Source organism: Aminobacter sp. UC22_36, from assembly GCF_044056035.1.
GTDB lineage: Bacteria > Pseudomonadota > Alphaproteobacteria > Rhizobiales > Rhizobiaceae > Aminobacter.
On record NZ_CP171996.1, the window covers coordinates 7501 to 122843 of the forward strand.

The 115343-nt window shown below is 62.1% G+C and carries 91 protein-coding genes, 3 tRNA genes, 3 rRNA genes and 2 pseudogenes (2 of these 99 only partly in view); 39 read left to right on the top strand and 60 right to left on the bottom strand.

What is annotated here, in order from left to right:
* The 9 genes and pseudogenes from gpmI to ACHMW7_RS03065 all read right to left on the bottom strand — a co-directional run.
* Window positions 1-1542: pseudogene (gpmI, locus tag ACHMW7_RS03025) on the bottom strand (2,3-bisphosphoglycerate-independent phosphoglycerate mutase) (it extends 38 nt beyond the left edge of the window).
* Window positions 1543-2562, bottom strand: coding sequence for a LysR substrate-binding domain-containing protein (locus tag ACHMW7_RS03030; protein ID WP_395448903.1), 1020 nt, complete (start codon window positions 2560-2562; stop codon window positions 1543-1545).
* Window positions 2534-4039: an ethanolamine ammonia-lyase reactivating factor EutA gene (locus ACHMW7_RS03035; protein WP_395448904.1), complete on the bottom strand. Its 1506-nt coding sequence runs from the start codon at window positions 4037-4039 to the stop codon at window positions 2534-2536. The genes ACHMW7_RS03030 and ACHMW7_RS03035 overlap by 29 nt, the downstream gene beginning before the upstream one ends.
* Before the next feature lie 40 nt (window positions 4040-4079).
* On the bottom strand, window positions 4080-5306 hold the full coding sequence (locus tag ACHMW7_RS03040) for a hypothetical protein (protein WP_395448905.1): 1227 nt from the start codon (window positions 5304-5306) through the stop codon (window positions 4080-4082).
* A gap of 234 nt (window positions 5307-5540) precedes the next feature.
* Window positions 5541-6395, bottom strand: coding sequence for an NAD(P)-dependent oxidoreductase (locus ACHMW7_RS03045; RefSeq protein WP_395448906.1), 855 nt, complete (start codon window positions 6393-6395; stop codon window positions 5541-5543).
* Between the two features lie 115 nt (window positions 6396-6510).
* On the bottom strand, window positions 6511-7515 hold the full coding sequence (locus ACHMW7_RS03050) for a Bug family tripartite tricarboxylate transporter substrate binding protein (protein WP_395448907.1): 1005 nt from the start codon (window positions 7513-7515) through the stop codon (window positions 6511-6513).
* Between the two features lie 38 nt (window positions 7516-7553).
* Complete coding sequence (locus ACHMW7_RS03055; protein ID WP_395448908.1) at window positions 7554-8558, bottom strand: Bug family tripartite tricarboxylate transporter substrate binding protein; 1005 nt, start codon at window positions 8556-8558, stop codon at window positions 7554-7556.
* 161 nt (window positions 8559-8719) lie between these two features.
* Window positions 8720-9250: a tripartite tricarboxylate transporter TctB family protein gene (locus ACHMW7_RS03060; RefSeq protein ID WP_395448909.1), complete on the bottom strand. Its 531-nt coding sequence runs from the start codon at window positions 9248-9250 to the stop codon at window positions 8720-8722.
* On the bottom strand, window positions 9247-10758 hold the full coding sequence (locus ACHMW7_RS03065; RefSeq protein WP_395448910.1) for a tripartite tricarboxylate transporter permease: 1512 nt from the start codon (window positions 10756-10758) through the stop codon (window positions 9247-9249). Before ACHMW7_RS03065 ends, ACHMW7_RS03060 begins: the two co-directional genes overlap by 4 nt.
* A gap of 571 nt (window positions 10759-11329) precedes the next feature.
* Here ACHMW7_RS03065 and ACHMW7_RS03070 point away from each other — a divergent pair.
* From ACHMW7_RS03070 to ACHMW7_RS03085, 4 genes are all read left to right on the top strand, one after another.
* Window positions 11330-11917: a chromate transporter gene (locus ACHMW7_RS03070; protein ID WP_395448911.1), complete on the top strand. Its 588-nt coding sequence runs from the start codon at window positions 11330-11332 to the stop codon at window positions 11915-11917.
* Window positions 11910-12449, top strand: coding sequence for a chromate transporter (locus tag ACHMW7_RS03075; RefSeq protein ID WP_395448912.1), 540 nt, complete (start codon window positions 11910-11912; stop codon window positions 12447-12449). The genes ACHMW7_RS03070 and ACHMW7_RS03075 overlap by 8 nt, the downstream gene beginning before the upstream one ends.
* Window positions 12450-12607: 158 nt before the next feature.
* Entirely contained in the window at window positions 12608-13474 is an 867-nt protein-coding gene (locus tag ACHMW7_RS03080) for a hypothetical protein (RefSeq protein ID WP_395448913.1), read from the top strand.
* Between the two features lie 53 nt (window positions 13475-13527).
* Complete coding sequence (locus tag ACHMW7_RS03085) at window positions 13528-14571, top strand: amidohydrolase family protein (RefSeq protein ID WP_395448914.1); 1044 nt, start codon at window positions 13528-13530, stop codon at window positions 14569-14571.
* A 23-nt stretch (window positions 14572-14594) separates the two neighbouring features.
* On the opposite strand, the gene ACHMW7_RS03090 is transcribed toward ACHMW7_RS03085, so the two are convergent.
* The gene (locus ACHMW7_RS03090) at window positions 14595-14888 is read right to left on the bottom strand and encodes a hypothetical protein (RefSeq protein ID WP_395448915.1); all 294 of its coding nucleotides are present in this window, start codon (window positions 14886-14888) and stop codon (window positions 14595-14597) included.
* Between the two features lie 157 nt (window positions 14889-15045).
* On the opposite strand from ACHMW7_RS03090, the gene ACHMW7_RS03095 reads away from it, so the two are divergent.
* The 3 genes from ACHMW7_RS03095 (at window position 15046) to ACHMW7_RS03105 (ending at window position 17877) form a co-directional block, all read left to right on the top strand.
* Window positions 15046-16155: a zinc-binding dehydrogenase gene (locus tag ACHMW7_RS03095; protein ID WP_395448916.1), complete on the top strand. Its 1110-nt coding sequence runs from the start codon at window positions 15046-15048 to the stop codon at window positions 16153-16155.
* 126 nt (window positions 16156-16281) lie between these two features.
* Window positions 16282-16959: an RraA family protein gene (locus ACHMW7_RS03100; RefSeq protein ID WP_395448917.1), complete on the top strand. Its 678-nt coding sequence runs from the start codon at window positions 16282-16284 to the stop codon at window positions 16957-16959.
* A gap of 57 nt (window positions 16960-17016) precedes the next feature.
* Window positions 17017-17877: an alpha/beta fold hydrolase gene (locus ACHMW7_RS03105; RefSeq protein ID WP_395448918.1), complete on the top strand. Its 861-nt coding sequence runs from the start codon at window positions 17017-17019 to the stop codon at window positions 17875-17877.
* Window positions 17878-17898: 21 nt separating this feature from the next.
* On the opposite strand, the gene ACHMW7_RS03110 is transcribed toward ACHMW7_RS03105, so the two are convergent.
* Window positions 17899-18834, bottom strand: coding sequence for a LysR family transcriptional regulator (locus tag ACHMW7_RS03110; RefSeq protein WP_395448919.1), 936 nt, complete (start codon window positions 18832-18834; stop codon window positions 17899-17901).
* A gap of 167 nt (window positions 18835-19001) precedes the next feature.
* On the opposite strand from ACHMW7_RS03110, the gene ACHMW7_RS03115 reads away from it, so the two are divergent.
* A complete protein-coding gene (locus ACHMW7_RS03115; protein ID WP_395448920.1) occupies window positions 19002-19595 on the top strand; it encodes a HupE/UreJ family protein in 594 nt (197 codons plus the stop codon).
* Window positions 19596-19724: 129 nt separating this feature from the next.
* On the opposite strand, the gene ACHMW7_RS03120 is transcribed toward ACHMW7_RS03115, so the two are convergent.
* The 7 genes from ACHMW7_RS03120 to ACHMW7_RS03150 form a co-directional block, all read right to left on the bottom strand.
* Window positions 19725-19925 carry a hypothetical protein gene (locus ACHMW7_RS03120; RefSeq protein WP_395448921.1) on the bottom strand — a complete coding sequence of 67 codons (201 nt, stop codon included), beginning with the start codon at window positions 19923-19925 and terminating at the stop codon, window positions 19725-19727.
* A gap of 191 nt (window positions 19926-20116) precedes the next feature.
* The gene (locus tag ACHMW7_RS03125) at window positions 20117-21052 is read right to left on the bottom strand and encodes an ABC transporter substrate-binding protein (protein WP_395448922.1); all 936 of its coding nucleotides are present in this window, start codon (window positions 21050-21052) and stop codon (window positions 20117-20119) included.
* Window positions 21053-21269: 217 nt separating this feature from the next.
* The gene (locus ACHMW7_RS03130) at window positions 21270-22202 is read right to left on the bottom strand and encodes a LysR family transcriptional regulator (RefSeq protein WP_395448923.1); all 933 of its coding nucleotides are present in this window, start codon (window positions 22200-22202) and stop codon (window positions 21270-21272) included.
* Window positions 22203-22231: 29 nt separating this feature from the next.
* Window positions 22232-23236 (bottom strand): FAD-binding oxidoreductase, encoded by a 1005-nt coding sequence (locus ACHMW7_RS03135; RefSeq protein WP_395451253.1) that lies wholly within the window; start codon window positions 23234-23236, stop codon window positions 22232-22234.
* Between the two features lie 2 nt (window positions 23237-23238).
* Window positions 23239-24069, bottom strand: coding sequence for an IclR family transcriptional regulator (locus ACHMW7_RS03140; RefSeq protein ID WP_395448924.1), 831 nt, complete (start codon window positions 24067-24069; stop codon window positions 23239-23241).
* 79 nt (window positions 24070-24148) lie between these two features.
* On the bottom strand, window positions 24149-24670 hold the full coding sequence (locus tag ACHMW7_RS03145) for a hypothetical protein (protein WP_395448925.1): 522 nt from the start codon (window positions 24668-24670) through the stop codon (window positions 24149-24151).
* An 83-nt stretch (window positions 24671-24753) separates the two neighbouring features.
* Window positions 24754-26040, bottom strand: coding sequence for a Rieske 2Fe-2S domain-containing protein (locus ACHMW7_RS03150; RefSeq protein ID WP_395448926.1), 1287 nt, complete (start codon window positions 26038-26040; stop codon window positions 24754-24756).
* Window positions 26041-26259: 219 nt separating this feature from the next.
* Here ACHMW7_RS03150 and ACHMW7_RS03155 point away from each other — a divergent pair, with 219 nt between their 5' ends.
* The 5 genes from ACHMW7_RS03155 (at window position 26260) to ACHMW7_RS03175 (ending at window position 31372) form a co-directional block, all read left to right on the top strand.
* Window positions 26260-26577, top strand: coding sequence for a non-heme iron oxygenase ferredoxin subunit (locus ACHMW7_RS03155; RefSeq protein WP_395448927.1), 318 nt, complete (start codon window positions 26260-26262; stop codon window positions 26575-26577).
* A gap of 75 nt (window positions 26578-26652) precedes the next feature.
* Window positions 26653-27426 (top strand): class II aldolase/adducin family protein, encoded by a 774-nt coding sequence (locus tag ACHMW7_RS03160; protein ID WP_395448928.1) that lies wholly within the window; start codon window positions 26653-26655, stop codon window positions 27424-27426.
* Between the two features lie 234 nt (window positions 27427-27660).
* On the top strand, window positions 27661-28410 hold the full coding sequence (locus ACHMW7_RS03165; protein WP_395448929.1) for an IclR family transcriptional regulator: 750 nt from the start codon (window positions 27661-27663) through the stop codon (window positions 28408-28410).
* A 190-nt stretch (window positions 28411-28600) separates the two neighbouring features.
* Window positions 28601-29854 (top strand): cupin domain-containing protein, encoded by a 1254-nt coding sequence (locus tag ACHMW7_RS03170; protein ID WP_395448930.1) that lies wholly within the window; start codon window positions 28601-28603, stop codon window positions 29852-29854.
* A 3-nt stretch (window positions 29855-29857) separates the two neighbouring features.
* Window positions 29858-31372, top strand: coding sequence for an ethanolamine ammonia-lyase reactivating factor EutA (locus ACHMW7_RS03175; protein WP_395448931.1), 1515 nt, complete (start codon window positions 29858-29860; stop codon window positions 31370-31372).
* Between the two features lie 61 nt (window positions 31373-31433).
* On the opposite strand, the gene ACHMW7_RS03180 is transcribed toward ACHMW7_RS03175, so the two are convergent.
* On the bottom strand, window positions 31434-33047 hold the full coding sequence (locus ACHMW7_RS03180) for an FAD-dependent monooxygenase (RefSeq protein WP_395448932.1): 1614 nt from the start codon (window positions 33045-33047) through the stop codon (window positions 31434-31436).
* Window positions 33048-33288: 241 nt separating this feature from the next.
* Here ACHMW7_RS03180 and ACHMW7_RS03185 point away from each other — a divergent pair, with 241 nt between their 5' ends.
* The 4 genes from ACHMW7_RS03185 to ACHMW7_RS03200 all read left to right on the top strand — a co-directional run bounded on the left by ACHMW7_RS03185 (window position 33289) and on the right by ACHMW7_RS03200 (window position 41603).
* Window positions 33289-34278 (top strand): ABC transporter substrate-binding protein, encoded by a 990-nt coding sequence (locus ACHMW7_RS03185; protein ID WP_395448933.1) that lies wholly within the window; start codon window positions 33289-33291, stop codon window positions 34276-34278.
* Between the two features lie 94 nt (window positions 34279-34372).
* On the top strand, window positions 34373-35065 hold the full coding sequence (locus ACHMW7_RS03190) for a class II aldolase/adducin family protein (protein ID WP_395448934.1): 693 nt from the start codon (window positions 34373-34375) through the stop codon (window positions 35063-35065).
* Between the two features lie 31 nt (window positions 35066-35096).
* Window positions 35097-36113, top strand: a complete 1017-nt coding sequence (locus ACHMW7_RS03195) for an amidohydrolase family protein (RefSeq protein ID WP_395448935.1) — start codon at window positions 35097-35099, stop codon at window positions 36111-36113.
* 1518 nt (window positions 36114-37631) lie between these two features.
* A complete protein-coding gene (locus ACHMW7_RS03200; protein WP_395448936.1) occupies window positions 37632-41603 on the top strand; it encodes a hypothetical protein in 3972 nt (1323 codons plus the stop codon).
* A gap of 300 nt (window positions 41604-41903) precedes the next feature.
* On the opposite strand, the gene ACHMW7_RS03205 is transcribed toward ACHMW7_RS03200, so the two are convergent.
* Window positions 41904-42140 (bottom strand): multiprotein-bridging factor 1 family protein, encoded by a 237-nt coding sequence (locus ACHMW7_RS03205; protein WP_395448937.1) that lies wholly within the window; start codon window positions 42138-42140, stop codon window positions 41904-41906.
* Window positions 42141-42295: 155 nt separating this feature from the next.
* Here ACHMW7_RS03205 and ACHMW7_RS03210 point away from each other — a divergent pair, with 155 nt between their 5' ends.
* The 4 genes from ACHMW7_RS03210 (at window position 42296) to ACHMW7_RS03225 (ending at window position 45288) form a co-directional block, all read left to right on the top strand.
* Window positions 42296-42976, top strand: coding sequence for a hypothetical protein (locus ACHMW7_RS03210; RefSeq protein ID WP_395448938.1), 681 nt, complete (start codon window positions 42296-42298; stop codon window positions 42974-42976).
* A 281-nt stretch (window positions 42977-43257) separates the two neighbouring features.
* Window positions 43258-43512: a hypothetical protein gene (locus tag ACHMW7_RS03215; protein WP_395448939.1), complete on the top strand. Its 255-nt coding sequence runs from the start codon at window positions 43258-43260 to the stop codon at window positions 43510-43512.
* Between the two features lie 22 nt (window positions 43513-43534).
* Window positions 43535-44761 (top strand): recombinase family protein, encoded by a 1227-nt coding sequence (locus ACHMW7_RS03220; RefSeq protein ID WP_395448940.1) that lies wholly within the window; start codon window positions 43535-43537, stop codon window positions 44759-44761.
* 149 nt (window positions 44762-44910) lie between these two features.
* The gene (locus ACHMW7_RS03225) at window positions 44911-45288 is read left to right on the top strand and encodes a hypothetical protein (protein WP_395448941.1); all 378 of its coding nucleotides are present in this window, start codon (window positions 44911-44913) and stop codon (window positions 45286-45288) included.
* A gap of 99 nt (window positions 45289-45387) precedes the next feature.
* Here the strand turns inward: ACHMW7_RS03225 and ACHMW7_RS03230 are convergent.
* The 8 genes from ACHMW7_RS03230 to ACHMW7_RS03265 form a co-directional block, all read right to left on the bottom strand.
* A tRNA-Met gene (locus tag ACHMW7_RS03230) sits at window positions 45388-45464 on the bottom strand.
* Window positions 45465-45638: 174 nt separating this feature from the next.
* Window positions 45639-45753: ribosomal RNA gene (rrf, locus tag ACHMW7_RS03235) — 5S ribosomal RNA — on the bottom strand.
* A 182-nt stretch (window positions 45754-45935) separates the two neighbouring features.
* A 23S ribosomal RNA gene (locus tag ACHMW7_RS03240) occupies window positions 45936-48750 on the bottom strand.
* Between the two features lie 341 nt (window positions 48751-49091).
* Window positions 49092-49167 (bottom strand) — tRNA-Ala (locus tag ACHMW7_RS03245).
* Window positions 49168-49187: 20 nt separating this feature from the next.
* Window positions 49188-49264: transfer RNA gene (locus ACHMW7_RS03250), tRNA-Ile, on the bottom strand.
* Between the two features lie 291 nt (window positions 49265-49555).
* A 16S ribosomal RNA gene (locus ACHMW7_RS03255) occupies window positions 49556-51042 on the bottom strand.
* Together the 16S, 23S and 5S rRNA genes with 3 tRNA genes alongside form the textbook arrangement of a ribosomal RNA operon.
* 768 nt (window positions 51043-51810) lie before the next feature.
* Window positions 51811-55548 (bottom strand): hydantoinase B/oxoprolinase family protein, encoded by a 3738-nt coding sequence (locus ACHMW7_RS03260; protein ID WP_395448942.1) that lies wholly within the window; start codon window positions 55546-55548, stop codon window positions 51811-51813.
* A gap of 100 nt (window positions 55549-55648) precedes the next feature.
* Complete coding sequence (locus tag ACHMW7_RS03265) at window positions 55649-56230, bottom strand: helix-turn-helix domain-containing protein (protein ID WP_395448943.1); 582 nt, start codon at window positions 56228-56230, stop codon at window positions 55649-55651.
* Window positions 56231-56380: 150 nt separating this feature from the next.
* On the opposite strand from ACHMW7_RS03265, the gene ACHMW7_RS03270 reads away from it, so the two are divergent.
* Complete coding sequence (locus ACHMW7_RS03270) at window positions 56381-57583, top strand: glycine C-acetyltransferase (RefSeq protein WP_395448944.1); 1203 nt, start codon at window positions 56381-56383, stop codon at window positions 57581-57583.
* A 17-nt stretch (window positions 57584-57600) separates the two neighbouring features.
* Window positions 57601-58623, top strand: coding sequence for an L-threonine 3-dehydrogenase (gene tdh, locus ACHMW7_RS03275; protein ID WP_395448945.1), 1023 nt, complete (start codon window positions 57601-57603; stop codon window positions 58621-58623).
* Window positions 58624-58803: 180 nt separating this feature from the next.
* Here the strand turns inward: tdh and ACHMW7_RS03280 are convergent, their stop codons facing one another.
* From ACHMW7_RS03280 to ACHMW7_RS03305, 6 genes are read right to left on the bottom strand one after another with little or no spacing between them, the layout of a single operon-like run.
* Window positions 58804-59892 (bottom strand): sugar phosphate isomerase/epimerase family protein, encoded by a 1089-nt coding sequence (locus ACHMW7_RS03280; protein WP_395448946.1) that lies wholly within the window; start codon window positions 59890-59892, stop codon window positions 58804-58806.
* A 23-nt stretch (window positions 59893-59915) separates the two neighbouring features.
* The gene (locus ACHMW7_RS03285) at window positions 59916-60734 is read right to left on the bottom strand and encodes an ATP-binding cassette domain-containing protein (RefSeq protein WP_395448947.1); all 819 of its coding nucleotides are present in this window, start codon (window positions 60732-60734) and stop codon (window positions 59916-59918) included.
* A gap of 2 nt (window positions 60735-60736) precedes the next feature.
* Window positions 60737-61753: an ABC transporter ATP-binding protein gene (locus ACHMW7_RS03290; RefSeq protein WP_395448948.1), complete on the bottom strand. Its 1017-nt coding sequence runs from the start codon at window positions 61751-61753 to the stop codon at window positions 60737-60739.
* Between the two features lies 1 nt (window position 61754).
* Window positions 61755-62609, bottom strand: a complete 855-nt coding sequence (locus ACHMW7_RS03295; RefSeq protein ID WP_395448949.1) for an ABC transporter permease — start codon at window positions 62607-62609, stop codon at window positions 61755-61757.
* Window positions 62606-63649 carry an ABC transporter permease gene (locus ACHMW7_RS03300; protein ID WP_395448950.1) on the bottom strand — a complete coding sequence of 348 codons (1044 nt, stop codon included), beginning with the start codon at window positions 63647-63649 and terminating at the stop codon, window positions 62606-62608. The genes ACHMW7_RS03295 and ACHMW7_RS03300 overlap by 4 nt, the downstream gene beginning before the upstream one ends.
* 12 nt (window positions 63650-63661) lie before the next feature.
* Entirely contained in the window at window positions 63662-65239 is a 1578-nt protein-coding gene (locus tag ACHMW7_RS03305; protein ID WP_395448951.1) for an ABC transporter substrate-binding protein, read from the bottom strand.
* Between the two features lie 492 nt (window positions 65240-65731).
* Between ACHMW7_RS03305 and ACHMW7_RS03310 the strand changes: the two genes are divergently transcribed.
* A complete protein-coding gene (locus ACHMW7_RS03310; protein ID WP_395448952.1) occupies window positions 65732-66487 on the top strand; it encodes an aspartate/glutamate racemase family protein in 756 nt (251 codons plus the stop codon).
* Between the two features lie 331 nt (window positions 66488-66818).
* Window positions 66819-67529, top strand: a complete 711-nt coding sequence (locus tag ACHMW7_RS03315) for a GntR family transcriptional regulator (protein WP_395448953.1) — start codon at window positions 66819-66821, stop codon at window positions 67527-67529.
* Between the two features lie 34 nt (window positions 67530-67563).
* Here ACHMW7_RS03315 and puuE read toward each other — a convergent pair whose 3' ends face one another.
* Both puuE and ACHMW7_RS03325 read right to left on the bottom strand, forming a co-directional pair.
* Window positions 67564-68970: an allantoinase PuuE gene (gene puuE / locus ACHMW7_RS03320; protein ID WP_395448954.1), complete on the bottom strand. Its 1407-nt coding sequence runs from the start codon at window positions 68968-68970 to the stop codon at window positions 67564-67566.
* A 129-nt stretch (window positions 68971-69099) separates the two neighbouring features.
* The gene (locus ACHMW7_RS03325; RefSeq protein WP_395448955.1) at window positions 69100-70032 is read right to left on the bottom strand and encodes a sugar phosphate isomerase/epimerase family protein; all 933 of its coding nucleotides are present in this window, start codon (window positions 70030-70032) and stop codon (window positions 69100-69102) included.
* Between the two features lie 169 nt (window positions 70033-70201).
* Between ACHMW7_RS03325 and ACHMW7_RS03330 the strand changes: the two genes are divergently transcribed.
* Together ACHMW7_RS03330 and ACHMW7_RS03335 are read left to right on the top strand one after the other, a co-directional pair.
* Complete coding sequence (locus tag ACHMW7_RS03330; RefSeq protein ID WP_395448956.1) at window positions 70202-72379, top strand: malate synthase G; 2178 nt, start codon at window positions 70202-70204, stop codon at window positions 72377-72379.
* Between the two features lie 132 nt (window positions 72380-72511).
* Entirely contained in the window at window positions 72512-74077 is a 1566-nt protein-coding gene (locus ACHMW7_RS03335; protein ID WP_395448957.1) for a VOC family protein, read from the top strand.
* On the opposite strand, the gene ACHMW7_RS03340 is transcribed toward ACHMW7_RS03335, so the two are convergent.
* From ACHMW7_RS03340 to ACHMW7_RS03350, 3 genes are all read right to left on the bottom strand, one after another.
* Complete coding sequence (locus ACHMW7_RS03340) at window positions 74061-75014, bottom strand: ring-cleaving dioxygenase (protein ID WP_395448958.1); 954 nt, start codon at window positions 75012-75014, stop codon at window positions 74061-74063. The two genes, ACHMW7_RS03335 and ACHMW7_RS03340, sit on opposite strands and share 17 nt — an antisense overlap.
* 118 nt (window positions 75015-75132) lie before the next feature.
* Window positions 75133-75453 carry a 2Fe-2S iron-sulfur cluster-binding protein gene (locus tag ACHMW7_RS03345; RefSeq protein ID WP_395448959.1) on the bottom strand — a complete coding sequence of 107 codons (321 nt, stop codon included), beginning with the start codon at window positions 75451-75453 and terminating at the stop codon, window positions 75133-75135.
* Between the two features lie 17 nt (window positions 75454-75470).
* The gene (locus ACHMW7_RS03350; RefSeq protein ID WP_395448960.1) at window positions 75471-76721 is read right to left on the bottom strand and encodes a cytochrome P450; all 1251 of its coding nucleotides are present in this window, start codon (window positions 76719-76721) and stop codon (window positions 75471-75473) included.
* 173 nt (window positions 76722-76894) lie between these two features.
* Here ACHMW7_RS03350 and ACHMW7_RS03355 point away from each other — a divergent pair, with 173 nt between their 5' ends.
* The 4 genes from ACHMW7_RS03355 to ACHMW7_RS03370 all read left to right on the top strand — a co-directional run bounded on the left by ACHMW7_RS03355 (window position 76895) and on the right by ACHMW7_RS03370 (window position 82697).
* On the top strand, window positions 76895-77740 hold the full coding sequence (locus ACHMW7_RS03355; RefSeq protein ID WP_395448961.1) for an AraC family transcriptional regulator: 846 nt from the start codon (window positions 76895-76897) through the stop codon (window positions 77738-77740).
* Between the two features lie 80 nt (window positions 77741-77820).
* The gene (locus tag ACHMW7_RS03360) at window positions 77821-78624 is read left to right on the top strand and encodes a dimethylarginine dimethylaminohydrolase family protein (protein WP_395448962.1); all 804 of its coding nucleotides are present in this window, start codon (window positions 77821-77823) and stop codon (window positions 78622-78624) included.
* A gap of 366 nt (window positions 78625-78990) precedes the next feature.
* Complete coding sequence (locus tag ACHMW7_RS03365) at window positions 78991-81144, top strand: thiamine pyrophosphate-dependent enzyme (RefSeq protein ID WP_395448963.1); 2154 nt, start codon at window positions 78991-78993, stop codon at window positions 81142-81144.
* Between the two features lie 17 nt (window positions 81145-81161).
* Window positions 81162-82697: an indolepyruvate oxidoreductase subunit beta family protein gene (locus ACHMW7_RS03370; protein WP_395448964.1), complete on the top strand. Its 1536-nt coding sequence runs from the start codon at window positions 81162-81164 to the stop codon at window positions 82695-82697.
* On the opposite strand, the gene ACHMW7_RS03375 is transcribed toward ACHMW7_RS03370, so the two are convergent.
* Together ACHMW7_RS03375 and ACHMW7_RS03380 are read right to left on the bottom strand one after the other, a co-directional pair.
* On the bottom strand, window positions 82622-83278 hold the full coding sequence (locus ACHMW7_RS03375) for a MarR family winged helix-turn-helix transcriptional regulator (protein WP_395448965.1): 657 nt from the start codon (window positions 83276-83278) through the stop codon (window positions 82622-82624). The genes ACHMW7_RS03370 and ACHMW7_RS03375 overlap by 76 nt on opposite strands.
* A 201-nt stretch (window positions 83279-83479) precedes the next feature.
* Complete coding sequence (locus tag ACHMW7_RS03380) at window positions 83480-84271, bottom strand: cyclase family protein (RefSeq protein ID WP_395448966.1); 792 nt, start codon at window positions 84269-84271, stop codon at window positions 83480-83482.
* Between the two features lie 545 nt (window positions 84272-84816).
* Between ACHMW7_RS03380 and ACHMW7_RS03385 the strand changes: the two genes are divergently transcribed.
* The 5 genes from ACHMW7_RS03385 to ACHMW7_RS03405 all read left to right on the top strand — a co-directional run bounded on the left by ACHMW7_RS03385 (window position 84817) and on the right by ACHMW7_RS03405 (window position 91540).
* On the top strand, window positions 84817-86091 hold the full coding sequence (locus tag ACHMW7_RS03385) for an ABC transporter substrate-binding protein (RefSeq protein WP_395448967.1): 1275 nt from the start codon (window positions 84817-84819) through the stop codon (window positions 86089-86091).
* A 28-nt stretch (window positions 86092-86119) separates the two neighbouring features.
* Window positions 86120-88417, top strand: a complete 2298-nt coding sequence (locus ACHMW7_RS03390) for a molybdopterin guanine dinucleotide-containing S/N-oxide reductase (RefSeq protein ID WP_395448968.1) — start codon at window positions 86120-86122, stop codon at window positions 88415-88417.
* Window positions 88414-89718: an NAD(P)/FAD-dependent oxidoreductase gene (locus ACHMW7_RS03395; protein WP_395448969.1), complete on the top strand. Its 1305-nt coding sequence runs from the start codon at window positions 88414-88416 to the stop codon at window positions 89716-89718. The genes ACHMW7_RS03390 and ACHMW7_RS03395 overlap by 4 nt, the downstream gene beginning before the upstream one ends.
* A 50-nt stretch (window positions 89719-89768) precedes the next feature.
* Window positions 89769-90734: an ornithine cyclodeaminase family protein gene (locus tag ACHMW7_RS03400; RefSeq protein ID WP_395448970.1), complete on the top strand. Its 966-nt coding sequence runs from the start codon at window positions 89769-89771 to the stop codon at window positions 90732-90734.
* Between the two features lie 107 nt (window positions 90735-90841).
* A complete protein-coding gene (locus ACHMW7_RS03405; protein WP_395448971.1) occupies window positions 90842-91540 on the top strand; it encodes a GntR family transcriptional regulator in 699 nt (232 codons plus the stop codon).
* A 39-nt stretch (window positions 91541-91579) separates the two neighbouring features.
* Here ACHMW7_RS03405 and ACHMW7_RS03410 read toward each other — a convergent pair whose 3' ends face one another.
* Genes ACHMW7_RS03410 through ACHMW7_RS03435 form a run of 6 tightly spaced genes read right to left on the bottom strand, consistent with a single transcriptional unit; the run spans window position 91580 to window position 96574 of the window.
* On the bottom strand, window positions 91580-92524 hold the full coding sequence (locus ACHMW7_RS03410; protein WP_395448972.1) for a branched-chain amino acid ABC transporter permease: 945 nt from the start codon (window positions 92522-92524) through the stop codon (window positions 91580-91582).
* Between the two features lie 7 nt (window positions 92525-92531).
* Window positions 92532-93434 (bottom strand): branched-chain amino acid ABC transporter permease, encoded by a 903-nt coding sequence (locus tag ACHMW7_RS03415; protein ID WP_395448973.1) that lies wholly within the window; start codon window positions 93432-93434, stop codon window positions 92532-92534.
* The gene (locus tag ACHMW7_RS03420) at window positions 93431-94159 is read right to left on the bottom strand and encodes an ABC transporter ATP-binding protein (protein WP_395448974.1); all 729 of its coding nucleotides are present in this window, start codon (window positions 94157-94159) and stop codon (window positions 93431-93433) included. The genes ACHMW7_RS03415 and ACHMW7_RS03420 overlap by 4 nt, the downstream gene beginning before the upstream one ends.
* A complete protein-coding gene (locus ACHMW7_RS03425) occupies window positions 94156-94947 on the bottom strand; it encodes an ABC transporter ATP-binding protein (RefSeq protein ID WP_395448975.1) in 792 nt (263 codons plus the stop codon). The genes ACHMW7_RS03420 and ACHMW7_RS03425 overlap by 4 nt, the downstream gene beginning before the upstream one ends.
* Window positions 94944-96164, bottom strand: coding sequence for a pyridoxal phosphate-dependent aminotransferase (locus ACHMW7_RS03430; RefSeq protein ID WP_395448976.1), 1221 nt, complete (start codon window positions 96162-96164; stop codon window positions 94944-94946). Before ACHMW7_RS03430 ends, ACHMW7_RS03425 begins: the two co-directional genes overlap by 4 nt.
* A complete protein-coding gene (locus tag ACHMW7_RS03435; RefSeq protein WP_395448977.1) occupies window positions 96161-96574 on the bottom strand; it encodes a Rid family hydrolase in 414 nt (137 codons plus the stop codon). The genes ACHMW7_RS03430 and ACHMW7_RS03435 overlap by 4 nt, the downstream gene beginning before the upstream one ends.
* 332 nt (window positions 96575-96906) lie before the next feature.
* Between ACHMW7_RS03435 and msrA the strand changes: the two genes are divergently transcribed.
* Window positions 96907-97650, top strand: a complete 744-nt coding sequence (msrA, locus tag ACHMW7_RS03440) for a peptide-methionine (S)-S-oxide reductase MsrA (RefSeq protein ID WP_395448978.1) — start codon at window positions 96907-96909, stop codon at window positions 97648-97650.
* An 18-nt stretch (window positions 97651-97668) separates the two neighbouring features.
* Here the strand turns inward: msrA and ACHMW7_RS03445 are convergent, their stop codons facing one another.
* Complete coding sequence (locus ACHMW7_RS03445) at window positions 97669-98370, bottom strand: phosphoribosyltransferase (protein WP_395448979.1); 702 nt, start codon at window positions 98368-98370, stop codon at window positions 97669-97671.
* A gap of 90 nt (window positions 98371-98460) precedes the next feature.
* Here ACHMW7_RS03445 and ACHMW7_RS03450 point away from each other — a divergent pair, with 90 nt between their 5' ends.
* Window positions 98461-99642, top strand: a complete 1182-nt coding sequence (locus ACHMW7_RS03450) for a M20 aminoacylase family protein (protein WP_395448980.1) — start codon at window positions 98461-98463, stop codon at window positions 99640-99642.
* 248 nt (window positions 99643-99890) lie between these two features.
* On the opposite strand, the gene ACHMW7_RS03455 is transcribed toward ACHMW7_RS03450, so the two are convergent.
* Window positions 99891-100814, bottom strand: coding sequence for a nucleoside hydrolase (locus ACHMW7_RS03455; RefSeq protein WP_395448981.1), 924 nt, complete (start codon window positions 100812-100814; stop codon window positions 99891-99893).
* A 203-nt stretch (window positions 100815-101017) separates the two neighbouring features.
* Between ACHMW7_RS03455 and ACHMW7_RS03460 the strand changes: the two genes are divergently transcribed.
* Window positions 101018-102892 (top strand): adenine deaminase, encoded by a 1875-nt coding sequence (locus tag ACHMW7_RS03460; protein ID WP_395448982.1) that lies wholly within the window; start codon window positions 101018-101020, stop codon window positions 102890-102892.
* Window positions 102893-103052: 160 nt separating this feature from the next.
* Here ACHMW7_RS03460 and ACHMW7_RS03465 read toward each other — a convergent pair.
* The 11 genes and pseudogenes from ACHMW7_RS03465 to ACHMW7_RS03515 form a co-directional block, all read right to left on the bottom strand.
* Window positions 103053-104463, bottom strand: a pseudogene (locus tag ACHMW7_RS03465) (M20/M25/M40 family metallo-hydrolase).
* A 45-nt stretch (window positions 104464-104508) separates the two neighbouring features.
* Window positions 104509-105831 (bottom strand): amidohydrolase family protein, encoded by a 1323-nt coding sequence (locus ACHMW7_RS03470; RefSeq protein ID WP_395448983.1) that lies wholly within the window; start codon window positions 105829-105831, stop codon window positions 104509-104511.
* Between the two features lie 13 nt (window positions 105832-105844).
* Window positions 105845-106906, bottom strand: coding sequence for an ABC transporter ATP-binding protein (locus tag ACHMW7_RS03475; protein ID WP_395448984.1), 1062 nt, complete (start codon window positions 106904-106906; stop codon window positions 105845-105847).
* Window positions 106907-106912: 6 nt separating this feature from the next.
* On the bottom strand, window positions 106913-107704 hold the full coding sequence (locus ACHMW7_RS03480) for an ABC transporter permease (RefSeq protein ID WP_395448985.1): 792 nt from the start codon (window positions 107702-107704) through the stop codon (window positions 106913-106915).
* On the bottom strand, window positions 107701-108525 hold the full coding sequence (locus ACHMW7_RS03485; protein WP_184768624.1) for an ABC transporter permease: 825 nt from the start codon (window positions 108523-108525) through the stop codon (window positions 107701-107703). The genes ACHMW7_RS03480 and ACHMW7_RS03485 overlap by 4 nt, the downstream gene beginning before the upstream one ends.
* A gap of 196 nt (window positions 108526-108721) precedes the next feature.
* Window positions 108722-109762, bottom strand: coding sequence for a PotD/PotF family extracellular solute-binding protein (locus tag ACHMW7_RS03490; RefSeq protein ID WP_395448986.1), 1041 nt, complete (start codon window positions 109760-109762; stop codon window positions 108722-108724).
* A 206-nt stretch (window positions 109763-109968) separates the two neighbouring features.
* Window positions 109969-110766, bottom strand: a complete 798-nt coding sequence (locus tag ACHMW7_RS03495; RefSeq protein ID WP_395448987.1) for a M55 family metallopeptidase — start codon at window positions 110764-110766, stop codon at window positions 109969-109971.
* A gap of 17 nt (window positions 110767-110783) precedes the next feature.
* Complete coding sequence (locus ACHMW7_RS03500) at window positions 110784-111875, bottom strand: aminotransferase class I/II-fold pyridoxal phosphate-dependent enzyme (protein WP_395448988.1); 1092 nt, start codon at window positions 111873-111875, stop codon at window positions 110784-110786.
* A gap of 8 nt (window positions 111876-111883) precedes the next feature.
* Window positions 111884-113560, bottom strand: coding sequence for a serine hydrolase domain-containing protein (locus tag ACHMW7_RS03505; protein ID WP_395448989.1), 1677 nt, complete (start codon window positions 113558-113560; stop codon window positions 111884-111886).
* A gap of 37 nt (window positions 113561-113597) precedes the next feature.
* Window positions 113598-114470 carry an ABC transporter permease gene (locus tag ACHMW7_RS03510; RefSeq protein WP_395448990.1) on the bottom strand — a complete coding sequence of 291 codons (873 nt, stop codon included), beginning with the start codon at window positions 114468-114470 and terminating at the stop codon, window positions 113598-113600.
* On the bottom strand, window positions 114467-115343 hold the 3' portion of the coding sequence (locus tag ACHMW7_RS03515) for an ABC transporter permease (RefSeq protein WP_395448991.1). It continues 161 nt past the right edge of the window; the window shows 877 of its 1038 coding nt (coding positions 162-1038); its start codon lies off the right edge, out of view; the stop codon is at window positions 114467-114469. The genes ACHMW7_RS03510 and ACHMW7_RS03515 overlap by 4 nt, the downstream gene beginning before the upstream one ends.

A 115343-nucleotide genomic window follows, 5' to 3' on the forward strand; every position in this document is an offset into this window, starting at 1 on the left:
TTGAAAAGAGCGGCTTGCCGGTCATGCAGCGCGGCTGCTCTATACTCATGAGTGAAAGTATGGTCGGCGCAACGTCGGCGAGAATGCCGTCGCGCAGTGCGCCAACGCCCTTGCGACCGACGAGGATGACAGGCACGGGATTGAGAGTATGTGCAGTGTGCGGCTCGCCATTGATCGGGTCGATCATCATCTCGCAGTTTCCGTGATCGGCAATAACTAACAAACTGCCGCCGGCGCCATCGACGCTACAGGCGATTTTGCCCAGGGCCGTATCCACCGCTTCGACCGCTTCGATCGCGGCAGCGAGGTTGCCGGTATGGCCAACCATGTCGGGATTGGCGAAATTCACCACCACGAGATCATAGGCACCGCTTTCGATCACCTCCACGACCCTTTCCAACAGTTCGGGTGCAGACATGGAAGGTTGCAAGTCATAGGTCGCGACCCTCGGCGAAGGCACGACGATGCGTGTTTCTGAAGCAAAAGACGCCTCGCGGCCGCCATTCAGAAAATAGGTCACATGGGGATACTTTTCCGTCTCCGCCATATGAATTTGCGTACGACCAGCCTTGGACACGGTTTCACAGAGCCCGTCCGCCAGGGATTGCGGGGAAACAGCGTATGCATGACCCCGTCGAGTTCTCCGCCGTAGGACACCATGCCTACGGCCATTGCCAAACGAGGTCTGTCCGGCTTTTCAAATTCCGAGAAACCCGGCAGGAGCAGCGCACTCAGGATCTCGCGGACGCGGTCCGAGCGAAAGTTGGCGCAGAGAATGCCGTCACTGTCTTTCAAGCCTTCATAACCGCCAACCACCGTGGGCATGATGAACTCGTCCGTCTCGCCGCGTTCGGCAGCATCGCGAACGGCCGACTGTGCAGTTCCGGCCACATTGCCCTGGCCGTGCACGATTGCCCGATACGCACGCTCGACGCGATCCCAACGCGTGTCGCGGTCCATGGCATAGAAGCGTCCACTAACGGTGGCGATCGTGGCGTTGGCCGGGAGCGCGCTAGAGAGCCGATCAAGATAATCTCCGGCCGTTCCCGGCTGAGTATCGCGACCATCAGTGAAGGCGTGAATGACCGGCTTCACACCGAGGGCGGAGAGAGCTTGCGCTAGTGCGGCGATGTGGTCCTGGTGGGCATGGACGCCACCAGGAGAAACTAGCCCCATGATGTGGCAGACCCCGCCGGACTTATACAACAGTTCGGGGAGACGGCTGTCAGTCAGGAGCTTGGTCAGGCTACCATCCGCCACTGCGGCATCGATGCGCAGCAGGTCCTGCAGCACGATACGCCCTGCGCCAATATTCAGATGGCCTACCTCCGAATTGCCCATTTGCCCTTCAGGAAGACCTACGGCGGGGCCATGCGTCGTCAGGAAAGCGTGCGGACAACCGGACCACAAGCGGTCAAAATTTGGGGTCGAAGCTTGGAGGATGGCATTTCCATGAGGTTCCTCACGCCAACCCCATCCATCCATGATCATGAGAACCGTCGGTTGCTTCTCTTCCGTTTGGACTTCATCGATGCGAGTCATCTATCCAGGAACCGTTTCCTTTAGTCGCGCTTCAAGGATCGCAAGAAACGCACGGAGCTTCTTCGGGACAAAACGGCTCTTCGGGTAAAAGGCCTTTATCATACGCCGAGAAACTATCTGGCTTTCAAAAAGCGAAACGAGCTCGCCGGAGCGGATTTCCTTCGCAACGCTGTACAACGGCAACCGCGCTACCCCTGCCCCTTGGACGGCGGCAAGCACGATCGCGCTTTCGAAATTGGAATGAAAGGCGCCGTCAACCTGCACCGTAACCTCCTCTTCGCCGAGACGGGCGCTCCAGAGCCTAGGGTCCGGCTTCTGGGTGGTGTGGATCAGGCAGTTGTGATGCCTTAGGTCCTCGGGTCTCGCGCACTGGGCGTGTTTTTCGAGATAGGCGGGCGCAGCACAGATCACATAGGGCGCAGGGCCGAGATTGCGTTCGAACAGACCAGTATGGAAAGAATCGTCGTCATCGAAATCGCGGCTGCCGATGACCACATCGACGCCACGCTCCATCAGGTTGACGGAACTTGCCGAAACCGTCAGCTCGACCTTCACGGCCGAGTAAAGCGCATTGAAATCGATGATGGCCGGCGCGACAAGGGCCTGGCCGACGCCAGGCGTGGAATGAACCCGCAAAGTGCCGATCAGCTCGCTTCCAAGTCCGCTTGCATCCGCCTTCGCCGCCTCGATCTCCGAGAGAATGCGAACGCAGTGATCGAAGAAGACACTGCCCGCATCGGTCAGGAACACGTTATGCGTCGAACGATTGAGCAGGGTTAGCTTCAAGGCGTTCTCGAGCTGCGTGACGTGCTTGCTCATATAGGACGGCGACTTGCCGAACAGCTTGGACGCCGTGGTGAAGCTGCCGTGCTGCACCACGCGCGCGAAGATAACGATATCGTTCAGATCGAACCCGTCGAAGCTCGATCGCGTTGCATCGGAAGAACTGGCCATCGCCAACGTATTGGCACAAGCCAGCGATTCCGGCAATTCAGGAGAAAAGCAGCGATTTGATGACAACGGGAATAACGCCTGGCGGATTCATGAACTCACCCAGATCGACGAAGTCCAGATCCTTCAGCCTCACGCCATCGACGGAAATCAGATGCGTGTGAATGCCTAGCTCCCGATCGAGAATACGGCCGATCGTCTGGCCGACGTCGCCGTCGATCATCAGTACAAGCGGCTCCTGGCGCTTGCCGTCGGGCGCTGCGACCGCCTTGATCGCCTGCGCCACCGCAAGCAACCGCTCATAGTCCGGCGATCCGGTCCAGGAAAAGGCAAAAGCAACCATCGCCGTGGTGTCTCGATCTTGCCGGTCGGCGCTTTGACGGAAGGCGGCAGCGATTTCTTCCGGGTCGATTACTTCGGGAAGCGCGCGGCCAAGATGGACCACCGGAATATTGTGCCGCGGCAGGATATCGGCCCCGTTCATGTAAAGCGTCTTCCCGCTCACCTGCACGGTGAATTGCGAGGCTCCAATGACAGTTGCCCGGATGCGTTGGCCGGCATCGACGATCGGGATGCCGATGCGCGGTGTCAGTTGAGCGACGATTTCGTCGGCGAGCAGACGCGCGATATCGCCATGATCTTTCTCTTCGTAGCCGAAGATGTACTCCGAAACGCCGCCGGAGAAGGTGAGATAGCTCGGCTCGACGTGCCGGTCGAGCGGCTCAGTGAGAAGCAAGCGCTGGCCAAGATCGTCGAGTGGTCCTCCCAGAATTTCGTCCACGGCCAGTGCGGCCAGACGCCGAGCGATCGCCGCTCGATTGCTCGGATCCGCCATCGCACGCGGATCAGTACCAAGGCCGAGTTCTTCTGCAACCATGCGGGCAGAATCGTCCAGTCGCGACCAAATGCCCTGCTTGTCCTGTGCAACGAGCCTGCCGCCGACAGCAAAGGCTGCGACGCCAACGATCTCGCCATTGTCAATCAGCGCAAGCTTGGTCGTGCCGCCGCCGATATCGACATGGAGCCCGCAGGCGCCCCGCTTCTTCGAAAGCGCTGTCGCCCCGGACCCGTGGGCAGCCAGCATGCACTCCAGCTTGTGCCCGGCCGTGGCACAGACGAAGCGGCCGGATTCACTTGCGAAGATCTCGTCAATCGCGCGCGCGTTCTTCTTCTTGATCGCCTCGCCCGTCAGGATCACCGCGCCCGTGTCGATGTCGCTGCGACGGTAGCCTGCGTCCTCGTAGCAATGCAGGAAGAAATGGCGCAGCTCATGCACATCGATCGTGCCGTCGGGCAGGAAAGGCGTCAGGAGGATGGGAGATCGCCAGGCGATCTGGCGATCAATCACCACGAAACTGCTAGAAAGGTCCTCCGTCTCCCGGCGCAATACGACACGAGCGAAGAGCAGGTGGGAGGTGGAGCTGCCGATATCGATGCCGACGGTCAGGAGTTCGACCGTTTCTTGCTTCCACAGCCAATCGGAAATCTCCTGACGGTCGCTGTCCGACAGGTTTTCGTGTTCGTGTTCGAAATCGAGATCGTGCACGGACCTCTCCCCTCCATTGGTATTCCGGTCGGGCAACCGCTCAGTTTGCGGGACCTGCGAGGATTGGTGTCTTGATGACCCCCGTCAAGCTCTCCTTCGGCAGGGCCATGACCGCTTCTTCGTTGAAGAGATCGCCCATGGCCGACGGAACGCCAGTTTTCTGCAGTTCCTCAAGAAACTTGCGGTGAACGCGCGGATCCTGATCCTCATACTCGATCTGGCGACCACCGTCCTTCACCGAGGTCGCCCCACCACCTTCCGCACTCTTGCGACGCAGTGAGATGAACGGATATCGGCGGCTGCCCAGGCTGCAGGCCACGTAACGGGCCGGCTTGTCGCAGGTGTTGAAGTGCTGGTGATACATCCAGAAAGGCGGCGTGTACATGAAGCCGTGCCGCCAAGGGATTTCCTTGAATTCGGAATCGCCCTCGTACCACATCAGCGAGTAGCCTTCGCCATCGACCGCGTGAACGTGGGTGCCGGCAGCGTGGCGGTGGGCCTTCTTGTAGCGGCCGACCGGCATTTGCGACACGTGCGAGTGCATGGTGCCGTCGGCGAGCACGAAGTTGACATTGAGCGAACCCTTGCCGCGACCTTCGAACTCATAGAGTTTGAAGCTCGTCAGGTCGTGGACGAAATTCGTCTCCCAGATGTTCTGAACCTTGCGGGCCGATTCCAGGCCATAGGAATAGAGCGAGCCGTCGCCGTCGAAGTGCTTCGCGCCGCCGATGCGGTCCTGGAAGACGAAGTCATTGGCAAAGACAAAATCGAGGTTGTGGTAGAGATTGATGGTCAGCGGCGCGTTGTTGGTGCAGGAAAGGCGCACCGTCTCGATGCCGGAGCCGTTGTTGAACTGGTAGCGGCAATTGAGCGGGATGGCGAACAACGCCTTCGGCCCCCATTCAAAGGTGCGGACCTCCCCGCTCGGCAGCCAGACCGTCGTCGAGCCATAGCCGGACAGCACGTAGAAGAATGCTTCATAGAGGTGCTTGACGGGCCGCGTCTTCTTGCCGGGCAGGACTTCGATGACGTAGTTCGCCATGAAATCGCCCATGCCATGGGTGTGGGCGAAACAGCCGCGCGCTTCGTAGCGGTCCCATTCGCCGGTTTCCAGGGCGAGCAGATCGTGGCCGAGGTCGAGATGGATCGGAATGCCTTCGTTCTTCGACCAATCCTTGTAGGGATCGACAAGGAACTTCCGGTTTTCTGGATCAGGCGTCACCGCCGTATCACCATCGAGAGGTGATTTGCTGGGAGTGCTGGTCATCTCATTCACTTTCGTTGTGTTCTTTCGGCTCGACAAGCAGCCGGACTATGGGCGCTAGGGTCAGGTACCGGTAGGGCCTTTTCGGAAAAGGCATTTTCCCAAAAGGAAGACCCGGAGGCCGCGAAGTGCCCCAGCCTAAAACGAACCGCGTGGAAAAGATTCACACGACCTTCATTAGGTCGTTGTTATGGTTCGCTTATATCCCGACGAGGTCACCCGTTCGGAAGCCATGCATTAGACGAGACCGCCTTCGCTCGCCTGGAGCGGTCGCACCGTGCGGCCGAGATAGGTCGCCTCCGTGCCGTAGAGCAGCTCTTTCACGTCTGCCGCTTTCATGGTCTTGATGATCTGATCCACCTGCCCGGACAGGGGCAGCATCAGCCCCGCCTTCTGGGCGAGATCCATGGTCACGTCCATGTCCTTCTCCTGCCAGGTGAACCGCGTGGTGTCCCAGCGGGCGAGCGTGCCGTTCGTGCCGGGGCAAGCAAGCAGGATCTCGCGCATACGTTGTGCATCAAGCCCATATCGCTTGGCGATCAGCAATGTCTCGAAATTCGCGACACAGTGAATCCAGTGCAGGAGGTTGTTGCAGGACTTGGCGATCTGCCCGGCTCCGATCGGCCCCACGTGCACGACATCGCGGCTGTAGCAATCCAGCGCTGCGCGCACCCGTTCGACATCTTCGGTAGCGCCGCCGCAGAGCGACAGAAGCTTCCCTTCCCGCGCACCGGAGGCCCCATAGACCACAGGAGCATCGACGAGATGCTGCCCCCTTTCCTCAAGGCGCGGCTTCAAGGCCAGCATGGTCTCCGGGCTTATGGTCGCGGCCACCACGATCGTTGCGCCGGCGGCATCCGAAAGCCCCTCGCAGACATCGACGACCTGTTGATCGGTGGCGACGACGAGAAGGAAAATGTCCGCCGAACGCGCGGCGTCCGCCAGGCTCTCCTTCGCCTCGAGGCCTTGTTCGCTCGCCAGCCGAAGCCTTTCCGCGCTGATGTCGAAGGCCGAAACCTCAAAGCCCCCGCGGTGTATGTGGCCGCCCATGGCGAGCCCCATATCGCCGGCACCGATAACTGCAATCCGCATTCTCACCTCACAATATCGAAGCCGGCCGGCCGCATTGTTCATGCAAGTCAGCACGGCTACCTTCTGGCAGATCGACAGGAGCGGGCCGCATGGCAGCCCGCTCCGTGGGTCGGGATCAATCTTTCTTCAGCGTTTCTTTCAGGATGTTGACGATTTCCGGCGACTGGTCGAGCGCAGCCTTGATCACGGTGGCGACGTCGTCGCCGATCTTCGGATCCACTGGCAGGCCCAGTGACTTGGCCTTTTCCAGGAATTCCGGATCGGCGACCGCCTTGGCATAGGCCTCGCGCAGCGCGTTGAGGCGATCTTCAGGAATGCCGGCCGGCCCCGCCGTCAGACGGGAGATGTTGCTCTGCGACGCGACAAGCGCAATCACTTTCTGCGCTTCGGCATCCCCGACCAGCGAAGCAAGCTGCGGCACGTCTGTTTCGGAGCCGCCGATCTGGGCGATGATTTTCGCATGGCCTTCGTCGACGAACTGCTGGAAGGACGAGCGCGAGGCGATGATGCCCTGCACTTCGCCGCGGCGCATGGCGAGTTGGTCGTCACTGCCGTTGTAACCCGAGATGATCTCGACGGGCAGACCCAGCGCCTTGACGAGCATGGTCGTCTCGACGGTGGAGGCGCTGCCGACCCCGGCGGAGGCGAACTTCACCGGCTCCTTGGCATTCTTCAACTGCTCGTAGCTTTCAATGCCCGATTCCTTCGTGACGACCAGGACGCGCGGGTCGGCGGCAACCTTGCCGATCCACGACATTTTGCCGAGGTCGAACTTGATGCCCGGATCGCCTGCCAGCTGCCCGTAGATGAGGCCGGTATTGAAAGTGCCGAAGGTCAGGCCGTCCGCCTCGGAGGCGTAAACGTAGTTAGTGCCGATCAGGTGGCCAGCGCCCGGCATGTTCTGAACCACGAAGGTGGAGCCCGGCAGATATTTCTGCATGAACTGGGCGACCACGCGGGCATTGGTATCGTAGCCTCCGCCCGGGGCCGTGGCGACGATATAGTTGACCGTCTTGCCCTTGAAGAATTCGGCGCCCTCCTGCGCCAGTGCCGGCGTTGCCGCCATGGCGGTGATTGTCGCAGCACCGAAAATGGCCTTGCGGATGAAATGCATGCTCATTGGGTTCCCTCCCTGTTGTAGTCTTGGTGAAAAACGGCTCAGTTCTCGCTCAAGGCTTCCTTCAAAGCCTCGATAGTATCCGGCTGCTGGTCGAGCGCCTTGCCGACCCGGGCACCGACATCGATGCCGACCAGCGGATCGACCGGCAGGCCCAGCGTGCGGGCCTTTTCGATGAATTCGGGGTCGGAAACCGCCTTGGAATAGGCATCGCGGAGCGTCTGGAGGCGCTCCTCAGGTATGCCCGTCGGTCCGGCAGTAAGCCGGGAAATCCCGCTCTGGGACTCGATCAAGGCCACGATCTGGCGCGCCGTATCGCCCTCGATCATCGAGGAGAGCTGCGGTACGTCCGTATCCTTGCCACCGACCTGGGCAAGGAAGCGGCCCTTACCCTCGTCAACGAACTGCTGGAATTCGGAGCGCGAGCCGATCACACCCTGTACCTCGCCGCGCATCATGGCGAGTTGGTCTTCATTGCCGTTGTAGCCTGAGACGACCTGGATCGGCAGCTTCAGCGCCTTGACGAACAGCGTCGCCTCGATCATCGAAGCGCTACCTTTTCCGGCTGTGGCAAACTTGATCGGCTGCTCCAGCTTGCGAAGCTGTTCGAAGCTTTCGATGCCCGAGTCCTTGGTTACGATGATGACCCGCGGATCGGAAGCCACTTTGCCAATCCATGACATCTTCGTGAGGTCAAATCTGATGTTCGCATCGCCACTGAGCTGGCCGTAGATGAGGCCAGTGTTGAACGTGCCGAAGGTCAGGCCGTCCGGCTCGGAGGCATAGATGTAGTTGGTGCCGATCAGGTGGCCAGCGCCCGGCATGTTCTGGACCACGAAGGTCGAGCCGGGAAGGTACTTCTGCATGTATTGCGCCACCAGCCGGCCATTGGTGTCGTAGACGCCGCCTGGCGCTGTCGCGACGATATAGGTGACGGTCTTATCCTTGAAGAAAGCCGCGCCGTCCTCGGCCCGGGCCATCCCTGACCCGGCAACTGCAAGCGCCGCCGAAAGCGCGAATGCCGAGATCCATTCATTCCTGTTCATGGTCATCTTCCCCGTTTGCACCGCCGCCCCATCAGGCGGCGCGCCCGGTTTTTCGGGCAAGAAGCAGCCTTCACGGTCGGTCGGACCAACCTGTGCCTGCATGCTTTCGTTTCGGTTTTGCCGGCGCCCCTTTTCCAGGACGCCTGATCTTCGCTAATGGCTCAGGCCACGCCGAGGCCGATCGATTTGAGAAGCCACGACGTCAAGAAGCCAGGGAACAACTGGATACGGAGCAGCGTGCCGAACATTAAGTAGAGGACGACTGTTGCACCGATGGCGAGGGAGAGGGTCATCCTCCACGAGGCCCCAGCTTCCCGGCGCAGGAACATCAAGAGCAGGATCGGTGCACTCACGTAGTAGCCGAAGGCGAGGATACCTGCCACGAAGCCGACGAAGTAGCTCCACATCGTGATTTCCTGAGGCACAGTGTGAGGGCCGAACTCGGGCAGTTCGGGCTCCGCACCGGGGATATCATAGGCGATCCCTGCACGTGGGGCGCCATGGAATGCGCTCTTGGGCGAATGGAAAAGATCGATAGCGATCTGCAAGAGGCAGAGCGCGATGGCCGGAACGCCCACGATCAACGGCATGAAGCGTGCCTTTGCCGGGAACTCCATCGACAGGCCCACCATCACGGTGAAGACGACCAGCATGACGACGGTCAGCCATGTACTGAAGGAAAAGTGTCTCACGAGTTGACCTCCACACTCGGAAGGGACTTGCCCGGCCGGAAGTTACGGTAGACGGCATAGGCCATCAGGGCGACGATCATGCTGATCAGGACGAGCGACATCGGGCGCAGGAAGAAGGCGTAACCCCACAGCTGCAGTGCCTGATGAAGCGAGGCTTCCGCCTGTCCGCCAAGGACCAGACCGATCACGAAGGGCGAGCGGGGCCAGCCGGCGCGCTGGAAGCCATAGCCGATCGCGCTGAAGAGAACGAGGACCACCAGGTTTTGCCACTGTACGTCACTGACGAAACAGCCGATCGTCACGAAGATCAGGATGAACGGGGCAAGCATACGGCCATTCACGAATGTCAGCGCCGCGATCCAACGACAGGCAAACAAAAGAATGCCGACGGCGATCAGGTTGCCAACCACGAGCGCCCAGATCAGGGTCCAGACGAGGTCGAGATGCTTGGTCACCATCATCGCGCCCGGCTGGATGCCGAGGATGAGGAAGGCGCCGAGCAGCACCGCCATGCCGGAACTGCCGGGAATGCCAAAGAACAGAGTCGGAAGCAGCGAGCCGCCTTCCTTGCCGTTGCTGGCGGTTTCCGGCGCAATCACGCCTTCGATTGCGCCCTTGCCGAACCGCTCCGGCGTCTTCGAGCTTTGCACGGCGTGGCCGTAGCAGAGCCAGGCCGCTGTCGAGCCGCCGAGGCCGGGGATCATGCCGATAATCGCCCCAATGACCGACGTGCGGATCACCAGCCACCAATGGCGCGGAACTTCCATGACGCCGGAAAAAAGCTGCCGGTAGGAGAAGGCCTTGTCCATGGGCACTGCCGAAATCGCGCCGCCCTTGGTGGCGAGCGACAGCATTTCCGGCACGGCGAACATGGCGAGGACGGCCGTGACGAGACTGACGCCGTCCCACAGGAACAGCATGTCGCCCGAGTAGCGCGGCGTGCCGGTGATCGGGTCCATACCGACCGTCGACAGCATCAGGCCGTAGAAGCCGACGATAAGTCCCTTCACGATCTTGCTGCCGCTTGCAAGGAAGGCGATGAAGCTGATGCCAAGAAGGGCGATCAGGAAGAATTCGGCCGGGCTAAACATCAGGATGACCGGTTCGAGCACGGGAATCATAACCGCGAACACGACAGCGCCGATGATGCCGCCGACGCCTGACGCCGTGATACTTGCGCCGAGCGCCCGCGCCGCTTGTCCCTGCTTGGCAAGGGGATAGCCGTCCAAGGTCGTTGCGGCGTCATCGCCGTCGCCCGGAATGCCGAACATGATACTAGATATCTGACCGCTGGTGCCGTTGACGGCGTGCATGGTCAGAAGGAAGACCGCGCCGGCCACCATGTCCATGCCATAGACGAACGGAATTGCCATGGCGATGGAGAGTTTTCCGCCAATGCCAGGTGTCACGCCGACGAGCAGGCCGAAAACGACCGCAATCAGCATAAGACCCATGATGTGGGGCGTGCTCACAAGAGTGAAGAGCGCCCCGAACATAGTCTCGATCATTTCTGCTTCCAATCCTCCCGTAAGACGGAGATGCCACCCTCAAAATGGCAACGCCCGTCAGGCAATCGCTTGCAATACCCTCCCGCAAGCTGGGTGACTGCCATCACTTTGCGTCGGCTCCCTGCCTATCGCTTTCGTCAATTAGCGCTACCTACTCAATCTTTGTCCAAAGCAAAAAATTATGCTTAGTCCAGCGGTTTTCGCGCGGACAGCGGCTTCGAGGCAACCGGGGCGCTATCCGGGCACACTGCCAGATAGGTAGCTATCCCTTTGAAAGAGCTAATGTTCGTTGATAGCGACCACGAACGAGGAAATCCGGACTCGTCCGACTTTGCGGCCTATCGGAATTCTGATCACGCTTCGCCTGACTTGCAGCTCCGGCGAGCGAAGGCGGCGGATTAAGTTTTTCTTACTTTGGGCCTAAGCCGAAATGGCGTGGACTTCGCGAACGCTTGCCCCATAGCATCTGCCCCGTCGCGCAGCGCAGCGGATTTCACACCTTTCCGACCGTGGTCGCGCCTGCTGCACTGCCCGGCCCGTGGGCGGCAGGGCCGCGCCGCTGGGAGGAGAGATGGACCAACCCGTCGACAAAAGCGAAGCCGTTGAGATCCAGCCGGTCGCGGTACTCGACCTCCTCATGTCCTTTCTGCGACTCGGAGCATCCTCGTTCGGCGGCGGGATGACCGGCTGGACGCACCGCGAGATCGTCGAGCGGCGGCGTTGGCTGACAGACAACGAATTCCTCCAGACGCTGACGATCGCGCAGATCATGCCCGGCGCCAATCCGGTCAATCTCGCCGTCTATATCGGCCTGAAGCTGGCGGGCCTGCGGGGAGCGGCGGTCGCGCTCTTCGGCATGATCATGCCCGCCTTCCTCGCCATTCTGGCCCTAAGCTTCACCTACCAGCAGCTACGCTCCTATCCGGAAGCGCAAGCGGTGCTGCGCGGGCTCGCCTGCGTCGGCATCGCGTCCAGCCTGACCATGGGCATCAAGACGGCGCGGCGACTGAAGGCGCAGGTGCTGCCGATCGGCATTGCGGTCGGGGTGTTTCTGACTGTCGGCGTACTGCGCTGGCCTCTCGTGCTGGTGGTCGTCGGCGCCATTCCCCTCAGCGTCGCTGCTGCCCTCTGGCTTGAAAGGAAAAAGAACCGTGGATGACGGCAAGCTCTTCAACCTGATTATGCTGTGCATCCCGCTCTCGCTCGTCTCTTTCGGCGGTGGCCAGACGATCATAGCCAGCCTTCAGCACCAGACCGTCTACGCACACCACATGTTGACCGGCGCGCAATTCACCGACCTCTACGCCATATCGCGAGCAGCCCCCGGCCCCGGCACGATGATCGTCTCACTCATCGGCTGGGAGGTGAGCGGCCTCTTGGGCGCAGTGCTGGCGACGCTTGCAATCTTCGTGCCGTCTTCCATCCTGATCTGCGCCGTCGGCAGCTACTGGCAACGCCATCGCGGCCGCCCCTGGGCGATCGCCGCAGAGACAGGCCTTGCTCCGGTCGCCGTCGGGCTGATCTTCGCCGGCGTCTTCGCTGTCGGTCGTTCGGCCCAATTCACGCCAATCGAGATCGCGACCGCCCTTGTGGCCGGCGCGATCCTCCTGCGAACCAATCTCGGTCCCTATCCGCTGCTGGCCGCTGCCGGTGCCATTCATTTTGCTCTCAGCGTAGCTGGCCAGATCTGAGCCCGGCGTGTGGCGGCGACCAGCAGATCCGCCCGGGCATTTGATAACAACGGACAAATTTGGCGCGGCGCGATTGACCGCATGCCGATTCACAGTATGATACTAAAAAAGAACGATGTTCCGCATAAAGGAACATGGCACTCCCGGAGGAATTGAGGATGGCGCAGCCCTTGGTGCTGAAGACGGCACTCGGAAAGCACGATCACGTCAAGGCATTGAAGGACGGGCGCGTTCGCTCGAGCCGTGTCGAGATGGTGTTCGAGGAGTTCGAGCCGCTTCCCAAGGCGTTCCGCACCATGGTTCGTGGCGGCGATCTCGACATCTCGGAGATGGCGATCGTCACCCACCTGCTGGCCCATCACTACGGCAAGCCGATCACCGGGCTGCCCGTTCCGCTCTGGAGCAGGCTGCCCCACACCAACCTCGTCTGCCCCGCCGATTCGTGCGTAAAAGGTCCGCGTGACCTCGCGGGAACGAAGGTCGGCGTGCGAGCCTATGCCCAGACCTCAGGCGTGTGGGTGCGGGGCTTCCTCCAGCACGAGTACGGCATCGATCTCGACGGCATCACCTGGATCACGATAGAAGATGCCCATCTCAGCGAGTACGAGGATCCCTCGAACACCGAGCGCAACCGGAGCGAATTGGCGCTGCGGCCGCTGATGCTGTCGGGCGCGCTTTCCGCGATCATGGGAGAGCGCGAGGTCGATCCGTCCGGCATCCGCACCGTGATCCCGGAGGCGCAGGCGACCGCCGAGGCCTGGATTGCCCGCACCGGCATCGTGCCGATCAACCACACCCTCACCGTCAGATCCGCGCTGATCGAGGCCCACCCCTGGCTGGCGGGCGAACTAATGGAGATGTTCGAAGAGGCGCGCCGCATTGCCATCGAGGATGGCGCCACGCCGCCGCCGGCCTACGGGTTCGAAGAAAACAAGGCCTCGCTGCAACTCGCTTTCGCCTATTCGGCCGAGCAGCGCATCACGCCGCGCGTCTACGACGCGAAGGAACTCTACCCCGCGTTCTGAACGCCTGCTCACCCGGCCTCACCGCGCGAGCAATGGCTATCAAGGATACCGTCATGATCATCGACATTCACGGGCACTACACCACAGAGCCACAGGCGCTACACCAGTTCCGCGACAAGCAGCTTGCCGGTCTCGCCGACCCGATGCGTCGGCCGCTTACCACCGATCTCGGCATCACCGACGAAATGCTTCTGAAATCCGTCGAGCCGCAGCTGGCGTTTCAGAAGGAACGCGGTAGCGATCTCACGATCTTCTCACCACGTGCCGCCGGCATGGCCCATCACGTCGGCACGGAAGCCGTCAGCATGCAGTGGTCGGCCATGTCCAACGACCTGATCCACCGCATCTGCAATCTGCTACCGGACAATTTCGCTGCCGTCGGGCAGCTGCCGCAGCACCCCGGCGCGCCCCCGAAAAACTGCATCCCCGAGCTCGAGCGCATCGTCAACGAGCTCGGCTTCGTCGGCGTCAATCTCAACCCCGATCCGTCGGGCGGCTACTGGACCGATCCGCCGCTCACCGACAGGCAATGGTATCCGCTTTACGAAAAGCTCTGCGAGCTCGACGTGCCGGCGATGATCCATGTCACGTCGTCGTGCAATCCCTGCTTCCATCACACGGGCGCGCACTACATCAATGGTGACACGACAGCCTTCATGCAACTGATCCAAGGCGATCTGTTCAAGGATTTCCCGACGCTGAAATTCGTGATCCCGCACGGCGGCGGCGCCGTTCCCTTCCATTGGGGCCGCTATCGTGGCCTGGCGCAGGAAATGAAGAAGCCGCTGCTCACCGAGCACCTGCTCAACAACGTTTTCTTCGACACCTGCGTTTACCACTATCCCGGCATCGAGCTGATGGCGAAGGTCATTCCGGTCGACAACATCCTGTTCGCCTCCGAAATGCTCGGTGCGGTCAAGGGCATCGATCCGGAGACCGGCCACCATTATGACGACACCAAGCGCTACGTCGACCAGTTGACGACGCTCGGCGAAGAGAGCCGCTACAAGATCTTCGAGGGCAATGCGCGGCGCGTCTATCCGCGGCTTGATGCACAACTTGCCAGGCGCGGCCGCCCCGGCCGGGCGGGACACTAGCAATGGCCGCCGCGTCCACCGCTTCAACAGCAGGACGTGTCGCCGTCGGAGATGATCGCGTCCTTCATCCAGTAGGGCGGCAGGTCATCTTCCACGACCTCGGCGACGCGCTTGAAGACCTTGAACTGGTGGCGGCGGTCGGGCGCGGTCCAGAATGCGACGATGGTTTCCAGCGGCGGGCATCCGGGCATGCCGCAGGCCAGCTCGGAAACCATGACGACCACGTCTTCCTCCAGCGAAAACCGCGCGCGCGTCCAAGCCTTCACCTGGCGGGTGGCGACGAGAGATTCGGAACGGGCGGCAACGGATTTCAACATGGTTTCGGTTCTCCACTGCCGGCAGCGCGGTCAGCAGCGCACCGGTACTTAAAGGGCCGCCATCCGGCCTGTCAAAAACCAATTCGGAAAAACCAACCGGGCGGAAACGGCATGCCGGGCATGCGCACTGACGGCCAGCACTCGAAAGGATAAAGAGATGACGCAACAGGTTCTCGCGGCAGTCCGCACCGGCCCCAGCAAGATGGAAATCCGGGAATTTCCGATGCCGGACATTCCGGAGGACGGAGCGTTGCTGAAGATGGAAGTGGCCGGCATCTGCGGCACCGACGTCAAGCTGTTCAAGACGCCGCCGAACAACGCCCCCACCATCATGGGTCATGAAAACATCGGTTACATCGCCAAGGCCGGCCGCGAATTCACCCGCCGCAAAGGCTTCAAGGAAGGCGATCTCGTCTTCGTCGAGCACTATGTCATGTGCGGCAAGTGCGAATGGTGCCACCGTGGCCAGTACCGCCACTGCGAGAACACTGACTGGCGCAAGAACCCCGAGGGCATCCGGTACGGCTACACCTCGGCCGAACGGGCTCCCCATCTCTGGGGCGGCTTTGCCCAGTACGTCTACCTGCCCTGGAACGCCGTGGTCCACCACGTGCCCAAGGGCGTTTCGCCCGAACTGGCCGGTCTCGTTACCCCGATGGCGAATGGCATCGAATGGTCACTGTTCGACTCGGGCGTCGGCTATAACTCGACCGTGCTGATCCAGGGTCCGGGCCAGCAGGGCCTGTCCCAGACCGTGATCTGTAAGCAAGCCGGTGCTTCCCTCATCATCGTCACCGGCACCGGCAAGGACACTGCCCGCCTGGAAGTGGCCAAGAAGCTGGGCGCCGACTACGTCATCGACGTGACCAAGGAAGACCCGCTGGCACGCATCATGGAAATTACCGGCGGCAAGGGCGTCGACGTTTCGCTCGATTGCACCGCCGGCGCCGGCACCATTCCGATCACGCTGGGCATCGAAGCTCTCAAGCGCAAGGCCGGAACCATCCTGGTTCAGGGCGAACTCAAGGAATTCCCGAACTTCCCGCTCGAAAAGATGACCGTCAAGGCCATTACCATGAAGAGCGCCCGCGGCCACAGCTACGAGGCCTGCGAACTGGCACTGCAGCAGATCGCCTCCAACCGATTCCCGCTGGACATGATCACCACCCACAAATTCGGCCTCAAGGACGCCGCGCTGGCCATCGAGTCGGTGGGCGGCAAGGGCGTGCCGGACGTGATCCACGCCTCGCTGATGCCCTGGGAATAAACCCCAGGCCATAGACCTCTTCCGGGCGGGACCATCCCGCCCGGAACCTGATCCCATCGACGCGATCCATGCACCCATCGGCGCCCGCGTCGTCACTCCGCCAACGCAAGAATGGGAGCAACGATCGTGTCCATCGGATTCAGAATCCTTCCGCGCCACCGCAAGGTGACCGCCGAAACAGCCAAGCGCTTCCTAGATGTCCCGGTGGCTTGCGTCAGCGACGCCATGAACCGCCTGAGCGCCGGCGGCCCTGCGCTCCGCCCGCTCCATGCCGGTGGCGCCATGGCCGGCGCAGCCTTCACGGTCCGGACCCGTCCTGGTGACAATCTGATGATTCACAAGGCCCTCAAGATGGCGGAACCGGGCGACGTCATCGTCGTTGATGCCGGTGGCGATCTTTCCAACGCCTTGGTCGGGGAAATGATGCTGTCGCACGCCCGCGCCATCGGCGTCGTCGGCGTCGTCATCAACGGCGCCGTGCGTGACTATGGCTGGATCCGCACCAATACCTTTCCTGTATTCGCCGCAGGCGTGACCCATCGCGGCCCCTATAAGGACGGTCCAGGCGAGATCAACGTGCCGATCTCGCTGGGCGGCATGGTGATCGAACCGGGAGACCTCATCATCGGCGACGATGATGGCCTACTCTGCGTCCCCTACGACCAGACCGAAGCCCTATACGAGGTCGCTGCCAAAAAGCACGCGACCGAATCCAAGACCGTGGCCAATACCCTGGCCGGAAAGCTCGATCCGAAGCTCTGGGTCGACGAAACACTCCAGCGTCTTGGCTGCGAAGGCACCTGACTCCACTCAAGCCAGCGGCCGCCTTGCGGTCCGGGCATCCATTCCAGGAGATGAACCTTGGCAAATGTTGTCATCAATGGAATCGACACCTATTACGAGGTGATCGGCTCCGGCCCTGCCATTCTGATGTGCGCGCCCGGCGGCTTCGATGCCGACGTGGAAAAATGGCGAACCCAGGGCATTTATTCGCAAGTGAAGTTCCTCGACAATCTCTCGAAGAACTATACCTGCATCGTCTTTGACCGCCGCGATACCGGCAGGACCGGCGGCCGCGTCGAGCCCCTGCAATGGGTCGACTATGCTCACCACGCCAAGGGTATGCTCGACGCGCTCAAAATCGAAAAGGCCACCATCATGGGCGGTTGCATGGGGTGCACTGTCGCCGCTGCCTTCGGCGTCGCGTACCCGCAAGCAACTGCCGGCATGGTGCTTTTCTGGCCCGTCGGCGGCGCCAAATACCGGATCAACGGGCACCAGCGCTTTGCCGAGCATCTGGCCTTTGTTCACCAAAGCGGACTCGAAGCTGTCGTTGATCTTGCCAGAAAGCCTGGCAGTGCCTTCGGCAAGGACGCGCGCGTCGGCCCATGGGTTTCGGTCCTGCGAACCGATCCCGAATTTGCGGAACGCTATGCGAAGCAGAACCTCGAGCAGTACAAGCTAATCTTGGCAGGCATGGTCCGGAGCCTTCTGGATCGCGACACGTCGCCCTGTGCCGAACCGGAGGAACTGCTGCGTCTCAACATTCCAACCTTGATCGTGCCAGGCGCCGACGCGTCCCACGCTACATCGGCAGCACGCTATCTGCAGGAATGCATACCTGGCTCGGAATATTGGGATGTCCCGGTTTCAGCCCAGACGGAGCCCGCCACCAATGCCCGGGTGATCGAGTTCCTGAACAAGGTCGCAGGCACCGCCTGATCGAACAGTGACGCGTCCGCCTCAGGCGGGCGCGTCATCCAAACCGACAAAATCCGGCAGAAACTTCTTGCCTTCGCTGGAGAGGAAACTCTCGAACGCTGCAATCAGCGGCGTGATCGCGCGATCCGTACGGCTGACGGCAAACCATTGCCGGCGAATCGGCAGGCCCACGACATCCAGAATAGCTAGCTTGCCAGCCTGTACCTCGGCGGCCACGCTGTGAACCGCGAGAAATGCGACACCATTGTCGGACAGGATCGCTTGCTTGATATCATCGATCGATTCCATCTCGGTGTTCGGACCATCCGCGCGTCCGGGAATTTCGCTCATGAACCGGTCGAAGAAAACGCGCGTGCCGGAATCGGGGTTGCGCAGATAGAAGTGTTCGCGCGCGATCTCCGCCTTGGAGATTGCATATCTACCAACCAGCGGGTGGTGCCGGGCACTCACGGCGACAAGCGAATGTTGCCCGAAGATCGCGGCGCGAACCGAAAATTCCCGTGGAGGTCGGCCGAGCAGAGCGACATCGATCATCCTGCTGCGCAGGCGTTCGACAGTCTCGGCCCGCCTGTCAATGAAAAGCTCCAAATCGATGTCCGGGTAGGCGGCCGCAAAGGCGGCCACCATCGGCTGGGCGAAATACTTCACCGTCGAGACAGCGCCGACGGCAATTCGGCCGCGCTTCACGCCCTTGAAAGCATCGAGCTCTTCTTGGAGTTGAGCCAGCCGCTGCTCGATGTCCCGTGCAGCGCTGAGAACCGCATGGCCGGCTTCAGTCGGAAACATGCCATGCGCCGTTCTGTCGAACAGAGGAACACCCGCTTCCGCCTCGATCTGCTTGAGTTGCAGGGTCACTGCCGGCGCCGTTAATCCGAGCACTTTCGCGGCGCCGACGACCTTCTCGTGCTTCTCGATCGCACGGATAGACTTCAGCTGGCGAAAAGTGATGTTTTTCATAGCCAAACCGTAGAAAAACTTAATGCGCGGGTAAAGAGATTAAAATTTACTTTCCTGCTGGGATGGTTGATTTTCGATCTCAGCAGGTTAGCCCCTTAGACAATCCGCGCCGGTAGCGAGCGGACGGCATCTGCAGAGTCGTTCGAAAACATCAAGGGATTCGAGAAATGAAAGCAACAATCAGGGGTCTGCTGGCCTTGGCCGCCGCATCTCTTCCGGCTGTCGCCTATGCCCACACGGGTGCCGGTCCGGCGGACGGCCTTGCCCACGGCTTCATGCACCCGATCGCTGGTCTTGACCACGTCCTGGCCATGGTGGCGGTTGGCATGTTCGCCACTGTCCTCGGTGGCCGTGCGCTCTGGCTGGTTCCGGCCAGCTTCGTCGTGATGATGGCCATCGGCGGCCTTCTCGGGATGGAAAACGTAAACGTCCCGTTCGTTGAAACCGGCATTGCCGCATCCGTCATCGTGCTCGGCCTTGCCGTCGCACTACGGTGGAACCCGCCGACCGTAGCGGCCATGGGAATCGTCAGCCTGTTTGCTGTCTTCCATGGCTATGCCCATGGCACCGAAATGCCGCTCGATTCGTCTGGCCTGCAGTACGCTGTTGGCTTCATGGCAGCAACCGCGCTTCTGCATGGCATCGGTCTCGGCCTCGGTCTCACCATCGGCCGCGCGGGCGCCAATTCGGCCACCGCGATGCGCTTTGGTGGTGGCGCCATGGCGCTGACGGGCGTCGGCCTGCTGGCGGGCATGATCTGAATAGACTTGCCTCTCTGCCTCGGCAGCACCTTCGCTGCGCCGACAAAACAAAAGGCCGCCTCATCGAGGCGGCCTTTTGCCATTCGTGCCTCAGGCCTTCCGAAGAAGGTTGAGGAAGAAGCAAGTCGCTCAGCGACGCTTGATCGCCCGCCGGAAAGCGGTTTCGTCAATGCCGAGCGTCTGGAGCGCGCCCGTCGAGGGGCTGCGGCGCTCGCGCGTCGCAGCGGCGCATTCCTGGGCGGCGCTGAACAGGCTCATGCCGTTCTTGAGACCACCGAACATGCTGCTGATCCAGTTCGTATCTGCGTAGCGCGCCACCAACGTCGTCATCTCTCACCTCTCCGTTGCATATGCACAGCATATAATGCTGCAGTGCACCAAAGAGAAGAGCAGCGCAAACAGGCCTGCCATGCGCCAGGTGCATGGCAGGCTAGCAAGGCCCCAGATCACCGCTAGGCGCTTGTAATTAAACAGCTATGCCCTAGGCGACCCTGCCTTGCGGATTATGCCTCGGTTGGCCCTCAGATGACGAAGCTTTCCATCGTTTCCGGCGCGAAGATTTCCTTCGCGGACAGCCTCCGTTTCGACAGCCCCTGCTCGTAAGAGTAGCGGAGAAAAGTATCGAGCGTTTCCCGGTTCTGCTGGAAGCCATAACTCCAGTAGTCATCTCCCATCAGCTGCCTCGCATCCTCCACATGGGCACTGAGCCAGGGCAGCATGACTTTCAGGGCAGCGGTTTCCTGAAGCTCGCTGTAGACGCGTCGCTGCGCCTCAACAAAGGCCTTGTAGAGCGATTGCGCGATCCAGCGATTGGCCTCGTAGATTTCCCGCCGAATGACGATCGTATGCATGATCGGAAAGATGTTGGTCTTGCGGAAATAGGCGCGTTCGACTTCGACGAAGTTTTCGAAGAGCCGCCGCACTCTCCCCGATGGACCATCATAGGACGAGGGCTTGCGCGCGGTGTAGAGCGCATCGATCTCGCCGTCCCTGAGCATCGCCGACAGGGTCTGGTCCGGCCCCAGGCGGTTCACGCGGATATGGCCGGGCAAGTCGAGTGGTAGCTTTTCGGGGCGGTTTGGCTGCTCCTCTCCGCCGGCATAATAGGTGACATCATCGACCTTGACGCCATACTCGTCCGAAAGAATGCCCCGGATCCAGACAGGGGCCGTCATTTGATATTCCGGGGTTCCAACACGCTTGCCGAGAAGATCGCGCGGTTCCCGAATGCCCGCCTCCGCATTCACGTAAATCGACGAATGACGGAAATAGCGGGACGGAAAGACCGGAATGGCAACGAACGGCCGCGCTTCCGAAAAGCACGACATCACGTAGGAGGAAAGCGACATCTCGGCAATGTCGAATTCCCGATGGCGCAACATGCGAAAAAAGGTTTCCTCGACCGGCATGTTCAGGAAGACGAGATCAACGCCGTCGGGAACGATCGTCTTGTCCATAAGCGGGCGCATCCGGTCGTAATCCCAACAACCGAACGACAAACGTAGCTGCGAACTCAGGATCTTCTCCCTGGCATTTCTGAGAACGGAGCGCCTGACACACGATTCCTCGCGGCCGCTGTCCCGTTCTTCTATTTCGATGTGATCCGATCATCGAGCGCGAAGAAGTGAATGTCCAAGATAAAACCTATAGGCTTGCTCAAACAAAATCCGCTTGCTAGGTCGGCATGAGTTTGTCGATCGTATAGGCGTAAAGCCCGACTTCCGTTGTCAGCCGGTCGACCATGCGATCGATGAAGGCAAGGAAGGGCTTCTCGTCGGCAAAGCCGCGATGGCTCGGATGCGCCAGGTATAGGGTCCGTTTCACCGCCGGCCGCACAATGCGACGGGCAATGATCTCGCCCTTCTTCACTTCTTCAGCCACGATCCCGTAGGGCATGATGCTTTGGGCAACCCCGTGCAGCACCAGGGCCTTGATCGCTTCGTTGGACTGCACCTGATAGGTGATCTTCACGTCGATTGAGAGCCGCGACGCTGTCTCCTGTACACGCCTCCAGATGATGTCGCGATTGGAGACAAGGGCAAGGTCGCCGGCAACGGCCTGGCGGAACGAGATGTCACCAGTCTGCGGTTCGCCGTTGGGAGCCGAAACATGCAGGAGATCCTCTTCGAGCAGGGCGAAGCGGCGGATGCCGGGATTGTCCTCGACGTCATAGGCAAGCACATAGTCGAGTTCGCCCCGCTCTAACGCGTCGATGAGCATGAAGCTCAGTTCCTCCACCACTTCGAGAGCGATGTTGGGCAACTGGGCAGTCGCCTCCACCAGCAACTCGGTGCCGATCAGCTTTAGGGTGCTGGGCGTTGCACCGAAGCGGATGCGGACCTTTTCGCCTCCCAGTGCGATCAGGTCTCGCCGCGTTTCCTCAATACGCTGCAGGATCTCAATGGCCCGCTCATAGAGCAGCTTGCCGGCAGGCGTCGCACTCACACCGCGGGAATGGCGGTCGAGCAGCTGGATCTGCAGGCTGTCCTCGAGGTTACGGATCTGGATGCCGAGCGCGGTCTGCGCAAGGTTGAGCTGTTCTGCAGCACGGGTGATATTGCCAACTTCAACGACTTTTACGAAGTAGGCGAGCTGTCGCAGCTTCATTGCATGTCCCAGCATCTGGTGGTGCCGTCTCAGTAAAACTGATCGAAATGAACCTGGGTCGATGGCACGCCAAGGTCAATCAGCATCTTCTGGACGGCCTGCCCCATCAAGGGCGGGCCGGCGAAATAGATCTCGCAATCGCGTATGCGATCGGAAAACAGGCGCTCCGCCACCTCGTGCACAAAGCCGCGATGACCGGACCAGCCGTCATCACTGTCGGCAGACACCACCGGATGATAGCGAACATGGGTGCCGAAGCGCGGCAACTCGGCCAGCATGTCCTCGCCGCAGATGTCTTGCGTCGTGCGCCCGCCATAGATGAAATCGATGGTACGGCCGGCAAAACGCGGCGACGCGGCGGCGGCACGCGACACCGAAATCATTGGTGAAAGACCTGAACCCCCGGCAAGGCAGATGATGTCGCGTTCTGCCTCCTCACGAAAATAAGCCATGCCGTAAGGACCATCGACGCCGACCTTGTCACCAACCAAAAGTCTGTCGAAAAGCTCGCCTGTCGCGACACCGTTTGGCACCCTCCGAATCTGAAAATGCCATTCGCCAGCGTCGTTTTCGGTATTCGCCATGGAATAGGCACGGCCACCTCCCACGCCCGGCAGGTCGAGCAGAGCATATTGGCCTGCCAGGAAGCGGATCGGCCTGTCGAGCTTGAAGCGGAATTCCCGGATATCGTGGGTGATGTCGCGAACCCCAACCAGGATGGCCGACTGGCGAGCGGGTGGAAAATGGCTGACATATTGGGGCATGAACCGTAGCTTGACCATGCAGTCGCCGAGGGGGCGGGTTTGACAGCCGAGACGGCGCCCGCGTTCCCGATCGCGCTCGCTCAGACCCGGCGCATCAGGGCGCAGTTCCTCGATTTCGCCATCCAGGAGATCAAAACGGCAATTGCCGCAGGAACCGACGTTGCACTCGTAGGGAAACCCCAGTCCAGCCCGCAACGCCGATCGCATGATCGTATCATCATCGGCGCATTGCCACTGGATATCGCTTCCCTTGACTGCAATCGTCGGCATCTTCAATTCCCTAGGCCATGCTGATAGGCCGCCGTGTATCCAAGGCGGGAGGATATGGTTGCAACTGCAGACAGCAGCGGCTGCGAAAAGCCTTCAAGCGCCTCCAGCGAAAGCCGCTGAAGCGGCCCGGCTATGCCGACCGCGCCGATCACGGCGCCGCTGGAATCGCGTACCGGCGCGGCAATGCCACGGATGCCAGGTTCGTTTTCTTCGTCCTCCATGGCGAAGCCGCGCTCGCGCACCTCGGCGAAGATCGCCCTGAGACGCGCGGGATCAGTGACAGACTTCGGCGTTCGCCGCGTGAGCGGACCGGCAAGCATCTCGTCCACCACCGCCTGCGGTGCGAAGGCATAGATCGCCCGTCCAACCGCGCTGCAAAAGGCCGGCTTGCGTGCGCCGAGATCCGATTTCATCGCCAGCGCCTGCGGACTTTCGAGATCGTAGATGTGCATGACCGCTCCGTCCGAGGGGATGCCAAGGATGATCGTCTCCCCAGTCAACTTGCGCAGATCGAACAGATAGGGGCGTGCCTCGTTTGGCAGGTCCATGCGCCGGCGCACCAGCGTGCCGAGCGCGAAGAGGCCGACGCCCAGCCGATAGCGCTCGTTCTGCGGATTCTGCTCCAAAAGGCCTTCGGCAACGAGTGTTTGTGCGAGCCGGTGCACGGTGCTCTTGGCGACCTTCAGCTTCTTCGCCAGCGCGCTAACGCCAATCTCCGACTCGCTTTCGGAGAAGGCCTTAAGGAGATGGATGGCTGTCGCCACCGACGAGAGACGGTTGCGCGTAGCGCGGCCCGTTTCCAGTTGCGCATTCGGCTTGCTGGGTGCGTTCATGGTCGGTCATCCGTTTCTGGGCCCATGGCTCGTCCATAACACAGTTGCGCCGGTTTCCCACGGCATCACCCAAGTGGTCTCAAACCCTTAGAGCACTAAGCATTTCGCCCACGTATTCCGCACCGTTCGAAATCACCAGCATGGCCGCGAAGGGGCGCATGGAGGCGAGCGTGCGCGCGAGGACCTCGGTCTGCACCTCCGGCGAACTCAGAACCAGACCAGTCGTCAGTTTGTTGCGAACGTAGCAGACATTGCCGATCACCTCAGCGGCCTCGGCTGTGGCACCGGCGGTCGTCACCATCACGATCACATCAGCATCGCCAATCTCGTCCGCGAGATTGACGCGCTTGCCGTCAAGATCCTCGAGCACGGCGTCGACGGGCAGCATATGAAGACTGTCGCTTAGTGGCTTGGGCTCGACGTAGCGCAGGAAATGTGCGTCGTTCCAAGCCCGTCCCGCCAGGTCGCGAAGCGTTGCAAGGCTGGCTGGGTCGAGCGCGATGATGCGGGACTTTCGCGGCCGCGAATTTGGATAGCCAATGCGAAAGCTGGCCTCTTCTGCCGTGCTGAAGCGGGCGCTCTCACTCATTCCGAGCTGCATGGGATGATCTCCTCCATTGCGAAAGCGAATGTGTTTGGCGCGGCAGCCGACCCTCCGGATCGAAGGCCGGCTGCCGCTCCCAATCACACGCTCGCGTGCGACTGGCCTTCAATGACAGTCAGCGCCTCGTCGGCCACGTCGACATAAGATTTGTCAACCGGCAGTACTATCGCGGCGGAGCGCACGCGGTGGTGAGCCGGGTCGACGCCGGGAGGCGTGACGCTTTTGTCGCTGAGTGCCCGAGCGGCCTTCATGAGGCGATGGCGAGCCATGATGATGCCGTTATCGGTCGAAACGAGATTTTCCTTTGTGCGATCAACGATTGGTCCCATGCTTTCCTGGAGCGAGGCGTCCTGCATGGCAATGCCCTCGACGCCAGAATAGGTGGTGCCCTTGCGCTGGGCCTCGCGGTCCATCAGGTAGTCGTTGTCCTTGTTAGCGAGCGGACGATAGGTGCCCGGCACATAGGCGACATGGATGCCCTTGCCGTCGATCATCGCCTGGCGCTCTTCCTTGGTCAGCGCCCGGTCCGGACGGTAGTCGAAACTCCAGGCCCAGCAGTTCTCATCATCTATCGGGATCCAGAAATGGCCATGCACCGGATGGTTGCCGCGCGGCGGCACCATGGTGAAGGACGGCATGACCCAGGGTGTCACGCGCCAGTAATAGTGTCCTTCCTCGGCGTTGCGTCGCGCGCCGATGAAGAGGCCCCCTTCGCTGTCAGTCACCTCGAAGAAGGGACGGGCATCCGCCATGTTGTACTTGTTGCCGCGCGCTCCCTTGAATAGCGGATCACTGTTCAGGCTACCGCTGTGCAGCCAGGAAACGTGGCTCGAATCGATGCCGCCTTCCATGGCCTGCAGCCAGTTGCACTCCTGCCAACGCTTGGAGGTGAAGGTCTGCTCGGAAGGAACGAGGGCGAACTCCCATTCCGGATGCGGCGGCTGCTTGTCGGCCGGCCCCATATAGGTCCACAAAATATCGCCAATCTTGATCAGCGGATAGGACTTCAGCTTGATCTTGCCGCAGTAGCCGCTCTCTTTTGGCTCCGAGGGAACTTCCGTGCACTGACCGGTGCGGTCGTATTTCCACCCGTGATAAGGGCAGCGCAGGCCACCCTGCTCGTTGCGTCCGAACCAGAGCGACACGCCGCGATGTGCACAGAACTCGTCGATGAGGCCGTACCGACCCTCGCTGTCGCGGAAGGCGAGCAGCCGTTCGCTAAGCAGCTTGACACGCACCGGCGCGCAGTCGTTGTCCGGCAGCTCCTCAGCGAGCAGGGCCGGGATCCAGTAACAGCGGAACATGTCACCCATCGGCGTGCCGGGACCCGCCTGCGTCAATAGATCGTTCTGATCCTTCCTAAGCATTTCTCTTCCTCCAGATCGGCCTGCCTGCGCAGCTACCGTTTGCTTTGCCACCCGACACTCGCCGGCTGCGCCGAGGGCCGGAAATACGAGTTGACGTTCTCAATTGATCCGCTATTCTTTCGTGCGTTCCTTCATGCGGAACGTTGTTCCTTGTTAAGAACCGTACTCACTGAATAAGACGCCGTCAAGCATCGCGTGAAAATCGAAGGAGGAATGCAAATGGCCGAGACTTGCACCAGGATCAGACTGTGCTCGACGAATGACGTGGATTGGGACAGCGCCATACGCGTCGAGGAGGGCGATCTCACGCTCGCTGTCTTCAACGTGAACGGCGCCTTTTACGTCACCGACGACCTCTGTACGCACGGGCCGGGATCGCTGTCCGAAGGCTATCTCGACGGCCACACAATCGAATGCGATTTCCACAACGGCGCGTTCGACGTTCGCACCGGCGAAGTAGTCACCCCCCCCTGCATGGTCCCCGTGCGGACCTACAAAGTGATCGTGGACGGCGACCAGGTGCTGATCGAGGTATAGGTCCGCAGCCAGCGCAACTATTGCGACTGAAAAAGATTCGTATAATATGGGATTAGTGGAAAAATGGAGGGCTCAATGGCACTGAATAAGCATACGGACCAATCCCCGGATGCGCCGGCGACCCCGTCAGAGGAAAGCCTCCGGCTCGACGTATCCATGAGCACGCGGCTGCTCAATAGCATGAAGATCCTGGAATATAGCGGTCACGTCTCTGCTCGCCTGCCGGGTGGGGACACTTTCCTGGTGCAGCCTCAGAACAAAAGCCGCGCGGAGGTCAGTTCAGAGGACCTGCTGGTTTGCGATCTCGACGGCAAGGTGGTCGCCGGTACGCCCGGCATCAAGCCACCTTCGGAGGTTTTCCTTCATTGTGAGATTTATCGCGCTCGTTCGGACGTGAACTCCATAGCGCACTTCCATCACGACGTGACAAACGTCTTCACCCTTGTCGAGGACGTGCCACTGCTGCCCTTCAAAAACCACGCCATCCGCTGGAAGAGCGGCATTCCGGTACATCCAGATCCGGCCCACGTCGATGACGCCGAACGCGGTCGCGGTATCGTCAAGACGCTTGGCCCGCATCACGCGATGCAGATTCGCGCCCACGGCCAGATTGTCACGGCCGAGACGGTCCGGGGCGTGTTCATCGATTCCGTACATCTCGTTGAAAATGCCGAGGCAGCCTATCGCGCCTATTCGCTCGGCAAACCCAAACCTCTGACAGAAGAAGAGATCGAATCCTTCTCTCACAGCTTCCGCCGCGGCCACCATATCCGTAAGCTCTGGAGCTACTACACCCTCGGCGCCATCCGCGACGACGTTTTCCCCGAAGCCTGGACGTCCGGCGCCTGAAGTGCCCGGACACCCGGTCCTTGCGGCTCTTTCGAAACCGCTTGATGGCCCGGCCCGACTGCCACACAATGGCGGCTGCTTCGGCCTGCCTGCCTCCCCGGCGTTGGAGGCCGGCGGAGCGGCGGTTCTCGCCGCCTGCAAACCCGAGCCGAGAGACCTGCCCTTGCGCGACTACCCCCTTCTTCGTTCTGCACAGAGCATTGGCGATGGCGTCACGTCCGGGAGGCCATTCGCTTGAACAGCCATGAAAAGATGCTCGGCCTCCTTGACCTGTTCGACGGCGAGGAGAGCGTGGTCACTGTGACCATTGATGAGATGCACGAAAGGCTCGGCTACACCCGCTCGACCCTTTATCGCTATCTCAAGACACTGACCGACGCCGGATTGCTGACATCGCTTCCATCCGTCGGATACATGCTCGGCCCGCGCATCGTCGAGTTGGACTACAAGATTCGCACCGGCGACGTGCTGATCCGCGCCGCTCGCCCCGTGATGGAGGAATTGGCGGCGCAGTTCCGCGGCATTGCGCTTCTGTGCCGCCGCTACCGCTTCGATGTGCTCTGCGTTCATCAGGAGAGCGGCACAGATGCGATCCATTCCGGCTATGAGCGCGGTCGCCGCCGCTCGCTGTTGCATGGCGCCGCCTCGCTTTCGATCCTCGCCTATCTGCCCGATCACCAGTTGCGCAAGTTCCACAGCACGGCCGCCAGCCAATTTGCCGAGGCCGGCTTTGGCAACACGCTGAAGGAGGCCAAGGTGATCCTGCGCGAGCAGCGCCAGCGCGGCTGGGTCAGCACCACCGGCGATGTAACTCCCGGCGTCACCGGCATCGCCTCACCGGTTTTCGACGGCCGTTCGGAAATCCTCGGCAGCCTCAGCCTTACCTTGCCGAATGGGCAGGTGCAGGCGAGATCCCTCAACGATGTCGCTGAGCGCGTGGCGTTTTGCGCCGGCGTCATTTCTAAGACCATCGCCTATAGCTGAGCCGGCGAGCTCTTTCTTCCGTCATTTTCGGTCAGAAAGAAGCCCTTTCCGAAATCGCACTACCGCGTCTTTGGGCATCTGGTAGCGTCCTCGATAACCGGGAGACAATACGCGGCACTTCCATGTCCGCGCTGCGGCGTAGCGCCACAACATGCCCTCCCGCAAAGTCTGGATTTAGGAGGAGACAGCGATGCACCTGGACCACTCACTCGGCGGCGGCGGCGGCGGCGGCGGCGGCACGCACTGGCATGAACCAGCCGGAAACAAGAAGGCCGGCTTGGGCGAGTTCAAGAAGCAACCCACCCCCTATGACCAATTCATGGTCGACGAGGGCATCCCGATCTTCCGCGACCTTGGCATTCCCAACGTGCGTGACCTGCCGCTCGCGCCCTGGAAGCGCACCGGCGGCCGCGGCTCCTATATCCAACTCTACGGCACCGAAACCAAGTGGGGCCACCATGTCGTGGAAGTGCCCGCTGGCGGCGCGCTCAATCCCGAAAAGCATGTATACGAGGAAGTTTACATCGTTGTCGAAGGACGCGGCTCGACCGAAGTGTGGCTCGAAGGCGAAGGCAAGAAACACGTCTTCGAATGGCAGCAGGGTTCGATGTTCTCTATCCCGATGAATGCTTGGCACCGAATCGTCAACGCGACCAACCAGCCGGCGCTGCTGATGGGCGGTACCACCGCACCGAACGTGCTCAACATGATCAATAATGTCGAAGCGGTCTTCAACAACCCCTTTGTCTTCCGTGATCGCTTCTCCGGCGCCGACGACTTCTACAAATACCGGGAGGAAATCGAGCCGGATCCGGTGCGCGGCCTTGCCATGCGCCGCACCAATTTCCTGCCCGATGCGGTCAATTGCGACCTGCCGCTCGACAACCGCCGCTCGCCCGGCTACCGCCGCGTCGAGCCGTTCATGACCAACAACCAGTTCTATTTCTGGATCGGTCAGCATGAGAACGGCCGCTATTCAAAGGCGCATGCCCATACGTCCGCGGCGATCCTGATCTGCCTCAGCGGCTCGGGCTACACCTACACCTGGCCAGAGGAATGCGGCGTCAACCCGTGGAAAGACGGCCACGCCCATCGCGTCCGCCGGCTCGATTACGGCCAGTTCGGCATGGTCACCGCCGCGCCCGGCGGCGCCCGCTGGTACCACCAGCACTTCAGCGTCTCGAAGGAACCCTTCCGCCTGCTCGCCTGGTTCGGCCCGCACAATCCGGGCCGCGACCCGGGCGCACCTGGCGAAAAGCACACGGACTACACTGCCATCAACGTCAACGAAGGCGGCACGGCCATCCCCTACTGGATGGAAGACCCGCATATCCGCCAGGAATACGAGGCGCTCTTGAAGAAGAACAGTGTGGAAGTGCGCATGAAGCCGGAATGGTACGAAAAGCCGGCAGACACCAGTTCCAAGATGGACGACGTCGTCTGATCCATGGCCGACGAAGAGGAAGAACAGGGCGGCCGGATATTCTTTTCCAATATCGGCCGCAGCATGGAGTTGGAGGACGAAATCGTGCTGACGAGCGTCGGCATCGATATCGGCTCCTCCACCTCCCATCTCGCCTTCTCGCGCATCGTGCTCGAAAGGCTCGATACCCGCTATATGGTGGTCGAACGCACGCTGCTGCACCAGTCGGATGTGTTGCTGACGCCCTATAGCGGCGACAACGAGATCGATGCCAAAGCGCTCGGCACCTTCATTTCGCAGCAATATGCGGCCGCAGACCTGAAGCCCGAGGCCATCGACACCGGCGCCCTCATCCTGACGGGCGTTGCGGTCCGAAGAAGCAATGCCCGCGCCATCGGCGAGATCTTTTCGGCCCAGACCGGGAAATTCGTGGTCGTCAGTGCTGGCGACGGCCTGGAGACCACGCTCTCCGCCTTCGGCTCCGGCGCGGTTGCGCGATCGGCGAAGGGAAATTCCCGTATCCTCAACGTCGATATCGGCGGCGGCACGTCCAAGCTGGCGCTCTGCGAGAATGGCGCGATCCGTCATATCAGTGCCATTGATATCGGCGCTCGCGTCATCGCCTTTGACGAGGACCGCCGTATCACCCGCATCGAGGAGGCCGGCCATCATTTTGCTGGCCGGGCCGGCGTTCCGATTGCACTCGGTGCTGTTCTCGGCCAGGCAGAGGCGCGCAAGATCGCCGACTGCATGATCGACTGCCTGTTCGAAGCCATGCAGGGCGGCGCGATCTCGCCGCAAACGCTGGCCCTGCACCGATTGCCGGCCTTGCCGGAGGGGCCGCTCCCCGACGTGCTCACCATATCCGGTGGTGTGTCGGAGTTCTTCTACGCCGGGCAGGAGCAAAGCTTCAGCGATCTCGGCCCGCTGCTTGCCGCCGCGCTGCGCAAGAAGCTCGAGGGCTGGCCACCGCAACTGGAAGTGCCGCAACAAGGCATTCGCGCCACCGTCGTCGGCGCCTCCCAGTATACGGTTCAGGTCAGCGGCAGCACGATCTATGTGGAACCGCTGGAACTGCTGCCGATCCGCAATGTGCCGGTGATCAAACCGCCACTTGCTTTCGACGAAGAAATCGACCCGAGCGCCGTCACGGAAGCGGTGCGCGATGCGCTCTCCCGCCTCGATCTTCGCGACGGCGAAAGCCCGGTCGGACTCTGCTACGAATGGGCGGGTTCGGCGAGCTATCGGCGGCTCGAAGGCTTCTGCCGGGGGGTCGTCAAGGGCTTGGCCCCGATCTTGGCCAAGGGGCATCCGCTCATACTCGTCGGCGAGGGCGACATCGGCGGCCTCGTCGGCATGCACTGCCGACAGGAGTCCAACGTTGCAAGGGTCGTTTCGATCGACGGCATCAAGCTGGATGAATTCGACTTCATCGATATCGGCGCCATCCTCGAAACCTCGGGCGCCGTGCCGGTCGTGATCAAGTCCCTGGTCTTTCCAAGCCTCGGTCTCGGCCATGATGCCGTTGAGAAAGAATAGCGCGTATCGTCAAACAGCGCTGCTACAGGCCGCGATCCCACCAATTCGCGGCCTTCTGCCGTCAATGGCCCGTGACCATGGCAACGAGCGCGACGGCATCATCCGGCGCCTGCTTGCCGCGCCAGACGACGTGCATATCCGGCCGCAGCAGGATCAGGTCATGGCCGTAGATGTCACGCGCCTTCTGCCCTGCAATGTCAAGCGTGGAGAAGGGCACCCCACGAGCGCGAAACGCCTCCTCGAGCTTGCCGTCATCGGCACCGGCTCCGCCCAGCCGCAGCAGGGTATAGCCTGGCCCGATCAGGTCCTGCACCGCCAGACCGCCTTCCAGCCAAATATGCGGCAGGCGGGCGCCCGGCCAGGTCGTCGGGTGATATTCGCGAAAGAGATGCTCCGGCCCGCCCGGTTCGTCCGTTATGACGGGCGAACCGACATAGCGGTAACCGAGTTCTGCTCCGATCATCTCGTTGGTCTTGCGCTGCTCGATATCGGCCACGCGCGCGAGGTTGTCGCGCGTCGCCTGCCCCTCTGGCGTCGCATCGCGAATGTCCGGGCGATACTGCGAACGCCACTTGCGCCGACCGAGCGAGGCGTAGCGGGATGCGCCGACGTTCCTGTCGCCCACCTGCCGACGTTCGATCTCATAGGAGGCAAGGAGATTGGGACCGGCCCAACCCTGCAACGTCGCCGTAAGCTTCCAACCCAGGTCAACCGCATCGCCGACGCCGGTGTTCATGCCGAGCCCGCCGGTCGGGATGACCAGATGGGCCGCATCGCCGGCAAGGAACACCCGGTCCGCGCAATAGTGATCGGCAAGCAGCAGGTTCTGCCTCCACTGCCCGACATCAAGCATGCTGTATTCGATCGGCGCGCCAACCGCCTTTTGGAACTGGGCGGCCATGTCCTCGTCGCGCTCGACCACGGCATGCAGGGTCCAGTGCCGGGTCGAATCCTGCATGATCAGGAAGGTCGCCTGCCCATCTGCCACATGATAGTGTCGCCCCCTGCCAGGTCCGCCGCCGAGCGGAATGCGATCGTAGAGCGTTTCGCTATAATAGAGCGCTTGGCGCAGGTGCAGAAGATTGCCCTCGCCGCGCAACTTGATGCCGAGTTGCTTGCGCACCGGGCTTGCGCCGCCGTCGCAACCGACCAGGTATTTCGTCCGAATCTCGCTCATGCCACCTTTGCCGTCCAGGACCTTGGCCGCCACGCTGCTCGCATCCTGCTCCAGCGACAGGAACTCGCAGCCATAGCGTACCGTCACCGTCGGCAGCGCTTCTGCGACCGATTTCAGCAGCGGCTCCAGCGTGTATTGCGAAATCAGCTGGTAGGCTTCGAGGGGCAACGACGCATCCTCGGAGCGCGCGATCTCCTCCAGCGCCTGCGAAACCGAGGCATAGGGCAGCCGCAAGAGAGGCGGCTCATTCATCGCCAAGACCACATAGACATCCATCGGCACCGAGGCATCGAGCCCCGCCGCCCTGATCTTCTTGGACAGGCCCATGCGCCGGAAGATCTCCATGGTGCGCGCATTGCAGCGCTCCATCTTCGGCAGGAATTCAGGGCTCGCTTTTTTTTCGATCAGGGTGCAGCGCACCCCTCTCTGCCCGAGGTCGATCGCAAGCGTCAGGCCCACGGGCCCAGCCCCGACAACAATGACATCCGTTTCATTCATTATGGGATTCCATCAAGCAATACCGGACTCGATCGATGTCACAAAGGCAGTATGCCGGAAAATCAGGGGCGAAGTGGGCTTTTGCTGCGGGTCAGTATTTCAGGATGAATTTTGTCGTCAACCAGAAATTTATGAAATCCTATATTTTGAGATTGCGTAAGAAAATCTGGACAAGCCGTATCGACTGAAGCATGGTGGAGAAGCAGCAGCAGAGAGGGGCCGCCGCAGCGGGAGGGACAACATGACAAAAAAAGTGGAGCTCACGCTGGCCTGTGGCGACTACGAGATCGTCCGCACCTTGAAGGAAGGCGTAGTCAAGCCGGACGGAATTGATCTCACCATCTTGACGGAGATGGATTCCACCTCCCGACACTGGCGTTTCCTGCGGAATCGCGAATTCGATGTGGCCGAAGTTTCGCTCTCCTCCTATATCGCCGCAAAAGCGCGCAATCTCCCCTTCGACGCCATTCCGGTCTTCCTGCATCGCCGCTTCCGCCATGGCTTCATCTTCGTCAACACGGCGAGCGGTATTCGGGAGCCAAAGGATCTGATCGGCCGCAAGGTCGGTGTGAAGAATTATCTCGTTACTGCCACCCTCTGGCAGCGCGGTCTGCTGGAAAGCGAATACGGCGTGCCACACACCTCCATTGAATGGTATGCTGAGCTCGACGAGGACGTAGATTTCACCCCGCCCAGCGGCCTAAAACTCCATCGCCTTCCGGACGACAAATCCGTCGAGCAGATGCTCGTCGACGGCGAGATCGATGCCTTGCTGCACCCCGATCTGATTGACCCCATCCTGCGCCGGGACCCGCGCGTCGGCCGCCTGTTTTCCGACCACAAGCGCGAGGAGATCGACTATTTCACGCGCACCGGCATCTTCCCCATCATGCATGTGCTGGGCATCCGCCCGGAGATCGTTGAGCGCCATCCCTGGGTGCCGATCAATCTCTACCAGGCCTTCACCGAGGCCAAGCGCATTGCGATGGAACGAATGGAAAATCCGCGCATCGTGCCGCTCGCCTGGTATCGCGAGGCCTGGGAGGAGCAGCAGGCAATCCTGGGCGACGACCCTTGGGCCTACGGCCTCGGCGCGCAGAACTGCAAGACCCTCGAAACAGCCGTGGACTATGCCCTGCAGCAGGGCCTGATCGACCGAAGAATTGAGCTTTCCGAACTCTTCCTCGATCTCTCGCAGGGCCGCAAGCGCGGCGACAAACACCGTGTGTAGCGCTTGCGGCACGCCTGCCGAGGCCAACGAATTCAAACCTGCCTGGCAGTCGCCGGACTGCAAACGGCCGCCGAACCGATCGGAGGATGCAACCATGCACGACGACCTCAAGCAACGCATGATCGAGGCGGGGCGCATCCTCGAACAGGCCGGACAGGGCGATTGGACGCGCGGCCATATATCCGTGCGCGCTCCCGATGCGCCGGACCGCTTCTACATGAAGGCATCGAAGATCGGCCTAGAGGAAATCACCCTCGACAACATCATCACCGTCGGCATGGACGGCGAAAAGATCGAGGGCGATCACGGCCGCCACAACGAAGTCTATATCCATTCCGAGGTGTTGCGCACCCGCCCCGACGTACACGCGGTCGTCCACACCCATGCGCCCCATGCCGTGAGCTTTTCCGCACTCGGCAAGCCGTTGCAGGCCGTTGGCCATCCTGGGGCGATCTTCGCCGAGGGGCTTCCGGTCTTTTCCGAGACGACCGAGCTCATTACCACGGCCGAACGTGGCCGCGCCGTTGCCGCGACGCTCGGGGGGCACGGCGCCATGCTCTTGCAGAACCACGGCCTCGTCACCGCCGCACCGACGATCGAGCAGGCGGTCTATCTGGCCCTGTCATTGGAAAACGCCTGCATGATGCAGCTTTGGGTGGAGGCAGCCGGCGGCGCCAAGGCGCTGGGCAAACCCGAAGACATCAAGGCCAAGCGCAAGCACATGTTTCGCGAAGAGATGTTCAAGGCGACGTTCGCCTATCTCGTGCGTCGCCTGCAGCGCCGCTGATCGGCGTCATCGATCGTTCCGGAGGAGAACCATGCACTATATCGACGCATTCAACCACTTTTTCCCAAAGGCTCTGTGGGAGCGCATCCAGCAGTTGGAGGGCGCCGGCAAGGATATCGGCCGGCGGATGCAGGGCATTCCCTGCATCTACGACCTCGAGACCCGCTTCCGGGTGATGGACGAGTTCCGCGACTATACGCAGATTCTCTCGCTCGGCATGCCGCCGCTGGAGGCCATGGGCGGCCCGGAGCTTTCGACCGAGTTCGCCCGCGTTGGCAATGACGGACTGGCCGACCTCGTGGAAAAGCATCCCGACCGCTTCGCGGGCTTCGTCGCCGCCCTGCCGATGAACGCGCCGGAGGCTGCCGTCCGAGAGGCCGAGCGCGCCTTCATCGAACTTGGCGCCAATGGCTTGCAGATCCATACCAATGTCAACGGCGCACCGCTCGACGAAGAGCGCTTCTTCCCAATCTTCGAGGCGGCCGCGCGGCATGGAAAGCCAGTGCTGCTGCACCCTTCGCGCAACGCCTCCATGCCCGACTACGCGACGGAGGAAAAATCGAAATACGAAATCTGGTGGACCTTCGGCTGGCCCTACGAGACGAGCGCCGCCATGGCCCGTCTCGTCTTCTCGGGCTTTATGGATCGCCTGCCTACCCTCAAGGTGCTCGCTCACCATATGGGCGCGATGGTGCCCTTCTTCGAAGGTCGTGTCGGGCCGGGCTGGGACCAGCTCGGCAAGCGGACCTCGGACGAGGACCTGACCTTGGTGCTGGAGCGACTGAAGAAGCGCCCGCTCGATTATTTCAAGGATTTTTACGCCGACACCGCCGTCTTCGGCTCCCGCGCAGCTACGCTCTGCGGCCTGGAATTCTACGGCAGCGACCGCATCCTGTTCGCCTCCGATTCCCCCTTCGACCCGGAAAAGGGCCCCGGATACATTCGCGACACCCTGAATATCCTGAATAGCCTCGACCTGCCGCGGGGTGACATCGAAAAGATATGTTTCCGCAACGCGGTAAACCTGTTTGGCCTGAAGGCGGAGTGACGGCGACGCCATTGTCATGGCAACAGAACCAGGAACGATTGCGGCAAATTCCGCTGCTGTCGGTGTCACGTCAAATGCTTGAAATGCGCTTTCGACATGATGCGTGGCTCAGGCGGTGATGTCACGCTAACCGGCGATGAAGCTGTTGGGTGATAGTCGGCGGTCATGATCCAGGCCACAATCAGGCACACAAGTCATCGTTTCCTGCCCGCCCACCTATGCGATCTGGCTCAACTTGCGATTTTCCCTGAGGCTGCCTGGCTGGTTCGCTCGCCTAGATTCAGCCGCTGCCGCATTCCTCCAACCAGTGTGACAAGCCCTTCTCAGAGTTTGCGACGGAACCCTGCTGGGAGCCCTCGATGCAAACCTTCGCTAGACCGATGCAGACCAGGAACGACGGAACGCACGTTATCCTGCCTGCGGCCGCGCCGATCGACAGACGGCCGGACCGCGCTCGATTTGCCTGTGACGCTGCTCCGTCAGCCCGATGGAAAAGTGCGCCACGACGGTTCGAGCGCAGCCACAACGCAGCCGATTAACCCCGTCGCAGGGTGCGCAAGACTGCACGGCGCATCGGAACTCGACGCTCAAAAGCGGATTCGCAGCGCAGAGAATAGATTCGCATATTATCGAAGCCAAAAGGAGAAACGACGATGGACACCAAGTCTCGCCAAACACAACCGATTAAGACGGCAGGATAAAAGGCCGCGAGGTGCGGCGCCGGTCGGTTGTGTTGTTTCAATAGGTTATGAGGCGTTTTCGCGAGGTGCGGGAAATCATCGCACCTCGCGGCAACGCCGATTTTTCATGAATTTCCGTGCCTTGGCGCGATGTGCGGAGCATCGACCATGACCGGCGACAGCGACTTCCGCTTCTCACCTGATCCATGAAGCTCGCGCGCCAGAACAGCAACAGCTCGTCCAGATCGTCAGTGCGTTCATCGCAACGCACAATTGCAACCCCAGCCGCAAAAGGGGACGAGATTGCGCGGCCATAAGCCGGCATCGCCACGCGTATCATTGAGCGACCGAATTGGGGCCGTCAGCTGTCGGTCCGCTAACGGGGCTAGGTCAGCGGATAGCTGCCATTCGGCAACCGACCGCATTGTCGCCGTTCGGGGTGCTTCCGTCGCCGCGCGAAACTTGTCATTCGTTCGGGTTTCGCACAGACGGCAGAGCCCGGGCCGACAACCGACAGTCCGCTTTTGGCCAACGTCTGGAGAAAGCTGCCATTCTCGGGTCAGAACCAAACGTGCTCTGCCGCTCCCACTTCTGCCAGCAAAGGTGACGTTCGAACCGCCGAAGCAGTCACCGGATCGTCTGTTCTAGGAACACGCACTATGGGCGGTAAACTTGTGCTCCCTCATCGTTCTTTCGATCAGACGCGCCTCCTAGCGCGCCAGGGGCGAACAGCATGATGTCCGAAGCTTAGAGGACTGTAATGCTTTACATCCGGAAGGCCCCGGATCACCCTGACAGTAATGACGGATTCGTCGCCCCTTCACTGCACGGAAGTTCGATGTCGGCATCGGCGTACAACCAGGTTCACATTCCACGACCAAAACTGTGGCAGGACTTCGAAAAGGGATCGGCACTGCTGTGGCGCAGGATCTTGGACGATCCCTCGATCCATCGTTTCGGCAAGAACGGCCAAGCCCAGCATGGGATGGACATGTACGGGTACCGGGATGGTGTCACCGCCAAGATCGTGGGCGTGCAATGTAAGTGCAAGGGGCAGGGCGAGAAGGCCAGCGAGAAGGAACTTCGGGACGATTTCGAAAAGGCGCTCAAATATGAGCCGAGGCTCACCGAATACTTTTTCACCACGACGGCCGACGACGACGCTCCACTTTCTACCGTCGCTGCTAAGCTGACCGAGGAGCAGCGCGTGCTGGGTCGCAACATCGTCGTGCGCGCTTGGGGATGGGATACCCTCGAAGACCAGATATCGGCTCATTCCGACGTCGCTTTGATGTTCGATCCTAACCATAGTCCGACTGCGGAGCTCCAGTCCCAGCGCCATGAGGAGATAGTCGGCCTTCACAGCAACACGCTGGTCGAGATCCGAGAGGTGAAGGCCCTGCTACTGGCGCGGGCGACCGTTGATGGCACTTCTGACGATCCGGCAGAAGCGGCGCTCGATGCCGAGATCGATCGGTACAGGGACCGCGCCAACAAAGGAAAACCGCGGTCTTCGCTGGACCTTTTGAACGACCTGCTAAAGACCCTGACCGAAAAGCATTCGGGACACATCTGGTTCAGGGTGAAGGCAAACATCGCCCACTGTCATCTCCAGTTGAGTGACGAGGCTACAGCGGCTGACATGCTGGAAGAGGCAGTGGCACATGCACCAGAGGATCCGAAGGCTGCTGCCAACGCCATATTGGCGATGATGCTGCGGGGCGATCACCAGAAGGCGTTCGAGCAAGGCTTGGCCGAACTGACCAAGTCTCCCGATAACGAGGTTCTTGCCGGATACGTCGTTCAAGCGGGCGGCTATGCCGGTGTTTCCGACGCGATCGACAGAATACCAGAAGCGGTCAGAGCCTCCGAAGCAGTCAGGAAGTATCACCTTCTGAACCTGCGAAATGCCGGAGATCCGTCGTGGATCGATCTGGCTCGACTCGGACGGGAGGGCGACGCCGAAGACGAATTCTACAAGCGCCATGCCGCTGAGGCCGTCATCACCGAAATTGTCGATGGCGACCATCGTACGAGCTGGAAGCTGACCGCGGAGGGCAGGGAACGTCTGCGCCAGGCTGGTAAGGACCTGGTCGATCTTTGGAATCTGGCGAAGAAGGAGGAGGCTTCTGACCGGCCCGACCATCTCGCGCTTTGGATCAACGGCGCCTTAGCTCTTCTTGCTGTAGGCGACAGTGATGCTGCGAAGGAGTTGGTGCTCGAGGGGGCAGCCGTTTCGGGCGGCAAGGACCCAGACATTCAGGTTCGCGTGGCTGCGTTTGCTATGGAACTGGGCGACGAAGCGCTGGCAAGAGAGGCTTTTCCCAAACTTGCCGAAGTCGGATCTGCGCTACTGATGCGTGCCCAGATCGCTGCCCGGCTGGGCGACTGGGATTATCTGATGGGTCTGGATGGCACCGAGGCTCTCGAGACGATCCCGGAGACCGAACGCGAACTGGTCAAGGCATTGGCGTCGAGCGCCAGCATAAGAAAGATCGCGCTGGACGACCCGGCCGGTGCGTCGTCCGATCTGAACGACATGATCGTGCTGTACATGAAGAACGGTCGTGCATCGGTGCTTCTGGCGCAACTGGCGGATGAGCTTGGTCTGCCGGAGGCATCCTCTCGTGCCTATGGCAATGCTCTAGCCTCGATCTCCAACAACTCGCACATCGCCAGCCGCGCGATGGTGGCCGGTTATGCAACCCGTCTCCACGATCATGCGGAGGTGATCAGATTGATGGACGGCTACGTCGACCACAACGTCGACTCGAAAGACCTGTTCGATCTGGCCAGTGCCTTCGCATACGAATTCCCTCCTAGAGCGCGGGCGGTCGAGTTCTTCGCGAACCTTGAGGGTTCGATCAGGAACCTGCGCCAATACGTGATGCTAGAAGGCATCATGCACTACCACAGGGGCGAGCTGAATCTGGCCGAGGACCGTTTCCTAAAGTCGCGTGAGCTTTCGCCAGATCTAATAAAGCCTATCCTGATGCAGGCCCAGACGCTGTTCCGGTTGAGACGGAAGTCGGAACTTCCGGTATTGGTCGCCGATCTGGATGTATCGTTGATGCAGGGCAGTCCTCGGGAGAAGATGGATTTCGCACACCTGCTCGTCGCTGGCGGGCGCGCCGAGGATGGTCTTGACCTGGGCTACGCCGTTCTGGACGCAGATCGGAATGATCCGAAGGTCGCGCTCAAGTGGATCGGCTTAGCCCTGGGCCAGTTGAAACGAATTCACGAACTGAGCGATGCCGCCATCGGCGTGGGGATGTGGACCAGCTTGGAATCCGACGATGGCCAGACCAACCAGTTCCTGGTGGTAGATGGACCCGGCGAACCCTCCGAGAAGAAGTTCGGCAAAGGGCACGTTGTGGCCGAGGCAGCCATCGGGCACCGCGTGGGTGATTCATTCGATGTCGAGGACCGTTTAGGGCGGACCGTTCGCTGGACGGTGCAGCAGGTTCGCCACAAGTACATTCATGCTTACGCCGACCTGACCGAGAACTTCAATATCCGGTTCCCTGACGAGGACGGCTTCTACGTCATCCGCACTGTCGGCGATGACATCGGCCCGTTCCTCGATGTGATGAGACGGCAGGGCGAGCGACGGGAGAAGGTCCACGAACTCTATACCAATGGACCTTTGCCCATATCGGTGCTGACGGAATTCTCCGGAGGGGGCAGCGTTCTTCGCTTTGCTGATTCACTGAGGGGGGAAGGGATCGGCATCGAGGCCTGCGAGGGCGCTCTGCCCGAGCGAAATTGGGCGACACGAACGGCCAGAGCCCATTTTGGCAAGGGTGTAGTTCTCGACACGCTGACCTATTGGGCTGTCGTGGGGATAAACGGTCTGGATGTTCTGAAGGACCTGTTCGGCAGGATTCTTCTTGCTAGATCGACCGCCGACGAGATCGGCCAGCTGCATGAAGACGATGATCTAGTTCCCGAAACCGAACATTCCGGCAGTGCCTACTTCCACAAGGGCCAGTTCCATTTCGACGAGTTTACGCCCGAGCGTGCCAAACAGCTTGCCGATGCCATCGCGATGCGCGAGGCCGCCATGCAGGCTGATTGCAACGTGGTGCCTGTCCACGCTCCAAATGACATCGACCCGAGATTGCTCGAGACCATTCGCCACGGCGCGCTCGATCCAATCTTCGTGGCTCGCGAAAATGGCATGCTGCTCGTCACCGACGACAAGCGATATCGTAACTGGGCCGGGGGCCTAAAGGTGCGAGCAGTATGGCTCCAGGCGATTTTCCTGGCAGCCAAGGAGAGTGGGCGCCTGGATGACAAGGTGTATGCCCGGTTGGTTGGCGAGCTGGCACTGCTGCGGCACACCTCCATCACCTGCAGCGCTGGCGACATCGTTGAGATCGTAGCGCAGGCCACCCCGGACACGAGGTACACCATCGACGCCATCGCCGAAGCGATAGGGGTCGAGAAGGCTGAAATTCTTTCCCACTACAGGGTGACGACCGAAGCGGTAATCCGGCTTTTGCAGACCGGACCGACACCCAATGCAGAATATGCCATCGGGCTGCTAATGCGAAATCTTCTCCGGTACAGGACCAGTGACAGGCGCCAACTCCTTACGGGATTGAAGAGGACGCTTTCCGATCAGCATGGAGGAAGGGCTTTGTTTGACCGTTGGAAGAAAGGCCGTTCGACGGATGAGGGTATCAAGGTAGAAGGACCGCGCGCGGCGCATGCTTGGAGACCTGATCCCAGAACCCTGTCGAAGCGGAACGCAGCAGTTAAGGCGCGAGCCAAGAAAGACCACCGACGCGCTTTCGGGAAGCGTTGATCGTTGACCCGCTCGGGTGAAGCCTTAAGGACGTAGGGTTGGTCGTCGGCAATTGGATGTCGGTGTGCTTGACGTCCCCGTTCTTCCTCGCCTCTTCGAGGGCCTTCTCGATGAGCTTGTCGGAATTGGTGGTCCAGAAGGTCTTGATCGGACTGGACCGACCGCTTTCAAGATGCTGAAAAGGATGCTTGAACGACCGGAATAAGGGCGCGTAGCTGCCTCTTAGAACGTAATGTATGAGAGGCACCTGCGACGGATATTTGTCTTTGGGTGATCAGCTCTTCGCGTCGTGTGAGGTGCCTATTTTCCATTCAAGGGACGAGCTAGCCGCACTCCAGGCCCACCACCGTTCTCCGGAATGAACTCAATACCAACGGCTTCGAAAGCGGCGCGAATGGCCTCGATCGTCGAGCTCTTCAACTGCTCGCCTCGCTCCAAACGCGCGACCGTGTCCGGCGAGACATCGGCATTTCGGGCGAGATCCCGCGTTCCCCATCCGAGCGCTGCGCGCGCCATCTTGCATTGAACTGCATTCATTTCGTAACAGAGATACGATTCTTGTTGATCTGTTTAGGCGGACGCATTATCGTACCCCTGATACGATTTTATCATTTCGTCGATAGCGGCTGCCGAAGGTGTGCAACCACCATCAGCAGCCTGACCATAACCTAAGCTGTTGAGGAGCTCGGATCATGGCTGATTCCGACCATAGCATGAGTTTGTCCGCCGTCACCCGGCGGATGGCGTTTGGTAGCGGCCTTGTTGCTGCAATGGGATGGGTCTTTCGAGATGCTGCATTGGCCTATGGAGCTGTGCCGCAGAATACGGCGACCGACCCGGCAGTGTTGCTCTGGCGAGACGTCAAGGCGGTACATTTGAGGGCCGAGCTGCTTTACCGCAGGATGCAAGAGCTGGAAGTTGAGCTTGCCGAGCGGGTCGATTTTCTTGGCACCGTGGTGAGCATCCCCGGCGGCGGCGATGTCTTTGTCTGTTCGAAGGAGGGACTCGACCGGCTTGTCGGCGATCGCACCGATTTGGCCGACCTGCGCGCCAGGGCGGAAGCTGAGCTCGACGCCGGACAAGCCCACTTCGATGCCGTCGCCAGTGAGATCGGCTATTTCGCGGGCCTCAAGGATGAGCAGGCCGCGTTCGCCCGGCTTGATGCTTTGCTGGAGGCGCTGTCGACAACAGAAGCGGCCTCACTCGCAGGTGTGGCCGGCAAGCTCGATGCGGTCATGCGCGAGGGCCAAGCTCGGAATGAGGGCCTGGCATTTCCATGGCCGCAAGTCCGCTCGGCCCGAGACGATCTGCTGCGGATAGGCCGCGAGATGCCTTCCGGAGCGTGTTTTCGCGAGTTCGGCCCGCCTTGTTAGGCCGACGGAGTCGGTCAAGGCCAACGCTTGGTTGGGAGCTGCGGCCTTGACCGGCTTTCATGTTGCCGATGGCCTCATCAACCAGAGTGTGCTCAACCAGCACTTGGTTGTCCCCTTCATGTCGATGATGGCTGGGCGCGTGCAAGGTGATATGCTGCCGGAAGCTTGTGGCTGTACCATCCATCGCAAGTATTTTCGCTACGCCAATCTATGCCAGGCTAAGCCAATGCTACGCATATCATCCCGATCATGCCCGATTCCGTCCAGATGCTTCTCTTGGGATGCCGGCCGTTCTGCGTCACTATCGACGTGCGGTGACAGTCTTCACCGGGCAGAAGGACGACATGGAGATGAAGGGCGGCAACTGCCAGGAACGAAGGCACACGGACCGGCTGACCGAGCCGGCACTGACACTCGCCCGGTGTGGCGATGGTCCCGATGCACGACTGATCGCGATCGTTCGCCTGCTCGCCCGTCGTGCGGCACGCACGGTCTACGAAGAGGAACGGAGGACGTGCCGCACGACACGCTCCTGAACCGTGCTCAGGAGGCCGCTCTATGAAGGTCGCCATCTACGCCCGCTACTCGTCGGACAATCAGCGCGACGCCTCGATCGCCGACCAGCTTCGCATTTGCCGCGTCCATGCCGAGAACCAGGGCTGGCAGGTAGTCGCCGAATATACCGACCACGCCATGTCAGGCGCCTCTCTGCTGCGTCCCGGCGTCCAGGCCCTGATCGCCGATGGCCTGCGCGGGCGCTTTGAGATCGTACTGGCCGAAGCGATGGATCGCCTCTCGCGCGACCAGGAAGATATCGCCGGCCTCTACAAGCGCATGGCTTATGGTGGCGTGAAGATCGTCACCCTGTCGGAGGGCGAAGTCACCCATCTGCATGTCGGCCTGAAAGGCACGATGAACGCGCTGTTCCTCAAGGATCTCGCCGACAAGACCCGGCGCGGCCAACGCGGCCGCGTCGAGCTGGGCAAGTCGGGCGGCGGCAATTGCTACGGCTATGATGTCGTCAAGAAGCTCGATGCCAATGGCGAGCCGGTGCGCGGCGACCGGACGATCAACCCGTTCGAAGCCGAGGTGATCCGCCGCATCTTCCGCGACTACGTCGCCGGCAAGTCGCCCAAGCGCATCGCCGTCGCGTTGAACAAGGACGGGATCCGCGCCCCAGGTGGCGGCGATTGGGGATTCAGCACCCTCAACGGCAGCGCCAGGCGCGGCAACGGCATCCTCAACAACGAGATGTACATCGGCAAGCTGATCTGGAACCGCCAGCGCTTCGTCAAGGACCCCGACACCGGCAAACGTCAGGCACGACCAAACCCGGAATCCGAATGGATCATCCAGCACGTGCCCGAGCTTCGCATTGTCCCTGAAGATCTGTGGGACGCGGCCAAGGCACGCCAGGTGACCCTCAAACTCACCCGAGGTGATGGCGGCGGGCGCGAGAACCATTTCCGCGACCGGCGGCGTCCCAGATATCTGTTTTCAGGGCTGACCAGATGCGGCAGCTGCGGGGGGCGGTTACGCGATGATCTCGGCCGATCTGCTCGGCTGTTCGACGGCGCGCAACAAAGGCACCTGCGACAACCGCAAAAACATCCGCCGCGACCGCCTCGAGCCGCGCGTGCTCAATGCCCTGCGCCACCACTTGATGGACCCGGCGCTGTTCAAGGCGTTCTGCGACGAGTTCACCCAGGAGATGAACCGCCTGCGTATGCAAGGACGAGCCTCGATCGACGCGGCTACTGCGGAGCTGAAGCGGATCGAGCGTGAGCTCGAAAAGATCATGGACCTCTATCTCAACGACGCCATGCCGATCGACATGGTGAAGGAACGGAGCGCCAAGCTCGAAAGCCGCAAGACCGAACTGAGCCGTTTCCTCGAAGGTGCCGAGGAGCCCCCCGCCCCTGCTGCATCCGAACATGGCGGCCCACTACCGGGTTCAGCTCGCCGAACTGCACGATGCCTTGCAGGAAGATTCCGAGTCCAAACGGATGACGGCGGCCAACATTGTCCGTTCGCTGGTGCAGGAGATCGTTCTGACGCCGGACAAGGACGAGCTGCAGATCGACGTACGTGGCGATCTGGCCGGGATCCTCGCGATATCCCTGAATACGCAAAAACCCGCCTTGAGGGCGGGTTTTTCGCAAGTTGAGTTGGTTGCGGGGACAGGATTTGAACCTGTGACCTTCAGCTTATGGTCCGCAGGACGAGGAGCTACCATCGCCAGGGAAGCGGAGCTTCCCGCCAGCGATAGAGCTCGTGGATTTGGAAGGTTTGGTTGCGGGGACAGGATTTGAACCTGTGACCTTCAGGTTATGGTCCGCAGGACGAGGAGCTACCATCGCCAGGGAAGCGGCGCTTTGCGCCAGCGATAGAGCTCGTGGATCTGGAAGGTTTGGTTGCGGGGACAGGATTTGAACCTGTGACCTTCAGGTTATGAGCCTGACGAGCTACCGGGCTGCTCCACCCCGCGCCACCATTATCGCAAGCTGTGCTTGCGGCAAGTTTTGGTCTTTCTCTTGAGATCATATGGGTGTTTGCCCGGATGATTTCGAGAGACTGCCAATGGAAAGGGCCGCTTGCGCGGCCCGTGTACCCTTTGGCGGGCCTTTTTTGCAAAGAGAAGATTTCAACGTGCGTTTGGCAGACCTGGCAGCGACTTACTCTCCCGCGTCTTGAGACGAAGTACCATCAGCGCTGGAGCGTTTCACGGCCGAGTTCGGAATGGGATCGGGTGCAGCCGCTCCGCCATAACCACCAGGTCGGCAAAACGCACGTTTTATCGAGAAGCTTTGTGTAGCGAGGAGCGTGGAGGGGCGTCGACAGTGGAACTGTTGGGGTGCCTCTCGTGGCTATTCGCTGGTCTTTATGTGCCTTTTCATCCTGCTTTTGGCAGTGTGACGATCCTTTTGGGATCGCACTGTGATGAGCATTAGGAATGAGAACGATCAAGCCTATCGAACTATTAGTACCGGTAAGCTTCATGCGTTGCCGCACTTCCACACCCGGCCTATCAACGTGGTCGTCTTCCACGGTTCTCAGGGAATACTCGTTTTAAGGTGGGTTTCCCGCTTAGATGCCTTCAGCGGTTATCCCGTCCGGATATAGCTACCCTGCTATGCGGCTGGCGCCACAACAGGTCCACCAGAGATCCGTCCATCCCGGTCCTCTCGTACTAGGGACAGATCCTTTCAATATTCCTACACCCACGGCAGATAGGGACCGAACTGTCTCACGACGTTCTGAACCCAACTCACGTACCGCTTTAAATGGCGAACAGCCATACCCTTGGGACCTGCTCCAGCCCCAGGATGCGATGAGTCGACATCGAGGTGCCAAACAACCCCGTCGATATGGACTCTTCGGGGGTCATCAGCCTGTTATCCCCGGCGTACCTTTTATCCGTTGAGCGATGGCCCTTCCACGCGGGACCACCGGATCACTATGACCGACTTTCGTCTCTGCTCGACTTGTCAGTCTCGCAGTCAGGCGGGCTTATGCCATTGCACTCGACGACCGATTTCCGACCGGTCTGAGCCCACCATCGCGCGCCTCCGTTACTCTTTAGGAGGCGACCGCCCCAGTCAAACTACCCACCATACATTGTCCCGGACCCGGATAACGGGCCGCGGTTAGACATCCATAGAGATAAGGGTGGTATTTCAAGGGTGGCTCCACCAAGGCTGGCGCCCTGGCTTCAAAGCCTACCACCTATCCTACACATGCCACTACGAATGCCAATGTAAAGCTATAGTAAAGGTGCACGGGGTCTTTCCGTCTAACCGCAGGAACCCCGCATCTTCACGGGGAATTCAATTTCACTGAAGTCTATGCTGGAGACAGCGGGGAAGTCGTTACGCCATTCGTGCAGGTCGGAACTTACCCGACAAGGAATTTCGCTACCTTAGGACCGTTATAGTTACGGCCGCCGTTTACTGGGGCTTCAGTTCAAAGCTTGCACCTCTCCCTTTAACCTTCCAGCACCGGGCAGGCGTCAGACCCTATACGTCGTCTTGCGACTTCGCAGAGCCCTGTGTTTTTGATAAACAGTCGCTACCCCCTGGTCTGTGCCACCCTCCACATGCTTGCGCATGAAAGGGTCACGCTTCTTCCGAAGTTACGCGTGCAATTTGCCGAGTTCCTTCAGCATAGTTCTCTCAAGCGCCTTGGTATACTCTACCAGTCCACCAGTGTCGGTTTCGGGTACGGTCTATAATGGAGGAGCTATTTCCTGGAACCACTCCGCTGCAGGGATCAATCCAATAAGACCCCACAACATACGCGATCCGTCACTTCCTCCAGGCCCACGAATATTAACGTGGTTCCCATCGTCTACGCATTTCTGCCTCGACTTAGGGGCCGGCTAACCCTGCTCAGATTAGCTTTAAGCAGGAACCCTTGGACTTTCGGCGGGGGTGTCTCTCACACCCCTTACGTTACTCATGTCAGCATTCGCACTTCTGATACCTCCACGGCCCCTCACAGGTGCCGCTTCGTCAGCTTACAGAACGCTCCGCTACCGCTTGCAGCAAGCTGCAAACCCTAAGCTTCGGTGTATGGCTTTAGCCCCGGTACATTTTCGGCGCAAAGACCCTTATTTAGACCAGTGAGCTGTTACGCTTTCTTTAAATGATGGCTGCTTCTAAGCCAACATCCTGGTTGTTTTGGGATCCTCACATCCTTTCCCACTTAGCCATAACTTGGGGACCTTAGCTGTAGGTCAGGGTTGTTTCCCTTTTCACGACGGACGTTAGCACCCGCCGTGTGTCTGCCGACTAGTACTCCCAGGTATTCGGAGTTTGGTTAGGTTTGGTAAATCGGTGAGATCCCCTAGCCCATCCAGTGCTCTACCCCCTGGGGTATTCGGTCGACGCTCTACCTAAATAGATTTCGCGGAGAACCAGCTATTTCCGAGTTTGATTGGCCTTTCACCCCTAGCCACAAGTCATCCCGAACTATTGCAACAGTTATGGGTTCGGACCTCCAGTAAGTGTTACCTTACCTTCATCCTGCTCATGGCTAGATCACTCGGTTTCGGGTCTAATGCGACGAACTGAACGCCCTATTCAGACTCGCTTTCGCTGCGCCTACACCTACCGGCTTAAGCTTGCTCGTCACACTAAGTCGCTGACCCATTATACAAAAGGTACGATGTCACCATTTCAGGCTCCATCTGTTTGTAGGCAACCGGTTTCAGGTACTCTTTCACTCCCCTTGTCGGGGTGCTTTTCACCTTTCCCTCACGGTACTAGTTCGCTATCGGTCATGCACGAGTACTTAGGCTTGGATAGTGGTCTACCCATGTTCAGACAGGATTTCACGTGTCCCGCCTTACTCAAGGACGATTGATCGCATTACGCGTACGGGGCTGTCACCCACTATGGCCCTACTTTCCAGAAGGTTCCGCTTGTCTCTCAATCGCCACTGGCCTGGTCCGCGTTCGCTCGCCACTACTTGCGGAGTCTCGGTTGATGTCCTTTCCTACGGGTACTTAGATGTTTCAGTTCCCCGCGTTCGCCACTTTACCCCTATGTATTCAGGGTAAGTTACCTAATAACGATACTTGTAAACCACAACAGCCACCAAACTTGCGCCTGGCGACTGCTCTGATTTTACAAGTATCTTAGGTGGGTTTCCCCATTCGGAAATCATCGGATCAAAGGGTATTCGCACCTCCCCGACGCTTATCGCAGCGTATCACGTCCTTCATCGCCTGTGCATGCCAAGGCATCCACCAATTGCCCTTAAGACACTTGATCGTTCTCATTGCCAATGCCCATCATGATTTCTCACAACGTCATCGGCACAAAAAGACCAGCTTCTCGAGATCGGTCCGGGGGCAGCGGTTAGGCAAGCCCATCATATGCGGGAGATTGAGCGTCTCACCGCGACAAACCATCATCATCACCGCATGAACTCTTCCAACAAGGCATGGCAGCCTCATCTTCACAGCACACACTCCAACGACGGAGTCCGAACAAATCTTCTCTTTACAATGTCAAACAGAACAAGCGGCGCGCTCTTTGGGAGCGAACCACAAATCTTTTTTGAACGACTTTGGCGCTTTAAACACATCCTCTCGACAGCCAACCAGGAAGGTTGGTGGAGCCGGACGGGATCGAACCGACGACATCCTGCTTGCAAAGCAGGCGCTCTCCCAGCTGAGCTACGGCCCCTGATACCTATCAAAAGGAAGTGGTGGGCCTGGGAGGACTTGAACCTCCGACCTCACGCTTATCAAGCGCGCGCTCTAACCAACTGAGCTACAAGCCCTAAAGACCGCGCTCTGCCAGTAACAAGATGGGCGACCTCGAGGCAGAGCCTCGCAAGGCCGACCGGCCGTCGCGGCTCATGCCGCGCCCTCGCGGAGCGCCAGCAGCCCAAAGGGCTGCGATGCGGCGCGCGAGCGCTGATCCAAAGTCATTCACGAAGAAAGAGAAACGAAGGCGGCAGACCCGCTTAAGGTATGCGCGACGGTAAGAGTGACTCTCTTCCGTCTTGTTCCAAGAGAACCGAAAGGCAGAGGCTTAACGAGTAAGCGTTTCCATTAGGGCTCTTCCTTAGAAAGGAGGTGATCCAGCCGCAGGTTCCCCTACGGCTACCTTGTTACGACTTCACCCCAGTCGCTGACCCTACCGTGGTCGCCTGCTTCCCTTGCGGGTTGGCGCAGCGCCTTCGGGTAAAACCAACTCCCATGGTGTGACGGGCGGTGTGTACAAGGCCCGGGAACGTATTCACCGCAGCATGCTGATCTGCGATTACTAGCGATTCCAACTTCATGCACTCGAGTTGCAGAGTGCAATCCGAACTGAGATGGCTTTTGGAGATTAGCTCGACCTCGCGGTCTCGCTGCCCACTGTCACCACCATTGTAGCACGTGTGTAGCCCAGCCCGTAAGGGCCATGAGGACTTGACGTCATCTTCACCTTCCTCGCGGCTTATCACCGGCAGTCCCCTTAGAGTGCCCAACTTAATGATGGCAACTAAGGGCGAAGGTTGCGCTCGTTGCGGGACTTAACCCAACATCTCACGACACGAGCTGACGACAGCCATGCAGCACCTGTCACCGGTCCAGCCGAACTGAAGGGATCCATCTCTGGAAACCGCGACCGGGATGTCAAGGGCTGGTAAGGTTCTGCGCGTTGCTTCGAATTAAACCACATGCTCCACCGCTTGTGCGGCCCCCGTCAATTCCTTTGAGTTTTAATCTTGCGACCGTACTCCCCAGGCGGAGAGCTTAATGCGTTAGCTGCGCCACCGACAAGTAAACTTGCCGACGGCTAGCTCTCATAGTTTACGGCGTGGACTACCAGGGTATCTAATCCTGTTTTGCTCCCCACGCTTTCGCACCTCAGCGTCAGTATCGAGCCAGTGAGCCGCCTTCGCCACTGGTGTTCCTCCGAATATCTACGAATTTCACCTCTACACTCGGAATTCCACTCACCTCTCTCGAACTCGAGATTGCCAGTATTAGAGGCAGTTCCAGGGTTGAGCCCTGGGATTTCACCCCTAACTTAACAATCCGCCTACGTGCGCTTTACGCCCAGTAATTCCGAACAACGCTAGCCCCCTTCGTATTACCGCGGCTGCTGGCACGAAGTTAGCCGGGGCTTCTTCTCCGGTTACCGTCATTATCTTCACCGGTGAAAGAGCTTTACAACCCTAGGGCCTTCATCACTCACGCGGCATGGCTGGATCAGGCTTGCGCCCATTGTCCAATATTCCCCACTGCTGCCTCCCGTAGGAGTCTGGGCCGTGTCTCAGTCCCAGTGTGGCTGATCATCCTCTCAGACCAGCTATGGATCGTCGCCTTGGTAGGCCATTACCCCACCAACTAGCTAATCCAACGCGGGCTCATCCAACTCCGATAAATCTTTCTCCTATCGGACGTATACGGTATTAGCACAAGTTTCCCTGAGTTATTCCGTAGAGCTGGGTAGATTCCCACGCGTTACTCACCCGTCTGCCGCTCCCCTTGCGGGGCGCTCGACTTGCATGTGTTAAGCCTGCCGCCAGCGTTCGTTCTGAGCCAGGATCAAACTCTCAAGTTTTGAAACTTTGATTGGCTGAATAATCGAAGCCATAAGGCTTCAATCTGGTCACGCATTTGAATTGACGAGAACATTCACACCTAGACAAAATCATCTTGCGACAATCTCGTCCTGGTAGACTTATTCTCTCAAAAACGTGTCCGCCAAAGTCTCGTTCGAACATCTCAACCCCTGGCGGGATTGAGCGTTCAGCAGGACTCTGCCGCCCACGTTTCTCTTTCTTCAATATTCAATTGTCAAAGAACAGACATCACTGGACGCAATGTCGGGGCCTGGCCGCTTTCGCCTTCAGACCCAGTCGAGTGTCGCTCACGCGGCTCTCTTGAATTCGTTCAACAAGGACTTCTCTGAAATCCATCCCCAAAGAACCAGGTTCCTTGGGAGCAAACTCCGGGGCCGCCAGCGGCGCGCCGCCCTCGTTGTTGAGGCGTATATAGTCGCCGCCCCTCCAAACTGTCAACGACCTTTTCCAACTTTTGCGAATTTTTTGCGACAGATACCCCAACGCTCAACCACAACCCATAAAGACCCTAGGGAAGGGAACTAAGAGCCTACACAATCTGCCCACGCTCCAGAGCATTCGCGCACCGCCGACCGCAATCAATGCGCGAAATCAACAGCTTGAACGATCCAACAGCGCGAAACCACAACGCGAATCCCTTCTCCAATCCATCCGAAAGAGTTTAGCCAACCGAGAAATATTCGCAGCAACGCTGCATCCCAGGTGATTCAGCGCTGATTCACAGCGACAAGCCGCCGGGACGTGATTCACCCAGCGCCAAAGCCGCCTGGCGTTGGCGTGGTGATAATCACCGCTTCGCCCGCCTCGAGCTCCGTCTGGTCGCACGCCCTGAGGACATCGATTGACCCGTCATTGCGGCGGACCTTGGTCGAACCCTTCTGGCCTTCGCCACCGCCGTCCAGTCCCAATGGCGGACGCGAGCGGTGCGACGACAGGATCGAGCACTCCATCCTTTCAAGGAAGCGGATGGTACGGCGGGTGCCGTCACCGGCGTTCCACTTGCCCTTGCCGCCCGAGCCTTCACGGATGTGGAAGTCTTCGAGCAGAACCGGGAAGCGCAGTTCCAGAATCTCGGGGTCGGTCAGGCGCGAATTGGTCATATGGGTATGCACCCCCGATGTGCCGGCAAAACCCTTGCCGTCATTCATGCGACCAGCCGGCGAGCCGGAGCAGATCGTCTCGTAATATTGATAGGTGGCATTGCCGAAGGTCAGGTTGTTCATCGTGCCCTGGGCGTTGGCGAGCGCGCCCATGGCGCCGAAGATGGCGTTGGTGACGTGCTGCGAGGTCTCGACATTGCCGGCGACGACGGCGGCCGGATAGGTCGGCTTCAGCATCGATCCATCAGGGATGATGATGTTGATCGGCCTGAGGCAGCCGGCATTCATCGGGATCAGGTCTTCGACCATGACGCGGAAGGCATAAAGCACGGCGGCGCGCGCGACCGGCTCCGGCGCGTTGAAATTGTTCTTCATCACAGGCGAGGTACCGGTGAAGTCGACTGTCGCCTCGCGCTTGTCGCGGTCGACAGTGATCCTGACCTTGATCACCTGGCCGGTGTCGGTGGGGTATTCATATTCGGAGCTGTCAGGCAGGCGTTCGAGTACACGGCGAACGCTCTCGGCGGCATTGTCCTGGACGTGGCCCATATAGGCCTCGACGACATCAAGCCCGAAATGGCCGATCATCTTCTTCAGCTCGGCAACGCCCTTTTCATTGGCGGCAATCTGAGCCTTGAGGTCGGCAATGTTCTGGTGCGGGTTGCGCGCGGGATATGGATGGTCGGTCAAGAGCCGGTGCAGTTCGGCCTCGCGGAATTTTCCGCGCGCAACGAGTCGGAAGTTGTCGAACAAGACGCCTTCCTCGTCGACCGACGTTGCCAGCGGCGTCATCGAGCCGGGTGCCGTGCCGCCGACATCGGCATGGTGGCCGCGCGCCGCGACATAAAAAAGAATGTCCTTTGCCGCGTCATCGAAGACCGGCGTCACGACAGTGATGTCGGGCAGGTGCGTGCCGCCATTATAAGGTGCGTTGAGTGCAAAGACGTCACCGGGGTGGATGTCGCCATCGTTGAGCCGGATGATCGTTTCGACCGAACGGTCCATCGAACCGAGATGCACCGGCATGTGCGGCGCGTTGGCGACCAGCGCACCGGTGCGGTCGAAAACGGCGCAGGAGAAATCGAGCCGCTCCTTGATGTTGACCGAATAGGCGGTGTTCTGAAGCGTCACGCCCATCTGCTCGGCGATCGACATGAACAAATTGTTGAAGACCTCGAGCATCACCGGGTCGGCCGCCGTGCCAACAGCGGCGCGGCGCTGCTTTTTCTCAGCGCGCCGCATCAACACATGGTCGCGGGCGGTGATCTCAGCTTGCCAGCCCGGCTCGACCACGATCGTCTGGTGGCTCTCTATGATGAGAGCGGGACCTGCAACCTTGTGGCCGGGCTTCATGTCGGCGCGGCGGAAGACGCCGGCATCATGCCAGGCGCCGTCAGCGTAGATGTGCCGCTGCTCGATTGGCGTGGCGGGGCGTTCGTCGAGCTTGGCGTCGTTTTCGCTCAAACCGCGTTCGGCACTGTCGCGGCCTTCCAGCGCCACCGCCTCGACGACCATCGGCTTGTCTTTATATATGAAGCCGAATTGTGCCTTGTGTGCCGTCTCGAAAGCAGCTTTCGCGTCGACGATCGAACCATGTTCGAAACCGACAGGCAAAGCGGTGTCGGTGCCGTCGTAGCGGACATGCAGGATCGGCCGGACAATGACGTCGGGCTCATCGATGGCCTGGCCGGCAAGTTCGACCATGACCTGGGTGCGCAGGCTTTCGATCAGCGCTCCAATCTCCTCCAGCGATTCCTCGGCCAGCGGCTTGAGCAGCGCCTGCTGGCGCGAGGCAAAAACCGACGCCAGCCCGATGCCATAGGCCGACAGCAGGCCGGAGAAGGGATGGATCAGCACCGCCTCCATGCCAAGTGCGTCGGCAACGAGGCACGCGTGCTGGCCACCGGCGCCGCCAAAACAGTTGAGCAGATATTCGGTGACATCGTAGCCGCGCTGGACCGAGATCTTCTTGATGGCGTTGGCCATGTTTTCGACGGCAATGGTGATGAAACCCTCGGCCACCGCCTCTGGCGTGCGGCTGTCGCCGATCTCGCGGGCAAGGGCTTCAAATTTCTGGCGCACGACCCCGGCATCAAGCGGCTGGTCCTGGACGGGGCCGAAGATCGGCGGGAAGAAATCGGGCTGCAGCTTGCCGAGCATGACATTGGCGTCGGTGACGGCGAGTGGCCCACCGCGGCGGTAGCAGGCGGGGCCAGGATTGGCGCCGGCGGAATCGGGCCCGGCGCTGAAGCGGCCGGCCTCGAAATGCAGCACCGAGCCACCGCCGGCGGCAACCGTGTGGATGCGCATCATCGGCGCGCGGATGCGCACGCCGGCGACTTCGGTGTCGAAGGCACGCTCGTATTCGCCGTCATAATGCGCGACGTCGGTCGAGGTGCCGCCCATGTCGAAGCCGATGACCTTGTCGAAGCCAGCGAGTTTTGCCGTTTCGACCATGCCGACAACGCCGCCGGCCGGGCCGGACAACAAGGCGTCCTTGCCCTGGAACAGGTCGGCGGCAGTGAGCCCGCCCGAGGACATCATGAACTTCAAGCGGGGTTTTTCACCCTCCCCCTTGTGGGGAGGGTCGGCACGCAGAGCCGGGGTGGGGGTAGACCCCGTCGCACCGTCGTCACCCCCACCCCGTCCGGCTTCGCCGTCCGACCCTCCCCACAAGGGGGAGGGTGAAGCGCCCAGCTGCCCTGCCACCTGCTGCACATACCGCGACAGGATCGGCGAGAGATAAGCATCGACGACAGTCGTATCGCCGCGGCCGACCAGCTTGACCAGCGGCGAAACCTCATGGCTGACGGAGACCTGGCCGAAACCGCACTTGCGGCAGACGGCGGCGACGGCGCGCTCGTGCTCGGGAAATTTCCACGCATGCATGAAGACGATGGCTACCGCATCGATGCCTTCGGCCTTTGCCTGCAGCAGCATCGGCTTCAGCTCGGCGATGTCGAGCAGCCGTTCGACACAGCCGTCGACGCGCACGCGCTCATCGACCTCGACGACACGCTCATAGATCTGTTCGGGAAGGATGATCTCCTTGGCGAAAATGTCGGGCCGCGCCTGATAGGCGATGCGCAACGCGTCGCGGAAGCCCTTGGTAATGAGGAGAAGCACACGGTCGCCCTTGCGCTCCAAAAGCGCGTTGGTGGCAACCGTCGTGCCCATGCGGATGTCGCCGATGCTGCCGGCGGGAATGGCTGCGTCCGGCGCCAGCCCGAGCAGGTCGCGTATGCCCTGGATGGCGGCGTCGCGATAGGCCTCGGGATTTTCCGACAAAAGCTTTCGCGGGTGGAGGCCTCCGTCCGGGTCGCGGCCGATGACGTCGGTGAAGGTGCCGCCACGGTCGACCCAGAAATCCCACTTGCCCGACATGACCCTCTCCCAACTTGCGGTCGCGACATTGCGCGCCGCTTGTTGGGAGGAAGCGGCAGGCCTGCCGCGCCGTCAAGAGAAGAAAACCCGGTTACTTGGATCAGGCATCCTGTTCGTAGAGAACCACCATCAGCGCCTTGGCCAGTTCCGTACTTGTGTTGCTGATCTCATGGCCGACGTCGGCGCGGTAGCGTGCGGTTTCGCCAGTCTTCAGTGCCTGGCGGCCATGCTCGGTTTCCACGCAAAGGCCATCGGTATGGGCGGTCAGGTGCTCGAAGGTGCCGGGGGCGTGCGGGGCGCTCTGCAGCTTGCAGCCGGGCGCGATCTCGACCTCATACCATTCGACGCGACCGGCAAGCGCCGGCGGGCTCAGGATACGCAGGCGCCAGGCGCCCTCGGGACTCTTGATCTCGGGCGTCAGCGCCAGGCTGACGAGGTCGATGGCGTCAGTCTTCTTCTGATGGGTAATGCCGCCGGCGATCAACTGGGCGAAGTCGATGCCGAGCGCCTGGGTCAGCGACCATAAAACAGCGAAGGTCGGGTTGGCCTCGCCACGCTCGATCTGCGACAGCATCGAGCGCGAAACGCCCGAAATCGCCGCAAGCCGGTCGAGCGTCAGGTGGCGCTCCTTGCGTTCCTTCTGGATCACCGGGCCGATCTTCGGCGCGTCATTCAGTTCCATGTCGCCTCCCCCAAAAGCGGCACACTGATAGCATTGGCTTTGCCGTACTGCGAGGCATTTGCGATTGCCGCGCTGGCACAAGTGAATTCCACTAGACTTGACACTATATCCGATATATCGGAATTTCCACCTTAACGGAATGGCGAGACCATGAGCCAAGATTTCCTTTCCCACATATCGAGCGTTCTCCAGGGTATCGAGGCTGACGGTCTCTACAAACGCGAGCGCGAAATCACTGGCCCGCAGTCGGGCCGCATCAAGGTGAAGGGTCCGGCCGGCGAACGCCAGATGGTCAATCTCTGCGCCAACAACTATCTCGGCCTCGCCGACAATGCGGCGATCCGCGATGCCGCCAAGCAGGCGCTCGACGCCTACGGCTTCGGCATGGCCTCGGTGCGCTTCATCTGCGGCACCCAGGACCTGCACCGCGAGCTCGAACACGCCATCGCAGACTATCTCGGCAAGGACGACGCGATCCTGTTTGCCGCCTGCTTCGACGCCAATGGCGGCCTGTTCGAAACCCTGCTTGGCCCCGACGACGCGATCATCTCCGACAGCCTGAACCACGCCTCGATCATCGACGGCGTTCGTCTCAGCAAGGCCCGGCGCTATCGTTACGCCCAGGGCGACATGAACGACCTCGAAGCTCAGCTCAAGAAGGCGGAAGCCGAGGGCAAGGGCTTCAAGCTGATCGTCACCGACGGCGTGTTCTCGATGGACGGCCATGTCGCCAAGCTCAAGGACATCTGCGAACTGGCCGACCGCTTCGGCGCGATCGTTGCGGTCGATGATTGCCACGCCACCGGCCATCTCGGCGACAAAGGTCGCGGCACGCCTGCTCTCACCGGCGCCGGTGACCGTGTCGACATCGTCACCGGTACCTTCGGCAAGACGCTGGGCGGCGCAATGGGCGGCTTCATTGCCGCCGCACAGCCGATCATCGACCTGCTGCGCCAGCGTGCCCGGCCATATCTGTTCTCCAACTCGCTGGCGCCGGCCGTTGCCGCGGGGTCGCTGAAGGCCATCGAGATCGCACGCGAGGCCGACGATTTGCGTGCCAAGCTTGCCAGCCACACCACCCGTTTCCGCGAAGGCATGTCGAACGCGGGCTTTACGCTTCTGCCCGGCGAGACGCCGATCATTCCGGTGATGCTGGGCGACGCGGTGCTGGCGCAGCGCATGGCCAAGGCGCTCGACGAACGCGGCATCTATGTCGCCGGCTTCTTCTATCCGGTCGTCCCGCAAGGCAAGGCACGCATCCGCACCCAGATGTCGGCTGCCCTCGACGACGCGGATATCACCTTTGCCATCGACGCCTTTGCCGACGCCGGCAAGACGCTCGGCATCATCTGACATTCAGGAGTTTCCCCATGCGCGCACTCGTCAAGGCCAAGGCCGAGCCCGGCATCTGGATGGAAGAACGCCCCGTGCCAGAGGTCGGCCCGGATGACGTGCTGATCAAGGTCAACAAGACAGGCATCTGCGGCACTGACATCCACATCTACAAGTGGGACGAATGGGCGGCAAAGACGGTGCCGGTGCCGATGATCACCGGCCATGAATATGCCGGCGAGATCGTCGAGCTGGGCGCGCATGTGCGCGGCTTCAAGGTCGGCCAGCGCGTTTCGGGCGAAGGCCACGTCATCGGCATGCGCAGCCGCGCCAGCCGCGCCGGACGCTACCATCTCGATCCCGAGACGCAGGGCATCGGCGTCAACCTGCCCGGCGCCTTCGCCGAATATGTTCGCATCCCCGCCTTCAACGTGGTGCCGCTGCCCGATTCGATCGACGACGAACTCGGCGCGATCCTCGACCCGCTTGGCAACGCCGTGCACACGGCATTGTCCTTCGACGTTGCCGGCGAAGACGTGCTGATCACCGGCGCCGGTCCGATCGGCATCATGGGCGCGGCCGTGGCACGCCATTGCGGCGCGCGTCATGTCGTCATCACCGACGTCAACCCCAAGCGCCTCGAACTGGCCACCCAAGTGGCTGATGTGACCCCGGTCAATGTCGCCCAGGAAGAACTGCGCGACGCCATGGGCCGGCTCGGCATGCGCGAAGGCTTCGACGTCGGCTTCGAGATGAGCGGTTCGCCCGCCGCCTTCGAGCAGTTGCTCGACCACACACTGATGGGTGGCCGCATCGCGCTGCTCGGCGTGCCGGCCAAGCCCTTCCCCATCGATCTCGCCAAGATCGTGTTCAAGATGATCACGCTCAAGGGCATCTATGGCCGCGAGATGTTCGAGACCTGGCACAAGATGCTGGCGATGCTCGAAAGCGGGCTCGACATCCGCAAGGTCATCACCAGCCGCATGAAAGCCGACGACTACCAGGCCGCCTTCCACAATGCCGCCAACGGCGAAGCCGGCAAGATCGTGCTGGAGTGGTAGGTTTTTCCAGTCACGTTTGAATGAAGAGGCCGCGCTCACAGCGCGGCCTTTCGTTTTCGGGCCGTTCCGGCGTGATTGGACCGCTGTCGTGGAAATGCCCCCTCTCCGCCGCGCCTCAGAAACAGAAAACCCGCGGAAGCTGCCTTCCGCGGGTTTTCTTTTGGCAGTCGATGAACCGGCTTACGCCGCCTTTTTCAGCGGCAGACCAAGCTCCTCGCAGATGCCCCTGACATGGGCGGCGCTGTCCTTGATGTAGGCGACAGTCTCGTCATAGTGGTAATTCTTCACCGCCCAGTCGGCGAAGCTTGCGCGGTCCATGACCTCGCCGCGGGCGATGCGGCCGGCATATTCCTGCACCATCTTGAGATAAGCGGCATATTCCTCGACGCTCAGGTCGGGGTGACCCTCAAGCCATTTCGGATCGGCGATCTCGATGATCATCTTGGGCGGATTGCGCGGCCGGTCGGAGAAGGATTCGTAGTTTTCGATCGACAGGTTCACGTCGGGATTGGCTTCGGCAATGATCGGCATGATTTCGCGGAAATCGACGACGCCGCCACCGCAGGGGCGCATCTGGAAATCGAGCACGTCGCCGTCATAAGCGATAAGCGCGTCCTTGATATGGGTCTGGCGGACATAGGGCGCGACGCGCTTGGCCGCCCAGACCGGGTGTTCGGCACGCTGCAGGACGTTCGCCGTGTCAAAGACAATGCCAGTCGTGTCGGGTCCGACTTCCTCGACGAGGCGGACCAACTCGAAGGAGGTGATCTCCTCATGGGTCTCGAGGTTCATGTGGATGCCGAGGTCGCGGGCGATCGGCGCCAGCTTCTTGAGAAAACGCGCGGTGGCGTCGAGTTGCTCGCGCCAGGTGACATCGGTGCGGAAGCGGTCATAGGCGAAACGGCCGGTATAGGCCGGCTTGTAATTGGCGGTCGCCACCCACAATTCGCGGCAGTCGATGGCGGCGCAGGCCTCCATCATGCGGCGAAAGCCGAGCACGATGTCGCCGTTGCCGATCAGGCGAAGCTCGGGCGCCTCCGGCGTGGCGTAGGGATTGACCTTGCCGAGGCCGGTTTCGAGATACATGCCGAGCTCGTTGGCGCGCTGCTTGATTTCACCGAGGTAGCCGGCGTCGAGCGTCGGGCTCATGTCGAGCACCGTGCGGAAGAACAGGCCTTCCATGCCCAGTTCTCTGGCATGATCGAAGCTGGCCACCGGGCCGCGCTTGACGGCTTCGGGAATCTTGCGGCCGTCGACACCGATACGCATCGGCAGTCTCCTTATTCTCTATGTCAGTTGGCAGGTTCGAGGCGACGCGCGGCGCGGCGGGCGCGGCCGACAACGGGGTCGGGAACGGGCACGGCAGCAAGCAGCGACTGGGTGTAGGCATTTTGCGGTCGGTCGAAGATCTCTTCGCGCGTGCCCTGCTCCACCACGACGCCCTTGTGCAGCACCACGATCTTTTCGCAGAGGTGACGAACTACGGCGAGGTCGTGGGCAACGAAGACGATGGCAAGGTTCAGCTTCTTTTGCATGTCCTGCAAAAGGTTGATGACCTGCGCCTGGACCGAGACGTCGAGGGCGGCCACCGGCTCGTCGCAGACGAGGATGCGCGGGCGAATGACCAGCGCGCGGGCAATGGCGACGCGCTGGCGCTGACCGCCGGAAAAGGAGCGCGTGTAGCGGTCCATGTCATTGGGGTTGAGGCCGACCATCTCCATCATCTCGGCGACACGCGCGCGCCGTGCGGCGGCGGTCGGCTCGAGCTTGTGGATCAGGATGCCCTCGCCGATCAGCTCTTCCACCGTCATGCGCGGGTTGAGGCTGCCATAGGGGTCCTGGAAGACCATCTGCACTTCGCGGCGGAAGCGCCTGAGCTCCTCGCCCTTGGCATGCACGACGTCGATGCCGTCATACGTGATGGCGCCTTCTTCCGGCTTGATCAAAGCCAGCATGCATTTGGCGATGGTCGACTTGCCGGAGCCCGACTCGCCGACCAGGCCGATGGCCTCGCCATCGTCGACGTTGATCGACACGTCGTGCAGCACCTTGGCCGGAGGATTGGGGAAGGCGTGGTAAGACTTGCTGATGCGGTCGATGGACATAAGCATGGTCAGACACCCTTCCCATCGTGGAGGTGGCAGGCAACGCGCGTCATGCCGATCGGCAGCAGCGCCGGCAGCTGCTTGTCGCAGCGGTCGAAACGCTTGTCGCAGCGGGGGTGGAACGGACAGCCACTTGGCCGAGCCAAGGGTGGCGGCGGGGCGCCTGGTATGGCGTAGAGCTGGTGCAGATCCTGGTCGATGCGCGGCACGGCCTTGATCAGCCCCTGTGTATAGGGATGGCTCGGCTTGGCAAAAACACTGCCGACCTCACCATCCTCGACGATGCGGCCGGAATACATGACCATCACCCGCTCGGCGAACCCGGCGACGACGCCGAGATCATGGGTGATGAAAAGTACCGCCAGTCCGCGCCGGGTCGACACATCGTCGAGCAGGTCGAGCACCTGATCCTGGACGCGCACATCAAGTGCAGTCGTCGGCTCGTCGGCGATCAGCAGGCGCGGTTCGCCGATCAGCGCCATGGCCAACACAACGCGCTGACGCATGCCGCCGGAGAATTCGTGCGGATAAGAATCCAGCCGTTCGACGGCGCGGTCAACGCCCAATTCGTCCAGCACGGCCAGCGCACGCTTGCGCGCCTCGGCCTTGCCGACACCACGAATGCGCAGCGTCTCGGCGACCTGGTCGCCGATCGTCATCAGCGGATCGAGGAAACTCATCGGGTCCTGGAAGACCATGGCGATGGAGTTGCCGCGATGCTTGTTCATTTCGCGGTCAGACAGCTTGAGCAGGTCGGTGCCGTCAAAATCGACACTGCCCGACAGCTTCGCCAGGCGGTCGAGGCGCATCAGCGCGCGCGCCGTCAGCGACTTGCCAGAGCCTGACTCGCCGACAAGCGCGACGCGCTCGCCGACGCCAATAGTGAAGTCGATATTGTCGACGATGCGGACGCTTGAACCACTGCGCCCCAGCGGCATGTCGACGGTCAATTTGTCGACGGTGATCAGAGGAGCGCGGACCGGGATCACGGAAGCCTCGTCAGGCAAGGGATGCACTGTCTTCATCTCAGTTCCCCCTCAAGGACGGGTCGCGGCGGACCTGGATGATGTCGCCCAGAAGGCCAAAGGCGATCGAGGTAATGGCGACAGCGGCACCAGGCGCGACGACCGTCCACCATGCAGTGGAGACATAGCCACGCGCGCTGGCGATAGTGGCGCCCCACTCGGCACTTGGCGGCTGGGCGCCGACGCCGATGAACGACAGGCTCGCCAGCACCAGCACCGTGGTGCCGATGTCGCCGGCCCATTTGACGATCAGGACGTCGAGCGAATTGGGCAGAACATGCTTGGTCATCAGCCGCCATTTCGACACGCCGAGTACCTGGGCGCCGGCAACGAAAGGCGATTCCATGGTCTGGCGCATGATGCCGCGCAGCATGCGGGCGGTGATCGGCCAGCCGGTGATGGCCATGGCGATGACGGCCGAGCGCAGGCTGGCGCCCATGGCGGCGGCAAAGCCGAGCGCCACGATCATGCCCGGCAGGGCCAGGCCGATGTCGGTGACGCGCATCAGCGCCTCGTCGAGCCAGCGCGGACCAGCCGCGGCAACGGTGGCGATTGTGACGCCGATCAGCGAATAGAGCGTCACCACCAGGAAGGCCGAGAGCAGCGTCGTCTGGGCGCCGACGAGCAGCCGCCAGAACACGTCGCGGCCCTGATCGTCGGTGCCGAACCAGTTGGCGGCACTTGGCGGCATCAGCGAGTTGGCGATGTCGGAATTGTAGATGCTGTCGGGTGCGAAAAGCGGGCCAAGCAAGGCGATGGCGAGCAGCGCGATGACCAGTGTGAAGACGGAAATCTCGAAGGCCGAGAAGCCGTCCTTGCGCCGGGTTGCCGGCTGGGCGATGGCAGGGGCGGTCATTGGCTTCGGCTCCCCAGTTGAGCAGCACGGATGCGCGGATCGACCAGCAGCTGCATGATGTCGACGATGAGATTGACGAGGCAGACCACCGTGCCGATGAACATCACCGAGCCCAGCACCGCAAAAGCGTCCTTCTGGGCGACCGCGTTGAACATGTAGGCGCCGATGCCCTGGCGGGCGAAGACGGTCTCGACCAGCACGGCCGAGCCGATCATCGCGCCGGCCTGGGTGCCCGAAAGCGTCAGCACCGGATTGAGGCTGTTGGGCAAAGCGTGGCGCACCAGCATGTGGCGGGCGGTGGCGCCCTTGGCGCGGACAGCCATGATGAAGTCCGAGCGCAAAACCCCGAGCAGCGAGGCGCGCAAGGTGCGAAAGATCTGCGTTGCGAACAGCGCCGCAAGCACCGCCGCTGGCAGGATGATGTGGTGGAGGGTGTCGAAGAAGCCGGCAATGTTGCCGGCCATCAGCGCATCGAGCGTCGGCGCGCCGGTCAAGACCGGCGAGGCCATGCCATAGCCCTGCTGGCCCGAGATCGGCACCACGCGCCAGACGCTGCCGAGCAGATATTGAAGCACCAGAGCCAGCCAGAAGGCGGGCATGCCGCCGAGCATGACGGCAGTGATGCGGCTGACATTGTCGAAGATGCCGCCCTGGCGGTAGGCCGCGATGATGCCCACCGGAATGGCGACCGCCAGGTTGAGCAGCATGGCGATGACAACAAGCTCGAGCGTGCTGGGAAGCACCTTTTCGAGATCGGACAGCACCGGCTGCAGCGTGACGATGGAGGTGCCCAGGTCGCCGCGCAACAGGCGACCCAGGAAGCTGATATATTGCATGATGACAGGGGCATCGAGCCCCAGCCTCTCACGTACCGCCTCGATCTGTGCGGCGGAAGCGTCGGCGCCGGCGGCCATCTGGGCCTCGTCGCCGGGCATCAGCTTGATCATCAGGAAGACCAGCGATGCCAGCCCCCAAAGGGTCAAAAGTGTCAGGCCCAGGCGCCTGGACAGAAACCAGGAATAGGCGCGAAACGCGAGCATCTCAGACCTCGCTTACGGCTTGGCGAGCCGGAAGTCCGCCGGCTCGGCGGGCGTGGCGAGCATGCTGGCCTTGAGGTCTGCAAGCGTGCCGACACGGTAGGCGGCTGGCTTGTAGACACCATACATGTCAACCATGACGGAGTCATTGTCGAGAATGGTCTGGACCTGCTTGTAGAGGTCGCAACGCTTGGCGTCGTCGGCGGTGGCAAGCGCTTCGTCGAGCAGCTTGTCGACCTCCGGGTTGGCATAGCCGGTGCGGTTGGTGCCGATGGCGTCCGATTTGTAGCCCTTGACCAGCATGATGCCGGCATCCGGGAACTGGGCGAAGTCTTCGAGCAGCATCATCTGCGGGATCGAGTTCGTATCCTTCAGGCTGGCCAGGTAGTTCGGGAAGGCGATGGGCTCGAGCTCGAGCTCCACGCCGATCTCGCGCAGGTTGGACTGGAACAGCGTCGCTTCCTGCTTCTGCAGTTCGAACACCGGCTGGAAATTCATCTTGAGCTTCAGGTTGGCGGCACCCGCTTCGGCGAGCATCGCCTTGGCGGCTTCGAGATCGCGCTTTACCTCGGGCAACTCAGGGCGGCAGTCGAGACGGGCTGGTAGCGGGCCATTGGCGATCTTGCCGTTGCCGCCGCGGATGCCGCGCAGGCCGCCGGCATAGTCGTAGACCATGCGCAGCGCCTTGCGCACCTTGGGATCGGCGGTCGGGCCGACCTTGGTGTTGAACAGCACCTCGGTCTGGTAGCTGGTGTTGATCGGCACCACCTTGAGCGCCGGGTCGGTGGCCATGGCGGCGGCGTCGCGGTCGGCGAAGCCGAAGGCGACATCGATGTTGCCGGCGCGCAGTTCGTCGCGGCGCGTCGAGCTTTCGTCGATGCGGCGGAAGACGATCGATTCGGGACGGCCTGCTTCAGCGGCCCAGTAGCCCGGGAAGAGGTCGATCACAACGGCCTGCGACTGGTCGCCAAGCACATAGGCACCAGAACCGGCATCATGCGCCTGTAGCCAGCCCTGGCCGTCATCGGCACCCTTGTTGGCTTCGACCACCGCCGAATTGAGGATGTAGACCTTGCTCAGTGACGGCAGGAACAGCGTGTTGGGCTTGGAAAGATTGATGGTGAGGTGCGTATCGTCGGTCACCTCAGTCGATTCATAACCACCGATCAGCGACGCGACACCGGTGCCGAGGCGCTTCAGGCGGTCGAGCGTGTAAGCGACATCCTTGGCGGTCAGCGTCGTGCCGTCATGGAACTTCACATCGGGGCGAAGCGTGAAGGTGATCGACTTGGCGTCGTTTGAATAGGCGTATTCGGTAGCAAGCGAACCGACCAGCTTGGTGTCGTCATAAGTCACCAGCGTATCGTAGACGGCGCTGATGATGGTGTTGGTCTGGTTGTAGTCGGCGCGCAGCGGGTCGAGGGTGTTGATCTGGCCACCGAGGCCAACAATGATCGTGTGCTGGCGATCCGCGGCAAATGCCGCCTGACCACCGAAACCGACCGAAATCGCCAGTGCAGCGCCGCCAACGGTCGCCAGAAACTGCCGCCGGCTGTGCGACAGCGCGGAGAAGGCCGAGAAGAAAGCATGCATGATTGTCGCTCCCATATGCTGAATTAACTCTGCCTTTTCGCAAAGGCACTCCCATCTCTTTTGTATCCGATTTTTCCGCCAGTGGATACATAAATGTTACGTTGCGAATGCGCGCGCCACGACCGACGCGCCTGGCAAAAAGTCCATTTCAAAACAATGAATTAATCCAAATAATCTGGACAGTGACAACCGCCCCGGTAAAAAATTCCTGCCGATTGGCCTGTCCAAATGCGACTTTGGATCGGCACCAACGCTGCCATTTTCGATACTGCAAACGGAGATCTCGAAGGCAATCGGCTGCTTCATATTGCGGAGCTGCATCCAATTTATGGATACAAACTTTACACGGTATGTGATACAATGATATCGCTACGAAGCTGCGGGTGGCCGCGCTCGTCGATGAGTGCGGCCGCCGTCAGTTCCAAGTCGCTGTTCGGCTGCCAATGCCGGGCACGGGGCGGCAGCAAAGTCCGTTATGCCCAGAGGAAATCGATGCATCGCCTGCTCGTCATCAATCCCAACACCTCGAGCGAGGTCAGCCAGGTCATCGACGCACTTGTGCGCGAAGAGGTTGCAGGCTCGGCACAGGTGCAAACGGTGACGGCAAGTTTCGGCTTCAGCTACATCTCGACCCGCGTTGCAGTGTCGATCGCCGCACACGCGGTGCTCGACGCCGCCGCCAAGGCGCTTGCCGAAGGCGCCAAGCCTGACGCGATCGTGCTTGCCTGCTTCGGCGACCCCGGCCGCGAGGCGCTGGCCGAGATGACGGGATTGCCTGTCATCGGCTTTGCCGAAGCCGGCCTCCTGGCCGCCGCCGCGCTACCGGGAACCTCGCTTGTTTCGACCAACGGTGCGGTATGGTGCGAAATGCTCGGCGAACTGGTTCTGAAGCTCGGCCTCGGCGCCAAGATTGCCGGCCTCCGGTCCATCGAAGCGGTGGCGGACGACACACAGGCTATCGCCGACTTCCTGGCGGAAGAGGCTGCAAGCCTCGGCGCCGAGCGTATCGTCCTGGGTGGAGCTGGCCTGATCCCCATCCTGCCCGAGGTCATCGCCTCGTCGCGGACACCGATCCTCGACCCTCACCGCATCGCCGTCGGCAAGGCCTTGCGCCTGGCGGCAAATCCTGAGGTAGCAATGACGGAGACCCCGGCCGATACGACCGAGACCTTCGGCCTGTCGACTTTCCTTGCGGATGCGCTTGGTGGATGGCCCGCAACCCGGCGGCGTAGCAATGGGCGGCGATAGCGCTTTTCACGGCTTTGCGCGACGTGACAGGCTGAAAACCAGCTCATTTTCAAATCGTACTCAAAACAGCTTACAATTGCGTGCAATAGTTTTCGCTATTGTATTAGAAAACATGTGCTAGAGTGGCCGCAATGCAAAGAAGGCGCCTGCGCCAGGCTTGCAGCGGAGGAAAAACGGCGGCCATGGCACGCCGGCTGCATCGTGCGATACCGGCTAATATAAAACGAACAACGAAGCAAGGCTTGCATTCCACTTGTCTTCCGCCGTGCGCCGATGCATCTGAGACGTAGCATTGTTACGCGCTGCCTGTACAACACTGGCTGGTGAGGGAATGGCGAAAGCTGCTAATACTGATCTCGACGAGAAAGCCGGATCGAAGATCGATGCGATCTACCAGGCTCTGTTCAGGGCCATTCTGGCGCGTGAGCTGACGCCCGGCACAAAACTCAGTGAAGAATCGATCGGCGCGCTGTTTTCCGTCAGCCGCACCATCGTGCGCGCCGCGCTCAATCGCCTGCACACCGAGTCGCTCGTCGAGTTCCGGCAGAATCGCGGCGCTTTCGTCGCCAGCACGACGCCCGAGGAAGCGCGCCAGGTGTTCGAGGCACGCAACGCCATCGAACGCGAGATCTTTTCCAAGCTGGCAACCGTCGTCACCGACAAGCAGATCGGGATGCTGGAGCAGCACCTCGAAAAGGAACACAGCATCCGACACGCCGGCGATCATACGGCGGCGATCGTGGCGTCGGGCGAGTTCCATCTGCTCGCCGCCCAGATGGCCGGCAACGAGGTGCTCGCCGGTTTCCTCAAGTCGCTGATCTCACGGACATCGCTGATCCTCGCCCAGCATAGCACGCACCAGGAAACCGACTGCAGCGTCGACGAGCATGCGGCGATCCTGCATGCGCTGCGGGCCCGCGACCCCAAGGCAAGTGCCGATGCGATCATCGAGCATCTGCAGCAGGTGTTCGAGCAGGCCAATATCGGCCAGACCAAGCGCACCAAGCGCAATCTCAGCGAAATCCTGTCACGTTACGCCTGAGGTCGGGGCCGGCTTGCGCCGGCCCCTTTGCCAGTCATTCGGCGAACCGCGCCTCGACCTGGATCTCCGCCAGTCGCTCGACCTCGCCATAGGTGGCGGCAAGTTCAGCCTCGCGGTCCGTCTTGATCCGCGCGCCCAGCGAAGCCAGCAAGGATTCCGTGGTGTAGTTGCGCACGACAAAGATGGCACCGAAGCCGAATTTCTCGACATAGGCGCCGAGCAATTCCAGTAACAGCTGCTGCTGACCGCCGGTCATGACGTCGAGGCTGTTCGCATCCTTCTCATCAGCGACAATGCTCGCCGCCTTGATGCGCGGATCGAGCGGCGTGTAGCCGCGTAGCATGTCCAGCTTTTCGGCATCACTCGCGGCGCGGAACTGGGTGCGCAACGCAAAGAACAGGCCGTAGGCGCTGTCGTTGACCGGCCCGAGTTCACCTTCGAAGGCGCGCTCGGCGAGAAGCTCACCGTTGCGGAAGCACTGGCCGAATTTCTCGACAAAGCTTGCACGGTCCATCTGCGAGGGCACCAGCTTCGGTTTTACATAAGGGTGTTCCTTGACCCAGTGACGGGCGATGTCGATGCGGCGCGCGATCCAGACCTTGTCGTGGCCTTGCACATATTCGATGAAGCGCTTGAGAGCTGCGATCCGGCCGGCGCGGCCGACCAGGCGGCAATGCAGGCCGATCGAAAACATCTTCGGCCGACCGGCGGCACCTTCGGCGTAGAGGTAGTCGAAGGTGTCCTTGAGGTAGGCAAAGAACTGGTCGCCCGAATTGAAACCGTTGGGCGTACCAAAGCGCATGTCATTGGCTTCGAGCGTGTAGGGTATGATCAGCTGCTCCTTGCCCTGATGCTCGCGCCAATAAGGCAGGTCGTCATCATAGGTGTCGGAGACGTAGTCGAAGCCGGCTTCCTCGGAGACCAGATCGACTGTGTTGAACGAACTGCGGCCGGTGTACCAGCCGGTCGGGCGCTCGCCCGTGGCCAGCGTGTGGAGTCGAATCGCATCCTTGATCTGGGCGCGCTCCTCGTCGGCCGGCATGTCCTTGTGCTCGACCCATTTGTAGCCGTGGCTGGCGATTTCCCAATCGGCCTGCTGCATGGCGCGCAACTGTTCGGGCGCACGCATCAAGGCGGTGGCGACACCATAGACGGTGACCGGCACGTCGAGGTCGGTGAACAGTCGGTGCAGCCGCCAGAAGCCGGCGCGGGCGCCATATTCATAGACCGACTCCATGTTCCAATGGCGCTGGCCGGGCCATTGCGCGGCACCCGGGATTTCCGACAGGAAGGCCTCGCTGGCGGCGTCGCCATGGAGGATGTTGTTTTCGCCGCCCTCCTCGTAGTTGAGCACGAACTGCACGGCGACATTGGCGCCGCCTGGCCAGTTGGCGTGGGGCGTATTGGCGCCGTAGCCGCGCATGTCGCGGGGGTATCGCATGAAGGCCTCCTTGGGTGCGCGGTCGCTTCCCGCGCGAATGACTGTGTGTTGACGTTCGACGCCGGCAAAATCCCGACGCCTCAAATGCGGGTCACTGTAAAAATCGTATCCAATAATCTGGCGAAAAGGCTATGGCAGGCATCTACGCAATGCTTGTGTCAGCCGCGCGACAGGCGTGGCCTGATCCCAGAGCACCTCGCGCGTTCCAAATTTCGCCGCCATGGCCAGCACCGACGCAAATTCGTCGAGCGCGATTGGAGGCTGAGCGCGCAGCCAATCCGGGTCGAACACCGGCATGGCAAACTGGCCGGCATGCATCTCGATCCAGACTTTCGCATCCGGCATCAATGGCCTGATCGCATCCCAATCGACGAAACCTTCGCCAAGCGGCGCGAGGAAGCGGCGAACGCCATTTTCCTGGAAACGCATGACGGCATCGTCGACATAGAGCTGGGCGGCGTAAGGCGCAACGCGTCGAGCAGCCGCGACCGGATCCTCGAGACGGCACAGGACATTGACCGGATCGAAGGCAACGCCCAGCACGTCAGGTCCAACCCTCTCGACCAAAGCGACAACCTCGGCCGTGGTGATCTCTTCATGGGTCTTGAGCAGCAGCTTCGAGCCGTACTGGCGCAGCAGCGGCGCGCAGCGCGAGAGCATTTCAGCAACGCCATCGACCTGGCTTTTCCAGCTGACCGGTGCCTCGAAACGGTCCTCGATCATGCCGATGATGAAAAACATGTCGTGGATGCCGATGCTGGCGGCAAGCTCGATCAGGCGCTTGATTCCGCCCTCAAGATCGCCTGACCCAGCGTCGATGACAGGCTGGCATCGCACGTGCAATGCCGGATTGACGATGCCGAGCATCGACGAAATCTCCAGGCCCAGCCGGTCGGCCTCCTCGCGAACGGCGCGCAGTTCAGCCGGATCCAGCGTCGGGCTGATGTCGAAGAGCGAGTTGAACAGCAGGCCCCGCTGTCCCAGTTTCGCTGCAGCCTGCAGCGCTGCGACCGCTCCGATGTTACGGCCGTCCGGCAGAGAACTCTTGATGATGCCGATCATGCTGTCATCTCGCAGGACAAGGTGGCTACGCGGCGATCGCCTGAGCGCAGGCGATCCCGGCAAGCCGGGCTCCTGGATACTATCTTGTATCAAAAAATGCTTGTCAATGGATACAATCGCTGTCATCAGATGCTATTACCGCGCCTCGCGCGTATCGAAGGAGCCTCCCATGACCAAGACCTATGAAAGCGTCGCCGGCCTTTCAGTCCATCCTGTACTGCGCGCCTTTGTCGAGCAGGAGGTGCTGCCCTCGGCGCGCCTCGAGCCGACGGCGTTCTGGAGCGGCCTTTCGGAGATCATCCACGACCTCGCACCCAGGCATCACGAGTTGCTCGCCATACGCGGCGAGCTCCAGGCCAGGATCGACAGCTGGCATCGCGACCACAAGGGCCAGCCGCACGACGCTGCCGCCTACGAGCAGTTCTTGCGCGACATCGGCTATCTGGTGCCAGCGCCCGCAGCCGACGCCTACCAGGTCGCGACCAAGAACGTCGACGCCGAGATCGGCACCATCGCCGGCCCGCAGTTGGTCGTGCCATTGTCCAACGCCCGTTACGCGCTGAACGCCGCCAATGCGCGCTGGGGTTCGCTCTACGACGCGTTCTACGCCACCGACGCCATTGCCGAGACCGACGGCGCCGAGAAGGGCAAGGCGTTCAACCCGGTCCGCGCCAAGAGCGTCATCGCTCGGGTCCGCGAATTCCTCGACCAGGCCGTGCCGCTGGCTTGTGGCAGCCATGCCGACGCCACTGGCTACATCGTCGAGCGCGGCAAGCTGCAGGTCACGCTTGCCGACGGCAGCAAGACCGGGCTCAAGTCAGCCGCCCAGTTCGCCGGCTTCACCGGTCCACGTCATGAGCCGAAGAGCGTGCTTGTGGTCAACAACGGCCTGCATATCGAGCTGGTGTTCGATCGCGAGCATGCAGTCGGCGCGCTCGACGCGGCCGGCATTGCCGACGTCGTCATCGAAGCCGCGATCTCGATCATCATGGATCTCGAGGACGCGGTTTCAGCCGTCGACGCCGAAGACAAGGTTGTCGTCTATCGCAACTGGCAGCGCCTGATGGATGGCAGCCTGAGCTCGGAATTCACCAGGGACGGCAAGACCGTCACCCGCAAGCTGGTCGAGGACCGCGTCTTCACCACGCCAGGCGGCGGTAAACTTGTGCTCCATGGCCGCGCGACCATGCTGGTGCGCAATGTCGGCCACCACATGTTCACCGACGCCGTGCTTGACGAAGCCGGCAAGCCGGTGCCCGAGGCGATCCTTGACGCCGCGATCACCGTTGCCAGTGCTGCACAGGACATCCGTGGCGAAAACACCGTGCGCAACAGCCGCACCGGCTCGATCTATGTCGTGAAGCCCAAGATGCACGGCCCCGACGAGGTCGGCCTGTCCGATCTGCTGTTCAAGCGCATCGAAGAGCTTGTCAGCCTGCCCAAATATACGATGAAGATCGGCGTCATGGACGAGGAGCGCCGCACATCAGTCAACCTCGCCGCCTGCATGTCCAAGGTGCGCGACCGCACGGTGTTCATCAACACCGGCTTCCTCGACCGCACCGGCGACGAGATCCACACCTCGATGGAAGCCGGCCCGATGCTGCGCAAGGCCGAGATGGCTGATGCCACCTTCCTCAAGGCCTATGAGGCAAACAATGTCGATGTCGGTATTGCCCGCAACCTTCCCGGCCGCGCCCAGATCGGCAAGGGCATGTGGGCAGCACCCGACCAGATGGCGGCGCTGCTCGACAAGAAGATCGCCCATCCGCTCGCCGGCGCCAGCACGGCCTGGGTGCCGACACCGACGGCAGCGGTGCTGCACGCCATGCATTATCACCTGGTCGGCGTGGCAGCCGTCCAGGACGATCTGCGCGGCAGGGAAAAAGCCTCGCTTGCCGACCTGCTGACCATTCCGCTGGCGACCCGCAGCTACACAGCCGACGAGATCAAGGCGGAATTGGAAAACAACCTGCAGGGCTTGCTCGGCTATGTCGTGCGCTGGGTCGGCCAAGGTGTCGGCGTGTCGACCGTGCCCGACCTCGACGATGTCAGGCTGATGGAAGACCGCGCGACGCTGCGCATCTCAAGCCAGCATGTCGCCAACTGGCTGCGCCACGGCATCGTCGGCGAAGAGCAGGTACGCGAGACAATGCGGCGCATGGCCGTCGTCGTCGACACGCAGAATGCCGAGACCGCAGGCTACAAGCCGCTGGCGCCCGGCTTCGACAGCCCGGCCTTCAAGGCGGCCGAAGACCTAGTGTTCACTGGCCGCACCCAGCCCAACGGCTACACCGAGCATGTGCTGCATATCAGGCGCCGCGAGGCAAAGGCATTGTCGGCATAACACACACGGCTACCCGAAATGCGAAGGCCCGGTTCATCGAACTGGGCCTTTCTGCTTTGGCACGCGTTGATTGGTTGCGCGGCATGACAGGCTGGTGGAATGTCGTACGCAGACATCGATCAGGAGCACGACATGAGCGCCGGAATCCACCACGTCACGCTCATCACCCGTAAGGTGCAGGCCAATGTCGACTTCTATGTCGGTTTCCTCGGGCTGCGGCTGGTCAAGCAAACCGGCGGTTATGAGGACGCCACCCAGTTGCATCTGTTCTATGGCGACGGCGTGGCCAATCCGGGCTCGCTGATCACCTTCCTGGTCTGGGAAGACGGCGCCCAGGGGCGTCTCGGCCATGGCCAGCCAAGCGAGATTTCGCTCGCCATCGAGCCATCCAGCATCGGCTTCTGGCTGACGCGGGCGCTGTCCCACCATGTCGAGATATCAGGCCCTTCGGAGGAGATGGGCGAGCCGACCTTGCGGCTCAAGGATCCCGACGGGGTGATCGTCAAGCTCGTCGGCGTCAGTGGTTTTCCAGCGCCCGCCGTCTGGGAAGGCAGCGACGTTCCGGCCAAACAGGCGATCCGCCGCATCCGTGGCGCGACTATCCTCAGCGAAGTCCCCGAACTGACCGAAAGCTTCCTGTCGCGCCATTTCGGCTACCGGCCGACGCAAGGCACCGAGTTCATCAAGCGGCTTGTCTCTGACACCGGCGACATCATCGACATCAGGGATGCCAAGGGGTTCTGGACCAGCGCGCCGGGCACCGGCACCATCGACCACATCGCCTTCCGCGCCAAGGACACCGACGAGGTCGAGCGGGTGCATGGCGAACTCGCCTCCAGCAATTCGACCATCACCAACATGCACGACCGCAAATATTTCTACTCGCTTTATGTCCGCGAGCCCGGCGGCACGCTGTTCGAACTGGCGACCGATGGCCCCGGCATGGCGGTCGACGAACCCGCCACCGAACTCGGCACGCATCTGTTCGTGCCGCCTGACAGAGCCGACAAGATCGACGAGCTGAAGGTGATGCTGCCGCAATTCTCCTGGCCCGGCGAAGAACGCGTGATCTACCGCGACCTGCCCTTCGTCCACCGTTTCTACACGCCGGAAAATGCCGACGGCAGCGTGATCGTCCTGCTTCACGGTTCGGGAGGCAACGAGACCAGCCTGCTGCCTTTCGCAGCGAAGGCGGCACCACGCGCGACGCTTCTGGCCTTGCGTGGCCGCGCCACCGACGAAGGCACACCGCGCTGGTTCCGCAGGCTGTCGGCCAACAAGTTCGACCAGGCCGACATCAGGTCGGAGGCCGGGGCGCTGGCAGCCTTCATCGACGGGGCCATCGATGCCTACCGGCTTGATCCGGCCAAGCTCGTCTTCCTCGGCCATTCCAACGGCGCCAACATGCTGGCGGCAACGATGCTGTTGCATCCGCACCTGATCCTCCGCGCCGCGTTGCTGCGGGCGGCGATGGTGTTGGAGCAGCCGCCGGCGGCCGATCTGTCGGACACCGGTGTGTTGCTGATTGCCGGAGACGTCGACGTGTTCAGCAACTTCGGTCCGGAACTGGGTGACCTGCTGCGCGACGCCGGTGCTGCTGTCGACGCTCGCACGATTCCGTCAGGTCACGGATTCGACGATGCCGACATTGCTATCCTGCGCGAATGGATCGCCGCTCGAACTATGTCAGCGGCTTGAGCTTGGCCTCGATCGCCGCGCGCTTGCCTTCCAAAAATGGCGGCAGCGACAGACGCTCGCCAAGGCTCTCCAGCGGCTCGTCGACGGTGAAGCCGGGGCCGTCGGTGGCGATTTCGAACAGGATGCCGTTCGGTTCGCGGAAGTAGAGCGAACGGAAGTAATAACGTTCGACTTCGCCGCTCGAGGGCAGCCGGAACTCCTGCAGCCGCGCGGCCCACTCGTGGATCTGTTCGACGTCTGGCGTGCGGAATGCGACATGGTGGACACCGCCGGCGCCTTGCGTGGCCGCCTCGAGCTTAGGCTGTACCGCGACATGCAGCTCGGCGGTCGGGCCGCCCTCGCCCATGGCGAAGACGTGAACCTGGCCCACGCCATCGGGAGACGCGTAGTCGCGCACCTTGTGCGTGTTCATGACCTTGGTCAGCACCGTCTCGGTGCTGGCGATGTCGGGCACGCTGATGGTGATCGGGCCGAGGCCCCTGATCTGGTGTTCCACCGGAATCACACTGCCCATCCAGGGGTTGAAACCGCCCCTGCCGCCATCATCGATCAGCCGGAAGCGCTGACCTTCCGGATCTTCGAAATCGATAGCGCTGTGGCCGCTGACATCGCTGATCTCCGACGTGTCGACCCCTTCGGCCTTGAGGTGTTCGCGCCACCATGACAGCGCTGCCTCGTCCGCGACCCGGAGGCCAGTGCGCGAGATGCTGTGGGTGCCGCGCCGCTCGCGCCCGACCGGCCAGTCGAAGAAGGTGAGATCCGAGCCGGGGCTCGCCTTCCCGTCGGCGTAAAACAGGTGATAGGCGCTGGTGTCGTCCTGGTTGACCGTCTTCTTGACCAGTCGCATGCCGAGCGTCCTGGTGTAGAAGCGTACGTTTCCCGGTGCGTTGGCTGTGATCGCGGTGAGGTGATGTATGCCCGTGAGTTGCAGTGCCATGGAGGCCTCCCGGTTGCTGCGCCTGAGCCGGCGCCGCCCAGGCAGCGTGCGCCCAAGCTTCGGGAAAGGTTACCGCCTTTGTCGGCGCCTTGCCAGCACGAAGGCCACCGCCTGGAATTCAATACTGCTCGCGCGGCAGATGCACGACCAGGCCATCGAGCGCGTCCGACATCTTGAGCTGGCAGCTCAGCCGGCTGCGCTCGGTCGGGTTCACCAGGCACTCGATCATGCCCTGCTCTGAGTCATCAGGCGGCGAAAGGCGATCGGTCCAGGCGTCATCGACATAGCAGTGGCAAGTGCCGCAGGCGCAGGAGCCGCCGCATTCGGCCAGGATCTGGTCAATGCCGTTGGCGACCGCCACCGACATGACACTTTGCCCTGGCTGGGCGGTGAGTTCGGTCGCCTGGCCGTCGGCATTGATGAAGGTTACGCGGTACATCTACAAAATCTCCGGAATCAGGCGGGCGTCAGCGCCAGGCGCAGCACCTTGGGGCCGCGCACGGACAGTCCGCGCTTGTATTGTGGTTCGGCGTCGACCAGCGAGATCGATGACAGCCGCTTGAGCAGCGTGGTGAAGATCACCTCCATGTCGAGCCGCGCCAGATGGTTGCCAAGGCAGAAATGGGCGCCACCGCCAAAAGCGAGGTGCCGGTTCGGGTTGCGGCCGACGTCGAACGTATCGGGGTTGTCGAATTGCGCGGGGTCGCGGTTGGCTGCACCATAGAGCAGGCCAAACTTGGTACCGCGCGGGAAGCTCTGGCCGCCGACCACCGCATCGTTTGTAGCGTAGCGATGGAAGAAGGGCAGCGGCGACTCGAAGCGGAACATTTCCTGGATCGCGGTGTGGATCAGGCCGGGGTCGGCCTTCAGCCGCGCCATCTGGTCGGGAAAGCGCAGCAGCGCATGCATGCCGGAACCGAGCACGTCGATTGTCGAGCCGTGGCCAGCCATCAGGATCAGCATGCAGGTCGAGACCAGCTCGTCCTCGTTGAGCGCGCCGGCATCCTGCGCCGCGATCAGCCGGGTGATCAGGTCTTCCTGAGGGGCCTTGCGGCGCTCGGCCATCAGCTCGAGCAGATAGTGGTAGAACTCGGTCGTCGCCTGCTCGGCCAGCGCCTTGCGCGCGTCGGAGCGGTCGATGTCGAAGAACTGGACAACCCGTTCCGACCAGACGCGCAGCTGCGGGCAATCCTCATCAGGCACGCCGAGCACGCGACCGATGATGTGTCCGGGCACCTGGGCGGCAAGCTCCTCGACAAAATCGATCTCGCCCTTGTCGATCAGACTGTCGACAAGGCCATCGACGAAGCTCTGGATCATGCCACGCTGGCGGGCGATGAAAACAGGCGTGAACTCGCGAAACACCTGCTTGCGCAGCCGGTCGTGCACCTCGCCGTCGCTGTCGAGCATGGAAAACTGCACGAAGCGCTGATGGTGCGGCATGTCGAGCCAGTTCTGCAGGCGCTTCTGCTCGGTAATCTCTGCTTCGGACATGAAAAATTCGGGCGAGCGCACCATTGAGATATCGCGGGCGATCGCCGCAACATCGTCAAAGCGCGTCACCAACCACATGTCGAAATCGGCGAAGAACTGGGGCGTGCCCTTGTCGCGCAGCGCCGCATAGTCCGGGTAAGGGTTCTGGGCGAAGGTGGCGGACAACGGCTTGAAAGCCTGACCATGCACGCTTGCCGACGGGGTAGCGGTCATCCAACGCTCCATCAATGGATTGCCGGCCGCAAGGACGACTGGCTGTATTGAGCCTAACGGCAAAAGCGGCAAAGTGAATGCATGCCACTCGCGCATTGCTGGATAAAACGCGCATCGCAGTTTATGTGCGGATACAATGGAGTTGGCCCTTCGAGGTTAGAACCTGCGCAAAAATGACCATACCGGCAGACCAAAGCAACGAGATCTTCTTCCACACGCCGGGCCGGCATGCGGACGCTTATCCCTACAAGATCCTGGTCGCGGGGCGCACACGCTTTGCCCATCGCGACGGTTTCGTCACCCGGCGGTTCCACCATCATACGCTGATCTACACGCTTTCAGGCCTCGGTCTGATCGAGGTCGGCGGCAGCAGGGTCGCGGCCGGTCCGCAGACCATCGCCTGGCTCGACACGTCGATGCAATATGCCCATGGCTGCCATCCCGACGCCGACCATTGGCACTATCTCTGGATGAGCATCGAGGGCCATGGGCTCGATGCCGTGTTCTCGTTTCTGCGCGTAGCCGCCAACCCGCTGTTTGCCACAATTGGTCAAGTCAGTGCCGACAGCTTTGAGCGTGCCATCGGCAATCTCGCCCGGCGCGGGCAGACGACCGATGCCATTTCAAATGCCGTCGTCGCTCAGCTTGTCGAATTGCTCGTCGCCGAGCGCGGAGAACAAGAGAGCTCCGAGGACCGGGGCGAGCGCGTGTTACGCGTCATGCGCGACGTGCGCGCCGACATCGCCCGCAACTGGCAGATCGAAGAACTGGCTGCAATCTCCAATCTCAGCGCATCGCAGCTTCACCGGCAGTTCAAGCAAAAGACCGCCACCACGCCAATGGACTGGATCCGCCACGAGCGCATGAACCTCGCCAAGCGCCTGCTGACGGAGTCGGATGCCAAGATATCAGCCGTGGCGCTCGCCTGCGGTTATGCCGACCCGTATCATTTCAGCCGTGACTTCCGCCGCATCGCCGGTCAGTCGCCGAGCGAATTCAGGCGCGCGCAGGGACAGTAGCTCGCCGGCATGCCCCCCGTCGACAGGCCCCGCCAATTCGGGCACGTTAAGGCATCTGCCCCGAAAACGAGCGCACCTAAATGACATCCAAGCCAGCGGTCTACGAGTTCAACGCGGCCATCGTGCGCGAGCCGGCGCGGTCGGTGGTCAATGGCCTGCGCGCCGACGATCGCGGCAACCCGACCTTTGACGGGGTGAAGGCCGAGCATACCGCCTACATCGCCGCCATGCGTGCGGCGGGTGTCGAGGTGACCGTGCTGCCGGCTCTGGAAAACTTCCCGGATTCGATCTTTGTCGAAGACCCGGCACTGGTCTTTCCCGAAGGGGCCATCCTGCTGCGTCCGGGTGCGGAGACCCGCGTCAACGAAACGCCTGAGATCGCTCCGACATTGAGAAACATGTTCGAGACGGTTCTCGACCTGCCGGCGCCCGGCTTCGCCGACGGTGGCGACGTGCTGACAGCGCCAAAGAGCGTGATGATCGGGCTGTCGGCACGCACCGATCGCGCCGGCGCCGAAGGGCTGATCGCAAGCCTGGCCACGCTTGGCCGCAAGGCAGAGATCGTGCAGACGCCCGAGGGCGTGCTGCATTTCAAGAGCGACTGCTCGCTGCTCGACAGCGAAACCATGCTGTCGACCAAGCGGCTCGCACGCTCAGGCGTGTTCAAGGGTTTTCGTGAGGTGCTCATCCCCGAAGGCGAGGAGCCCGCCGCCAACGCATTGCGTGTTAACGACGTGGTGATGGTTGGCGCGGACTATCCCAGAACCATCGAGATGCTCGACAAGCTCGGCTACAAGGTGGTTGCGCTCAAGACCACCGAGATCGGCAAGATCGACGCCGGTCTGTCCTGCATGTCGCTGCGCTGGCACCGAGGCCAGCGCTAGCGGTCAGGTTCGAGCGCCGGCGCGGGCAAAAGTCTCCGCGACCCTCCTTTGAGGTCATCCGCGTTATCGCAGCACGAAGCGCTTTCGGGCCGCCAGATGGCTTGCCCGGCAGTGGCGCGGCGATTTGCAGCCAAAAGTGCCGGCGTTACGCACATTCCATGCTACCGCATATATGTCCCGCGAGTTGCTGAAGCTTGCATTGCCCATCGGATCAGTAGCCAAGCGGGTCTGAATGGTTGACAGCCTCGCCTCTTTTCATGAATATGCATATTCATAGATATGTGGCTCGACACTTGGGAAGCCTGGCGGCCCCGAAGGACGTCGAGCCACCGTGGCGGCGATCTGGCCACGCCTGGGAGGGTCGACATGGCGGAACGGTCTTTTGCGCGGGAGGTCGAAGACCTCAAGCTCGGTGAAGGCGATCTCTTTCGCGGCGAGGGCATCCTTGCCATCACCAAGGCGCTGCTGCAGTCGGGCGTGTCTTATGTCGGCGGCTATCAGGGTTCGCCGATCTCGCATCTGATGGACGTGCTGGCCGACGCCAAGCCGGTGCTCGATGAACTCGGCGTGCATTTCGAGTCGTCCGCATCCGAGGCCGCCGCCGCCGCCATGCTCTCGGCCTCGGTGATGTATCCGCTGCGCGGTGCCGTGACCTGGAAATCGACCGCCGGCACCAATGTCGCCAGCGACGCGCTGACCAATCTGGCGTCGAGCGGCGTCAAGGGCGGCGCGCTGATCATCCTTGGCGAGGACTATGGCGAGGGCTCGTCGATCCCGCAGGAGCGCAGCCATGCCTTTGCGATGAAGTCGCAGATGTGGCTGCTCGACCCACGCCCCAATCTCGAGTCGATCGTCAAATCGGTCGAGGATGGCTTCGAGTTGTCGGAAGCCTCCAATACACCGGTGATGATGCAGGTGCGCATCCGCGCCTGTCATGTTCATGGCCAGTTCGTCGCCAAGGACAACAAGCGCCCAGCCTTCACCATCAAGGAAGCACTCGAAAACCCGGTGCGCGATCTCGACCGCATCGTGCTGCCGCCGGTTTCGATCACCGTGCATGATCGCGAGAAGATCGAAAAGCGCTGGCCCGCGGCGATCGATTTCATCAAAACCCGCAAGCTGAACGAATGGTTCGGCCCCGACGAAGGCGACGTCGGCATCATCCTGCAAGGCGGCATGTACAATTCGGTCATGCGCGGCCTGCAGCTGCTCGGCCTCGCCGATTCCTACGGCAATACGGTCATTCCACTCTATGTGCTCAACGTCACCTACCCGCTGATCGACGACGAGGTGGCAGCATTCTGCGCCGGCAAGAGCGCCGTTCTGATGGTCGAGGAAGGCCACCCCGATTATCTCGAGCAGGCGGTGAACAGCATCCTGCGCCGGCGCGACATCAACACCAGGCTCGCCGGCAAGGGCGTGCTGCCGATCCGTGGCGACTATACCGCGGCGGTGCTGATGAACGGCGTCCAAGCGTTCCTTGAAGAACACGCCGTTGCCCTGCTCGGCAACCGCCCGCCGCTGCCAAGCGCCGACGACGTTCTTGCCGACCCCAAGGTCAAGGCGCTCAACGCTGTCGTGCCGGCACGGCCCGCCGGCTTCTGCACCGGCTGCCCCGAGCGGCCGATCTTTGCCGCCATGAAGCTGGTCGAACAGGAACTCGGCGAGCACCACATCTCGGCCGACATCGGCTGCCACCTGTTTTCCATCCTGCCGCCGTTCAACATCGGCGGCTCGACCATGGGCTATGGCCTTGGCCCGGCCTCCGCTTCCGCCTTCAATGTCGACGCCGGCAAGCGCGCCATCTCGGTGATGGGCGACGGCGGCTTCTGGCACAACGGGCTGACCACCTCGGTCGGCAACGCCGTCTACAACAAGCATGACGGCGTCATCATGGTCGTCGACAACTACTATTCGTCGGCGACGGGTGGCCAGGACATCCTGTCGTCACGCGCCGACAATCCGGAGCGCTCGACCAACAACTCCATCGTCAATGCCGTCAAGGGCATCGGCGCCAAATGGGTGCGCCAGATCGACCGCACCTACGACGTCGCCAAGATGCGCGACACGCTCAAGGAAGCGCTGACCTCGAAGGAGGAAGGCCCGAAAATCATCGTCGCCTCCTCGGAATGCATGCTCAACCGCCAGCGGCGCGAGAAGCCGCTGTTTTCCAAGGCGGTCAAGTCGGGCCAGCGCATGGTGCGCGAACGCTTCGGCGTTGATGAGGACACCTGCACCGGCGACCACGCCTGCATCCGCCTGTCCGGTTGCCCGTCACTGTCGCTCAAGCACACCGACGACCCGCTGCGCGACGATCCGGTCGTTGCCATCGACAACACCTGCGTTGGCTGTGGCAATTGCGGCGAGGTCTCTGAAGCGGCTGTGTTGTGCCCATCCTTCTACCGCGCCGACATCATCTACAACCCGACCCGCCGCGACCGCTTCGCAGCAAAGCTGCGCAACGCCGTCATCGGCTTCCTGCAGCGCCGCCGCGAAGCCCGGCGCGTGGTCTTCGGGTGAACATCATGGGCAGTCCGATGACCACCATATCCGCCGACGATAAGCCGATCTCTATCGCCATCCTTGCCATGGGCGGGCAGGGCGGCGGCGTGCTGGCCGACTGGGTGGTGGCGCTTGCCGAGGCAGAGGGCTGGGTCGCGCAATCAACCTCGGTGCCGGGCGTTGCCCAGCGAACCGGGGCGACGATCTATTATGTCGAGATGCTCAAACCCAAGGACGGGCAGATGCCGGTGCTGTCCTTGATGCCGACGCCCGGCGATGTCGATGTCGTGCTCGCCGCCGAATTCATGGAAGCCGGCCGCTCGATGCTTCGCGGGCTGGTGACGCCGGACAGGACGACGCTGATCGCCTCCACCCATCGCTCCTATGCGGTCGGCGAAAAGGAAGTGCCGGGCGACGGCACCGGCGATCCTCTGGCGGTCGTCGACGCATTCGGCGTCGCCGCCAAAAAGTCGATCATCTTCGACATGCAGACGCTGGCGGAAAAGAATGGCAGCGTGATCTCGTCGGCGATGTTCGGCGCACTCGCCGGCGCCAATGTTCTGCCCTTTGCACGCGAGGCGTTCGAGAACGCGGTGCGCGCCGGCGGCAAGGGCGTGGAGGCCAGCTTGCGCGCCTTTCACGCCGCCTTTGACCGTGCCCGCGACGGCAAGCCCGACAAGGTGGCCAAGAAGCCGGAAAAGCTGCTGCCGGCACCGCCCCTCTCGGTCGGGCATCCAAAGCTCGACCAGCTGCTCGACCGTATCCATTCGGAATTTCCGCCTGTGCTGGCGCCGATGCTTTATGCCGGTGCAAAGAAGCTCGTCGATTTCCAGGACCCGCGTTATGCCGAGGAATATCTCGACACCGCGTCGGGCCTGCTTGCGCTCGATCGCGATGCCGGCGGCGAAGCCAAGGATTTTGCCTTCAGCCAGGAGGTCGCCAAGTACCTCGCGGTCGCCATGGCCTATGACGACGTCGTGCGCGTCGCCGACCTGAAAACCCGCTCGAAGCGCTTTGAGCGGGTACGCCAGGAGATCGGCGCAACCGGTGAGCAGCTCGTCTACACTACCGAATACATGCATCCGCGCGCCGAGGAGGTTGTCGGCACCATGCCGGCCTTGCTCGGGCGGTTCATCGAAAACCGGCCCACTCTGCTCAAGCTGCTGGAGCGCCTGTTCAGCAAGGGCCGGCGCGTGCGCACCGGGACTGTCGGCTGGTTTCTGGCGCTTTATGCGCTGTCGAGCCTGAAGCCGATGCGCCGCACCATGCTGCGTCACAAGCGCGAGATGGCGCATATCAAGAATTGGCTGGATACGGCCACGGCCATGCTGCCTGCCAACTATGAGCTGGCCGCTGCAGTGATCGGCAGCCGCCGACTGGTCAAGGGCTATTCGGACACCCACAGCCGCGGCCAGGGCAAATTCGACAAGGTTTTGTCGGCGGTGCCGATGCTGCGCCAGCGCGAGGACGGTGGAACCTGGCTCAAGCGCCTCGTTCAGGCGGCACTGCAGGACGAGGCCGGCAAGTCGCTGGATGGCGCGCTGGCAACAGTCAGGACCTTCGCGGCCTGATCGCTGTCGGGCCGCTCTTGCGTCAAGAACTCGCTGTCGGACTTGCCGTTGGCCGCCTTCGCAGCGGCTTCAGCATCGGCAACGCTATGCTTGTCCATGTTACGCAGGATCTTGTGCAGCGTGACGACAAAGGCGTCGTACTCGTCAGGCTCGATGCCGTCGAACAGTTGCGAGAAAATGCCGAACAGCACCGGCCAGAACTGCTGGAATGCGTCGCGGCCCGCATCGGTGATGTGGATCTCGCGCACCCGCATGTCGTCCGCCCGCGACAGGCGGCGGACCAGCCCCTGCTCCTCAAGCGAATCGAGTGTCCGGCTCATCGTCGACTGCTCGACCACGGCCAGGAAGGACAGTTCATTGACCGTCAGCCCGGGCGAAATTGTCAGCAACGAAAGCGCCCGCATCTTGGGCGTGGTCAGGTCGAGCGGGCGCAGAACCTCTTGCAGGTTGGCATTGTAGCTCGCCGAAAGCCGATTGATCAGATGCGGCGCGAAGCGATTGAGCCCGATTTCGCCAAGGCTGGGCAGGCGGTTGCCATCGCCGGCTTCCCTGAAAGACCCGATGAAGTATTTCGTGACCATTGCTACCTGTTCGGCTCGATGGAGTTCGACGCTGTTCGGATTGCCATGAAGCCGATTATCCGGCGACCGTCCAGAGCTTCCCTGCCGGGATCAGACGAAAAGGCCGGGCGCCCAAAGGCAACCCGGCCCACGCCGCGACGGTGGTTGCCCCATCCGCTTGCGGCGACGGCGGCGGTGGGAGCCGCCGCAGTCTGCGCATGATCAGGCGCGAGGCGCGAGCGCGAAGGCGCGCACCGGGCTGCCGGTGCCACCGACGATCTTGAGCGGGGCGACGACCAGAACGGCACCGGTGGCCGGAAGCTTGTCGAGGTTGCACAGGCTGGCCAGCCCATAGCTGCCGACTTCCAGCAACAGGCTGTGTGCCGGGAATGGCGGATCCATCGCAACGGCACTGCCGGCATCGGTACCGACGCATTCGTTGCCGAAACCGAGCACACCGCGCTCGACCAGCAGGCGGACGCAATCGACGCTCGGCCCAGGCGTATGCGGGCCATTCTCGTCAGCGTTCAGGAAGGCCTCGGTCGAGGTGTTGCGCGGATACCAGTCCGAGCGCATCAGCACCCAGGCGCCCCTGGGGATCAGACCGTGCACGGCCTCCCATGCCTTCACGCCATCGGCGGTCAGCAGGAAATCCGGATTGGCGGCGACATCCTTGGAGCAATCGATGACAACGCAAGGCGCGACGAACGACTGCGGCGACACGGTGTCGGTGGTGCCCTCGGCGACATCCTTGCCGGAAATCCAGTGCGCAGGGGCATCAAAATGCGTGCCGGTGTGCTCGCCCAGCTCCATCCAGCCCCACGCCCACCACGGCCCGTTGGCGTCATAGCGCGAGATCTCGTGCATCTTGAACTTCGGCGTGTTCTTGGCGAAATCCGGCGGCAGGTAAAGAACCGGCGTGTCCGGCCCAAGCGGCGCCGTCAGGTCGACGATCTGGACCGCACCGGTGGCAATTGCTGAAGCGAAATCCGCCAGCGTCTGGTTGGCACTCATCTTGGCTCTCCTCCTCCTTGCCCGGACCAGAAGGCCAGGTTCCACATCAGCCTAGTCAAGTCATATGCATTTGCAAATATTATTTTCACGCAGATGCCATGGTACTGGCATGCTTCAAGCGATGATATTCCCGCATGCATGGTTCCAGCCGGTTCTGGCTGGCCGATGGGCGGCCGGTTCAACCCGAGCCAACTGCCACATCGTAGCTGCTCTCCCTCCCCAGGCAGGCGAAAATCTGCCGATGAGGCACAAATTCGATGAAAACCCGCATTCCGGAACATGCATTTTCCTATCGTCGCTCGCGACCATGCAAGGCGTCTCCAAATAAATCAACTTATTGAATAAATAGTACTATTTCAGTTTTCTATCCGCCGATCCACCACAATTCCAGGCCCTTCAGCCTCGCTTTACAACCGGAAAATTTTGTGCGCTTATGATCAAATGATGGAAGTGAGGAGCCTCGCCGCGACGACTTGACCAACAGGTACCAAAGCCTGAGACGAGCACGCGGCCGCCATCATCCAAACAAGGGGAACAGAACTGTGATGAACAAGACCAAGGGCCTGATGCTGGCCAGCCTGCTCGCGGCCACCGCGTTTTCCACCTCTTCGGCAATGGCCGAAGACGCCGCCTGCCCGGTCAAGATCGGCGGCGTGCTGTCGCTGACCGGCTCGATGGGCGCTGTCGGCAAGAACATCGCCAACAGCGCGCAGCTGGCCATCGCCAACATCAATGAAGGCGGCGGCATCAAGGGCTGCCAGGTCGAATTCGTGCTGCGCGACGATCAGGGCCAGCCCAATGTCGGCGTCGACGCTGCCAAATTTCTTGTCGACGTCGAAGGCGTCAAGGCCTTGACGGCCAGCATCGGCAGCGGCGTCACCATCCCGATCCTGACTTCGGTGGCGGCCCCCTCGCAGATCCCGCAGATCGCCTGTTGTGCGTCCGCCCCGGTCCTCACCACCCTCGCGCAGGAAGGCAAGACCGGCGGCTTCTTCTTCCGCACCCAGCCAACCGTCAAGAACCTCGCTTATCCGCCGGCCAAGATTGCCGCCGAGCGCGGCTTCAAGCGTATCGCAGTCATCTACGTCAACAACGACTACGGCACGAGCCTGGTGAAGGATTTCTCCAAGGCGACAGAGAAGCTTGGTGGCGAAGTGGTGAAAGCCGTCGCCTTCAACGAGAACCAGGCCTCCTATCGCGCCGAAGTTTCGGCAGCACTGGCCGAAAAGCCGGACGCGATGTTCCTCGTTGCCTTCCCGCAGGACGGCGCAACGATCACCCGCGAATGGATCTCGCTTGGCGGCACCCAATCGCTGATCCTCAACAACGCCTTGCGCAGCCCCGACTTCGTCAAGGCTGTGGGCTCCAAGTACCTGACCAAGGCTTTCGGCACCGACAATGCGTCGGTAGCCGGCCCTGAGATCGAAGCCTTCAAGCAGGCATTCAATGCCGCCTATGGGGTGAGTTCCGATGGTCCCGGCATCTACAGCGAATATGACGCCGTCATGATCCTCGGCCTTGCCATGAACATCGCACCCGACCTTTCCGGCGCCGCCATCCGCGATGCGGTCCGCAAGACCCAGGCCGCCGACGGCGAAGTCATCGGCACGGGTCCAGCCGAGTTCAAGAAGGCGCTGGAACTGATCAAGGCCGGCAAGCCGATCAAGTTCGTCGGCTCGCTCGGCGAGATCGAATTCGATGCTTATGGCGACATCAGCGGCCCAGCCCTGTCCTGGCATATCCAGGGTGACGAACTGATCATCGACAAGACCTATTCGAACGAGGATATGAAGAAGCTCTTCGCGGAAATCGAGGGCTAATCCCTCGGGCGGGCACGGACCACAGGGCATGACGAACTACACGCTTTCCCACTGGGGCACCTATGAGGTCGAACCCCGCGGAAACGGCCTGCCCGCCCTCAATCCGTTCGAGCGCGATCGGGACCCGAGCCCGATCGGCTTTTACCAGCTCGACCCGGCGCTGGATCGGCTCCGGGTCCGGCGTCCGGCAGTTCGCAAAAGCTGGCTGGAACAGGGCCCGGGTTCAGCCCCCGAGCGGCGCGGGCTCGAGCCCTTTGTCGAGGTCGAATGGGACCGCGCCCTCGATCTGGTCGCGGCCGAGATCGATCGCGTGCGTTCGACTTATGGCAATTCGTCAATCTTCGGCGGTTCCTATGGCTGGTCCAGTGCCGGCCGCTTTCATCACGCGCAAAGCCAGGTCCATCGATTCCTGAATGCCGCCGGCGGTTATGTCAGGCATGTCGATTCCTACAGCCTGGGTGCTGCCAATGTCGTGCTGCCGCATATCGTGGCGAGCATGGACGAGCTGATGGCCAGCCACAATTCGTGGGACATGCTGGCCAAGCATTGCGAGCTGTTTGTCACCTTCGGTGGCGTGCCGGTCAAGAATGCCCAGATGAATGCCGGCGGCGTCGGGCTGCATGGCGTGCCGACCGGCCTCGCCGGCATGCGTGCCGCAGGCACGCATTTTGTCAACATCGGCCCGGTACGCGATAATTTCGGCGCTGTCACCGATACGGCGACCTGGATCGCCTGCCGACCCAACACCGACACATCGGTGATGCTGGCGCTCGCCTGGGTGCTGTTCACCGAAGGGCGTCACGACAAGACATTCCTCGAACGCTGCTGTGTCGGCTTCGAAAACTTTGCCCCCTACCTCACCGGCGAGGCCGATGGCATTGCCAAGACGCCTGACTGGGCCGCAGCGATCAGCGGCATCCCCGCCACGACCATCGTCGACCTGGCTCGGCGCATGGCGGGGTCGCGCACGATGCTCAATGTGTCGTGGTCGATGCAGCGCGCCTGCCATGGCGAACAGCCGTTCTGGATGGTGGTGACGCTGGCGGCGATGCTCGGCCAGATCGGCACGCCGGGCGGCGGCTTCGGCGTTGGCTATGGTGCTGCCAATCTCGTCGGCAGCGTCCATGCGCGGGTCAAGGGCCCGACGCTGTCGCAACTCAAGCCTGGCGTGCCGGATTTCATTCCCGTTGCCCGCATCGCCGACATGCTACTCAAGCCTGGCGCTCCGTTCAGCTACAACGGCAAGACCCAGAACTATCCCGACATCCACCTGATCTACTGGGCTGGCGGCAATCCGTTCCATCACCACCAGGACCTCAACCGCCTGCTCACAGCGTGGCAAAAGCCCGACACCGTCGTCGTCAACGAGCAGTATTGGACGCCAACCGCCAAGCGCGCCGACATCGTCTTGCCAGCCACGATTTCACTGGAGCGCGACGATATCGGCTCGGCAACGCGCGAGGCGTTTTTCGTGGCGATGAAACAGGCGGTGCCGCCTGCCGGCGAGGCGCGTGACGATTACACGATCTTCGCCGAACTGGCCGAGCGGCTGGGCTGCGGCGCGACATTTTCGGAAGGACTGGACGCTGCCGGCTGGCTGTCGCGCCTCTATGACGAAAGCCGTGTCGTCAACAGCGAGCGAGGGCTCGACCTGCCCGACTTCGAGACATTCTGGCGCGATGGGCTGATCGACCTGACCCGGCTCGACCGCCCGGTGACCATGCTTGCCGATTTTGTCGCCGCGCCGGAGAAGAACCCGCTCGGCACACCATCAGGCAAGATCGAAATCTTCTCGCAGCGCATCGCCGACTTTAAACTGGACGACTGCCCCGGTCACCCGGCCTGGCTCGAGCCGGCCGAATGGCTGGGCGCCGAACTTGTGGCCAAATATCCGCTGCACCTTTTGACGGACCAGCCGGCGCGCCGGCTGCACAGCCAGCTCGATGCCAGCCCGCATAGCACCGGCGGCAAATCCGGTGGCCGCGAGCTGGTCTACATGAACGCGGCCGATGCCACGCAACGTGGCCTCGCCGAAGGCCAGATCGTCGAGCTGTTCAACGATCGCGGCCGCTGCCTGGCGGCGGTGACGATCACCAGCGACATCATGCCGGGCGTGGCGCGGCTCAACACCGGCGCCTGGTTCGACCCCGACCCGGCGAGCGGGCTCGAAAAGCACGGCAATCCCAATGTGCTGACGCTCGATGTGCCGGCGTCGGGCCTGTCGCAAGGCTGCAGCGCCCAGACCTGCCTGATCGAGATCGCCGCCTTTGCCGGTCCGGTTCCTCCCGTCACCGCGTTTTGCCTGCCAGAATTCGAGATGTCATGACCACCGCACAGACCGCGGCCCACCAGCACATGCGCACGGTGTGGTGGCAAACCGCCAATCCGGCACCCGATACCCAACCCTTGCTCAACGCAAGCAAGGTCGACGTCGCCATCATCGGTGCCGGTTTCACCGGACTGACCGCAGCTCTGCATCTTGTCCGACGTGGCGCCCGCGTCACCATATTGGAGGCCGAAACAATCGGCAGCGGCGCGAGCGGGCTCAACGCCGGCTTCGTGGTGCCCAATTTCGCCAAGGCCGACCCGACGGCGGTTGTTGGCAAGCTTGGCGGAGAACGCGGCCACAGGCTGCTCGAAATGATCGGCAAAGGCGCCGATCGTGTCTATGCGACCATCCGTGAAAACGGCATTGCCTGCGATGCCGAACAGGTCGGCTGGATGCATGTGGCGCATTCGGAAAAGATGCTCGGCATCCTCGAACGCCGGGCGGAAGCCTGGCGGGCGCTGGGTCGCCCGGTGCGTATGCTCGACGCTACAGAGGCGCGCCGCCGCGCCAGCCTCAGGCATAACGCCGGCGCCCTCATCGACGACAGCGGCGGCACGTTGCATCCACTCAACTACGCCTACGGGCTGGCAGGCGCGGCCATGAATGCCGGTGCCGTGATCCACGAGGGCGCAGCTGTCCAGGCCGTTGAGCGGTCGGGCAATGGCTGGCGGCTGACCAGCGGAAAAAGCACGATCGACGCTGATACGGTCTTGCTGTGCACCAATGCCTCGGATCAGGGCGTTGCCCGTCGTCTCGGCCGAATCGTCGTGCCGCTGCGCGTCTACCAGATCGCCACCGCGCCGCTCGATACTGCCACCGCGCGGCGCATTTCGCCTGACCGAAACCCGGTCGCCGACACACGCGCCAACCTCTTCACCTTCAGACTCGACCGGAACAACCGGCTGATCAGCGGCGGCATGTCGATGTTGCCGGTGGGTGCCGAACCGCGCATGGCCAGGATGATCGCCGGGCGCCTGCAGGCCGAGCTTGGCCTGCAGTGCCTGCCTGTCATCGAAAGCATCTGGCGCGGCACCGCCGCCATGACCACCGACTTCCTGCCGCATGTCTATGAGTTCGGGCCGCGCTTCATCGGTGGCATCGGCTGCAACGGCCGTGGCATCGCCTTGACGGCGATGCTCGGCGAAGTATTGGCCGACGTCGCGTCGGGCGCGCCGCTCGACGCATTGCCAATCCCCCAGGCCTCACCGCGCGCCCTGCCGTTCCGCAGTTTCGCCGCCGCTGCCCCTTCGGTTGCCATCGCGCAGGCCAGATGGCAGGACCGGCGCCAGGGATTGTGATCCGCCGCGACAGGACCCTATCGTGCGCGCCGACAAAGGAGCCGAAGTTCATGCTCATCCTCAACCAGCAAGCCGTTGCCGAGGCGCTGCCCATGGCCGATTGCATCGACGCCATGCGCGAGGCCCTTTCGGATTTTGCCCATGGCAGATACGTACTGTTTCCGCGCCATCAGCTTAATGCCGGCCCCGGAGAAGTGCTGATGGGGCTGATGCCGACATTTTCCCATGTCGGCGGCGAGAAGCTCTGGTGCCTCAAGGACGTGCTCGTCGCGCACGACAACCACAAACGCGGCCTCGACAACCACCAGGGCGCGGTGCTCCTGAACGACGGTGCAACCGGCCAGCTTCTCGCCGTGCTCGATGCTACCGAAATCACCGCGCGTCGTACTGCCGCCACCTCGGCCGTGGCGACTGCGGCGCTGGCCCGGCCAAACGCCAAGACAATCGCCATCCTCGGCACGGGAACGCAGGCCGCGACGCATATCGCGGCGCTGCGCCATGTCCTCCCTGGCGCGCGCTTCATCCTGTGGGGCCGCTCGGCCGACAAGCTTGCGGACTTGTCGAGAGAGACCGGGGCGGAAATTGCCGATAGCGCGCAAGCAGCCGTCGCAGATGCCGACGTCGTCTGCACGCTGACTGGTTCGAAGGAGCCTATCGTCGAGCTCGGTTGGCTGAAGCCAGGCTGCCACATAAACGCCGTCGGCTCGAGCAACCGCACCGCGCGCGAGCTTGGCGATGACATCGTTGCCGCGTCAGCCTTCTTCGTCGATTCGCGCAGCCAGGCGGCCGTCGAGTGCGGCGAGTTGCTGCAGCCGCTCGAACGTGGCGTCATCGGCCCCGACCATGCCCGCGCCGAACTCGGCGAAGTGCTGGCTGGCCTGCGTCCTGGCCGGACATCGCTCACCGAGCTGACCGTGTTCAAGTCGCTCGGCATCGCCGTCGAAGATGCTGCAGCAGCAATCCGCGCCGTCAACAACGCCATCGACAAAGGCCTCGGCCAGAAGGTCGATTGGTAGAGCCCGCCACAGGCAATCACCTCAGGCGCGTCGTGCCGGCTTGATACCGCGCGGCGCGATTTCTATGCTATGTGCACATGCATCGTTTGATCAAAAGAGGAAGCTGGATGAGCGTCGATTTCCTGGAGCCTGTTTCGTCGCGCTCGACGATCCAGGACGGTATCTATCGCCAGCTGCGCAAGGCGCTGATGTCGGGCCATTTCGACCCCGGCCAGACGCTGACCATCGCGATGCTGTCCGACACGTTCAAGACCAGCCACATGCCGGTGCGCGAGGCGCTGCGCCGCCTGATCGCTGAGAACGCGCTGGTGGTTCTGACCACCGGCTCGGCGCAGGTGCCGACCGTCAGCCTGGCGGCACTGGACGATTTGTGCCTGACGCGCATCGCGCTCGAAACGCTTGCCACCAAGCTTGCGACCGAGCGCTCGACGCCTGCCGACCGCAAGGCCTTCCGGCATCTTGTCGAGGAGCACGAGGCAGCGGCCAACGACAGGAATCTCGAGGAGATGCTGGCGCGGAACCAGGAGCTGCATTTCGCCGTCTACGACTGTTGCGGCTCGCCTGTCATCACGCAGTTCATCCAGAGCCTTTGGCTGCGCTTCGGACCCTATATGCGCATGCTGTCGGGCCACATCGAGCCGGTGCTTGTCTCCGGCAAATACCAGCCAAGCTCGCATCACCGCGACCTGATCGCGGCGATGGATGCCGGCGATGCCCGCACTGCCGCCAAGGCGATCAAGGGCGACATCGAGACGACCCAGGCCCTGCTGCGCCGCCTGTGCAAGGAAATGGTCGAGAAGCCCTGAACGGGCAGGCGCATCCGCCGGCCCGCCTAGGCATGCCGCTCAGGCGGCGTGCCTTGATGTGACTGGCTGCTCGCCGATCAGGCCGCGCGGACGCAACAGCAGCACCAGCACCAGCGCCAGGCCGATGATCATGGCCTGAGCCGCGCCGCCATAGATCTGGTACTGCTCGGGCAGCATCTTCGACGAAGCCGCGCCGATGGCACTCCAGATGCCCCAGACGACGATCGCACCCAGGATGGCGCCGCGATTGTTGCCGCTGCCGCCGATGATCAGCATCGTCCAGATCTGGAAGGTGAGGATCGGCAGGAAGTCGAACGGGCTGACAAAACCGATGAAGCTGGCATAAAGCGCGCCAGCAAGGCCCATCAGCGTCGAGCCGATGACAAAGGCCTGGAGGCGGAAGCTGCGCGTGTTCTTGCCCAGCGTCTCGGCTGCGACCTCGTCTTCGCGGATCGCCTTGAGAACCCGTCCCCACGGCGAACGCGCGATGCGTTCGAGCGCCAGATAGGCGATGGCCAGGATCACCACGATGACGGCGAGATAGCCGAGATTGTTGGCGAGCGGGGTCGCAAACAACCCGCGAAACGGGTTGGGGATCGAGGCGATACCCATCGTTCCGCCGGTCAGCGCCTCAAAGTTGGTGGCGACGAGCTGGATGGTGACGGCGATGCCGAAGGTCGCGACGGCGAGATAGTCGCCGCGCAGCCGGACCGTCGCCAGGCCGGTGACGAGCGCGGCCAAGGCGGCGGCCGCCATGGCGCCTATCAGCCCGACGATCCAGGGCAGCTCGAAATTGCCGAGCAGTTCTGGCCGCGCCGGCGCCGTCAGGATGGCGAAGGTGTAGGCGCCGATGGCGTAGAAGCCGACGATGCCGGCGTTGAACAGGCCGGTGCCGCCCCATTGCAGGTTCAGCCCCAGCGTCGCAATGCCCAGGATGAGCGCGACGGTGAAGAAGAATACGAGATACGAAACAAATCCGATCATCTGAGCCTCACACGCGTGCCGACCTGGAGAAGAGGCCCTGCGGCCTGAGGTAGAGGATGACGAGCAGCAGGCCGAAGGGCACCGCCGCCTTGTAGCCGGTGGGGATGACCAGCGCCGACAGGCTTTCGGCGAGACCGACGATCAGGCCGCCGGCGACGGCGCCAAACAGGCTGCCGGTGCCGCCGAGGATCGCCGCCGTGAATAGCGCCAACAGCATGTTGAAGCCCATCTCGGGGCGGATCTGGACCGTGAGCCCGGCAAACACGCCGGCAATGGCCGCAAGCGCGCCACTGAGCATCCAGGTCCAGCGCACCACCTTGGCGATGTCGATGCCGCAGACCTGCGACAGCGCCGGGTTCTCGGCCATCGAGCGCATGGCAACGCCGATGCGGCTGAATTTCAGGAACAGATGCAGCGCCACCACCAGCACCACGGTCAGGATGAGCACCAGGACCTGGTCGGGCATCAGGCGGACATTGGGCAGGATCTCGAGCGAGATCTGCAGTTCCTGGCTGTAGTAATGCGCGTCCGCGCCCCAGACGAACAGCACCAGATTGCGCAGGATCAGGGCGATGCCGAAGCTGGCAAAAACCAGCGTCAGGCTGCCGGCGCGGCGCTTCCTGAGCTTGCTGAACACCAGGCCATCGGCGGCAATGGCGATCAGCCCGGTGCCGATGCAGGCAACGACAATGGCGACAAGCAGCGGCCAGCCGAAGGAGAAGGGGCCGATTGCGGGGCCGGCGGGCAGGAAAGCCACCACGGCAAAGGCCAGATAAGCGCCCCAGGTCAGCATTTCGGCATGGGCGAAGTCGGCGAATTTCAGCATGTGCGAGCACAGCGAATAGCCGATGGCCCCGAGCGCGAGGATGCCGCCGGTCAGCAGACCGTCGGCGATGGCTTGTCCGATCATGATTTCCTCCGGAAGCCCAGAAATGCTTCGGCAATGGCGTCGTTGTCGAGCAGGTCGGTCGCCGCCCCGGTCATGTGGTTGCGCCCTTCGACCAGGACATAGGCGCGGTCGGAAACCCGAAGTGCTGCCTTGGCGTTCTGCTCGACCATGAGTACCGCCACACCGCTCTTGGCGAGGCGACGCAAATCATCGAGTACTTCGTGCACGATCTTGGGGGCGAGGCCGGCCGTCGGCTCGTCGAGCATGATGACGCGCGGATCGGTCATCAGCGCGCGCGCCACCGCCAGCATCTGCCTCTGGCCGCCCGACAGCACATTGGCCGCGGCGCGCCGGCGCTCGGCCAGTGCGGGGAAATGCTCGAAAGCCCGTTGGACGCGCTGGCGCAGCACGGCGCGGGGCAAGGTGTGGCCACCGCTGATCAGATTGTCCTCGATCGATAGCGAGGAAAAGACGTTGCTGGTCTGCGGCACGAAACCGACTCCTGCGGCGATGATCTCGTGCGTCGGCAGTCCGGAGATACGCTGGCCACCAAGCCTGACCTCGCCGCCCTCGACCAGCACGAGACCGGCCAACGCCTTGAGGAAGGTCGACTTGCCGGCGCCGTTGGGGCCGATGAGAGTGACCAGTTCGCCGGCATCGATGGTAACCGAGATGTCGAAGACGATCGGCATGCCGGGGATGTAACTGGCGCGCAGGTTGCGCGCCTCGCAAACGGGCGCGTTCATGCCAGTTCTCCCACTGTCACGTCGCCGAGATAGGCATCGACGACGCGCTGCTCCTTCATCACGCCGGCAGGATCGCCTTCGAAGATCACCTTGCCTTGCGCCATCACCACGATGTGGCGGCAGATGCGCATCACCATGTCCATGTTGTGCTCGACGATAAGGAAGGCGACGCCGCGCTCGTTGAGCGCAACGATCTTGTCGATCAGGGTTTCGATGAGGGTCGGGTTGACGCCCGCCGTCGGCTCGTCGAGCAGGATCAGCGGCGGATCGACCATCATGACGCGCGCAAGTTCGAGCAATTTCTGCTGGCCACCGGAGAGCACGCCGGCAAGGTCGCGCGCCTTGTCGGCAAGGCCAGTGAAGGCAAGCACCTCCATCGCCCGTTCGCGGGCGCGACGCTCTTCAACGCCCACCAGCCCGCTGCGGAACCAGTTGTTCCAGAATTTTTCGCCCGACTGGTCGACAGCCGACAACATGACGTTTTCGAGCACCGACATCTGAGGAAACGGCCGCGGGATCTGGAAGGTGCGCGCCAGGCCGGCACGGAAGATTTTGTCGGGCCTGCGGCCCGAGATGCGCTGGCCGGCGAAGATCACTTCGCCAGCACTTGGCTGGACTTCGCCGGCAATGAGGCCGAACAGCGTGCTCTTGCCCGCGCCATTGGGACCGATCAGGCCGGTGATTTGGCCTGCCCTGACTGATATGTCGACACCGTCGACGGCCTTGAGAGCGCCAAAGCTCCTGGAGAGGCCGCGAGTCTGCAGGATGACGTCGCCGGTCTGCGTCATGCACTGCCTCGCTTGGCTTCGGAGGTCGACGCGCCGTCGCGCCCATCCCACAGATTGTTGAAGAACCTCGACAACCGGTCCATGCCTTCGTCGAGCCGCTCCAGGCTCTCGGAGCCGAAGCAGACGCGAAGGTGACCCTCGCCTGACTGGCCGTAGAAGCTGCCGGCTTCGACGACCACATCTGCCTCGTCGAGTATCTTTTCCGCAAGCGTCTGTGACGGAATGCCGAAGGCCGAGATGTCCGGGAAGGCATAGATCGCACCCTGCGGCGACGGGCATTTGACACCTGGCATCTGGTTCAGGCGGCGGACGACGAGATCACGCTTCTCGCGATCATGCTCGACCAGTTCGGCAAGGACGTCAGAGGGGCCGGTGATAGCGGCACGACCACCGGCCTGGATAAATGTATTGACGTGGGTGGCGTCATTGGCGGTGATCTTGAGCAGTCCGGGCATGGCCCAGGCCGGCGCGACCATGTAGCCGAGACGCCAGCCATCCATGGCAAAGGATTTGGTGAATGCAAAGGCGGTGATGGTGCGCTCGGCCATGCCGGGCAGCGACGCGATGGAGATGTGCGCATGGCCGTCATAGACCATGTCTTCATAGACCTCGTCGGAAACAATGATGAGGTCGCGCCTGATCGCCAGTTCGGCAAGGCCCTCGAGTTCGGCGCGCGAATAGACACGACCGGTCGGGTTGACCGGATTGACCAGCACGATCATTCGGGTGCGCTCGGTGATGGCGGCTTCGATGCGCTCGGGCTTGAGCGCGAAGTCGTCGGCTGCATCGAGCGTCACGAACACTGGCCTAGCGCCGGCCAGTTCGATCTTGCCGATATGCTGGGGGTAGAACGGGTCGAGCAGGATCGCCTCGTCGCCCGGATCGAGCAGCGCCAGGAAAGCTGCGAAGGAGGCATGCGTCAGGCCGTTGGTGACCAGGATGTCCGCTGGTGTCACGTCCATGCCGTTCTGGTTGCGCAGCTTTTCAGCCAGTGCGGCTCGGAAGCTGGCGGTTCCCTTGAGGTCGCTGTAATGGACGTCGCCGGCGAGCAGTGCTGCGATCGTCGCCTGCTTGATGTGGTCGGGCGTGTCAGCGGAGGGTCGCCCGAGCTCCAGATGGATAAGGTCGCGGCCGCTACCGGCAAGTGCCGCGGCCTTCTGATACATGCCGAATGACTTCTGTGGCGTCTCCGAGATACGCCGCGCAACCCGCTTCATTTTTCCACCTTGGCATTTACCGCAGCGCCGACCTGCCGGCGCGCGATCACTTCGATCTCGACCTTGATCTCTTCGACGGGGAAACCGCAGATGATGGTCGTGTTGGTCGGGCGCGGGTCGGCGAAGGTCGCGCCGAGCACGCGCGAGACGGCCATGACGTCGTCGCGGCTGGCGAGATAGACACGCACCGAAACGATATCGCGCAAGCTGGAGCCGGCTGCAGCCAGGGCTCCGGCGATGATGTCCAATGACCGACGCGCCTGGGCTTCGGCCTCGGGCGCGAAACCGCCAATGGCCGGATCATGCCCTGCTGTGCCCGAAACGAAGATCCAGTCGCCATCGACAAGCGCCCGTGAATAGCCCGCAAGCTCCTCGAACGGAGAGCCGGAGTAGATCGCTTTTCTCGTCATCGGGCGCCTCGAATTTCTACGCTCATTTGATCAAACCATCAGTGTGGTTATAGCAAGTTTGGGAAGAGATCAACCTCCCGGAGGCGGCCTTTGCATTTTGGCGTCGATGGCTGAGGCAAGCCCGGGGCGCACAACGCTGGCGCCCGGAGATCCAAACCACTGCGGTTGCGGAATCTGGTGAGCGGCGCTGCGCGGTCACTTGCGCGTGAGGCGATCCATGCGCCGTAACAAAACCGCACCGGCCACCGTATCCTGTGCTGGTGGACATTGTCCGGCATAGCCGAGCCGCCAATGCGTCTTTCAAGGACGCGACCACGAGCTGGAGAAATCTGATGATCAACGCACTTTCGAAAGCAAAACAGGTCGCCGCCAGACACCGCCCGGCATTCTGGCTTTCAGCGGCAATTGCTGCGGCCGGCGCTTGGGCTTTTGCCGCAGCGCCAAGCGCGGCCCAGGAAGGGCTAAAGATTCCGGCTCCGGTACTCGACGAACCGGCACAAGGCAGCACGGAAGTGGCAGTGCTGGCGGGCGGCTGCTTCTGGGGCGTGCAGGGCGTGTTCCAGCACGTCGAAGGCGTCAAGGATGCCGTCTCGGGCTATGCCGGCGGCGACAAGCAGACAGCGGAATACAAGACCGTCGGCACCGGCTCGACCGGCCATGCCGAGTCGGTCAAGATCACCTTCAACCCACAAAAAATCAGCTATGGCCGGATCCTGCAGATCTACTTCTCGGTCGCCCACGACCCGACCGAGCTCAACCGCCAAGGCCCCGATACCGGCACGCAGTACCGCTCGGCCGTCTTCCCGACCGATGCCGAGCAGGCGAAGGTCGCCAAGGCCTACATCGCCCAGCTCGACAAGGCCAAGGTCTACGACGCGGCCATCGCCACCAAGATCGAGCCCGGCCACGCCTTCTACAAGGCCGAGGACTATCATCAGGATTTCCTGACGCTGAACCCGACCTACCCCTACATCGTCTACAACGACCTGCCGAAGATCGAGAACCTCAAGCGCCTGTTCCCGGATCGCTATCGCAGCGACCCGGTGCTGGTCTCTGAAGCCAAGGCGTCCAATTGATCAGGAACGCAGCCAGACTCAGCTAGCTATCGGCCGCCAGCCGCCATCATGTCCGAGACCCAGGCGCGGCGACCGGATAGCGCCGTGGATATGCGGTATCAGCGATGCATTTTGTTCGCCTATGGCCGTGCGCCAGACATCGCCCTGCAGCATGGCGAAGACTGCCGCCACGGGCCGGATGCCTGCCTTTTCAAGCAATTTCAACACAGCCAGCATCGAGGTACCGGAGCTGATGACATCGTCGACGACAAGCACCCGCCTACCCTCCAGCAGCGGCAGCATGCGGGGATCGACATAGAGCCGCTTGGCATGCTCGGGGCTGGTGATCGAGCTCATCGGCTCGGACAGCTCGTCGCTGTACCAGAATTTTCTGGACGTCCCGAGCGCCACCATGCGCTCATGGCCGAGACGCCGCGCCACGCCATTGGCGAGCGGCAAGCCGAGCGTCGGCACGCCGATGACGACCTCCGGACGATAGGCTTCCGCATGCAAGGCCATGGCATCCGACAGCGCATCCTCGACCGCAAAGCTTGCCTGGTTGACGATGATCGAGGCCACCGCCCGGCTGCCATCACCCGGCAAGATGCGGACGGGCAGCGCGATCTGGCGCCCGTCGGGCAGCGATGCCGGATAGAGGTCGCTGAAGCCATCCACGGGTGCGGCGTCGAACGTGCCCGCGGGATACACTGTCTGCCAGAATTGATGCGGAGCGAGTGGCACAACGGGCCTTTCTGTTGCAGAAGGGGACATGCGGCGCCGATGGCCCTGGGCGCCTGAGATTGCGGAACTGGGCCGAACGGAGTTTGCGTGATGACATTGACGGCCGGGCACGACAAGGGCGAAATCGAGATGCTGACGGCGCTGCGCCGCGACATCCACGCCCATCCCGAGCTGGGCTTCGAAGAAGTCAGGACATCAGGCATCGTCCAGACGATGCTGGCGGAGGCCGGCATCGAAATACACACCGGCCTCGGCAAGACCGGGGTCGTCGGGACGCTGAAGCTCGGCGAGGGATCGCGACGCATCGCACTGCGCGCCGACATGGACGCGCTCGCCATGCCTGAAATGGCCGAGGATCGCGCCTACAAATCGACCGTATCAGGCAAGATGCACGCCTGCGGCCATGACGGCCACACGGTGATGCTGCTGGGTGCGGCGCGTGAGCTGGCCCGCCGCAAGAATTTTTCCGGCACGGTGCATTTCATCTTCCAGCCCGCCGAGGAAGGCCGTGGCGGCGCCAAGGCGATGATCGCGGACGGCTTCTTCGAGCAGTTCCCAGTCGATGCCGTCTATGGCCTGCACAACATGCCCGGCATCGCGGCCGACAGCATGGCCGTGGTTTCAGGGCCGCAGCTCGCCTCGTCCGACCGCTGGACCGTCACGTTCAAGGGCATCGGCACCCATGGCGCCAAGCCGCATCTCGGCCGCGACGCGATGACGGCAGCCGGCCAGTTCCTGACCGCACTCCACACCATCGTCGCGCGCCGGGTCGACCCGCTGCAGCCGGCGGTGGTCAGCGCCTGCGCGATGGAAGCGGGCAGCTTCGAAGCACTCAACGTCATCCCCGACCTGGTCAAGATCGGCGGCACGTCACGCGCCTATTCGGCCGCCGTGCGCGACCAGTTGGAAGAAGAAATCGGCGCGCTGGCCGAAGGTTCGGCGCGGCTTTACGGCATCGAGGCGGAATACCGCTACTTCAGGCAGATGCCTCCAGTGGTCAACGACAGGGACGCGACGCGCCGGGCGCTGGCGGCGGCGCAGGCGGCACTCGGCGTCGACAAGGTGATGACCGAATTCCCGCCATCGACCGCCGGCGACGACTTCGCCATGTTCTCCCAGGAGGTGCCGGGCGCCTATGTCTGGCTCGGCAACGGCCCCGCCGTCGATGGCGCCCTGCACCACAACAGCCGCTACGACTTCAACGACGAGGCGCTGGCGAGCGGGGTGAAGTTCTGGACGACGCTGGTCGAGCAGGAACTGGCGGCGGCGTAGGCGCGCCGTCATCCCGGTAGGGAGCCAAGTTCAGAGGATCGGTTAGGAAAGCGACGGTCTCGGTGCCAGAGATGCCCCTTCATCGTCACGGCTTCGCCGTGCCACCTCTCCCCACCTTGTGAAGGAGAGGAAACGCTAATCTCGCAGGGTGCGACCTCGCAGAACGCGGGTTCCTCGCCTCCACAAAGTGGGAGGGTGGCACGGCGAAGCCGTGACGGAGAAGGGGCCTTCCCTTCTGCTACGAAGCCCTACTCCGCCGTCAGCCTGTCATAGAGCAGCTTCAGCACCGTGGTGCTCTCGACCTTCAGCGCCACCGAAACCGCAGCCCCATCTTCCGAAACTGTCAAAGCGCCAGCGTCGCCGGTCGTGCCCGTGTCGACCGCAAGCTTCAGCGTCTCGCAGCCGAACAGTGCCTCGTCGAGCGCCAGCAGCATGACGCAGGGGTCGTGCAGCGGCCGGCTCTCGCCCCCCGTCGTCGACTGGAAATAGGCGTCGATCAGCGCGCCCGACGCCACCGCGGCCGGCACGCCGGTCTGTTGTAGCATGGCGGTGTCGTCGCGGGTGGCGCGCACCTTGCGGGTGACGTCAAGCGGGATCAGCGTCATGTCGAGCCCGGCGGCGAAGACGATCTCGGCGGCTTCGGGATCGGCGGCGATGTTGAACTCCGCACGCGGGCCGATGTTGCCCGGTTCATAAACCGCGCCACCCATGGCAATGACGCGGCCGATGCGCCGGGCAGCGTCCGGATGTTCCTGGACAAGCCGGGCGATGTTGGTGAGCGGGCCAAGCGCCAGGATATCGATCGCGCCGGCTTCCGCAGCTTCGAGTGTATCGCGCAGCCAGATCACGGCATCGCCAGCAAGAGGCTTTGCCAGCGGATCGGGGAAGGCGACGCCGCCGAGGCCGTCATTGCCGTGGATGTCGGCAGTGTCGAAGCCCTTGCGCGACAATGGTCCTGCGGCACCCGCAATGACCGGCACATCGATGCGGCCTTCAAGCGCGAGGATACGGCCGGCGTTGCGCGTGGTGGTGGCGATGCCGATATTGCCGGCAACGGTGGTGATGCCTATGACGTCGAATTCCGCCGACTTCAATGTGAGCAGGATCGCCACCGCATCGTCGATGCCGGGATCAGTGTCGATGATCACCTTGCGGGTGGAGTTCTGCTTCATGGCGCGACCTTTCGTTTCGCGGGCGCCGCGTCCACCTGGACGCAAAGCACGCTCCGCCCCTGCAAAATTGCGCATCAGTTGCCAAATCGACCTCGATCCAAAAACCATGCGCGACCAAATCAAGTCTGGCATCGCTTCCCATTTTCGGGTCAGGTGAATCAAGCTGTAATGCTTGCCCCAGACATCGATACGAGTTTACGACATTGACCGATACGACGCGCCGGCCCGCCGACCTCCTCATCGAACCCGCCGACGAAATCCTGATCAGGCAGGACCTTGTGCTGGTAGCGCTCGGCAAACGCCAGGCCGATCGTCTCGTCCAGCTTGGCCGCGTGCTCGACGTGCATACCGGCACCTGGATGGACGATTGCGAGGTGGCAATCCGCGGCCGGCGCATCGCTTATGTCGGCCCTGCCGGCAGCTTCCCGGGCACGGCGCGCGAGACCATCGACCGCACCCATCTGGCCGCAGTGCCCGGCTTCGGCGAAGTGCACAAACACATCGAAAGCTCGCATCTGACACCCGAGCATGAGGCAGCACTGGTCATGCCGCGCGGTAACACCTGGACCTGCGAGGCGAGCCACGAATTCTCCAACGTCAACGGCCCCAACAATCTCGAATTCTGGCTGACCGCGCGCCGCGCCGGCTCGCCGATGAAGATCTTTCCATTGCCCGGTTCGGCCGTGCCGCCCACCGCCTATGAGGGTGGCGGCGGCCATTTCGGCTATGCCGAGCAGATCGGCTTCCTCGGCGAAAGTGCGATGGTCGCCGGCCTCGACGAGGTGATGGACTGGCCGGCCGTATGGAACCCCGAGAACCCGTCCCACGGTCGCCTCTGGGGCATGATCCAGGCGACATTCGAGAAGCGCGGCGTGGTCGAGGGCCATGGTTCAGGTCTGCGCGACCTGCCCTCCATCAATGCCTTCGCGGCCGCGGGCCTGTCATCCGACCACGAGGCCTGGACGCCGGAAGAGGCATGGGACAAGCTCCGACGCGGCATCTTCATCGAGATCCGCCCGCATTCGATGCCCGATATCATCAAGGGCCTGATTGAGCGCGGCCTGCGCGACTGGAGCCAGGTGGCCTTCGCCACCGACGACCGCAGCGCCTCCGACACGCTCAAGATGGGGGCGACCGACCACAATGTCCGCCTCGCCATCGAAAGTGGGCTGGCGCCCGAGATCGCCTATCAGTGCGTATCGATCAACCCGGCACGGCATATGCGGCTGACGCCGTTCGTCGGCTCCATCGCGCCCGGCCGCTTCGCCGACATGGTGCTGCTCGACAAGACAGCGACCGTGTCGATTTCGGAAGTCTGGGCCGACGGCCAGCAGGTCTCCGAGGGCAAGACCTTCACCGGCCATTTGCCTGATATCGACTGGCCCGACTGGGCGACCAAGACGGTCAATGTCGGCCGCGAGCTCACCGCCGATGACTTTGCCATATCAGCCGAGCCGGGCCGCGAAACGATGCAGGCGGCACTGCTGCGCCCGTTCCATTGGGACGACAACTTTATCACCACCGAACTTCCAGTGGCCGATGGCGCGGTACAGCGCGACACCGACCGCAACATCACCAAATTCGCCGTCGTCGACCGCTATTCGGGCAAGGGCCGCGTCGCCAGGATGTTCTGGCTTGGCTGCGGGCCGAAGACGCCCGATACCGCGGTGGGCTGCACGGTGGCGCACGACCAGCACAACATCTGGGTCGTCGGCTCGTCTGACGCCGCGATGGCCGAGGTGGTCAACCGCATCTCGGAAAACCAGGGCGGCTGGGCGCTGGTATCAGGCGGCAAGGTGGTCGCCGACGTGCACTACGAGGTCGGCGGCCTGATGACCAACCGGCCAGCAGAGGCACTCGATGCCGAGATGGAAAAGCTTTACGCCGAGGCCAACAAGATCGACTGGCTCTACGAGCCGACATTCTCGCCGCGCTGGTTCCCTGGTTTTCCCGAGCGGCTGCAGTTCGCCACGCTGACCTGCGCCCCATGGCGCTGGGTGCTGGTGGCGCCGACGGATGCGGTGCCTCAGGGTTTCGTCAACGTGCAGACAGGCGCCAGTCACAAGGTGGTGTGGTGAGGGCAAGGCCGTTGCCCTCGTCCCGGGCGAGCACGGCGAGACCCGGGACCTGTTGATCAGCGCGGCCGGGTTCTCACCCGGACGCGACGGTTGATCCGTCAGCCAAGTATCCTGATAGCCTTCGCTCCGCTCCGGCTTGCCGGATGACGCGTGGTGGCGTTCAGCCCTTGTCTTCGGCAAACGCCGCGAGAATCCGCGCCCAGGAGCGGATGCCCTTCCGGAAGCTGGAGAGGTCGTACTTTTCGTTCGGGCTGTGGATGCGGTTGTCGAAACGGGCGAAGCCGATCAGCAGCGAATCCATGCCGAGCTTTTCCTTGAAGGCGGAAACGATCGGGATCGAGCCGCCACTGCCGGCCACTGCCGCCTCTCGCGCCCACTCCTCGGTCAGCGCACTGAGCGCCTTGGTCGAGAAAATCGCCGTCGATCGGCATGACGGTCGCGGCACTGGCGCCATGGTCGATGAATTCGACCGAGCAGTCGGCGGGGATGCGGGCGCGGACATGGGCATGGAACGCCTCGCGGATCTTCGCCGGGTCCTGGCCGGCGACGAGACGGAACGAGATCTTGGACTGCGCCTTGGCCGGGATGACGGTCTTGAAGCCCTCTTCTGTGTAGCCGCCGATGATGCCGTGGATCTCGCAGCTCGGGCGCGCCCAGACCTGCTCGAGCACGGTGCGGCCGTTTTCGCCGGCGGGAATCGAGAGGCCGATGTCGCCCAGAAAGCCCTTGTCGTCGAAAGGCAGGCGCTGCCATTGCGCCTTGATGGCGTCGGGCAGTTCGGTGACGCCGTCATAGAAGCCGGCGACGGCGACGCCGCCGTCAGGCGTGCGCAGGCTGGAGACGATGTCGGACAATACCTGCAGCGGGTTGCGCGCGGCATTGCCGTAGATGCCCGAATGCAGGTCGCGGTTGGCGCAGGAGATGACGATCTCCTCCTTCAGCACGCCGCGCAGCATGGTGGTGACGGCGGGCGTCTCGGCGTCCCACATGTCAGTGTCGCAGACGAGCACGACATCGGCCTTGAGCTCGGCGCCCGTCGTGTCGAGGAAGGGTGGCAGGCTCGGGCTCGAAATCTCTTCTTCGCCTTCAAACAACACCGACACCTGGATCGGCAGGCTGCCGGTGACGGCCTTCCAGGCGCGGCACGCCTCGACGAAGGTCAACAGCTGGCCCTTGTCGTCGGATGCGCCGCGGGCAACGATATGGGTCTCGCCGTCGGGCTGCGGTACCAGCTTCGGCTCGAACGGATCGGAGTGCCACAGGGCCAACGGATCGACCGGCTGGACGTCGTAGTGGCCGTAGAACAGGACGTGCGGCCCCTGCCCCGTGCGATCGTGGCCGACCACCATGGGATGTCGCGCGGTCGGGCGCACCGAAGCGTCGAAGCCGAGTTCACCGAGCTCCTTGGTCAGCCATTCGGCGGCGCGCTTGCAGTCGGTGACATGTGCCGGATCGGTCGAGACGGAGGGGATACGGATCAGGTCGAACAGACGCTCCAGGCTGCCGTCGATGTTGGCGTCGACATTGGCGAGCACCTCCTGGAGGCGTGCCGAAGCTTCAGACCTGTTCATGACTTTGTCCTTCCCTGTACTACCCGGACACTCGCCCGGAGCTGATCAGCCCACAGCATCGATGCGGGCCATCTCGGCCTTGAAACTCTGCGCCACCTGCAATGCGTCGCGCAGCACCTTCTTGCGTTCGAGGCTCAGCACCTCGCGGCCGCGCATCAGCCAGTCGCCGCCCACCATGACATCGCGCACGTCGGTCGGCATCGTGGCGAACACCAGCGTCGAATAGATGTCGTAGATCGGCTGCTGGCGCGGCGACGCCAGGCTGACGCGGATGAGATCGGCTTGCTTGCCCGGTTCGAGCGAGCCGAGCTTGGCATCGAGCCCGAGTACCTTGGCACCGTCGCGGGTGGCCATGCGCACGACTTCGACTGAAGCCATCGGCTTGCGGCTGTGGCCGAGCAGCTTCTGGAACATCGAAACCGGCGCGAACTGCGAAAACAGGTCGAGCGTATTGCCGCTCATTGCGCCGTCGGTCGAGATGCCAACAGGAATGCCGGCCTTGCGCATCACCTCAACGGGGGCGATGCCGCGCCCCGCCTTGCCGTTCGACCGCGCATTGTGGGCGACGCAAACCTGGGCATGGACCATGCGCTCGATGTCTGATGCGTCGACATGCAGGCAGTGCGCGCAGATCAGGCCCTTGCGCAGAAGGCCGGCCTTCTCGACCACCTCGACCGGGCGCATGCCGTGGGTCTTTTGCGCCCACTCCATCTCGGCATCGCTTTCGGCGAGATGCATCTGGACCGGCACGTCTGAATGGTCGTCCGCCCAGCGCGCGATGCGCTCCATCGTTGCTATGCCGGTGGAATAGGGCGCATGCGGGGCGATCGACGGCGTGACACGCGCATGGCCGGCGAACTCCGCGACCAGCGCCTCGGTCAGCGCGAAGCCTTCGTCCACCGACTTGTGATCCGGCGGATCGAAGTCGGCGATGGTCTGGCCGAGCACGCCGCGGATGCCGGCCTGGGCGACGACCCGCGCAACCTCGGTCTCGAAGTAATACATGTCGGCAACCGACGTGACGCCGCCCTCGATCAACTCAAGTGCCGCAAGTGCCGTGCCGGTGCGCACCGCCTCGGGCCGCACGAACTTGCGCTCCAAGGGCAAGATGTAGCGGTAGAGCCGGTCGTCGACGTCCTCGCCGAGGCCGCGGAACAGCGTCATCGCCATGTGGCAATGTGGGTTGACCATACCGGGCATGACAATGTCGCCCCCGGCATCGATCATTTCCGCGCCGCCGATTTCAGGCGCCTCGCCCGCGCCGACAGCCTTGATGACCTCGCCCTCGACATGGACCCAGCCCTTGTCGATGACCGGCATGTCCTCCGTGCAGGGGAGAATGGTGGCGTTGGCAATCAGAATGGACATTGCAGTCCTCAGTTCATTCCGGCTTCAGCACGCAGCACTGGTCGGGCACCGGCACCAGCTTGGCCTGCGCGCCCGGCTCCAGCGGCGCCGACAGCGAGCCGTTGGCGATCAGCTGACCCGCGGCCGTTTCGCTCTGATACTGGTAGGCGCGGCCGAGATAGGTGCGCAGGCCGAGCGTCGCCGGAATGCCCTCGGCCTTGGCGTCGGTCGAGACCGACAGGCCGTCGGCACGTGCGGCAAGCACAAACGCATCGGGGATCGCGCCGAAACGCTCCTGCGACAGCTTGAGCTGCGAACCGTCTGATGTCGTTGCGGTGACGGTTTCGCCGTCGCGCGCCGACACCGTCATCGGCACAAGGTTCTCGAAGCCGACGAAACGGGCGACAAAGGCATTGGCCGGGCGCTGGTACAGCATCTCGGGTGTGTCGAACTGCATGATGCGGCCGGCATTCATGATCGCGACCCGGTCGGAGATCGAGAACGCCTCTTCCTGGTCGTGGGTGACGTAGACCGAGGTTGTGCCGTTGGCACGCTGCAGCTGGCGGATCTCGACGCGCATGTCGACACGCAGCTTGGCGTCGAGATTGGACAGCGGCTCGTCGAACATCAAAAGCGGCGGCTCGATGACCAGCGCACGGGCGAGCGCGACACGTTGCTTCTGGCCGCCCGACAACGCACCGGGAAGACGGTCGGCGAGTGGCGACAGGCCGACACGCTCCAGCATCGCTTTGGCGCGCTTGTCGCGCTCGGCTGAGGCAACGCCGCGCTGCTTGAGGCCGAAGGCGACATTGTCGAGCACGCTGAGGTGCGGGAACAGCGCATAATTCTGGAACACCAGGCCGATGTCGCGCTTGTAGGCCGGCAGCCTGGTCAGGTCCTTGTCGCCGAGCCGGATCGAGCCGGAGGTCGGTTCGAGGAAGCCGGCGATGAGGCGCAGGGTCGTTGTCTTGCCGCAGCCCGAGGCGCCGAGCAGCGAGACGAGCTCGCCTTTGCCGACCGACAGCGACAGGTCCTCCAGCACCTTGGTGGCGCCGTAGTGGGCGGTGAGATTCTGGACTGTAAGTGACTGGGTCATGAGGTTCTACTTCGCAAGGAAGGTGAGGCCGAGCGTGCGCTCGACGATGGCCATGACTGCGACGGTGAGCAGCATCAGCAGCACCGACACCGAGGCGATGGTCGGATCGAAGAACTGCTCGACATGGGCGAGGATCTGGATCGGCAGCGTCGAAATGCCGGGGCCGGTCAAGAACAGCGACGTCGACACGTCGTTGATCGAGGTGATGAAGGCCAGGATGAAGGCCGCGATCACGCCGGAGCGGACATTGGGCAGAACGATGGTGAAGAAGGTCTTCATCGGCGGGCTGCCGAGGCTGACGGCGGCTTCCTCGATCGAGAAGTCGAACGAGGCGAGGCTCGCCGAGATGACGCGTACGCAATAGGGTAGCACCAGCAGCATATGGCCGACGAGCAGCGTCAGGAAGATCGGCGTCTGCATGCCGACGGCGACCGACTTGAGCAGCGAGAAGCCGAGCACGATCTCGGGCACCAGGATCGGCAGCACGAAGACAGTCGACAGCCAGGACGGCAGCTTGATGCGGTAGCGGTTGAGCGCATAGGCCGCCGGAATGCCGATCAGCAGCGCCAGTCCGGTCGCCAGGAAGGCAAGTTCCAGGCTGGTGATGATCGTGCGCTTGAAGGCGCTGATGGCGAAGATGTTCTCGAACCAGCGCAGCGTCAGGCCTTGCGGCGGGAAGGTCAGGTAAGTGGTGTCGCTGACCGAGGCGCCAAGCACGATGATCAGCGGCCCCATCAGGAAGATGTAGACCAGGACGGTGAACAGGATCAGCAGGGGATTGATACGGCTGGTCATCATGTCGCCATCGGGTTGAGGCGCCGCGCAACGCGGCTCATGGCAAGAACCACGGTGATGGTGATCACCACCATGATTGCTGCGATTGTCGACGCGCCGACCCAGTCGAACGACACCATGGCGCGCTGGTACATCAGCGTGCCCATCACCATCTGCCGCTCGCCACCGAGAAGCTGCGGCGTGGCGTAGGCGGTGAAGGAGCCGGTGAAGACCAGCACCGCGCCGACGATCAGGCCGGGCACGGCGAGCGGCAGGATCACCTGCCGGAACGTGCCGGCCGGCGTGGCGCCGAGCGAAGCGGAAGCCTGGACGACATCGTCGGGGATGTTTTCGAGCACGCCGACAAGCGTCAGGATCATCAGCGGCACGAACAGATAGACCATCGCGACGATGACCGAGCCCTGCGTGTAAAGCATCGACAGCGGCTCGCTGATCGCGCCGATGCCGACCAGGAAGTTGTTGAGGATGCCGTTCTTGCCGAGGATGATCAGCCAAGCGAAGGAACGCACCACCACGCCGGTCAGCAGCGGGAAGACGGCTGCGATGATCAAAAGGCTCTTCAGCTTGCCCGGCGACTTCGACACGACATAGGCGGTGAGGAAGCCGACGACGAGCGAGATGGCGGTCGTCGCCAGCGAAATCTCGATGGTGCGCCACAGAACCGTGCGGCGGAAGCCGCTGTTGAAGAAGGCGATGTAGGGCGCGAAGATGCCGCCGTCCTCGCCGAAGGTCGTAGCGATGGTGGCCGCGACCGGCAGCACCAGGAACACCAATACGGCCAGCGTAGCCGGCCCTGCGAGCCACCATCCGGCAAAGCGTTTCAGCATGAAATCTCTTCCAGTTTCCGCGGACAGATGGCGCCCGGGAGATCTTGTTGCGGCGTGCTACCCTTCATCGGGCGGCCGCGAAAGGCGCAGAATGCCGCAAGGGCTGTGACAGCGGCAAGAAAATGCTTGGGGCGCGTGGCCCCAAGCGCACAATGGCGGGCGGGAAAGCCATGCCTTCCCGCCCCGATGGCGATTACATGCCGAACACCTCATTCCAGCGATCGACCCACTCGGTCTTGGCCGAATTGAGCTTCTCGTAGTCGACCTGCTTCAGCGAAGCGATCATGTCGGCGCCGTAGGTCCACAGCTTGGCCTGTTCCGGCGTCAGCTCGACAGCCTTGACGACCGGCGCGTCGACGCCGTTCTCGGCGGTCTTCTGCTGCACTTCCTTCGACAGCACGAAGTTGATGAACTCGTGGGCGAGTTCGACATTGGCCGCGCCCTTGGGGATGTTGATGGTGTTCAGCGTGGCGATGGCACCGTCCGAGAGGTTGGCCCATGCGGCGGTCGGCACGGCAGCCTGGATCTGGGCGAGCGTGAAGTCCTGGGCGACCGAAGCCGAGATTTCTCCGGTCGAGAACAGATTCACCAGCTCGGAACCGGTGTTGTAGTTCTTGACGACATTGGGCTTCAGCGCCTCGATCGCCTTGAAGGCACCGTCGGCATCGGTGAAGGGATCGACGCCGGCATGGGTGCCGGCGATCATGACGGCCATCGGGCCGGCGGTGGTGGTGATGCCCGGCAGCGACAGCGACGCCTTGAAGTCTTCCTTCCACAGATCATTCCAGGAGGTGATCGGCGCCTTCACCTTGGCGGTGTCGTAGATCACGCCGACGCGGCCGATGGTGTAGGCCGGGCCGAATTCGCCCTGCGGTGCCTTGGCGAGATCGTAGAGGCCTTCGAGGTTCGGCACCTTCGACTTGTCGATCGGCTGGAACAGACCTTCCTTGATGCCGATCTGCGAATAGGCGTCGGTGAAGTAGGCGACGTCGACACCCTCGCCGTTGCGGATCTTGATCTTGTTGAGGCGGTCGGCGTTGTTACCGGTCTCGAACACGATTTCGCAGCCGCATTTCTCCTTGAACGGCTTGACGATGTACTCGTCGAGCTTGTCGCCGTTGAAACCCCACCAGGAGATGGTCAGGGTCTTGCCCTGGGCAAACGCCGGCGCGGCGACGAGCGTCGTCGCGAGGCCGGCAACGCCAGCCGCGAGAAGGGTGTGAAGTCGTGTCATGGAAAGCCTCTGTTGTTTGACGCCCTGACGCCTATGGGCGCACGGAGGGACGGGTGAGCCTATTTTCGTGACAGCTAAGGTGCAACTCCAAATGTTGTGCAACGCACATCATAATCTGCCGCATATGAAGGCTGGCGATAAAAAAGCCCGGCAGATTGCCGGGCTTGTTTGTCGATCGCGTCACCGGTCTTGCGGTGTCTGCGTCCCTACACGATGAAGCGTATTGCGCGCTGGATTTCGAAGAAATCCTTCGCTCGGAAGCGCAGCGTGCGCGGCGCCGGATGCTCAACGCCGGGATACCAGCTGCCGCGATAGGCTTCGATCGGGGTGGTGTATTCGACTACCAGTTCGAAGCTGTCGGCGAGTTTTGGCAGGCATGATTTGAGATCGCGCGACAGCGCCTCTTCAACGCCAGCGCGGATCGCGGCCACCGAGGCTTTCGGCGTCAGCGACCGGGTCGACGGGCCGAACCCCTCGCTGGTGGCAACTGTGCCAATGCGCGGCACCAATAGCTTGGCCTCGGCGCACATGCCGGCGTCGCCCGCCAGGAACACCGAAGGCACGCCATAGCGCGCGGCGCAAAGCGCATTGAGCGTGTATTCGGACGCCACCTCGCCATTGATCAGCAGACGCGACACCGTACCGGTCAGCGTATGCGCCAGCGGATTGGTGTCGGTGCCGGCCTTGTTGTGGTAGCCGGTGTAGAGTGCCGCCGAAAAGCTGTTGTCGATGCCGAACATCATCATGTCGGGGTGACCGCTCCAGTCCCTGATGATGCTGACATAGGCCGGCAACTTCGACAGGATCAGGTTGCGCCCGGTGGAATGCGCGTCCTTGACCACCACTTCCTTGGCACCGGCGGCCTTGGCGCCTTCGCAGGCCGCCACCAGCTCGTCGGTCATGTATTCGCGGAACTCGTCGTACTCCGCATGCCCTTTCTTGGCCTCCGGCCAAACGGTGATGCCGGCGGTGCCTTCGATGTCGGCGCTGATGAACACTTTCATGATCGTTCCCTACGGTTTCAAAGAAGCTCTGATATCGACGACAACAGCCTGTCGATCTGGACGGGCGAATGCTCGGAAAATACCGCGAGCCGCATGGTTGGCACATCCGACGCATCGGAATAACCGCCCGCCTGCGTTACCCTGACGATGATGTCGCGCTCGGCAAGGCGATCGCGCAGTTGCTCCAGATCGGTGACGCCCTTGATGGTGACTATGGGCACCGGCGTATCGGCGACCTCGAAGCCCAGTGCTCGCAAGCCGCCGCGCATGTGCCTGACATTGCGCGCCAGATTGGCTCGCTTGTCGGTGGTCTGCAGAACCCGTAGCGATGCGGCTGCAGCCGCGGCGAGGCCGGGCGGCGCCGGCGAGGCGCCACGCATGATCATCGCATTGCGGGTGATCTTTTCGGCCAAGGCAGCGTCGCCGGGAACGACACCGCCGAGCGCACCAAACGCCTTGCTCATTGTTCCGGCGAGGAAATTGCCCGCGTCTTCGAGCCCGGCGTGCTGCAACGAGCCGCGCCCGGTTTCGCCGAGCACGCCAACGCCGTGAGAATCGTCGATGCACAACAGCGCGCCCTCGTATGGCGCCATCGCCTGCCTGAAGTCGCTGAGCGGCGCCAGGCGGCCGGAGGACGGAAACACCCCGTCTGTCAGCACCACCGGCCGCTGTTTCGGCAAGACATGACGCGACAGCTGTTCGGAGAGATCACCCGCATCGCCATGACGAAATTCGTGCACCGGCTTGCCCAGCGTCGGGATCGCATCACGTGTGCTGTAATGGGTCGCGGCGTCGATGAAGATGACGTCGAAATCCTCGCGCAGGCCCTGCAGCAACACCAGCGGACTGGTGTAGCCGGAGATCATGTAGACGACCTCCTCGGTGCCGAACCACTGGCGCAGCCGCTCCTGCAGGTCGGCATAGACCTGCATGTGAGCCAGCGTCCCCGGCCCCATGCCATACCGTCTGGTTGCAGCACAGGCCGCCTCGATCACCTCGGGGTGGCCATGCAGGCAGAAATAGGACGTGCCGCAGTAATAATCGACCTCGCGCCCGCCAATCACCATGCGGGCGCCGATGGGCGATTCCATCTTGAAGGGGACGGTCATGCCCCGGCTCAGGCCGCTGCCGCTTGGGAGGATGCGCGGCGCTCCAAAAACATCGGCCCGACACGGATGCCACGCTTGCCGTTATCGTCGACGGCATCGAGCTCCAGGATCTCGTCCTCATAAAGCTTGCCATGCATGCGGAAGCGCCCTTGCTCGACCGGTTCGCAGTTGTGGGTGCAGAAATACTCGATCAGGCACTTCAGCCCGCCATGGCTGTAGGTCAGGTAGGTGATATTGAAGTCTGGCCCGTATTCGCCAAGATGCGGCTTGATTGCGTCAGGCACCGCCTCGTCGGTCGGCGCTTCAATACGCGTCCAGTTGGCATCCTTCCACGTCAGTTTGCCCTGCGCGGGGAACGACAGGTTCATGTGGGCGTATCCCGCGCCGCGGCCATAGATGCGGCCGTCAATGACGAAGTCCTTGCCTGATACTGGCCGTATCTGCAACGGCACGCCATCGCCCATCAGATAGAGCTTGCCGGCCTTCGCCTTGACCTCGACGACCTCCTGCGTGGCGTCGTCGCGGTAATAGCCGGGCAGGCTTGTGAACTGCTCGTCGGCGATCACAGGCGGGCGTTGCACACGCTGCAGCGGCTTGCCCATCTTGCGTTCGGACAGCGCGATGCGCAGGCCGTCGACGCCGAGACGCGAGGCGATCTGGTTGGAGAAATCGAGCGTTGCAAACATCAGCACGCCGATGCCAGCGCCAGGCAGGATCAGCATATGCGAGGCATAGCCATAGACCGCGCCGCCATGGCCGACCGACTCCCAGCCATCGACGTCACCCGCACCAAAGCACAGGCCGTAGCCGGCCATCGACTTGTCCAGGCTGTCGGGGCGCTTGCCGAACGGCGTCCACATCTCGCGCAGCGAAGCGGGCGAGATGATCGAATTGCCCTCGGCGTCGAAACCGCCGCGCAGCAGGCACTGCACATAGCGAGCCATATCACTTGTGGTGGAGAAGATGTTGCCCGCAGGCGAACCGCCAAGACTGAACACCGGTGCCGGCGTGTCGCCGTCCAACGTCCACATGTCGGCTGGCGCCAGCCGCTCGCGGATGCCGGGCGCCATGCCGCAGGACGACTTGTCCATGCCGAGTGGCTTCAGGATGTTTTCGGCGACATAGTCTGAATAGCTCTGGCCGGTCACCACCTCGATGACCCGCCCGACCACCGCGATGCCGGCGTTGGAATAGTGCATCACGCCCAGGCTCGGGTCCTGCTTAAGCGTTGAAGAGGCGAGCTCATTCACCGTGTCTTCCAGCGGCGGTCGGGTTGCATCGAGATAGTGGCCGCTCTTGGGTTCGCGCACTAGGCCCGAGGTATGGGTCATCAGCTTGCGCAGGCTGATCACAGAACCATGCGGACCGCCCTCGGCACCGGCGAACGGGTTGATCGGGTGGAAGCCAGGCAGATAGGTCGACACGTCGACATCGATATCGACCAGCCCCCTTTCGGCCAGCTGCATCATCGCCAGCGAGGTGAAGGTCTTGGTGATCGAGCCAATGCGGAAGCAGGTGTCTTCGCCCATGACGAAATGGCGATCGCTACGCTGGATATGGCCTTTGGCGAGTACGCCGTCGCGGTCGACAAGGGCGTAGGAAATCGACGGGATCGCCTTGTCTTCGACTTCGTAGCGGATCAGGTCCTCGAACAGCTCGATCGAGGCAGCAGACAGGGAAGGCATGCAAACGCTCCTAGATCTCAAAAAATGGGGGGGGGTCTCAATGGGAATGACGGGGGTCGAGCATATCGCGCAGCGCATCGCCGACGAGATTCCACGACAACACGAAGAGGAAGATGGCAGCGCCGGGGAAGGCTAGCGTGTACCAGAACTGGAACGGATTGCCGGGCTGGCCAACGATCCAGTTGCGCGAATAGGCGATGAACTGACCCCAGTCGGCATAACCTTCCTCGGTGCCAACACCAAGGAAGCTGAGCGCCGACGCCGACAGCACCATCGAGCCGGTTGCCATCGTCGCCAGCACCAGCACCGGGAACATCGCATTGGGCAGGATGTGCAGCACGATCAGCCTGAGATCGCTGGCGCCGTAACTCCTGGCCGCGTGGATATAGTCCATCTCGCGGATCCTCAGGATCTCGCTTCGAACGATGCGGGCGTAACTCATCCAGCCGAATGTCGTCAGCGCGATGGTGATCGGGGTGATGCCCTTGCCGAGTAGTGCCGTCAGCACCATCGCGGCGATCAGGAACGGCACCGCCATGAACACGTCGACGATGCGCATCAGAAGCTCGTCCAGCCGACCGCCATAGTAGGCGGCGACCGCGCCCACCACCGTGCCGATCAGGACGGAGATGGCGACAACGCCCAAGCCGATCTTGAACGCCGTGCGGGTGCCCCAGACGATACCGTAGAAGATGTCGTACTGGCCTTGGGTGGTGCCGAAGATCGCGTCCGGAGACGGCGGCTGCGGCGTGGCCAGGAAACCGGCGCGCGGCGTGTCATAGGGCGACAATTGATAACTTTGCGGCGGTGCCAGGACCGGGGCGAAGATGGCGATCAGCACGAAGGCGAGAAGGATCGCAACACCCAGCAGGGAGACCGGGTTGCGCGCAAGGTAACGAAGAATCTTCATTGCGTCTTCACCCTCGGATCGAGCAGCGGATAGATGAGATCGACGATCAGGTTGATCACCACGAGAACGACCGCGAAATAGAGGCCGAAGCCGAGAACCGCAGGGAAGTCGAGACCGGCGGCCGTCTTGGCCGCGAACTGGCCTAGGCCGGCATAATCGAAGATGGTCTCGGTGATGACGACGCCCCCCATCATGACCGCCAGCTCCATGCCGGCGATGGTGGCAACCGGCAACAGCGCGTTGCGCCGCGCGTGCTTGAGCTCCACCACACGGCGCGGCAGGCCCTTGGCGCGGGCGGTGCGGACATAGTCCTGGCGCAGCGTCTCCAGCATCGAGGTGCGCATCACCCGCGTCATGCTGGCAACGTTGACATAGGTCAGCGTGATGACGGGTGCGGCAAGGTGGCGAAGCGAGTCGCCGAAGATCGCCCAATTGCCGTTCAGCAGCGCATCGACCGTGTTGGCGCCGGTGTAACGCACGAACTCGTCGGAACTCACGATCGTTTGGGCCCACTGGCTGAGCCGGCCGGGCGGGAACCAGTCGAGCGCCGAATAAAAGATCAGCAGCATCAACAGGCCGAACACGTAGACAGGGAATGACCAGCCAAGAATGGTGAAGATGCGGATGACGTGGTCCGGCCAGCGGTTGAGGTAGATACCGGCCCGCGAGCCGAGAAAAACGGCAAGCAAAAGGCACGGGACAAAAGCCAAGACCACCAGCTCCAGCGTCGCCGGAAACAACGACATCAGCGCCGATGACACCGGCTGCCGGGCCGTCTCGGACCAGCCGAGATTGCCGGTCAGGATGCCGCCGATCCAGCGGCCGTACTGGATGTAGAAGGGGTCGTTCAGCCCGTATTGTTCGATCATCCTG

Coding starts and splice junctions, on each gene's coding strand:
- ACHMW7_RS03040 (WP_395448905.1), bottom strand. CDS start 5,306: ATGACCAGCACTCCCAGCAAATCACCTCTCGATGGTGATACGGCGGTG.
- ACHMW7_RS03045 (WP_395448906.1), bottom strand. CDS start 6,395: ATGCGGATTGCAGTTATCGGTGCCGGCGATATGGGGCTCGCCATGGGC.
- ACHMW7_RS03050 (WP_395448907.1), bottom strand. CDS start 7,515: ATGAGCATGCATTTCATCCGCAAGGCCATTTTCGGTGCTGCGACAATC.
- ACHMW7_RS03055 (WP_395448908.1), bottom strand. CDS start 8,558: ATGAACAGGAATGAATGGATCTCGGCATTCGCGCTTTCGGCGGCGCTT.
- ACHMW7_RS03065 (WP_395448910.1), bottom strand. CDS start 10,758: ATGATCGAGACTATGTTCGGGGCGCTCTTCACTCTTGTGAGCACGCCC.
- ACHMW7_RS03070 (WP_395448911.1), top strand. CDS start 11,330: ATGGACCAACCCGTCGACAAAAGCGAAGCCGTTGAGATCCAGCCGGTC.
- ACHMW7_RS03080 (WP_395448913.1), top strand. CDS start 12,608: ATGGCGCAGCCCTTGGTGCTGAAGACGGCACTCGGAAAGCACGATCAC.
- ACHMW7_RS03085 (WP_395448914.1), top strand. CDS start 13,528: ATGATCATCGACATTCACGGGCACTACACCACAGAGCCACAGGCGCTA.
- ACHMW7_RS03090 (WP_395448915.1), bottom strand. CDS start 14,888: ATGTTGAAATCCGTTGCCGCCCGTTCCGAATCTCTCGTCGCCACCCGC.
- ACHMW7_RS03095 (WP_395448916.1), top strand. CDS start 15,046: ATGACGCAACAGGTTCTCGCGGCAGTCCGCACCGGCCCCAGCAAGATG.
- ACHMW7_RS03110 (WP_395448919.1), bottom strand. CDS start 18,834: ATGAAAAACATCACTTTTCGCCAGCTGAAGTCTATCCGTGCGATCGAG.
- ACHMW7_RS03115 (WP_395448920.1), top strand. CDS start 19,002: ATGAAAGCAACAATCAGGGGTCTGCTGGCCTTGGCCGCCGCATCTCTT.
- ACHMW7_RS03120 (WP_395448921.1), bottom strand. CDS start 19,925: ATGACGACGTTGGTGGCGCGCTACGCAGATACGAACTGGATCAGCAGC.
- ACHMW7_RS03125 (WP_395448922.1), bottom strand. CDS start 21,052: ATGGACAAGACGATCGTTCCCGACGGCGTTGATCTCGTCTTCCTGAAC.
- ACHMW7_RS03130 (WP_395448923.1), bottom strand. CDS start 22,202: ATGAAGCTGCGACAGCTCGCCTACTTCGTAAAAGTCGTTGAAGTTGGC.
- ACHMW7_RS03135 (WP_395451253.1), bottom strand. CDS start 23,236: ATGCCGACGATTGCAGTCAAGGGAAGCGATATCCAGTGGCAATGCGCC.
- ACHMW7_RS03140 (WP_395448924.1), bottom strand. CDS start 24,069: ATGAACGCACCCAGCAAGCCGAATGCGCAACTGGAAACGGGCCGCGCT.
- ACHMW7_RS03145 (WP_395448925.1), bottom strand. CDS start 24,670: ATGCAGCTCGGAATGAGTGAGAGCGCCCGCTTCAGCACGGCAGAAGAG.
- ACHMW7_RS03150 (WP_395448926.1), bottom strand. CDS start 26,040: ATGCTTAGGAAGGATCAGAACGATCTATTGACGCAGGCGGGTCCCGGC.
- ACHMW7_RS03155 (WP_395448927.1), top strand. CDS start 26,260: ATGGCCGAGACTTGCACCAGGATCAGACTGTGCTCGACGAATGACGTG.
- ACHMW7_RS03160 (WP_395448928.1), top strand. CDS start 26,653: ATGGCACTGAATAAGCATACGGACCAATCCCCGGATGCGCCGGCGACC.
- ACHMW7_RS03170 (WP_395448930.1), top strand. CDS start 28,601: ATGCACCTGGACCACTCACTCGGCGGCGGCGGCGGCGGCGGCGGCGGC.
- ACHMW7_RS03175 (WP_395448931.1), top strand. CDS start 29,858: ATGGCCGACGAAGAGGAAGAACAGGGCGGCCGGATATTCTTTTCCAAT.
- ACHMW7_RS03180 (WP_395448932.1), bottom strand. CDS start 33,047: ATGAATGAAACGGATGTCATTGTTGTCGGGGCTGGGCCCGTGGGCCTG.
- ACHMW7_RS03185 (WP_395448933.1), top strand. CDS start 33,289: ATGACAAAAAAAGTGGAGCTCACGCTGGCCTGTGGCGACTACGAGATC.
- ACHMW7_RS03190 (WP_395448934.1), top strand. CDS start 34,373: ATGCACGACGACCTCAAGCAACGCATGATCGAGGCGGGGCGCATCCTC.
- ACHMW7_RS03195 (WP_395448935.1), top strand. CDS start 35,097: ATGCACTATATCGACGCATTCAACCACTTTTTCCCAAAGGCTCTGTGG.
- ACHMW7_RS03200 (WP_395448936.1), top strand. CDS start 37,632: ATGTCGGCATCGGCGTACAACCAGGTTCACATTCCACGACCAAAACTG.
- ACHMW7_RS03205 (WP_395448937.1), bottom strand. CDS start 42,140: ATGAATGCAGTTCAATGCAAGATGGCGCGCGCAGCGCTCGGATGGGGA.
- ACHMW7_RS03210 (WP_395448938.1), top strand. CDS start 42,296: ATGGCTGATTCCGACCATAGCATGAGTTTGTCCGCCGTCACCCGGCGG.
- ACHMW7_RS03215 (WP_395448939.1), top strand. CDS start 43,258: ATGCCGGCCGTTCTGCGTCACTATCGACGTGCGGTGACAGTCTTCACC.
- ACHMW7_RS03220 (WP_395448940.1), top strand. CDS start 43,535: ATGAAGGTCGCCATCTACGCCCGCTACTCGTCGGACAATCAGCGCGAC.
- ACHMW7_RS03225 (WP_395448941.1), top strand. CDS start 44,911: ATGGCGGCCCACTACCGGGTTCAGCTCGCCGAACTGCACGATGCCTTG.
- ACHMW7_RS03260 (WP_395448942.1), bottom strand. CDS start 55,548: ATGTCGGGCAAGTGGGATTTCTGGGTCGACCGTGGCGGCACCTTCACC.
- ACHMW7_RS03265 (WP_395448943.1), bottom strand. CDS start 56,230: ATGGAACTGAATGACGCGCCGAAGATCGGCCCGGTGATCCAGAAGGAA.
- ACHMW7_RS03270 (WP_395448944.1), top strand. CDS start 56,381: ATGAGCCAAGATTTCCTTTCCCACATATCGAGCGTTCTCCAGGGTATC.
- tdh (WP_395448945.1), top strand. CDS start 57,601: ATGCGCGCACTCGTCAAGGCCAAGGCCGAGCCCGGCATCTGGATGGAA.
- ACHMW7_RS03280 (WP_395448946.1), bottom strand. CDS start 59,892: ATGCGTATCGGTGTCGACGGCCGCAAGATTCCCGAAGCCGTCAAGCGC.
- ACHMW7_RS03285 (WP_395448947.1), bottom strand. CDS start 60,734: ATGCTTATGTCCATCGACCGCATCAGCAAGTCTTACCACGCCTTCCCC.
- ACHMW7_RS03290 (WP_395448948.1), bottom strand. CDS start 61,753: ATGAAGACAGTGCATCCCTTGCCTGACGAGGCTTCCGTGATCCCGGTC.
- ACHMW7_RS03295 (WP_395448949.1), bottom strand. CDS start 62,609: ATGACCGCCCCTGCCATCGCCCAGCCGGCAACCCGGCGCAAGGACGGC.
- ACHMW7_RS03300 (WP_395448950.1), bottom strand. CDS start 63,649: ATGCTCGCGTTTCGCGCCTATTCCTGGTTTCTGTCCAGGCGCCTGGGC.
- ACHMW7_RS03305 (WP_395448951.1), bottom strand. CDS start 65,239: ATGCATGCTTTCTTCTCGGCCTTCTCCGCGCTGTCGCACAGCCGGCGG.
- ACHMW7_RS03310 (WP_395448952.1), top strand. CDS start 65,732: ATGCATCGCCTGCTCGTCATCAATCCCAACACCTCGAGCGAGGTCAGC.
- ACHMW7_RS03315 (WP_395448953.1), top strand. CDS start 66,819: ATGGCGAAAGCTGCTAATACTGATCTCGACGAGAAAGCCGGATCGAAG.
- puuE (WP_395448954.1), bottom strand. CDS start 68,970: ATGCGATACCCCCGCGACATGCGCGGCTACGGCGCCAATACGCCCCAC.
- ACHMW7_RS03325 (WP_395448955.1), bottom strand. CDS start 70,032: ATGATCGGCATCATCAAGAGTTCTCTGCCGGACGGCCGTAACATCGGA.
- ACHMW7_RS03330 (WP_395448956.1), top strand. CDS start 70,202: ATGACCAAGACCTATGAAAGCGTCGCCGGCCTTTCAGTCCATCCTGTA.
- ACHMW7_RS03335 (WP_395448957.1), top strand. CDS start 72,512: ATGAGCGCCGGAATCCACCACGTCACGCTCATCACCCGTAAGGTGCAG.
- ACHMW7_RS03340 (WP_395448958.1), bottom strand. CDS start 75,014: ATGGCACTGCAACTCACGGGCATACATCACCTCACCGCGATCACAGCC.
- ACHMW7_RS03345 (WP_395448959.1), bottom strand. CDS start 75,453: ATGTACCGCGTAACCTTCATCAATGCCGACGGCCAGGCGACCGAACTC.
- ACHMW7_RS03350 (WP_395448960.1), bottom strand. CDS start 76,721: ATGACCGCTACCCCGTCGGCAAGCGTGCATGGTCAGGCTTTCAAGCCG.
- ACHMW7_RS03355 (WP_395448961.1), top strand. CDS start 76,895: ATGACCATACCGGCAGACCAAAGCAACGAGATCTTCTTCCACACGCCG.
- ACHMW7_RS03360 (WP_395448962.1), top strand. CDS start 77,821: ATGACATCCAAGCCAGCGGTCTACGAGTTCAACGCGGCCATCGTGCGC.
- ACHMW7_RS03365 (WP_395448963.1), top strand. CDS start 78,991: ATGGCGGAACGGTCTTTTGCGCGGGAGGTCGAAGACCTCAAGCTCGGT.
- ACHMW7_RS03370 (WP_395448964.1), top strand. CDS start 81,162: ATGACCACCATATCCGCCGACGATAAGCCGATCTCTATCGCCATCCTT.
- ACHMW7_RS03375 (WP_395448965.1), bottom strand. CDS start 83,278: ATGGTCACGAAATACTTCATCGGGTCTTTCAGGGAAGCCGGCGATGGC.
- ACHMW7_RS03380 (WP_395448966.1), bottom strand. CDS start 84,271: ATGAGTGCCAACCAGACGCTGGCGGATTTCGCTTCAGCAATTGCCACC.
- ACHMW7_RS03385 (WP_395448967.1), top strand. CDS start 84,817: ATGAACAAGACCAAGGGCCTGATGCTGGCCAGCCTGCTCGCGGCCACC.
- ACHMW7_RS03390 (WP_395448968.1), top strand. CDS start 86,120: ATGACGAACTACACGCTTTCCCACTGGGGCACCTATGAGGTCGAACCC.
- ACHMW7_RS03395 (WP_395448969.1), top strand. CDS start 88,414: ATGACCACCGCACAGACCGCGGCCCACCAGCACATGCGCACGGTGTGG.
- ACHMW7_RS03400 (WP_395448970.1), top strand. CDS start 89,769: ATGCTCATCCTCAACCAGCAAGCCGTTGCCGAGGCGCTGCCCATGGCC.
- ACHMW7_RS03405 (WP_395448971.1), top strand. CDS start 90,842: ATGAGCGTCGATTTCCTGGAGCCTGTTTCGTCGCGCTCGACGATCCAG.
- ACHMW7_RS03410 (WP_395448972.1), bottom strand. CDS start 92,524: ATGATCGGATTTGTTTCGTATCTCGTATTCTTCTTCACCGTCGCGCTC.
- ACHMW7_RS03415 (WP_395448973.1), bottom strand. CDS start 93,434: ATGATCGGACAAGCCATCGCCGACGGTCTGCTGACCGGCGGCATCCTC.
- ACHMW7_RS03420 (WP_395448974.1), bottom strand. CDS start 94,159: ATGAACGCGCCCGTTTGCGAGGCGCGCAACCTGCGCGCCAGTTACATC.
- ACHMW7_RS03425 (WP_395448975.1), bottom strand. CDS start 94,947: ATGACGCAGACCGGCGACGTCATCCTGCAGACTCGCGGCCTCTCCAGG.
- ACHMW7_RS03430 (WP_395448976.1), bottom strand. CDS start 96,164: ATGAAGCGGGTTGCGCGGCGTATCTCGGAGACGCCACAGAAGTCATTC.
- ACHMW7_RS03435 (WP_395448977.1), bottom strand. CDS start 96,574: ATGACGAGAAAAGCGATCTACTCCGGCTCTCCGTTCGAGGAGCTTGCG.
- msrA (WP_395448978.1), top strand. CDS start 96,907: ATGATCAACGCACTTTCGAAAGCAAAACAGGTCGCCGCCAGACACCGC.
- ACHMW7_RS03450 (WP_395448980.1), top strand. CDS start 98,461: ATGACATTGACGGCCGGGCACGACAAGGGCGAAATCGAGATGCTGACG.
- ACHMW7_RS03455 (WP_395448981.1), bottom strand. CDS start 100,814: ATGAAGCAGAACTCCACCCGCAAGGTGATCATCGACACTGATCCCGGC.
- ACHMW7_RS03470 (WP_395448983.1), bottom strand. CDS start 105,831: ATGTCCATTCTGATTGCCAACGCCACCATTCTCCCCTGCACGGAGGAC.
- ACHMW7_RS03475 (WP_395448984.1), bottom strand. CDS start 106,906: ATGACCCAGTCACTTACAGTCCAGAATCTCACCGCCCACTACGGCGCC.
- ACHMW7_RS03480 (WP_395448985.1), bottom strand. CDS start 107,704: ATGATGACCAGCCGTATCAATCCCCTGCTGATCCTGTTCACCGTCCTG.
- ACHMW7_RS03490 (WP_395448986.1), bottom strand. CDS start 109,762: ATGACACGACTTCACACCCTTCTCGCGGCTGGCGTTGCCGGCCTCGCG.
- ACHMW7_RS03495 (WP_395448987.1), bottom strand. CDS start 110,766: ATGAAAGTGTTCATCAGCGCCGACATCGAAGGCACCGCCGGCATCACC.
- ACHMW7_RS03500 (WP_395448988.1), bottom strand. CDS start 111,875: ATGACCGTCCCCTTCAAGATGGAATCGCCCATCGGCGCCCGCATGGTG.
- ACHMW7_RS03505 (WP_395448989.1), bottom strand. CDS start 113,560: ATGCCTTCCCTGTCTGCTGCCTCGATCGAGCTGTTCGAGGACCTGATC.
- ACHMW7_RS03510 (WP_395448990.1), bottom strand. CDS start 114,470: ATGAAGATTCTTCGTTACCTTGCGCGCAACCCGGTCTCCCTGCTGGGT.